At 58.2% G+C, this 115343-nt stretch carries 103 protein-coding genes, 1 tRNA gene, 10 pseudogenes and 1 riboswitch (1 of these 115 only partly in view); of the genes and pseudogenes, 59 read left to right on the top strand and 55 right to left on the bottom strand.

The annotated features are described in order from the left end of the window. Together queA and tgt are read left to right on the top strand one after the other, a co-directional pair. Positions 1-608: the 3' portion of a tRNA preQ1(34) S-adenosylmethionine ribosyltransferase-isomerase QueA gene (gene queA, locus AC0L7L_RS07925; protein ID WP_272211287.1), read on the top strand. Its footprint begins 466 nt before the window's first position; only the last 608 of its 1074 coding nucleotides appear in the window; its start codon lies off the left edge, out of view; it ends in the stop codon at positions 606-608. Beyond that, positions 608-1747, top strand: coding sequence for a tRNA guanosine(34) transglycosylase Tgt (gene tgt, locus AC0L7L_RS07920; protein WP_473513248.1), 1140 nt, complete (start codon positions 608-610; stop codon positions 1745-1747). Before queA ends, tgt begins: the two co-directional genes overlap by 1 nt. Here tgt and AC0L7L_RS07915 read toward each other — a convergent pair. Then, a complete protein-coding gene (locus AC0L7L_RS07915) occupies positions 1728-1991 on the bottom strand; it encodes a hypothetical protein (protein ID WP_473513246.1) in 264 nt (87 codons plus the stop codon). The two genes, tgt and AC0L7L_RS07915, sit on opposite strands and share 20 nt — an antisense overlap. A gap of 179 nt (positions 1992-2170) precedes the next feature. On the opposite strand from AC0L7L_RS07915, the gene AC0L7L_RS07910 reads away from it, so the two are divergent. Next, on the top strand, positions 2171-2422 hold the full coding sequence (locus AC0L7L_RS07910; protein WP_473513244.1) for a hypothetical protein: 252 nt from the start codon (positions 2171-2173) through the stop codon (positions 2420-2422). A 16-nt stretch (positions 2423-2438) separates the two neighbouring features. Here the strand turns inward: AC0L7L_RS07910 and AC0L7L_RS07905 are convergent, their stop codons facing one another. Continuing rightward, a complete protein-coding gene (locus AC0L7L_RS07905) occupies positions 2439-3497 on the bottom strand; it encodes an IS630 family transposase (RefSeq protein WP_473513241.1) in 1059 nt (352 codons plus the stop codon). 68 nt (positions 3498-3565) lie between these two features. On the opposite strand from AC0L7L_RS07905, the gene AC0L7L_RS07900 reads away from it, so the two are divergent. Both AC0L7L_RS07900 and AC0L7L_RS07895 read left to right on the top strand, forming a co-directional pair. Further along, positions 3566-3691 (top strand): hypothetical protein, encoded by a 126-nt coding sequence (locus AC0L7L_RS07900; RefSeq protein WP_272211284.1) that lies wholly within the window; start codon positions 3566-3568, stop codon positions 3689-3691. Between the two features lie 51 nt (positions 3692-3742). Further along, positions 3743-4027: a hypothetical protein gene (locus tag AC0L7L_RS07895; RefSeq protein WP_473513239.1), complete on the top strand. Its 285-nt coding sequence runs from the start codon at positions 3743-3745 to the stop codon at positions 4025-4027. A gap of 183 nt (positions 4028-4210) precedes the next feature. Here AC0L7L_RS07895 and AC0L7L_RS07890 read toward each other — a convergent pair. Continuing rightward, positions 4211-4412, bottom strand: a pseudogene (locus tag AC0L7L_RS07890) (transposase); the annotation flags it as partial. A gap of 318 nt (positions 4413-4730) precedes the next feature. On the opposite strand from AC0L7L_RS07890, the gene AC0L7L_RS07885 reads away from it, so the two are divergent. After that, positions 4731-5567 carry an IS5 family transposase gene (locus tag AC0L7L_RS07885; RefSeq protein ID WP_272210312.1) on the top strand — a complete coding sequence of 279 codons (837 nt, stop codon included), beginning with the start codon at positions 4731-4733 and terminating at the stop codon, positions 5565-5567. Positions 5568-5755: 188 nt separating this feature from the next. Then, positions 5756-6733 carry a hypothetical protein gene (locus tag AC0L7L_RS07880; protein ID WP_473513238.1) on the top strand — a complete coding sequence of 326 codons (978 nt, stop codon included), beginning with the start codon at positions 5756-5758 and terminating at the stop codon, positions 6731-6733. A gap of 310 nt (positions 6734-7043) precedes the next feature. Here the strand turns inward: AC0L7L_RS07880 and gcvP are convergent. The 3 genes and pseudogenes from gcvP to gcvT form a co-directional block, all read right to left on the bottom strand. Continuing rightward, a pseudogene (gene gcvP, locus AC0L7L_RS07875) lies at positions 7044-9907 on the bottom strand (aminomethyl-transferring glycine dehydrogenase). Then, entirely contained in the window at positions 9907-10272 is a 366-nt protein-coding gene (gene gcvH, locus AC0L7L_RS07870; RefSeq protein ID WP_272211280.1) for a glycine cleavage system protein GcvH, read from the bottom strand. Before gcvH ends, gcvP begins: the two are co-directional and overlap by 1 nt. Before the next feature lie 17 nt (positions 10273-10289). Beyond that, positions 10290-11433: pseudogene (gene gcvT, locus AC0L7L_RS07865) on the bottom strand (glycine cleavage system aminomethyltransferase GcvT). Between the two features lie 157 nt (positions 11434-11590). Then, a riboswitch (glycine riboswitch) is annotated at positions 11591-11679 on the bottom strand. Positions 11680-11853: 174 nt separating this feature from the next. Here gcvT and crcB point away from each other — a divergent pair. The 5 genes and pseudogenes from crcB (at position 11854) to AC0L7L_RS07840 (ending at position 15367) form a co-directional block, all read left to right on the top strand. Then, positions 11854-12234 (top strand): fluoride efflux transporter CrcB, encoded by a 381-nt coding sequence (crcB, locus tag AC0L7L_RS07860; protein WP_473513823.1) that lies wholly within the window; start codon positions 11854-11856, stop codon positions 12232-12234. Positions 12235-12297: 63 nt separating this feature from the next. Further along, positions 12298-13287, top strand: coding sequence for an RluA family pseudouridine synthase (locus AC0L7L_RS07855; RefSeq protein ID WP_473513234.1), 990 nt, complete (start codon positions 12298-12300; stop codon positions 13285-13287). A 1-nt stretch (position 13288) separates the two neighbouring features. Continuing rightward, positions 13289-13939: an HAD-IA family hydrolase gene (locus tag AC0L7L_RS07850; RefSeq protein WP_272211275.1), complete on the top strand. Its 651-nt coding sequence runs from the start codon at positions 13289-13291 to the stop codon at positions 13937-13939. A 15-nt stretch (positions 13940-13954) separates the two neighbouring features. Then, positions 13955-14617 (top strand): HAD-IA family hydrolase, encoded by a 663-nt coding sequence (locus AC0L7L_RS07845; RefSeq protein ID WP_272211274.1) that lies wholly within the window; start codon positions 13955-13957, stop codon positions 14615-14617. Continuing rightward, positions 14614-15367: pseudogene (locus AC0L7L_RS07840) on the top strand (ATP12 family chaperone protein). Before AC0L7L_RS07845 ends, AC0L7L_RS07840 begins: the two are co-directional and overlap by 4 nt. Before the next feature lie 11 nt (positions 15368-15378). Here AC0L7L_RS07840 and fghA read toward each other — a convergent pair. Genes fghA through AC0L7L_RS07820 form a run of 4 tightly spaced genes read right to left on the bottom strand, consistent with a single transcriptional unit; the run spans position 15379 to position 18291 of the window. Beyond that, positions 15379-16209: an S-formylglutathione hydrolase gene (fghA, locus tag AC0L7L_RS07835; protein WP_473513227.1), complete on the bottom strand. Its 831-nt coding sequence runs from the start codon at positions 16207-16209 to the stop codon at positions 15379-15381. Continuing rightward, positions 16206-16685 (bottom strand): YaiI/YqxD family protein, encoded by a 480-nt coding sequence (locus AC0L7L_RS07830; protein WP_272211272.1) that lies wholly within the window; start codon positions 16683-16685, stop codon positions 16206-16208. Before AC0L7L_RS07830 ends, fghA begins: the two co-directional genes overlap by 4 nt. Continuing rightward, positions 16682-17164, bottom strand: a complete 483-nt coding sequence (locus AC0L7L_RS07825; RefSeq protein WP_272211271.1) for a GNAT family N-acetyltransferase — start codon at positions 17162-17164, stop codon at positions 16682-16684. Before AC0L7L_RS07825 ends, AC0L7L_RS07830 begins: the two co-directional genes overlap by 4 nt. Next, positions 17164-18291 carry an S-(hydroxymethyl)glutathione dehydrogenase/class III alcohol dehydrogenase gene (locus AC0L7L_RS07820; RefSeq protein WP_272214159.1) on the bottom strand — a complete coding sequence of 376 codons (1128 nt, stop codon included), beginning with the start codon at positions 18289-18291 and terminating at the stop codon, positions 17164-17166. The genes AC0L7L_RS07825 and AC0L7L_RS07820 overlap by 1 nt, the downstream gene beginning before the upstream one ends. Positions 18292-18472: 181 nt before the next feature. On the opposite strand from AC0L7L_RS07820, the gene AC0L7L_RS07815 reads away from it, so the two are divergent. After that, a complete protein-coding gene (locus tag AC0L7L_RS07815; protein WP_272211269.1) occupies positions 18473-18889 on the top strand; it encodes a helix-turn-helix domain-containing protein in 417 nt (138 codons plus the stop codon). 4 nt (positions 18890-18893) lie between these two features. Here AC0L7L_RS07815 and lipB read toward each other — a convergent pair whose 3' ends face one another. Continuing rightward, positions 18894-19613 carry a lipoyl(octanoyl) transferase LipB gene (gene lipB, locus AC0L7L_RS07810; RefSeq protein WP_473513221.1) on the bottom strand — a complete coding sequence of 240 codons (720 nt, stop codon included), beginning with the start codon at positions 19611-19613 and terminating at the stop codon, positions 18894-18896. Positions 19614-19806: 193 nt separating this feature from the next. Between lipB and AC0L7L_RS07805 the strand changes: the two genes are divergently transcribed. Together AC0L7L_RS07805 and AC0L7L_RS07800 are read left to right on the top strand one after the other, a co-directional pair. Next, positions 19807-19891, top strand: a tRNA-Leu gene (locus tag AC0L7L_RS07805). A gap of 489 nt (positions 19892-20380) precedes the next feature. Then, positions 20381-21220 (top strand): mitochondrial fission ELM1 family protein, encoded by an 840-nt coding sequence (locus AC0L7L_RS07800; RefSeq protein ID WP_473513219.1) that lies wholly within the window; start codon positions 20381-20383, stop codon positions 21218-21220. Here AC0L7L_RS07800 and AC0L7L_RS07795 read toward each other — a convergent pair whose 3' ends face one another. The 4 genes from AC0L7L_RS07795 to AC0L7L_RS07780 all read right to left on the bottom strand — a co-directional run bounded on the left by AC0L7L_RS07795 (position 21221) and on the right by AC0L7L_RS07780 (position 26138). Next, positions 21221-21889: a hypothetical protein gene (locus tag AC0L7L_RS07795; protein ID WP_272211265.1), complete on the bottom strand. Its 669-nt coding sequence runs from the start codon at positions 21887-21889 to the stop codon at positions 21221-21223. 78 nt (positions 21890-21967) lie between these two features. Then, entirely contained in the window at positions 21968-24265 is a 2298-nt protein-coding gene (gene uvrB / locus AC0L7L_RS07790; protein WP_473513214.1) for an excinuclease ABC subunit UvrB, read from the bottom strand. Between the two features lie 602 nt (positions 24266-24867). Further along, on the bottom strand, positions 24868-25725 hold the full coding sequence (locus AC0L7L_RS07785; protein WP_272211264.1) for an RDD family protein: 858 nt from the start codon (positions 25723-25725) through the stop codon (positions 24868-24870). 2 nt (positions 25726-25727) lie between these two features. Beyond that, a complete protein-coding gene (locus tag AC0L7L_RS07780; RefSeq protein WP_272211262.1) occupies positions 25728-26138 on the bottom strand; it encodes an acyl-CoA thioesterase in 411 nt (136 codons plus the stop codon). Between the two features lie 201 nt (positions 26139-26339). On the opposite strand from AC0L7L_RS07780, the gene AC0L7L_RS07775 reads away from it, so the two are divergent. The 3 genes and pseudogenes from AC0L7L_RS07775 to clpA form a co-directional block, all read left to right on the top strand. Further along, a complete protein-coding gene (locus AC0L7L_RS07775) occupies positions 26340-27329 on the top strand; it encodes an extensin-like domain-containing protein (RefSeq protein WP_473513211.1) in 990 nt (329 codons plus the stop codon). Between the two features lie 453 nt (positions 27330-27782). Beyond that, on the top strand, positions 27783-28136 hold the full coding sequence (gene clpS / locus AC0L7L_RS07770) for an ATP-dependent Clp protease adapter ClpS (protein WP_473513209.1): 354 nt from the start codon (positions 27783-27785) through the stop codon (positions 28134-28136). A 10-nt stretch (positions 28137-28146) separates the two neighbouring features. Next, positions 28147-30522: pseudogene (gene clpA / locus AC0L7L_RS07765) on the top strand (ATP-dependent Clp protease ATP-binding subunit ClpA); the annotation flags it as partial. A 114-nt stretch (positions 30523-30636) separates the two neighbouring features. Here the strand turns inward: clpA and AC0L7L_RS07760 are convergent. The 4 genes from AC0L7L_RS07760 to AC0L7L_RS07745 form a co-directional block, all read right to left on the bottom strand. Further along, complete coding sequence (locus tag AC0L7L_RS07760) at positions 30637-31230, bottom strand: acyloxyacyl hydrolase (protein ID WP_473513207.1); 594 nt, start codon at positions 31228-31230, stop codon at positions 30637-30639. Positions 31231-31363: 133 nt separating this feature from the next. Continuing rightward, positions 31364-32038: a phosphoribosylformylglycinamidine synthase subunit PurQ gene (gene purQ / locus AC0L7L_RS07755; protein WP_272211257.1), complete on the bottom strand. Its 675-nt coding sequence runs from the start codon at positions 32036-32038 to the stop codon at positions 31364-31366. A gap of 22 nt (positions 32039-32060) precedes the next feature. Beyond that, positions 32061-32309, bottom strand: a complete 249-nt coding sequence (gene purS, locus AC0L7L_RS07750; RefSeq protein ID WP_473513205.1) for a phosphoribosylformylglycinamidine synthase subunit PurS — start codon at positions 32307-32309, stop codon at positions 32061-32063. 19 nt (positions 32310-32328) lie between these two features. After that, entirely contained in the window at positions 32329-33084 is a 756-nt protein-coding gene (locus tag AC0L7L_RS07745; protein ID WP_473513203.1) for a phosphoribosylaminoimidazolesuccinocarboxamide synthase, read from the bottom strand. A 288-nt stretch (positions 33085-33372) separates the two neighbouring features. On the opposite strand from AC0L7L_RS07745, the gene AC0L7L_RS07740 reads away from it, so the two are divergent. The 3 genes from AC0L7L_RS07740 (at position 33373) to AC0L7L_RS07730 (ending at position 35265) form a co-directional block, all read left to right on the top strand. After that, positions 33373-33693: a DUF1476 domain-containing protein gene (locus AC0L7L_RS07740; protein WP_473513201.1), complete on the top strand. Its 321-nt coding sequence runs from the start codon at positions 33373-33375 to the stop codon at positions 33691-33693. Between the two features lie 117 nt (positions 33694-33810). Then, the gene (locus tag AC0L7L_RS07735; RefSeq protein WP_272210312.1) at positions 33811-34647 is read left to right on the top strand and encodes an IS5 family transposase; all 837 of its coding nucleotides are present in this window, start codon (positions 33811-33813) and stop codon (positions 34645-34647) included. A 300-nt stretch (positions 34648-34947) separates the two neighbouring features. Beyond that, positions 34948-35265 carry a hypothetical protein gene (locus AC0L7L_RS07730; protein ID WP_473513199.1) on the top strand — a complete coding sequence of 106 codons (318 nt, stop codon included), beginning with the start codon at positions 34948-34950 and terminating at the stop codon, positions 35263-35265. A 150-nt stretch (positions 35266-35415) separates the two neighbouring features. Here the strand turns inward: AC0L7L_RS07730 and AC0L7L_RS07725 are convergent, their stop codons facing one another. The 5 genes and pseudogenes from AC0L7L_RS07725 to AC0L7L_RS07705 form a co-directional block, all read right to left on the bottom strand. Next, positions 35416-36642: a molybdopterin molybdotransferase MoeA gene (locus AC0L7L_RS07725; RefSeq protein ID WP_473513197.1), complete on the bottom strand. Its 1227-nt coding sequence runs from the start codon at positions 36640-36642 to the stop codon at positions 35416-35418. Positions 36643-36645: 3 nt separating this feature from the next. After that, positions 36646-37140, bottom strand: coding sequence for a cyclic pyranopterin monophosphate synthase MoaC (gene moaC, locus AC0L7L_RS07720; RefSeq protein ID WP_272211250.1), 495 nt, complete (start codon positions 37138-37140; stop codon positions 36646-36648). Then, positions 37137-37953, bottom strand: a pseudogene (gene trpC / locus AC0L7L_RS07715) (indole-3-glycerol phosphate synthase TrpC). Before trpC ends, moaC begins: the two are co-directional and overlap by 4 nt. Before the next feature lie 11 nt (positions 37954-37964). Further along, positions 37965-38987 (bottom strand): anthranilate phosphoribosyltransferase, encoded by a 1023-nt coding sequence (trpD, locus tag AC0L7L_RS07710; protein WP_473513193.1) that lies wholly within the window; start codon positions 38985-38987, stop codon positions 37965-37967. 14 nt (positions 38988-39001) lie between these two features. Then, positions 39002-40897 carry a peptidylprolyl isomerase gene (locus AC0L7L_RS07705; RefSeq protein ID WP_473513191.1) on the bottom strand — a complete coding sequence of 632 codons (1896 nt, stop codon included), beginning with the start codon at positions 40895-40897 and terminating at the stop codon, positions 39002-39004. A gap of 282 nt (positions 40898-41179) precedes the next feature. On the opposite strand from AC0L7L_RS07705, the gene AC0L7L_RS07700 reads away from it, so the two are divergent. From AC0L7L_RS07700 to AC0L7L_RS07680, 5 genes are all read left to right on the top strand, one after another. Further along, positions 41180-45058 carry an autotransporter family protein gene (locus tag AC0L7L_RS07700; RefSeq protein WP_473513189.1) on the top strand — a complete coding sequence of 1293 codons (3879 nt, stop codon included), beginning with the start codon at positions 41180-41182 and terminating at the stop codon, positions 45056-45058. A 96-nt stretch (positions 45059-45154) separates the two neighbouring features. Continuing rightward, positions 45155-46045: a VOC family protein gene (locus tag AC0L7L_RS07695; RefSeq protein ID WP_473513187.1), complete on the top strand. Its 891-nt coding sequence runs from the start codon at positions 45155-45157 to the stop codon at positions 46043-46045. A 1-nt stretch (position 46046) separates the two neighbouring features. Further along, positions 46047-46886, top strand: a complete 840-nt coding sequence (gene kdsA, locus AC0L7L_RS07690) for a 3-deoxy-8-phosphooctulonate synthase (protein WP_272211241.1) — start codon at positions 46047-46049, stop codon at positions 46884-46886. Between the two features lie 202 nt (positions 46887-47088). Beyond that, the gene (gene eno / locus AC0L7L_RS07685; RefSeq protein WP_272211240.1) at positions 47089-48363 is read left to right on the top strand and encodes a phosphopyruvate hydratase; all 1275 of its coding nucleotides are present in this window, start codon (positions 47089-47091) and stop codon (positions 48361-48363) included. Between the two features lie 189 nt (positions 48364-48552). Next, complete coding sequence (locus AC0L7L_RS07680; protein WP_272211239.1) at positions 48553-48873, top strand: FtsB family cell division protein; 321 nt, start codon at positions 48553-48555, stop codon at positions 48871-48873. Between the two features lie 49 nt (positions 48874-48922). Here AC0L7L_RS07680 and AC0L7L_RS07675 read toward each other — a convergent pair whose 3' ends face one another. Then, positions 48923-49108 carry a hypothetical protein gene (locus tag AC0L7L_RS07675; protein WP_473514040.1) on the bottom strand — a complete coding sequence of 62 codons (186 nt, stop codon included), beginning with the start codon at positions 49106-49108 and terminating at the stop codon, positions 48923-48925. Between AC0L7L_RS07675 and pdhA the strand changes: the two are divergent. The 10 genes and pseudogenes from pdhA to AC0L7L_RS07625 form a co-directional block, all read left to right on the top strand. Continuing rightward, positions 49079-50041 (top strand): annotated as a pseudogene (gene pdhA, locus AC0L7L_RS07670) (pyruvate dehydrogenase (acetyl-transferring) E1 component subunit alpha); the annotation flags it as partial. The gene AC0L7L_RS07675 and the pseudogene pdhA overlap by 30 nt on opposite strands. Before the next feature lie 16 nt (positions 50042-50057). Then, entirely contained in the window at positions 50058-51446 is a 1389-nt protein-coding gene (locus AC0L7L_RS07665; protein WP_473513184.1) for a pyruvate dehydrogenase complex E1 component subunit beta, read from the top strand. A 12-nt stretch (positions 51447-51458) separates the two neighbouring features. Then, positions 51459-52829, top strand: coding sequence for a pyruvate dehydrogenase complex dihydrolipoamide acetyltransferase (locus AC0L7L_RS07660; RefSeq protein WP_473513182.1), 1371 nt, complete (start codon positions 51459-51461; stop codon positions 52827-52829). A 25-nt stretch (positions 52830-52854) separates the two neighbouring features. Next, on the top strand, positions 52855-53493 hold the full coding sequence (locus AC0L7L_RS07655; RefSeq protein ID WP_473513180.1) for an SGNH/GDSL hydrolase family protein: 639 nt from the start codon (positions 52855-52857) through the stop codon (positions 53491-53493). 88 nt (positions 53494-53581) lie between these two features. Next, positions 53582-53818, top strand: a complete 237-nt coding sequence (locus tag AC0L7L_RS07650) for an HP1242/YdcH family protein (protein ID WP_272211234.1) — start codon at positions 53582-53584, stop codon at positions 53816-53818. Between the two features lie 72 nt (positions 53819-53890). After that, positions 53891-55336, top strand: a complete 1446-nt coding sequence (lpdA, locus tag AC0L7L_RS07645; protein WP_272211233.1) for a dihydrolipoyl dehydrogenase — start codon at positions 53891-53893, stop codon at positions 55334-55336. Positions 55337-55406: 70 nt separating this feature from the next. After that, the gene (locus tag AC0L7L_RS07640) at positions 55407-55658 is read left to right on the top strand and encodes a GlsB/YeaQ/YmgE family stress response membrane protein (protein ID WP_473513177.1); all 252 of its coding nucleotides are present in this window, start codon (positions 55407-55409) and stop codon (positions 55656-55658) included. 59 nt (positions 55659-55717) lie between these two features. Beyond that, entirely contained in the window at positions 55718-56695 is a 978-nt protein-coding gene (lipA, locus tag AC0L7L_RS07635) for a lipoyl synthase (RefSeq protein WP_473513175.1), read from the top strand. Next, a complete protein-coding gene (locus AC0L7L_RS07630) occupies positions 56640-57320 on the top strand; it encodes a P-loop NTPase family protein (protein WP_473513173.1) in 681 nt (226 codons plus the stop codon). Before lipA ends, AC0L7L_RS07630 begins: the two co-directional genes overlap by 56 nt. Before the next feature lie 9 nt (positions 57321-57329). Further along, positions 57330-57776: a type II toxin-antitoxin system RatA family toxin gene (locus AC0L7L_RS07625; protein WP_473513171.1), complete on the top strand. Its 447-nt coding sequence runs from the start codon at positions 57330-57332 to the stop codon at positions 57774-57776. Here AC0L7L_RS07625 and AC0L7L_RS07620 read toward each other — a convergent pair. Next, positions 57767-58261, bottom strand: coding sequence for a CinA family protein (locus tag AC0L7L_RS07620; RefSeq protein ID WP_272211226.1), 495 nt, complete (start codon positions 58259-58261; stop codon positions 57767-57769). The genes AC0L7L_RS07625 and AC0L7L_RS07620 overlap by 10 nt on opposite strands. Then, entirely contained in the window at positions 58258-59469 is a 1212-nt protein-coding gene (locus tag AC0L7L_RS07615) for a bifunctional 2-C-methyl-D-erythritol 4-phosphate cytidylyltransferase/2-C-methyl-D-erythritol 2,4-cyclodiphosphate synthase (protein WP_272211225.1), read from the bottom strand. Before AC0L7L_RS07615 ends, AC0L7L_RS07620 begins: the two co-directional genes overlap by 4 nt. Positions 59470-59624: 155 nt before the next feature. Here AC0L7L_RS07615 and dusB point away from each other — a divergent pair, with 155 nt between their 5' ends. The 9 genes and pseudogenes from dusB (at position 59625) to hflX (ending at position 70279) form a co-directional block, all read left to right on the top strand. Then, entirely contained in the window at positions 59625-60632 is a 1008-nt protein-coding gene (dusB, locus tag AC0L7L_RS07610) for a tRNA dihydrouridine synthase DusB (RefSeq protein WP_473513169.1), read from the top strand. Continuing rightward, on the top strand, positions 60629-61771 hold the full coding sequence (locus AC0L7L_RS07605; RefSeq protein ID WP_473513167.1) for a two-component system sensor histidine kinase NtrB: 1143 nt from the start codon (positions 60629-60631) through the stop codon (positions 61769-61771). The genes dusB and AC0L7L_RS07605 overlap by 4 nt, the downstream gene beginning before the upstream one ends. Then, the gene (gene ntrC, locus AC0L7L_RS07600; RefSeq protein ID WP_473513165.1) at positions 61768-63222 is read left to right on the top strand and encodes a nitrogen regulation protein NR(I); all 1455 of its coding nucleotides are present in this window, start codon (positions 61768-61770) and stop codon (positions 63220-63222) included. The genes AC0L7L_RS07605 and ntrC overlap by 4 nt, the downstream gene beginning before the upstream one ends. Before the next feature lie 164 nt (positions 63223-63386). Further along, entirely contained in the window at positions 63387-65699 is a 2313-nt protein-coding gene (locus tag AC0L7L_RS07595; RefSeq protein WP_473513163.1) for a sensor histidine kinase NtrY-like, read from the top strand. Beyond that, positions 65644-66900 (top strand): annotated as a pseudogene (locus AC0L7L_RS07590) (response regulator). Before AC0L7L_RS07595 ends, AC0L7L_RS07590 begins: the two are co-directional and overlap by 56 nt. A gap of 47 nt (positions 66901-66947) precedes the next feature. Continuing rightward, a complete protein-coding gene (locus AC0L7L_RS07585; RefSeq protein ID WP_473513821.1) occupies positions 66948-67052 on the top strand; it encodes a helix-turn-helix domain-containing protein in 105 nt (34 codons plus the stop codon). 63 nt (positions 67053-67115) lie between these two features. Continuing rightward, a pseudogene (gene trkA, locus AC0L7L_RS07580) lies at positions 67116-68493 on the top strand (Trk system potassium transporter TrkA). A 173-nt stretch (positions 68494-68666) separates the two neighbouring features. Further along, positions 68667-68909: an RNA chaperone Hfq gene (gene hfq / locus AC0L7L_RS07575; RefSeq protein WP_272211215.1), complete on the top strand. Its 243-nt coding sequence runs from the start codon at positions 68667-68669 to the stop codon at positions 68907-68909. A 14-nt stretch (positions 68910-68923) separates the two neighbouring features. After that, entirely contained in the window at positions 68924-70279 is a 1356-nt protein-coding gene (gene hflX / locus AC0L7L_RS07570; RefSeq protein WP_473513819.1) for a GTPase HflX, read from the top strand. On the opposite strand, the gene AC0L7L_RS07565 is transcribed toward hflX, so the two are convergent. The 5 genes and pseudogenes from AC0L7L_RS07565 to AC0L7L_RS07545 all read right to left on the bottom strand — a co-directional run bounded on the left by AC0L7L_RS07565 (position 70268) and on the right by AC0L7L_RS07545 (position 72733). Beyond that, complete coding sequence (locus tag AC0L7L_RS07565; RefSeq protein ID WP_272211213.1) at positions 70268-70657, bottom strand: carboxymuconolactone decarboxylase family protein; 390 nt, start codon at positions 70655-70657, stop codon at positions 70268-70270. The genes hflX and AC0L7L_RS07565 overlap by 12 nt on opposite strands. Next, entirely contained in the window at positions 70644-71027 is a 384-nt protein-coding gene (locus tag AC0L7L_RS07560; RefSeq protein WP_272211212.1) for a MerR family transcriptional regulator, read from the bottom strand. The genes AC0L7L_RS07565 and AC0L7L_RS07560 overlap by 14 nt, the downstream gene beginning before the upstream one ends. Before the next feature lie 104 nt (positions 71028-71131). Beyond that, the gene (gene mazG / locus AC0L7L_RS07555) at positions 71132-71965 is read right to left on the bottom strand and encodes a nucleoside triphosphate pyrophosphohydrolase (protein ID WP_473513160.1); all 834 of its coding nucleotides are present in this window, start codon (positions 71963-71965) and stop codon (positions 71132-71134) included. 28 nt (positions 71966-71993) lie between these two features. Next, positions 71994-72582, bottom strand: a pseudogene (locus AC0L7L_RS07550) (deaminase). Continuing rightward, complete coding sequence (locus AC0L7L_RS07545) at positions 72539-72733, bottom strand: hypothetical protein (RefSeq protein ID WP_272211208.1); 195 nt, start codon at positions 72731-72733, stop codon at positions 72539-72541. The pseudogene AC0L7L_RS07550 and the gene AC0L7L_RS07545 overlap by 44 nt, the downstream one beginning before the upstream one ends. Before the next feature lie 67 nt (positions 72734-72800). On the opposite strand from AC0L7L_RS07545, the gene cysG reads away from it, so the two are divergent. From cysG to AC0L7L_RS07520, 5 genes are all read left to right on the top strand, one after another. Further along, the gene (gene cysG / locus AC0L7L_RS07540; protein WP_272211207.1) at positions 72801-74252 is read left to right on the top strand and encodes a siroheme synthase CysG; all 1452 of its coding nucleotides are present in this window, start codon (positions 72801-72803) and stop codon (positions 74250-74252) included. Next, positions 74242-74559, top strand: a complete 318-nt coding sequence (locus tag AC0L7L_RS07535) for a DUF2849 domain-containing protein (protein WP_272211206.1) — start codon at positions 74242-74244, stop codon at positions 74557-74559. Before cysG ends, AC0L7L_RS07535 begins: the two co-directional genes overlap by 11 nt. A gap of 1 nt (position 74560) precedes the next feature. Then, entirely contained in the window at positions 74561-76216 is a 1656-nt protein-coding gene (locus AC0L7L_RS07530; protein WP_473513157.1) for a nitrite/sulfite reductase, read from the top strand. A 10-nt stretch (positions 76217-76226) separates the two neighbouring features. Next, positions 76227-76730: a DUF934 domain-containing protein gene (locus AC0L7L_RS07525; RefSeq protein WP_473513155.1), complete on the top strand. Its 504-nt coding sequence runs from the start codon at positions 76227-76229 to the stop codon at positions 76728-76730. 145 nt (positions 76731-76875) lie between these two features. Further along, a complete protein-coding gene (locus AC0L7L_RS07520; RefSeq protein WP_272211203.1) occupies positions 76876-77688 on the top strand; it encodes a ferredoxin--NADP reductase in 813 nt (270 codons plus the stop codon). A gap of 80 nt (positions 77689-77768) precedes the next feature. Here the strand turns inward: AC0L7L_RS07520 and AC0L7L_RS07515 are convergent, their stop codons facing one another. Genes AC0L7L_RS07515 through AC0L7L_RS07505 form a run of 3 tightly spaced genes read right to left on the bottom strand, consistent with a single transcriptional unit; the run spans position 77769 to position 80970 of the window. Beyond that, positions 77769-78977 (bottom strand): ABC transporter permease, encoded by a 1209-nt coding sequence (locus AC0L7L_RS07515; protein ID WP_272211202.1) that lies wholly within the window; start codon positions 78975-78977, stop codon positions 77769-77771. Beyond that, complete coding sequence (locus AC0L7L_RS07510; protein ID WP_272211201.1) at positions 78967-79695, bottom strand: ABC transporter ATP-binding protein; 729 nt, start codon at positions 79693-79695, stop codon at positions 78967-78969. Before AC0L7L_RS07510 ends, AC0L7L_RS07515 begins: the two co-directional genes overlap by 11 nt. A 9-nt stretch (positions 79696-79704) precedes the next feature. Further along, complete coding sequence (locus AC0L7L_RS07505) at positions 79705-80970, bottom strand: efflux RND transporter periplasmic adaptor subunit (protein WP_272211200.1); 1266 nt, start codon at positions 80968-80970, stop codon at positions 79705-79707. A 267-nt stretch (positions 80971-81237) separates the two neighbouring features. On the opposite strand from AC0L7L_RS07505, the gene AC0L7L_RS07500 reads away from it, so the two are divergent. Next, the gene (locus AC0L7L_RS07500) at positions 81238-81762 is read left to right on the top strand and encodes an invasion associated locus B family protein (RefSeq protein ID WP_272211199.1); all 525 of its coding nucleotides are present in this window, start codon (positions 81238-81240) and stop codon (positions 81760-81762) included. Between the two features lie 285 nt (positions 81763-82047). Here AC0L7L_RS07500 and pflA read toward each other — a convergent pair whose 3' ends face one another. Then, entirely contained in the window at positions 82048-82830 is a 783-nt protein-coding gene (pflA, locus tag AC0L7L_RS07495) for a pyruvate formate-lyase-activating protein (protein ID WP_272211198.1), read from the bottom strand. Positions 82831-82842: 12 nt separating this feature from the next. Beyond that, a complete protein-coding gene (pflB, locus tag AC0L7L_RS07490) occupies positions 82843-85113 on the bottom strand; it encodes a formate C-acetyltransferase (protein WP_473513152.1) in 2271 nt (756 codons plus the stop codon). A gap of 914 nt (positions 85114-86027) precedes the next feature. Between pflB and AC0L7L_RS07485 the strand changes: the two genes are divergently transcribed. The 3 genes from AC0L7L_RS07485 (at position 86028) to AC0L7L_RS07475 (ending at position 92814) form a co-directional block, all read left to right on the top strand. Next, a complete protein-coding gene (locus AC0L7L_RS07485) occupies positions 86028-86813 on the top strand; it encodes a TIM barrel protein (protein ID WP_473513817.1) in 786 nt (261 codons plus the stop codon). A gap of 183 nt (positions 86814-86996) precedes the next feature. Continuing rightward, complete coding sequence (gene murB, locus AC0L7L_RS07480; protein ID WP_473513149.1) at positions 86997-87983, top strand: UDP-N-acetylmuramate dehydrogenase; 987 nt, start codon at positions 86997-86999, stop codon at positions 87981-87983. Positions 87984-88299: 316 nt separating this feature from the next. Beyond that, entirely contained in the window at positions 88300-92814 is a 4515-nt protein-coding gene (locus tag AC0L7L_RS07475) for a PAS domain S-box protein (protein WP_473513148.1), read from the top strand. 42 nt (positions 92815-92856) lie between these two features. On the opposite strand, the gene AC0L7L_RS07470 is transcribed toward AC0L7L_RS07475, so the two are convergent. After that, positions 92857-94158: a Gfo/Idh/MocA family protein gene (locus AC0L7L_RS07470; protein WP_272211191.1), complete on the bottom strand. Its 1302-nt coding sequence runs from the start codon at positions 94156-94158 to the stop codon at positions 92857-92859. 336 nt (positions 94159-94494) lie between these two features. After that, positions 94495-94833: a LysR substrate-binding domain-containing protein gene (locus AC0L7L_RS07465; RefSeq protein ID WP_272211190.1), complete on the bottom strand. Its 339-nt coding sequence runs from the start codon at positions 94831-94833 to the stop codon at positions 94495-94497. Between AC0L7L_RS07465 and AC0L7L_RS07460 the strand changes: the two genes are divergently transcribed. Further along, positions 94774-95196 carry a hypothetical protein gene (locus AC0L7L_RS07460; RefSeq protein ID WP_272214336.1) on the top strand — a complete coding sequence of 141 codons (423 nt, stop codon included), beginning with the start codon at positions 94774-94776 and terminating at the stop codon, positions 95194-95196. The genes AC0L7L_RS07465 and AC0L7L_RS07460 overlap by 60 nt on opposite strands. A 116-nt stretch (positions 95197-95312) precedes the next feature. Here the strand turns inward: AC0L7L_RS07460 and rarD are convergent, their stop codons facing one another. The 4 genes from rarD to cysS all read right to left on the bottom strand — a co-directional run bounded on the left by rarD (position 95313) and on the right by cysS (position 99932). Then, positions 95313-96257 carry an EamA family transporter RarD gene (gene rarD, locus AC0L7L_RS07455; protein ID WP_473513145.1) on the bottom strand — a complete coding sequence of 315 codons (945 nt, stop codon included), beginning with the start codon at positions 96255-96257 and terminating at the stop codon, positions 95313-95315. Between the two features lie 121 nt (positions 96258-96378). Further along, positions 96379-97998 carry a citramalate synthase gene (cimA, locus tag AC0L7L_RS07450; protein WP_473513143.1) on the bottom strand — a complete coding sequence of 540 codons (1620 nt, stop codon included), beginning with the start codon at positions 97996-97998 and terminating at the stop codon, positions 96379-96381. 39 nt (positions 97999-98037) lie between these two features. Next, the gene (locus AC0L7L_RS07445; protein ID WP_473513139.1) at positions 98038-98541 is read right to left on the bottom strand and encodes a GFA family protein; all 504 of its coding nucleotides are present in this window, start codon (positions 98539-98541) and stop codon (positions 98038-98040) included. After that, positions 98538-99932, bottom strand: coding sequence for a cysteine--tRNA ligase (gene cysS / locus AC0L7L_RS07440; RefSeq protein ID WP_473513136.1), 1395 nt, complete (start codon positions 99930-99932; stop codon positions 98538-98540). The genes AC0L7L_RS07445 and cysS overlap by 4 nt, the downstream gene beginning before the upstream one ends. Positions 99933-100321: 389 nt before the next feature. Here cysS and AC0L7L_RS07435 point away from each other — a divergent pair, with 389 nt between their 5' ends. After that, positions 100322-101011, top strand: coding sequence for an outer membrane protein (locus AC0L7L_RS07435; RefSeq protein ID WP_272214153.1), 690 nt, complete (start codon positions 100322-100324; stop codon positions 101009-101011). Between the two features lie 102 nt (positions 101012-101113). On the opposite strand, the gene AC0L7L_RS07430 is transcribed toward AC0L7L_RS07435, so the two are convergent. The 8 genes from AC0L7L_RS07430 to AC0L7L_RS07395 form a co-directional block, all read right to left on the bottom strand. Next, positions 101114-101950, bottom strand: a complete 837-nt coding sequence (locus tag AC0L7L_RS07430; protein WP_272210312.1) for an IS5 family transposase — start codon at positions 101948-101950, stop codon at positions 101114-101116. A gap of 665 nt (positions 101951-102615) precedes the next feature. Further along, positions 102616-103593, bottom strand: coding sequence for a linear amide C-N hydrolase (locus tag AC0L7L_RS07425; RefSeq protein ID WP_473513132.1), 978 nt, complete (start codon positions 103591-103593; stop codon positions 102616-102618). Positions 103594-103677: 84 nt separating this feature from the next. Then, positions 103678-104787, bottom strand: a complete 1110-nt coding sequence (locus AC0L7L_RS07420) for an AbrB family transcriptional regulator (RefSeq protein WP_272211183.1) — start codon at positions 104785-104787, stop codon at positions 103678-103680. 94 nt (positions 104788-104881) lie between these two features. Beyond that, positions 104882-105217 carry a hypothetical protein gene (locus AC0L7L_RS07415; protein ID WP_272211182.1) on the bottom strand — a complete coding sequence of 112 codons (336 nt, stop codon included), beginning with the start codon at positions 105215-105217 and terminating at the stop codon, positions 104882-104884. 132 nt (positions 105218-105349) lie between these two features. Beyond that, positions 105350-105961 (bottom strand): IMPACT family protein, encoded by a 612-nt coding sequence (locus AC0L7L_RS07410; protein WP_473513814.1) that lies wholly within the window; start codon positions 105959-105961, stop codon positions 105350-105352. A 65-nt stretch (positions 105962-106026) separates the two neighbouring features. Further along, entirely contained in the window at positions 106027-106440 is a 414-nt protein-coding gene (locus tag AC0L7L_RS07405; RefSeq protein ID WP_272211180.1) for a DUF2177 family protein, read from the bottom strand. A 10-nt stretch (positions 106441-106450) separates the two neighbouring features. Beyond that, a complete protein-coding gene (locus AC0L7L_RS07400; RefSeq protein ID WP_272211179.1) occupies positions 106451-107128 on the bottom strand; it encodes a ChrR family anti-sigma-E factor in 678 nt (225 codons plus the stop codon). Further along, on the bottom strand, positions 107125-107823 hold the full coding sequence (locus tag AC0L7L_RS07395) for a sigma-70 family RNA polymerase sigma factor (RefSeq protein ID WP_473513125.1): 699 nt from the start codon (positions 107821-107823) through the stop codon (positions 107125-107127). Before AC0L7L_RS07395 ends, AC0L7L_RS07400 begins: the two co-directional genes overlap by 4 nt. A 92-nt stretch (positions 107824-107915) precedes the next feature. Between AC0L7L_RS07395 and AC0L7L_RS07390 the strand changes: the two genes are divergently transcribed. The 3 genes from AC0L7L_RS07390 to AC0L7L_RS07380 are packed head-to-tail and all read left to right on the top strand — an operon-like array spanning position 107916 to position 111284. Further along, complete coding sequence (locus AC0L7L_RS07390) at positions 107916-109277, top strand: NAD(P)/FAD-dependent oxidoreductase (RefSeq protein WP_272211177.1); 1362 nt, start codon at positions 107916-107918, stop codon at positions 109275-109277. Further along, a complete protein-coding gene (locus tag AC0L7L_RS07385) occupies positions 109274-110083 on the top strand; it encodes a DUF1365 domain-containing protein (protein ID WP_473513123.1) in 810 nt (269 codons plus the stop codon). The genes AC0L7L_RS07390 and AC0L7L_RS07385 overlap by 4 nt, the downstream gene beginning before the upstream one ends. After that, positions 110067-111284 (top strand): class I SAM-dependent methyltransferase, encoded by a 1218-nt coding sequence (locus tag AC0L7L_RS07380; protein ID WP_473513121.1) that lies wholly within the window; start codon positions 110067-110069, stop codon positions 111282-111284. Before AC0L7L_RS07385 ends, AC0L7L_RS07380 begins: the two co-directional genes overlap by 17 nt. 2 nt (positions 111285-111286) lie before the next feature. Here AC0L7L_RS07380 and AC0L7L_RS07375 read toward each other — a convergent pair whose 3' ends face one another. From AC0L7L_RS07375 to AC0L7L_RS07360, 4 genes are all read right to left on the bottom strand, one after another. Next, positions 111287-111838 carry a hypothetical protein gene (locus AC0L7L_RS07375; protein ID WP_272211174.1) on the bottom strand — a complete coding sequence of 184 codons (552 nt, stop codon included), beginning with the start codon at positions 111836-111838 and terminating at the stop codon, positions 111287-111289. Between the two features lie 26 nt (positions 111839-111864). Further along, a complete protein-coding gene (locus AC0L7L_RS07370) occupies positions 111865-112668 on the bottom strand; it encodes a DUF1295 domain-containing protein (RefSeq protein WP_473513118.1) in 804 nt (267 codons plus the stop codon). Positions 112669-112738: 70 nt separating this feature from the next. Continuing rightward, positions 112739-113593 carry an ABC transporter permease gene (locus AC0L7L_RS07365; protein ID WP_272211171.1) on the bottom strand — a complete coding sequence of 285 codons (855 nt, stop codon included), beginning with the start codon at positions 113591-113593 and terminating at the stop codon, positions 112739-112741. A 10-nt stretch (positions 113594-113603) separates the two neighbouring features. Further along, the gene (locus AC0L7L_RS07360; RefSeq protein ID WP_473513114.1) at positions 113604-115253 is read right to left on the bottom strand and encodes an ABC transporter permease; all 1650 of its coding nucleotides are present in this window, start codon (positions 115251-115253) and stop codon (positions 113604-113606) included. Positions 115254-115343 lie beyond the last annotated feature (90 nt).

Raw genomic sequence — 115343 nt, 5'->3', positions numbered from 1 at the left:
ATGTGCCGCTGCCGCCATATATCGCGTCCAAACGCGCTGAAGATGGCAAGGATCGGGATGACTATCAGACCGTCTATGCCCGCGAAAACGGCGCTGTTGCAGCCCCGACCGCGGGACTGCATTTCACGCCAAATCTTCTGCAGGCCCTGTATAGCGCCGGCATCGAGCAGCATTTCGTCACGCTTCATGTCGGGGCGGGGACATTCCTGCCGGTGAAGGCGGATGATACCGAAGACCACAAGATGCATTTCGAACGCGGTATCGTGACGCCGGAAACGGCCGAAGCGCTGAACGCGGTGAAAGCGCGGGGCGGACGCATCGTCTCGGTCGGCACCACATCGTTGAGGCTTCTGGAGAGCGCTGCGGCCGAGGGCGGCAAGATCAGCCCCTGGGAGGGCGAGACCGGTATCTTTATCACGCCAGGCTATCGCTTCCGTGTGGTCGACATGCTGATGACCAATTTCCACCTGCCGAAATCAACGCTTTTCATGCTGGTTTCGGCGTTTTGCGGGCTGGAAACGATGTGCGCGGCCTATGCCCATGCCATCCAAACCGGATACCGTTTCTATTCATACGGCGATTCCAGCCTGTTGTTCCGGAAAGACTGATGAGCGAGAATTTCCAGTTTACCCTCAAGGCCACCGACGGCGATGCCCGTCTTGGCGCGATCACCATGCCACGCGGCGAAATCCGCACCCCGGCCTTCATGCCGGTGGGCACTGCGGGTACGGTCAAGGCGATGTATCTTGATCAGGTCCGCGACCTCGGCGCCGACATTATCCTCGGCAATACCTATCACCTGATGCTGCGGCCGGGCGCCGAACGGGTGGCGCGGCTTGGCGGTCTTCACTCGCTGATCCGGTGGGAGCATCCGATCCTGACCGATTCCGGCGGCTTTCAGGTGATGTCACTGGCCGCATTGCGTGAGATCGACGAAAAGAAGGGCGTTACCTTCAAATCCCACATCGATGGCAGTGTGCATCATATGAGCCCGGAGCGCTCGATCGAGATCCAGGGGCTTCTCGGTTCCGATATTCAGATGCAGCTTGATGAATGTGTGCGCCTTCCGGCAGGCCGTGCCGAGATCGAGAATTCGACGGATATGTCATTGCGCTGGGCCGAGCGCTGCCGTGAAGCCTTTGGTGATCAGCCCGGCAAAGCCATGTTCGGCATTGTCCAGGGCGGCGATATTCCTGATCTGCGTATCCGTTCCGCACGCGGATTGGCGGCACTTGACCTCAAGGGCTATGCGGTTGGAGGCCTTGCGGTCGGTGAACCGCAGGACGTCATGCTGGCTATGCTCGAAACAACGCTGCCAGAGCTACCGGCCCAAAAGCCGCGATACCTAATGGGTGTCGGCACGCCCGACGATATCCTGAAATCGGTGGCGCGCGGTATCGACATGTTCGACTGCGTGATGCCAACACGGGCAGGGCGCCACGGCCTTGCCTTCACCCGCCGCGGCAAAGTGAATCTCAGAAACGCCCGCCATGCAGAAGACCTCCGACCGCTCGACGAAGAAAGCGATTGCCCGGCGGCCCGCGATTATTCCCGTGCCTATCTGCATCACCTTGTGCGCGCCAATGAATCGCTGGCCGGCATGCTGCTGACCTGGAACAATCTGCATTACTATCAGTATTTCATGCAGGGCATCCGCGCCGCCATCTCAAAAAAACGCTTTGCCGAGTTCATGGCGGAGGTGCAGGAAAGCTGGGCACGTGGTGACCTTACAGACCTGCGCGCATGACCAACTGAAGCGGAAAACGCGCACCTGTAAACGGCGGTGTTGCCAGCCAACGGCGACGAACGGCCTCCATATGCCGGGGTGGCTCCATGAGCGGTTGGTCGGGGTCATCAATTGTGGCAAGGATCGCCCGGCGCAGTGCCACAGTCGCGTCGCTCTGCACCGCCCAGTGCGACACCACGAGGCGATCTTCCGGACGATCTTCCGCAGGTTGAGAGCCGGAATGGACCAGAGCAGCCTGGTGCAACGCATCATCTACATTGTCGTTGACTGCGCGGGCATCCTGATCTTCGCGATGGTCGGAGGTTGGCCGCTCTTGATGAGCGTTCAGGCCGATCCCGGAAGAGCCGCAAATGGCGCTCCCGGACGACGTGTCGACCTTTGCTCAGTTCTTTCGCCCGTCTCGGTCAGGCCACGGCGGTGCTGATGGCACTTCTGGCCCTCAATCGTCTGTGGAGCGGACCCTGGCAGGGGCTTTCCAATCCAAGTATCGCGGTTATCATTCGATCGTTGGCTCAGCTTTTCGTGACTTTGGTTCTGGCTTATGTCGCTTGGCATCTGGTGCTGACCGGATCGCAAAGTGTGCTCTTGAAGGGGGCTTTTGCTGCAGGGGAAGGCGAGGCGCGTCGCACGGAGCAAAAAAGCCGCATTGCGACTGTTTTGCCGCTGGTGCGATAATACCAATCGTCATTGATCAGAACGTTTGTGCCCATTTGCGTCTACCGATCGACATTATGTTCCATGGTCGGTCCTGGAGTGTTCTCCAGGCGTAGCAGCAGTGGTCGACGATATCCTCGTAGGACTTGAAGGCGCGGTTTGAGAGCCAGTTGTTCCTCATGAACTGCCAGATGTTTTCGACCGGGTTCAGTTCGGGTGATTTGGGCGGCAGTGGCAGGATGGTTATGTTTTCAGGAACGACGAGATTGCTGGACATGTGCCATCCGGCCTGATCCATGATGAGGACGGCGTGAGCGTTTTCGGCGACATTGCGGGATATCTCGATCAGATGCTGGTTCATGGCATAGGTGTCACACCACGGCATGACGAGAGCTGCGGCCTTGCCGTGCCTGGGGCAGATCGCGCCGAAAATATAGGCCGATCGGGTTCGCTGGTCGTGTGGCGCGGACGGCCTTGATCCCCGCTTGGCCCAGCGGCGGGTGATCTTGTTCTTTTGACCAATGCGGGCTTCGCCCTGAAACCAGATTTCGATCACTTTGCCCTTGGGGGGACCGGCGACGATTTCTGCCACAGCGGCGGGGAAGTTTTTAAATGCCTCGGCCGCCTCGGGATCCTGCGCATGGTGTCTTGGGCGAGCCGAGAGCTTGCGGTAGCCCATGGCACGAACTTCGCGACCCAGGGTCTCCTCACTCACCGAGATCCGGTATTCTTCCCAAATCCACCGGGCCAGGTCACACAGACGCCAGCGCACGACACCATCCAGATAGGGTGTCGGTCCGCGCTCTATCGCTTGCGCCAAGGCCGCTCGCTGATCGTTGTTCAGGAGAGAAGGCTTGCCCGGAGCCTTGCCGTTGATCAGGCCGTCGGGTCCGCGAGCATTGAAGCGCACCACCCAGTCGCGCACGATCTGAACCGTAACGCTGCCGAGCCGGGCGGCATCGCCGCGTGATCCGCCATCATAGATCGATGCAAGCGCGAGGAGACGCCGGGCCTGGTCGGCATTGCGTGTCTGCCGAGCCAGAAGCCGCAACTCCGCCCCGTTGAAATCTGTCCGAAGAGAAATCGCTGAACCCATCGCAAACCTCCTGTTTGCACCATCGATTCAGATTCGTCACATTTTTGGAAGCCCGAGAGTCAGAATTATTGAAGTCTGGTATAACACGTTGCTATCACTATCGCATCGATTTCGGTCATCTTGTCGATGTCGGCATGACCAGCCAGAACCTCAATTACGGTTATGTCGGGCTCAGTGATCTTCGCTTTGCGTAGTGTGACTTCGGTTCGCTTTTCCACGACTATCTTCGGTAGGCGCAATCGTTGATGGCGCGCCACAGTTGCTGTTCGGGTGAGATTGACGCTGCGTTCGGCCCGGCGAGCCGCGCCTCATGGAACGCAATGCGCGCGGGGGTTGGTCTTTCGCCGCTTACCGGTGCGTTCACGCCAACGGTGCCTGACATTGCTGTTCTCACAAACATTCCTGTCACGGGCAGGGCCTGCGCGCAAGGAAGCTCCGTTGTCGCGTCGGATGGCGATGGCGTTGGGCTGCTCGATTTTCTCTATCCCGCGCAAAAATGGCCACCGCTTGAAAAGCTCTGGATTCGCTAAACACTTGGATCTGTCTTGCCGCACCTGAGGCGTTTTTTGCCGAGCACGAGCCTGGCGACATGTTGCCTCGGGCGGCAGCACTCGAAGCCTCGCTCAATCGGCTCGGAGTTTTCCTCGCATATCCCGATCCCGTCTTTGACGAAAAGGCCCGTGCTGCCGTGATCGCCTTCCAGACGCAATGTAGACGGTCGAACAAGGCGGGAAGTCCTTTGGCAGCATCCGCCAGTGGAACCGGTCGAGGCGATATAGAAGATTGCGTCAACGACTTCACGCAGGCAGGTATTACGGGTTCTGCCAAGCCGCCGCCCTTTCGGGAGCACCGGTGAAATCAAGTCCATTCCCGATCCATCACATCGCTTGCATAGCGGGCTGACTTGCGAACATACTAGCGTCGGGTGATTTAGGTTCAGGTCATCGTGTTCTCCTTCGTTTATTCAAAAAAATTCAACGGAAACACATCCTGCTGAAATCACTCGACTTTTTTCGGTCAGGTTCTTAGGGGAAGTCGAGTATGGCGAGGGAAAATATCTGGGACAATTCCAAGGGCGCAGCTATAATAGCTGTAATCGCGATTCATTGCTTATCCAGCACACCTGGATCACAATGGGAAAACACTTTCGTCCTTAGAGCCCGATTTAAAAGTTGTTGAGTGATATCAGAAGGATGTGATTCAACCACCTCTGCCAAGAACGTGGAGGATCGCATGCCCTGGAATGATATCACCCGCCTGCAGCATAACCGGGATCGCCTTCGCTATCCAACCGATTTGACGGACCGTGAGTGGGCTGTAATTGCTCCACTGATACCGCTGGCCAAGCCCGGCGGGCGGCCACGGAAAACGAATATGAGGGAAGTGGTGAACGCGATCCTTTATATTGCGGGCAGCGGCAGTCAATGGCGGGCTCTGCCGAAGGACTTCCCTCCGGTCTCCACGGTGCGAGGCTATTTCTATGGCTGGCGCGACATCGGCCTTTGGCAGACCATCAATCATCTGCTCGTCTGCGCTACGCGCGAACTGGAGGGGCGCGAGGCCTCGCCCACAGCCGGTGTCATCGACAGCCAGAGTGTCAAGACCACCGAAAGCGGCGGGGTTTCGGGCTACGACGCCGGCAAGAAGATCAAGGGCCGCAAGCGCCACATCATCACCGATACGATCGGGCTGATGCTGTTCGTGCTTGTCCATGCTGCCGATATCCAGGACCGCGACGGTGCGCCCGATGTCCTGAAAGCCATCCGCTACCGTTTCCCCTGGTTGCGCCATGTCTTCGCAGATGGCGGCTATGCCGGGCAGAAGTTGCGAAAAGCGCTGCGCGGATGCGGCCAATGGAACCTTGAGATCATCAAGCGCTCCGACATAGCGAAAGGCTTTGAGGTTCTGCCCCGCCGATGGGTGGTGGAGCGCACCTTCGGCTGGTTCGGACGATGCCGTCGGTTGGCCAAAGATTGGGAAAAGTCCATCGCAAGCGCCACAGCATGGGTCAACATCGCCAGCATCAGGGTGATGACCAGACGCCTCGCACGATATTGTTTCCCATCATGAACTTTTGAATCCGGCTCTTACGTGTTCGCACCCAGTGCATCGCAAGCGCCGTTGGGGCAAGGCTTGAAACACCCAGAAAACCCTATCTCATAAAGTCGCTTCTTAGCAACAATTGGGGAGGTGAAGACAAAAGCATCCTTGTATCGGACCAACCGAACTGGCTTCGACAAGATGAACAAGGTCTCGAGTTGGCAAAGGCCATAACATTTGGCGAAGCAACAGATTGGCTTCCTATTATATACATATCTGCGAAAGGAAATTCTAGCTGGATTATTAGTGCAGATGAAATTGAAAAACTTGCATATGATCTTGGCGGCGTGGCTCATGTTGTGGTTGAGCCTAATCGAGAGTTCTCATTCGCGCTGCGTGAAATTACTTCTGCAAAAAATATTTACGGAAGCACGATCGGTATTTCTGTTCCCGGAAAGGGGATAGTGTCACGATCCTTTATAGGTCTGCAAACCAAAACATCTGACGAGGTTTTGGACTCCGTTCGAAAGCGAGCTATATTGTCGCGTACACAGATGCCCGCCCGCGGATGGGACTGGACGGAGCTTCAGGAACGGTCCTTGCATGCGCACCGAGAGCGTGAACGGAATAGGCTCAGTGTTGAAGAAAGCGAAAAGCTCTATCTTGATGAGATTTCAAATCTACAGGACCGGGTTTCAGAACTTGAAAATAGGCTAAGTTTCAGCTCTTTAAACAGCATTGAAGATGTCGATTTCTCTAATACTGAAGATGATATTTCTTGTCTAATTGGCCCCGAGATTTATTCTGGAGAAACCTCTGACAGGATCAGGTACGCTGCTGATATAGCCTTGAAATATGCAGATCAACTCGGAATAGACAAAAGATCTATCGAAATATTCCGCGTTATTTCCAATAAGCTGTCCGTGTCTCCTGCTCTTGTAGATTTGAAGAGAGATTTGAAGAGAGCCACAACTGATCCTAGGCGAGTTGCGAGTGAATTAACCGGCCTTCTCGGAGAGCTTGGCTATGCCGTAAAGTCAGAAAATAGGCACGTTCGACTTGAAGCCGATGAGAACTATTTAGGACTTGAGGCTATTACTCTGCCAAAAACCCCAAGTGATAGCAGAGGCCTTAAGAACCTTAGAAAACAGATTGAACGCACGCTCGGAATTACAAAACTGCCCGATCAACCTTAAGAAAAAAATTATTTCTGCTGCTGCTGCCGTCGCCTAGTGTTATACGTCCACATTCCAGTGTTCGAACTATTGATCCAAAGCTTTCGAATCGACGGTTGGAAATGCGTCTTGATCCCGAACAAGAAGAGCCGAAGCTACCAAGTGAGGCATCAACCCCGCAAGCAGCATGGCTCCGGGATCATGCTGAGGCTTGGACCCGGCCATTGATTCTGCGCGTTTGTACTTTCACGCTGTTCTAGTGACGGGGGAAGGGGTTCCGAAAGCGAAAGCCGGCGCCCGCGCCGGCCTTCCGTCTCACGCATACATCTCCCTACTCCGCCGCCTCCGCATACTCACTCATCGGCGGACACGCACAGACCAGATTCCGATCCCCATAGACATTGTCCACGCGGTTGACCGGCGGCCAGTATTTGTCGACGCGGAAGGCGCCGGGGGGAAGCAGGCTTGTTCGCGGGAATAGGGGTGGGTCCATTCGCCGACGAGATCTTCCACCGTGTGCGGGGCGTTTTTCAGCGGATTATCGACACGGTCGGCCGTGCCGTCTTCGATGGCGCGCACTTCTTCGCGGACCGCCAGCATTGCATCGCAGAAGCGATCCAGCTCGGCCTTGGTTTCCGATTCCGTCGGCTCGATCATCAGCGTGCCGGGAACCGGAAAGCTCATCGTCGGGGCATGGAAGCCGCAATCGATCAGCCGCTTGGCAATGTCATCCACCGTAACGTCAGCCGTGTCCTTCAGCGGGCGCGTATCGATGATGCATTCATGCGCGACGCGGCCCTTTTCCGACTTGTAGAGCACGTCGTAAGCGCCCTTCAGCCGGGCCGCGATATAATTGGCGTTGAGGATCGCCACGCGGGTGGCCTGCGTCAGCCCTTCGCCGCCCATCATCAGGCAATAGCTCCATGAGATCGGCAGGATCGACGGTGAGCCGAACGGTGCTGCCGAGACTGCGCCGCCGGTCTCATCCGTTGCCGGATTGGCGGGCAGGTGGGGTGCGAGGTGGGCCTTGACGCCAATCGGCCCCATGCCCGGACCGCCGCCGCCGTGGGGAATGCAGAAGGTCTTGTGCAGGTTCAGGTGGCTGACATCCGAGCCGATATCACCGGGCCGCGACAGCCCGACCATCGCATTCATATTGGCGCCGTCGAGATAAACCTGACCGCCATATTGATGGGTGATCTCGCAGACTTCCTTGACGGTTGCCTCGAAAACGCCATGGGTCGAGGGGTAGGTGATCATGCAGGCGGCGAGATTGTCGGCGTGCTTTGCCGCCTTTTCGGCAAAATCGGCCAGATCGATATCGCCGTTTTCGAGCGATTGCACCGCCACCACCTTCATGCCCGCCATGTGGGCAGACGCCGGGTTGGTGCCGTGCGCGGACATCGGAATAAGGCAGATATCGCGGTGCGCATCACCATTGGCGCGGTGAAAGCGGCGGATCGTCAAAAGGCCGGCATACTCGCCCTGCGCACCGGAATTCGGCTGCATGGAAAACGCATCATAGCCGGTGATGGCGCAGAGCTTTTCCGACAGATCGGCGATCATTTCGCGGTAGCCCAGCGCCTGATTTTCAGGTGCGAAGGGATGAATGTCGGCAAATTCCGGCCAGGTGATCGGCAGCATCTCGGCCGTGGCGTTGAGCTTCATCGTGCATGAGCCAAGCGGGATCATCGAGCGATCAAGCGCCAGATCACGGTCTGCGAGGCGGCGCATATAGCGTGTCATCTCGCTTTCCGCACGGTTCATGTGAAAGATCGGGTGCGTCATATAAACGCTTGTGCGTAATAGACTTTTCGGCAGGCGGTAATCCGCCTCGAACTCGGCAATCGAGAATTTTCCGCCAAACGCTTCCCACACCGCTTCGACATGGGCCGGACGGGTCCGCTCATTCACCGAAATGCCGATTTTGGTGGTACCGACCTTGCGCAGGTTGACGTTGTTTTCCACGGCATTGCGCATGATCAGGCCCTGAAACGCGCCAACCTCGACAGTGACGGTGTCGAAGAAGGTTTCAGGCTCGACGGTGAAGCCGAGCGCTTCCAGCCCTTTGGCCAGCAGCACGCTTTTCTTGTGCACCTGCTGTGCAATCGCCTTCAGCCCGTCCGGCCCGTGGAACACGCCATACATCGCGGCCATCACGGCCAGCAGCACCTGTGCGGTGCAGATGTTCGACGTCGCCTTTTCGCGACGAATATGCTGTTCGCGGGTCTGCAGCGCCAGACGGTAGGCGCGGTTGCCCCGGCTATCGACGGAGACCCCGACAAGACGACCGGGCATGGAGCGCTTGTAGGCGTCCTTCACGGCCATATAGGCGGCATGCGGACCGCCATAGCCAAGCGGCACGCCGAAGCGCTGGGAGGAGCCGATGGCGATATCGGCATCCATTTCGCCTGGCGATTTCAAAAGCGTCAGCGCCAGCGGATCGGCGGCTATGGTGGCGATCGCCTTTGCCGCGTGCAGGGCGGCGATCACGGCAGTGAAATCATGCACATGGCCGTGGGTGCCGGGATACTGGAACAGCGCGCCGAACACCTCTTCGGCCTTGAGATCGGTAAACGGATTGCCGATGATGATTTCCCAGCCGAGCGGCTCGGACCGGGTTTTCAAAAGTGCAATCGTCTGCGGGTGGCAGTTTTCATCGACAAAGAAGGCGTTGGCCTTCGATTTCGCCACGCGGTTCGCCATCGCCATGGCTTCCGCCGCCGCCGTCGCTTCATCCAGCAGCGAGGCATTGGCGATGTCGAGACCGGTGAGGTCTGCCATCATCGTCTGGAAGTTTAAGAGCGCCTCGAGCCGGCCCTGGCTGATTTCCGGCTGATAGGGCGTATAGGCGGTGTACCAGGCCGGGTTTTCCAGAATATTGCGCTGGATAACCGGCGGCACGATGGTGGGGTTATAGCCCTGGCCGATCATCGAAATCATCGGCTTGTTCTTGTTGGCTGTCTCGCGCAGCTTGTCGAGCGCCTCGCGCTCGGTCATCGCGGGGCCCCAGGCCAGCGGCTCTTGCTGGCGGATAGCGGCAGGCACGGTGTCGTCGATCAGCGCTTCAAGACTGTCATAGCCAATCGTTTCCAGCATCCCGGCCATCTCGGCGGGCGAGGGCCCGATATGGCGGCGATTGGCAAAGTCATAGGGCTGGTAGTCGGTAAACTGAAATTCTGAAGGCGTCGTCATCAGGCGATGAACTCCTTGTAAGCCGCTTCATCCATCAGCGCGTCGGCATCGGCCGGATTGGCGAGCTTCAGCTTGAAGAACCAGCCGCCTTCCATGGGCTCGGCGTTGACCAGTTCCGGGTTGTCGGTGATCGCCTGATTGACTTCGGTGATTTCGCCGGCCAGCGGGCAGAAAACATCCGAGGCGGCCTTGACCGACTCGACGGTTGCCGCGTCGTCATTCTTTTCAAATGTCGCGCCGACATCCGGCAGTTCAACGAAAACGAGATCGCCGAGCTGTTCTGCGGCATGCGCGGTAATGCCGACGGTGGCAATGCCGTCTTCAATGTTCAGCCATTCGTGTTCTTCGGTAAATTTGATGGTCATGGCAATAATGTTCCCGCTCAGCGTTTATAGGTGGGTTGGATAAAGGGGGTGTTTTCGATTGTGACCGGCAGATATTTGCCGCGCACCTCGGCGTAAAGTGTGGTGCCGGTTTCTGCGTGGCTTGATACCACATAGCCCATGGCTACGGGTACGCCGACCGTCGGGCCGAAGCCGCCGGAGGTGACGCGCCCGATGTCGGTTTCGCCCTTGTCGTCGGCATAGAGTTTTGCCGGCGGACGAACAGGCGCGCGGCCTTTCGCCTTCAGCCCGACGCGAACGCGTTCAACGCCTCCGGAAAGATGCTTGAAGACAATTTCAGCGCCGGGAAACCCGCCTTCGCGGGCGCCGCCGGGCCTGCGGGCCTTCTGCATGCCCCAGACGAGTGCGGCCTCCACCGGTGTCGTGGTTTCATCGATGTCGTTGCCGTAAAGGCAAAGCCCGGCTTCCAGCCGCAACGAGATCGCGTGCGCCAAGGCCGATGGGTTCGCAATCTGCGTGCGAAAGCAGCGCGCGGGCCAGCTCATCGGCCTTTTCAGCGGGCACCGAAATCTCGAACCCGTCCTCGCCGGTATAGCCGGAACGCGAGATCACGCAGGTGGCGCCGAGAACTTCGCAGGCGCGCACATCCATGAATTTCATGTCGGCAACGGCCGGGCAGAGCGGCGCCAGGACATCTTCAGCCTTCGGTCCCTGCAGCGCCAGAAGCGCCTTGTCCTCAAAGTGGACTTCCACATCGCAGAGGTCGGAAAGGTAAGCCTTCATATGGGCAAGGTCGGCATCCTTGCATGCCGCATTGACGATCACCAGCAGATGATCACCACGATTAGCGACCATCAGATCATCCAGGATACCGCCATTATCGTTGGTGAAGAATGCATAGCGCTGGCGGCCGGGTTTGAGCCCGGCGATATCGACCGGCACCAGCTTTTCCAGCGCGATCGCCGCGTCAGCGAGATTGCCGGATCGCGGCTTCAGATAGACTTGCCCCATATGTGAGACATCGAAAAGGCCAGCTTTTTCACGGGTATGCAGGTGTTCTTTCAGAACGCCCATCGGATATTGCACCGGCATGTCGTAACCTGCAAAGGGTACCATGCGGGCACCGAGCTCTAGGTGGAGCGCGTGAAGCGGGGTTTTGTTTAGCGGTTCTTGCGAGACCAAGACGTGCCTCCGGAAATGCGTTTGATAAACGCCGGCTCAAAGGGGCGGGCGTGTGTGACATGCCCTTCGCGAATGAGCCCCCTCTGTCCTGTGTGCCTGAGATTATTATCCCTTCGGCCAGTCCTGCAACGTGCAGGACCTCGTCTCCAGAGTTTAGAAATACGCGCTGGTCCTTTGGCCTGAGAGTTTCCGGGGCAGTTGCTCCTTCGGCACCGCTTGATAAGCGGGTTCTCCCAACACGAATTTGATTGGATTATCCAAGTTGTGGCAGGATTTGCAAGAGGCAAGAGCGCCGGAACCGCAATATACACGCTTCGGACAATTGATAGCCGCCAGAGGGGTGGGCAGGATGACGCGAAACAGCTAATGAAGTTCTGTTATCAAGGCTGTACCATCGAACGGAATGAACTCGTGCCGAATATCGTTTCCCATGCCCTTCTTGTTGCCGCTGGCGGAGCGCTGGGCTCTGTCGGGCGTTATCTCATCGGTGTCTTTGCCATCCGGCTTTGGGGGACCAATTTTCCTTGGGGCACGTTCGTCGTCAATATTGTCGGGTCGCTGCTGATCGGCTTGCTGGTCGAGGCCGTTGCGCGGGCGCTCAACCAGTCTGCGGAAATGCGGATGTTCATCGTCACCGGCTTTCTTGGCGGCTTCACCACTTTCTCGTCATTTTCGCTCGATGCGATGAATTTGATCGAACGGGGCGATTTCATGCCCGCCATTGCCTATGTTGCGGCCAGCGTTGGTCTCGCGCTGATTGCCGTGTTTGCCGGGCTCGCGATCGGACGGATGGTTTTCTAAACCCATTTCATTCCGGCGCATCATGCGATAGAAGCCACGGCTTGGAACAAGGGTTTTCGCAAGATGGCGGGTATTGAACATATCAAGGTGGATCAGGATGAGGCGGGCATGCGGCTCGACCGCTGGTTCAAACTGCATTATCCGGGGCTCGGTTTTGGTGCACTTCAAAAGCTGCTGCGCTCGGGGCAGATCCGTGTTGATGGCGGTCGGGTCAAAAGCGATACCCGCGTGGAGCCCGGACAGACGGTGCGTATTCCACCGATCAATGCCGATGTGCGCAAAACCGGGCCGATTGCTGGCAAGGCGCTGAAGCATTCGCCGGATGGCGAACTGCTGTCGCGCATGCTGCTGCATGAGGACGAGCGCATATTTGTGCTGAACAAGCCCGCCGGTCTGGCCGTGCAGGGCGGGTCGGGGCTTGTTCGCCACATTGACAAGATGCTGGAAGCCTGGACCAACAAGAAGGGCGAAAAGCCGCGCCTCGTCCATAGGCTTGATCGTGATACGTCGGGGGTGCTGGTTGTCGCCCGTTCGCGACGGGCCGCGCAGTCGCTGACGGAAGCCTTCCGCCATCGCACCACCAAGAAAACCTACTGGTCGCTGGTCAAGGGGCTGCCGCGCAAACGGGAAGACAAGATTTCCACCTGGCTTGCCAAGGAGCAGACACCGGATGGCGACCGCATGCGGATTGTGAAGCATGGCGAACCCGATGCCGATCATGCGGTGTCCTATTACCGCGTCGTCGATACGGCTGCGAACACGCTCTCATGGCTGGAAATGGAGCCCTATACCGGACGCACTCATCAGCTTCGCGTGCATGCGCTGCATATCGGCCATCCGATCATCGGTGACCCGAAATATTTCGATGACGATCCCAACTGGGAATTTCCCGGCGGCGTTCAAAAACGGCTGCATCTACATGCCCGCCACATCGATGTTCCCCATCCCGACGGCGGGCGGCTCAAGGTGACGGCGCCGTTGCCGCCGCATATGGTGCAGAGCTGGAACCTGCTGGGTTTCGATGCCGACCGCGAAGATCTCGACAAGGACTGACATGAAGCTCGTTTTGTTTGACTGCGACGGCACACTGGTCGACAGTGCCGTGCGTATCCATGAGACCATGCGCCGTGGTTTCGCGGCCTTTGAATATCCCGAGCCGACTCTTGCCGAGACCAAGACCATTATCGGCCTGTCGCTCGATCTTGCCATTGCCCGGTTGCTCGGTCGCCATGAGGTCGATGATGAGGTTCTGGCAATCCGGTTGAAGTTCAAATCGCTGTTTGACGAAGTTCATGCCGATCCCGATATGACAGAACAGCTGTTCCCCGGCATTGCCGAAATGATCGGCGCCCTTGCTGCGCGTGATGAGATCACCATCGGGGCGGTCACCGGCAATTCGCGCCGGGGCCTGACCCATGTTCTGGAAATGCACGGGTTGGCTCCGGATTTTTCGGTTTCGCGCACGGCCGATGACTGCCCCTCTAAACCGGATCCGGCGATGGTGCTTGAATGCTGCGCCGAAGCGGGCTTCAATCCCGCCGATGCGGTCGTCATCGGCGATGCGGTGTTCGATATGCAGATGGCCGCAAGTGCCGGTGCGCGCGCCATCGGTGTTGCGTGGGGTTATGGCGAAATCGCCGATCTGCAAGATGCCGGAGCGGGCGCGATCGTCTGGCATCCGGAGGACATTCTGAAACTTGTGTAAGCCGGGAGCGCTCCCATGAAGCTGGTGCTATTTGACTGTGACGGAACGCTGGTCGACAGCCTTGCGATCATTCAGGAGACCATGGCGCGCACATTTCGCGCGTTTGGGCATGCCGCGCCCGATGAACACGCAACCCGCGGTACGGTTGGCCTGACGCTGGACGTTGCCATTGCCGGGCTTCTGGGCCGCGATCAGGTAGACCACGAATGCCGCGACATGATGGGCTACTATCGCTCACTATTCGTCGAGGTGCGGCGCGACCCGGCAATGCAGGAGAGGCTCTATGACGGCATCGCCGCCATGCTGGCGCATCTGTTTTTACAGGATGATATTCTGGTCGGCGCCGTGACCGGCAAATCGCGCCGTGGGCTCGACCACATGCTGAAGACTCATGGTTACAGCGAAAAATTCATCACCACCCGGACGGCCGATGATTGCCCTTCCAAACCGCACCCGGCCATGGTGCTGGAATGCTGCGACGAGACCGGCATGCGGCCCGAACAGGCGGTTGTGATCGGCGATACAGTCTTCGATATTCAGATGGCGCGAGCGGCCGGCTCTGCAGCGATAGGGGTGTCTTGGGGCTATGGCGCATCCGATGCCCTGAAACAGGCCGGGGCCGGCGCGATTGCTTCCAGGCCAGATGATATACTGAAATTCGTTCTGAAAGGGCAATGATGACCAACGATCCCATTCGCCGGTCGCAGGAACTGATGCGCGCCGAACTGCCGAAAAAATTCTATGCCGAAGCCAGCATTGCCGCAGAAGGCGAGCGCTTTGCCGTGAAACTGGATGGACGGCCGGTCAAGACGCCTTCGCGCAAAGCCCTGATCCTGCCGACCTCCGCAGCTGCCGAACATGTCCGCGCCGAATGGCAAGCGCAGGAAAATGTCATAGACCCTGCGAAAATGCCCGTCACACGACTAGCGAACACCATTCTGGATGGCGTCAGCGTCAACGCCGACGCGGTGTTCGAGGAAATTGTCAGCTATGCCGGCAATGACATGCTGTTCTACCGTGCCGAAAGCCCGGAAGAACTCGTTGCCCGTCAGGCCGAGCGCTGGGATCCTGTGCTGGATTGGGTGGCGGAGGCGTATGGCGCCCGTTCTCGTCCTCGTTGAAGGGGTGATGTTCGCCGACCAGCCGGCCGAAAGTCTGGATATCTTCCGGCGTGAGCTTGCGCACCACCGCGATCCGTTCGAACTTGGCGCTCTGCACGTGATGACGACGCTGACCGGCTCTGCGCTGGTCACGCTGGCGCTTGCGCGCGGCCGCCTGTCGCTCGACGAGGCCTGGGCGCTCAGCAATCTCGAGGAAGACTGGACCATCGAGCTCTGGGGGGCTGACGAGGAGGCCGCCCGCCGCCGCGCGAAGCGGCTTGAGGATATGGCAGCGGCCCACACGCTTTTTCTTTCGCTCAGGGGCTGATCCGGAGCGCTTCAGAGCCGCTCCGCGTGCCAGCGCAGGTGATCATCCATGAAGGTGGAGATGAAGAAGTAGGAGTGGTCGTAGCGCTCGTGCATGCGAAGTGTCAGCGCAATGTCGGTGTCTTTGACCGCTTCTTCAAACAGCCAGGGCTTAAGGCCCTCTTCGAGAAAACCGTCAGCCGTGCCCTGGTCGATCAGGAATTCCGGAAAACGCGCGCCGGCTGCAACCAGTGCGCAGGCATCATGCTTGCGCCAGACATCCGGATCGGTCCCGAGATATTTTTCGAACGCACCCTGCGCCCATGGCGAGGTGGACGGCGAGACGATGGGAGCGAACGCCGAGCAGCTCCTGTAGCGATCCGGGTATTTCAGCGCGAATGTCATGGCGCCGTGGCCGCCCATGGAGTGGCCGAAAATGCCCTGACGTTCCATATCCGCGCGGAAGCTTCCGGCGATCAGTGCGGGCAGTTCTTCGGTGATATAGGTTTCCATCTGGTAGTTCAGCGCATAGGGGCTTTCGGTGGCATCGACATAAAAACCCGCGCCCTGGCCAAGCTGCCAGTTTGTCAGCGTGTCGGGCACATCCTTGCCGCGCGGGCTGGTATCCGGGCAGACGATGATCAGGCCAAGTTCAGCCGCCATGCGGCGATATTCGCCCTTCTCCATCACATTGGCATGGCTGCAGGTCAGGCCGGACAGATACCAGAGCACGGGGCAGGGGCGTTCCGTTGCCTGCGGGGGCACGAAGACCGCGAAGGTCATCTCGCAATTGCAGGCTTCAGAATCATGGGAAAAGACTCCCTGCATGCCGCCAAAGGCTGTGTTTTCGGACAATATATTCATGGTCTTCCCTTTGTCTCGTCTTCGGTCTCTTTGCGAATGGCTTTCGCCTGTCGGCAAAGCTGTTCCATGGTTTGCAGGAAGGCGGAGCGGTCGCGTGGCGAAAACGCGGCGTTGTAGCCCTTGCTTTCGCCGGTTTCCCTGAGGTGCTGGCCAAGGTCACGCATGGCGCGGGCCATGCCGATATTGGCCTCGTCGAAAAGCCGGCCCGTCGGCCCCGTGACCATTGCGCCGGCAGCGACACAGCGTTGGGCAAGCGGAACATCGGCGGTGATGACGATATCGCCTGCACCGGCCCGTTCAGCGATCCAGTCGTCGGCGGCATCGAAGGCGCCGGAAACAATGACATTGCGGATCATCGGGTCACGCGAGGGCCTGAGGCCCGAATTGGCCACGAACGTGACGGCAATATCATGGCGTTCGGCGACCTTGAGGACCTCCGGCTTCACCGGGCAGGCATCGGCATCGACATAGATCATGAGGCGTTTCCGCGGCTTGTGTGCAAAGGGGCGGCATCGCGGGTCATGCCGACATGTGGAATGCCGTCTTCCAGATAGGGCTCCGTTGTCGTGCAGAAGCCGAACCCTTTATAAAACCGCTCCAGATGGGCCTGTGCGGAAATGACAATCGGCGCACCGGGCGCAAGCCGTTCGCAGGCCGAGACGGCTTCCCGCATCAAACGTTCGCCAAGCTTTCTTCCCCGATGTGACGGGGCCACGACGACCCGGCCGATCCGCGCTTCGGGCTCTCTGTCCGGTGTGAAAATCCGGCCATAGGCGACCAGCTTCCCGGCTTCGAGGAGGCGCAGGTGAAAGGCCTCGGCGTCCTTGCCGTCAAGTTCGGGGTAGGGGCAGTTCTGCTCGACCACGAAGACATCGACGCGTAGTTTGATGACATCATAAAGCTCACCCGCAGTGAGCGCGTCCATGCGGGCGATATCGACGGAAAGCGATGACATCAGTAGACGACAACCGAACGGATGCTTTCGCCGTTGTGCATCATCTCGAATCCCTTGTTGATGTCCTCAAGCTTCAGCAGATGGGTGATCATCGGATCGATCTCGATCTTGCCGTCCATGTACCAGTCGACGATCTTCGGGACGTCTGTGCGTCCGCGTGCACCGCCGAAGGCAGTGCCCATCCATGAGCGTCCGGTCACAAGCTGGAATGGTCGCGTGGAGATTTCCTGGCCGGCGCCGGCAACGCCGATGACCACCGATTTGCCCCAGCCGCGATGCGAGCATTCGAGCGCCTGACGCATGACTGTGGTATTGCCGGTGCAGTCGAAGGTGTAGTCGGCTCCGCCGATCGTGTCCGCACCGCGCTTGGTCAGGTTGACGATATAGGGAACGATGTCCTCGCCAATTTCCTTCGGATTGACGAAATGGGTCATGCCGAAGCGTTCGCCCCATTCCTTCTTGTCGTTGTTGAGGTCGACACCGATGATCATGTCGGCGCCGGCAAGGCGCAGACCCTGAATGACGTTGAGGCCGATGCCGCCGAGCCCGAAGACCACCGCGGTCGCGCCCTGTTCCACCTTGGCGGTGTTGATCACGGCACCTACACCGGTGGTGACGCCGCAGCCGATATAGCAGACCTTGTCGAAGGGGGCGTCCGGGTTGATCTTCGCTACCGCGATTTCCGGCAGAACCGTGAAGTTCGCAAATGTTGAGCAGCCCATATAGTGGTGGATCGGCTTGCCATTCAGGGAAAATCGCGAGGTGCCGTCGGGCATCAGGCCCTGGCCCTGTGTTCCGCGGATTGCCGTGCAAAGATTGGTTTTGCGTGAAAGACAGGACGGGCATTCGCGGCATTCCGGCGTATAAAGCGGAATAACATGATCGCCCTTCTTCACCGATGTGACGCCGGGGCCGACATCGACGACGACACCCGCGCCCTCATGTCCGAGGATTGCCGGGAAAATGCCCTCCGGATCAGCGCCCGAAAGGGTGAAATCATCGGTATGGCAGAGGCCCGTTGCCTTGACCTCGATAAGGACTTCGCCTGCCTTCGGGCCTTCAAGCTGAACATTCATGATCTCTAGCGGTTTACCTGCTTCGACCGCTACGGCTGCGCGCACATCCATCTGGTGTCTCTCCGAACTCATCTTTGTTATCAGTCAATCTTTGACACGGCGGCTCCCTTATTCGCAAGCACAAGTCTGCGTGATCAGGATTTTTGCGTTCGCCGCGCTGCCTGAGCGCCGCCCCGGGTGGTGCTTTGCGGCGATTTTGGCTATGAAGGGGACAAGAACCGGGAAACCCGGCATGCCGAAAGGGATGGAAAGGCCAGAAATGATGACAGAGGACTTTTACGGCGACGATACGCTCGGCGGGCGCCTGCTCGCGGCACGCGAAAGCGCCGGAATCAGCCTGGCCGATCTGGCCGGGCGCCTTGGGGTCAGACGAGAAACAGTCAGAAACTGGGAATGCGATCGCGCTGAGCCCTCACTGGAGCGGCTTGTTCGGATCGCCGGTCTGCTCAATGTGCGTCCGTTCTGGTTGATTTCAGGTGACGTGGCCGATAGCCGGGCCGACAGCAGGCCGAAGAGTTTCAGCCTCAAGGACGTCGTGATTGAGGTCAACCATGTCGGCCATGCCGGTCGTAGCTCTGACACGACCAAGCGTGCAGTATTTCCGGGCCGGTTCGGCTTTTCAGTAACTGGCGGACGGACGCTGCACTGAACCGTCAAAGGGCGTCCGGAGCGGTCTCGCCGAAAACATCTTCGAAGGCTTTTTTCAGACAGATATCGACGTCTTCCATGGTGACCGGCAGCCCGAGGTCTACCAGGCTCGTCACCCCATAGCCTGAAATCCCGCACGGCACGATGCCCCCAAAATGTTCGAGCTCGGGCTCGACATTGATCGACAGCCCGTGGAAACTCACCCAGTGCCTGAGACGGATACCGATGGCAGCAATCTTGTCTTCCGCAGGCGAGCCATCGGGCAGCGGCGGCCGTTCCGGGCGGCGGACCCAGACTCCGACCCGGTCCTCGCGACGCTCGCCGCGCACATTCATCGAATCAAGCGTCTTGATGATGGTTTCCTCGATCGCGGCCACAAAAGCGCGCACATCGCGCCGGCGGCGCTTCAGGTCGAGCATCAGATAGGCAACACGTTGTCCCGGCCCGTGGTAGGTATATTCACCGCCACGCCCTGTCTCATAGACCGGAAAACGCTCAGGTGTGAGCAGGTCCTGACGCACGGCACTGGTGCCGGCCGTATAGAGCGGCGGATGCTCAACCAGCCAGACAAGTTCGTCCGCCTCACCCCGGACGATCAGATCTACCTGCCGTTCCATCACCGCGAGCGCATCGGGATAGGGGACAAGACCCTGCGAGACACGCCATCTGACTGGTGGCGAATCCGGCGCAGCGGGCATGAGAAAATCGATTTCGCGTCGTTCCATGTGTCCGTCCTTCGCGCTTTTCCTTGCAGATTTGGCAGCAGGCGGCAAGACGAAAACGCGTGCGTAAACGCTGCCTTTCAGGGCCATGAATAGTTTCTCCAGCAGAAATCAAAAAAAGCGTCATTGGCGCTTGTGCGCCGATGACGCTTTTGCTACATGCAGCGGCGCCGGCACAAACCGGCCCTACCACGATGCGGTCGTGGCGGAATTGGTAGACGCGCAGCGTTGAGGTCGCTGTGGGGCAACCCGTGGAAGTTCGAGTCTTCTCGACCGCACCATTTTTAAGATTTTATCAAATAAAATCAATATGTTACATGCCAAGATGGACCACGCCAGATCCATGCGTGGGGAACCTTGAATCGGTCCATGGCGTTTACGGCGAGTTTCCGGCGTTCGACGCGGCGGGTATAGACCTCGCTTGTCTTGGCCTCAGGGTGGCCGCGAGATCGCCACGATTTCGTACTGGCTGCATCCAAGTTCGGCGAGCAGCTCAGCAAGGCCCTTTCTGACACCATGCGCCAACAGTTGCGGCAGCCCCGCGTAGCCCCACTTTGAACGGTTCGGTCGCGTTGACGGCCTTTGCTGACTGCGTCAAAACTGGAAACGATATTCCGATTGTCGCAGCAACCGTTATCAAAGGATGAGCGCTTGAAAATCTGGGTTTTGACGGACGGCAAGATCGGCGACAGGGTACAGTGCCTGGGCGTGGTTTCGCGGCTTGGTGAAGACGCCGAGGAGAAGGTGATTCTGCCTGGAAAGCCGTGGGAGTGGTGGATGCCGCATGGTCCGGTCCCGCCGAAACACCGCCCGGGGAAAAAGCCAGCCCGATTGCGCCGCCTTTTCCGGATGTGGCGATCGCCACCGGAAGGCGGATGGTCCCATATCTGAAAGCGGTGAAGAAGGCCTCCGCTGGCAGGACCTATACCGTGTTCTTGAAGGATCCGCGCATCGGCGCTTCTGCTGCCGATCTGATCTGGGTGCCACGTCACGACCGGTTGCGCGCCGACAACGTAATGGTCACCGACACCGGCCCGCACCCGTTGACCGAGGAGGTTATTGCCTCGGCGACGGACAGCAGGCCAGCTTCCTGGGATCGGTTGCCGCGACCGCGACTCGGTATCCTGATCGGCAACCCAGTGTCCGGAGCCCGTGATGAGGATGCCGCGCTGAAACATTTCATGGTGCAGATCGATCACGCAAAGTCCGAGGTCGGCAGCATTATTGTCACTCAGTCGCGGCGTACGCCAGAAACCGTGATGACGGCGTTGCGCGACCGGCTCTCCGGCTTTCCGCATTGGATCTGGTCGCCGGACGAGCGGAACCCCTACCGCGCGCTGCTTGGTTTCTGCGACATGCTTGCGGTGACGGGGGATTCCCACAACATGGTCAGCGAGGCGCTGTCCACTGGCAAGCCCGTGTTTCCGCTTGTGTCCTATAATCTCAATACGAAGCTTGCCGGCTTCCTGACAAGGTTGGAGGTGGCCGGCCTCACCCGCTCGTTTGACGGTCCGCTCGCGCCCTACAGCTATGACCGGGTCGATGCGACGCAAGAAATCGCCGACGCGATCCGGCGCGGCCTTGCGGCGCATGGCCGTAAACCAGCGTAATCAACCAGTTGTGATCGGGTCTTCCGGGAAGGCAAGCTGCTCGCGGGCACGCCATTCTGGCGTGACATAATTCACGATCAGCGATTTACGAACACCTTCGATCGGCCGTCGCTCAAAACCGTGCCAGGTATTGTCGGCGGGCACGAAGATCATCGCCTGGTTTGGGCCAAAAGGCGACCGACCGACATGGTCTTCCCTGGAAGCATAGATATCGGTTCCGAGCGTTTCATGGCCTGGCCCGTCGGAAAGATAGATCAGCAGTGTGAACAGCTTGACGCCGATATCAGTATGCGGTTCCAGCCAGAAACCGTCGGTGTCCTGGGCATATTCGATCCTGAGGCTTGAACCTTCGATATTGGTCTCGAATTTATCCTGGATCAGCGCGGCAACATCGGGCGCCTGAAAGGCTGCGGCAACGGCGGCGCAGCAATCATATTTCGCCTTGTTTTCCTGATCAAAGTAATGACGGCTCTTGTTGTGAACCTCGCGTGTTCCCGACACACCCTCAAGATCCGGGCGTGGAAAATCGAGCGCCTGAATGTCCGCCAGCAGTGCATCGGGGAACAGGTTTTCAACCAGCCAGTGCCGGTAGGGACTCGGGTTTGCCTGAGCATTCACGAAAGCTGTCTTCACGTGCTGGCCGATATGGCCATATTTTTCTTCAGTCATTTCTGTAGCCACTTTTTCATCAAAACAGCACAACCCTACATGTATCTCCAGCGCTGCACAACTGCGGTTGGAATGCGGTCAGTTTCCCGGCCGCCCGGTCTTGCCCTTGCGTCTGCCGCGCTGTTTCTGCTCTGCAGGGTCTTCATAGGAGCCCGCGCCGATCTTGCCACGCTGGACCGGCTTGGCATCGCCGCCGCGCGGCTTCTCGGTGCGCCCGACCGTCATTTCATCCAGCGTGTTCTTGCGAAACAGCGGCTTGGCTATATCGGTGCCCGGGCCCATATCATCCAGCGATGGCGCTGCAAAATAAGAGGTCCCGCTGTCACCGGCAGATTTCGGGGCCTGCTCGGCCTGGCGTGATTCGGCCTTTTCAAGCCTGTCGTCCATGCCCTCCAGTTCGGCGGCCTTCAGCCGCTTGATCTCGTCGCGAACCCGTGCGGCGGTTTCGAAGTCGAGATCGGCCGCAGCATCGCGCATCTGCTTTTCCAGTGCTTCGAGATGCGCTTTCAGATTGTTGCCGACAAGGTGCCCGTCCTGGGCGAAGCCCTTGCCGCCCTTGGTGCCGATATCGGCGCGGACGTGGTCCTTCTCGTAGACCGAATCGAGAATGTCGGAGATCCTGGCTTTCACCGATTCCGGTGTAATGCCGTGTTCTTCGTTGTAGGCGAGCTGCTTTTCGCGGCGGCGGCTGGTTTCGTCGATGGCGCGTTCCATCGAACCTGTCACCCGATCCGCATAAAGAACCACCCGGCCGTCAACATTACGGGCCGCACGGCCAATGGTCTGGATCAGTGAGGTTTCCGAACGCAGGAAGCCCTCCTTGTCGGCGTCGAGAATGGCGACGAAGCCGCATTCGGGGATATCCAGACCCTCGCGCAGCAGGTTGATGCCGACAAGAGCATCAAAGGCACCGAGCCTGAGATCGCGGATGATTTCGATCCGCTCCAGCGTGTCGATATCGGCGTGCATGTAGCGCACGCGGATGCCCTGTTCATGCAGGTATTCGGTCAGATCCTCGGCCATGCGCTTGGTCAGAACGGTCACCAGCGTGCGGTATCCCTTTGCCGAGACGTCGCGGATTTCCGAAAGAACGTCGTCGACCTGGGTCTTCGCAGGACGGATTTCCACCGGAGGATCGATCAGCCCGGTCGGCCGGATCACCTGTTCGGCAAAGACGCCGCCGGCCTGTTCCATCTCCCAGCCGCCGGGGGTTGCCGAAACCGCTACCGAATCGGGGCGCATCGCATCCCATTCCTCAAAACGCAGCGGCCGGTTGTCCATGCAGGACGGCAGACGGAAACCGTATTCGGCCAGCGTTGCCTTGCGCCGGAAGTCGCCGCGATACATGCCGCCGATCTGTGGGATGGTGACATGGCTTTCGTCGATGAAGATCAGCGCATTGTCCGGAATATACTCAAACAGCGTTGGCGGCGGTTCACCGGGTCTGCGGCCGGTAAGATAGCGCGAATAGTTTTCGATGCCGGGGCAGGAGCCGGTCGCCTCCATCATTTCGATGTCGAAGCGGGTGCGTTGTTCGAGGCGTTGAGCTTCTAGAAGTCGTCCAGCCTTTTCAAGTTCTTGTAGGCGTTCCTTTAACTCATTCTTGATCGCTTTGATGGCGCCATTGAGAGTTGGGCGCGGGGTGACATAGTGCGAATTGGCGTAGATCTTCACGGACTGCAGGTCGCCGGTCTTGTGGCCGGTCAGCGGATCGAATTCGGTAATCTGGTCGATCTCGTCGCCGAACATGGAAATGCGCCAGGCGGCATCCTCAAGGTGAGCCGGAAAGATTTCGATGGTGTCGCCACGCACGCGGAATGAACCGCGCTGAAAATCCATCTCGCGGCGCTTGTACTGCTGGGCTACGAGGTCGGCCAGCAACTGGCGCTGGTCCAGCGTGTCGCCGACCGACATCTGAAAGGTCATCGCCGTGTAGGTCTCGACCGATCCGATACCGTAGATGCAGGAGACCGAAGCGATAATGATGCAGTCATCACGCTCTAGGATCGCGCGGGTCGCGGCATGGCGCATGCGGTCGATCTGCTCGTTGATCGAGGATTCCTTCTCGATATAGGTATCCGAGCGCGGCACATAGGCTTCCGGCTGGTAGTAGTCGTAATAGGAAACGAAATATTCTACCGCATTGTCGGGGAAGAAATTTTTGAACTCGGAATAGAGCTGCGCAGCCAGTGTCTTGTTCGGCGCCAGAATGACGGCCGGGCGCTGCGTTTCCTCAATCACCTTGGCCATGGTGAAGGTCTTGCCCGAGCCGGTGACGCCGAGCAGAACCTGGCTGCGATCTCCGTCTTTAAGGCCGCTGACAAGGTCGCGGATCGCTGTCGGCTGGTCGCCGGAGGGTTTGTATTCGGTCTCCATGCGGATCGGAATGCCGCCTTCGGATTTTTCCGGGCGTTCCGGCCGGTGCGGCGTCCACAGCTTGCCGTCCTTGAACAGAGGATTGCCGCTCTCGATCAGCTTCGACAGCGCATCGACCGTGGCGGTAACCGCACCGGGTGCAAGGTTCTTGGCATCTTCCAGCGAAACATCGACACCCGCAACCGGATTGAGGCCGGCGGCGGCACGCGTTTTCGGGTCGGACGACGCGCCAATCGAAACACCACGGGATGTCCGCCCGGCGGTGGCATCACCGCTTTCGGATGCCTTCTTGCGGTGCTTTCCGGCCCGCGAGGCGAGTTTGCGCTGCGAGATCCGCGCTCTCGGCTTCGGCTTCGCGCTCGAGGCTCGCCAGCCAATCGCTCATCGAGCCATCATAGTTTTCGCCTTCGAACGGCGCCTGCGGCGTCTCTTCGAATCCGGGCTTTTCGGGGGATTTTCTGGGTGATCTGGCCATGCCGGGAATATGGAGGGACTCGCCTCAAAAGAAAAGGGGCGTGCGGCAAAAACAAGAACAAATAGAAAACATGATCGGGCGGTGAGCGCCGATAGAGTGTCGCACAAAGCAAGCGCGCGCCGTCAACTCAGTTCCTCAGCACCACATAGGCACGCACAAAGCCATCATAGAGCGTCCGGCCGCGCCATAGCGCAAACGGCCAGACCCACCAGACGAACAGAACCAGCAAGGTTGCGGCGTTTAGCACCAGAATGTCGGCTATGGCCCGCTGGTCGGTGCCCGCCGCTTCAAGCCATGCAACAGTCTCGGCCACCGATGAGGATCTGGGTGCCTGGGCTGCGATGGCAAACTGGATCAGGTTGTTGGCGATAACCGGCCAGAATTTCAGATATTCGCGTGAGATGGTCCTGGCAGGACTGAGCGGGGGCGGGGTCTTGGCGAGGGCGTCGGTTGTGGCGCGGAGCGAGAATATGCGCTTGCCGGGTGTCCAGCCGAGAAAGATCGTGGACAGCGCGAGCGCCAGCGGGAAGGCGATGAGTTGGAGTGCCGACACACTCCTTTCGATCAGCGGCGAGGGAAAGACCGGCGCACCGGTTTCGTCAAGCTGGATCGAGACAGAGCGGGTGAAGGTTCCGCCGTTTTCGCCTTCTCGACTTTCCGTCACCACCGCCAGGCGCTTTTGCGGCATGAAAAAGCTCTCGATAGTGCAGAACCGTGCGTTCATCGTGGTGTTACCGGCGTCTGATTTCGGCCAGTCCTGCTGGATTGCGGCAAATACCGGTATGCTGCTATCTGCGGCTTCACAGGTTCGCGTGTAGAAGAACGAGCTGGCAACGCCGTCCTTCAATTGCGGAACGGCCATGACAACAGCGCCAACGATAAACGTTGCGAGAATGCCGTAGACCAGAAAGTCGACAATCAGCGCAGCGAGCCGGCGCAGGAAAAGGCGCGGCGGACGCTGGGATGTGGCGGTCTGTTCGGTCATGGTCAGCTATCCGTTTCGGTGTCGGCTGGTAGCCGTTTGGCGGGAACGGGAGCAGGTTTCCCATTTTCATCCATGGCCACCATGATGAATTCGGCCGCAGTGACCTTTTCGCGCCGGGGCCTATCGTGACGGTGAACCCAGGCCTGGACATTGATCGTCATCGAGGTGCGTCCGATGCGAGAAAACGTGGTGTAAACGCACAACGTATCCCCGATCTTGACGGGTTTTTCGAATGTCATTGAATGAACGGCAGCCGTGACCGTTCGCATGCCGGCATGTTCGGAAGCGGCGACGAAGGCGGCCAGATCCATCTGCGACATCACCCATCCGCCAAAAATGTCTCCTGCCGGATTGGCATTGGCGGGCATGGCCACTGTTCTGAGTGTCAGCTCACCGCTCGGTATCTCGCTCATCGATTCTTCTCCTTCGGCCACGGTGTGCAGATTATCGCCGGTTCCCTGCGGTGCAAGAGCCGGATTTCGCTATGGCACTGCGGCAAAGCATTTGTTTACATATGTCTGTTTTAATCGTCATCAGGTTTCAACCTGGGCACGATGAACGGTATGGCGTCTTTTTCTCATCTGCGGCACGCGGTTTCTTGCACGGCGATTTCCATGGCACTGGCCGGCTGTTCCATCGGCGGGCTGATGACTTCGTTTTCTGTCGATACCAGCGCCAAGCCTTCTCAGGTCGTTACCCGCAGCGAGATTGCGACGGCTCAGGTCACTTCGGCTCCGTCACCTGAAGTTGATTCAGCCCGGCTTGCTGCGGACGAGGCTCCGCCGCCGACCATCGAACAATTGATTGCCCAGACGGAGACATCTGCGGGTGTGCCGATCGACAGCTATCTTGGTTTCAGCGAGGCCGAAGATAAGGCCAGCGTTGCTGCCATTGCCGACAACGACGCACTGACCGCCGAGCAACAGACGGCGCGAGCGCAGGAGCCGGGTATCGACCCGATCAATACCGCATCGCTTTTGCCCCATGTTCAGCCCGGAGCGGGCGAGGGGGCTATGTCCCAACCAAAGCAAAACAGGATACCCGGGCTGATGCCGCTTGCCGAGCGGCAGTGCCGTAGTGAACTGAACCAGTTGGGCGTGACCTTCACGGATGTGGAAGCGATCGCGAACGGCAGCCAGTGCGGTATCGCCTATCCAGTCAAGCTGCAGAAACTCTCCGGCAATATCGACGTCTCTCCCGATGTCACAGTGAATTGTGAAACCGCGCTGGCTTTTGCCCAATGGGTTCAGAATGACTTGGCGCCCGCTGCGCGCGTACGCTATCTGACCGGCTTGAAATCGATCCAGACCATGGGTGGCTATTCCTGTCGGCGCGTGAATAACGGTACCAATTCGCGAACCATGTCAGAGCATTCGAAGGGGAATGCTATCGATATCGGTGGATTTACCCTGAATACCGGCAAGACAATCGACGTCTCACGCAAGGGCTTTTTTGCCTTCAGGGAGAAGGGGCTTCTGAAGTCCGCCCGTGCCAGTGGGTGCGAATATTTCAACACCGTGCTCGGCCCCGGCTACCCCAAACATAATGACCACTTCCATTTTGATCTGAAGCAGCGTTCGTCGGACACAACCTACTGCCAATAGGCGGGTTTGGGCGTTTTCCGGGGAAAAGGTAAGCGGCGGAGATGACGTCTCCAGCCGTTTTCTGAGGTTCTGTGCATTCCACAGAGGGCATCTCAAATTCTTGCACGAAACGATTCGCACTGCAATGCGTAACGTTTCGCGTCATCCTAAAGCCTACCGGATTTGCGGATACGGCTGAAGCTTCGCTTGAATTTGTTCGAATTTGTTTGAGTTTGAAGTCTGAGCTTGCTGCGGGCTTGATGAGCGGGTCCGTGCCGAAATGCGAGGCCGGTGCGGCTCAATAGCGACTGATCGAGGTCGCCATATTTTCTTAATGACAAGCCCGGAAGAACGGCATTAAGATTGCTTCAGTCTCGGGGAGCTTGAAACGGACTCGGTACATACAGATATGAACGTCAACAAAAGCCTGGTGTACGCGGCTGAAAATCTTGAGGACGGACGGAGTTAGGAAGAATGATCGCGATGTCGATCCGGATGCAGAACGACCCTTCAAAAAACGGGGGCAATCCGAACCGCGGAACGACGGTGATCGCGCGCACCAAGCCCAAGACGAAGAAACCCAGTCTTTACCGGGTTCTTCTGCTGAATGATGACTACACACCAATGGAGTTTGTAATCCATATTCTGGAGCGTTTCTTCCAGAAGGATCGCGAGGCGGCCACCCGCATCATGCTCAACGTTCACAATAATGGCGTCGGCGAATGCGGGGTGTTTACCTATGAAGTGGCTGAGACCAAGGTCAGCCAGGTCATGGATTTTGCGCGTCAGCACCAACACCCATTGCAATGTGTCATGGAAAAGAAGTGAGGATCTGATCGTGCCAACATTCTCTCCCAGTCTCGAAAAGGTTCTGCATCAGGCTCTAACCTATGCAAATGACCGGCATCATGAATATGCGACGCTGGAGCACCTGCTCCTGGCTTTGCTTGATGATGGTGACGCGGCCGCAGTTATGGGTGCCTGCAATGTCGACCTCGACGCTTTGCGCAAAACAGTCATGGAATATGTCGATACCGAACTGGCCAATCTAGTGACCGGTTACGACGAGGATTCCAAGCCGACATCCGGTTTTCAACGCGTGATCCAGCGCGCTGTGATTCACGTACAGTCTTCCGGCCGCGAGGAGGTGACGGGTGCCAATGTGCTTGTTGCCATCTTTGCTGAACGCGAAAGCCATGCGGCCTATTTCCTGCAGCAGCAGGAAATGACCCGCTACGACGCGGTCAATTATATTTCCCACGGGATTGGCAAGCGGCCGGGGTCGTCGGAAACGCGTCCACCGCGCGGCATAAATTCTGAAAACGACGATGCCGAAAGCAATGCACAGCATGTCGAGGACAGCGGGCGCAAGCAACCTGATGCCCTGAAAGCCTATTGCGTCAATCTTAATGAAAAGGCGATGAGTGGCAAGATCGATCCGCTGATCGGCCGCGATGCCGAGGTCAGCCGGACCATTCAGGTTCTGTGCCGCCGCTCCAAGAACAACCCGCTTTATGTTGGCGACCCGGGTGTCGGCAAGACAGCGATCGCTGAAGGTCTGGCCAAGCGTATAGTCGAAGGCAAAGTGCCCGAGGCGCTGATTGATGCCACCATCTTCTCACTTGACATGGGCACGCTTCTCGCCGGTACGCGCTATCGTGGCGATTTCGAAGAACGCCTGAAGCAGGTGGTCAAGGAACTCGAGGAATATGAGGGGGCGGTGCTCTTCATCGACGAGATCCATACGGTGATCGGCGCCGGCGCAACATCGGGCGGCGCAATGGATGCGTCCAATCTTTTGAAGCCTGCGCTTTCCTCAGGGGCGATCCGTTGCATCGGGTCGACGACCTACAAGGAGTACCGCCAGTTCTTCGAAAAGGATCGCGCTCTGGTCCGCCGGTTCCAGAAGATTGATGTCAACGAGCCGTCTGTAGACGATGCAATCGAGATTATGAAGGGCCTGAAACCCTATTTCGAGGAATATCACAACCTGCGCTATACCAACGACGCCATCAAGGCGGCGGTAGAGCTGTCGGCACGCTACATTTCGGATCGCAAGCTGCCTGACAAGGCCATCGATGTGATTGACGAGAGCGGTGCGGCGCAAATGCTGGTTCCTGTTTCGCGCCGGCGCAAGATGATCACCGAAAAGGAGATCGAGGCTACGGTTGCGACCATGGCCCGCATTCCACCGAAGTCAGTCTCCAAGGATGACGAGCAGGTGCTTGCCAATCTCGAGCAGGAACTGCGCTCTGTGGTCTATGGGCAGGATACTGCAATCGACGCGCTGGCGACCGCGATCAAGCTTGCCCGGGCAGGCTTGCGCGAACCCAACAAGCCGATCGGCTCCTACATCTTCTCCGGCCCCACGGGTGTCGGTAAGACCGAGGTGTCTAAGCAGCTTGCTTCCTCGCTTGGTGTCGAATTGTTACGCTTCGACATGTCGGAATATATGGAACGTCACACGGTCTCGCGGCTTCTTGGTGCACCGCCCGGATATGTTGGCTTCGACCAGGGCGGACTTCTGACCGACGGCGTCGACCAGCATCCGCACTGCGTGGTGCTGCTTGACGAGATCGAGAAGGCGCATCCGGATATTTATAATATCCTGCTGCAGGTCATGGATCACGGCTCTCTGACGGATCACAACGGCAAGAAAATCGACTTCCGCAACGTCATTTTGATCATGACGACCAATGCGGGCGCAGCGGAAATGTCGAAATCAGCGATCGGGTTCGGGTCGTCGCGGCGCACCGGAGAAGACGAAGATGCGCTAAACCGTATCTTCACGCCGGAGTTCCGCAACCGTCTCGATGCGATCATCCCATTCGCTCCGCTGCCGACGGAAGTCATCCATCAGGTCGTTCAGAAATTCGTCATGCAGCTTGAATCGCAGCTTTCGGAACGCAATGTCACCTTCGAACTGGAGGACAAAGCAGTCGAATGGCTGGCCGGTCGTGGTTACGATGAGAAAATGGGCGCCCGTCCGCTGTCGCGCGTCATTCAGGAATACATCAAGAAGCCACTGGCGAATGAGATCCTGTTTGGAAAGCTGAAGAAGGGTGGAATTGTCCGGGTCGACGTTAAAATCGACAAGGATGGCAAGGAAGAGCTGGTGCTCGATGCCATCGCGGATTCCACACCGGTGAAGCCATCAGAATTGAAGTCCGACGCCCCGAAGGCCAAGTCCGGCAAGAAGGGCGGCTCCAAATCGAGCAAGTCTGCCGCGGAGTCCTGATCGGGAACCACAGGCTATGGCACAAACTAAGACGCCGGGCAGATCGCCCGGCGTTTTCAGTTTAAGAACGAAGCACTGAGGAGCGTGGCTTCAGAAACTCTTTGCAATGCCGAGACCACCATAGGTCAGCCCGCTGTTGGGGCTGGCGAGATCAGCATTTGACGAGTGTCGCACGGTTGCGGTGACGCTCCAGCTGTGATCCAGATCCACACCGAAGGCGATATACTCGTGAAACAAAACGTGGGAGCCAACGCCCGGGCCACGTCCGCCATATTCATCAAGGCTACCGTTCGTCAGTGCACCACCGAAGCCGATGTCGACAAATGTGGGGCCCGCGACCGGAAACTTCCAACTGGCACCGGCCATGATCTGGGAGGCCTCGTCAGCTGTCGAAATGCTGGCGCTCAGAAAGAAACGCGGGTGCAGAAACTTGTCAAAGCCTTCCCGGCCCTTGCTGTGAAGCGGGTCGAAGAACAAGCTTGGAATCAGAAATACGCCCTTCTCGAAATCAGAGTCAGTGCCGAGAGACGCTGCGACTTCAAAACGGGCTTCATCGAAAACACTGTCCTGGGAGACCGGAGCCGGGGCTTTTTCAACTTCAGCGTCTGCAGCGAAAACACTGCCCGCCCCCAGAGCCAGATACGCCACGATGGCAGCGGGCTTTACCAGCGATAATGAGCACATACGTCTTTCCAATAGTGAAACAGCCGCCGACGGTCCTATATCACGCGCCGACGTTAATGCGCCATTTCTGACGATTCCGGCTGCAAGGTCAAGCAAAAGCTCAATAGATGACTCCAAGGCGAGACGGAAAGGCTCACGCTGTGGCAAGCATGCCAAGGGCCGATTCAAACAGTCGCCGGCCATCCGTGCCACCGTGGGCTGTCTCGATCAGGTTTTCCGGATGCGGCATCATGCCGAGGACATTGCCCTTTGCATTCACCAGGCCGGCGATATCGTTGAGCGAGCCGTTCGGGTTCGTGCCTTCTGCATAGCGAAAAACCACCTGGGCGTGATCCTCAAGCCTTGCCAGTTCGTCAGCTTCAGCGAAATAATTGCCGTCGTGATGGGCCACGGGGCAGCGAACCACTTCATCCTGCGCATAAGCGGATGTAAAGACGGTGCGGTTGTTGGCGACCTGAAGGCGGACCTCACGGCAAACAAATTTGAGCGAGGCGTTGCGCATCAGCGCACCGGGGAGCAGTCCGGCCTCAAGCAGGATCTGGAAACCGTTGCACACGCCGATCACGCGCACACCCGCACGCGCCTTTTCGGCAACGGCACGCATCACCGGCATGCGCGCTGCAATGGCGCCACAGCGCAGATAGTCGCCGTAGGAAAATCCGCCGGGAATGACGATCAGATCGGCATCCGGCAGTTCTGTTTCGGTCTGCCAGACGGTGATCGGGTCGTGACCGGAGATCGTCCGGATCGCAGCGAACATGTCACGGTCGCGGTTGAGGCCCGGAAGCTGGATCAGTACGGTTTTCATGGCTTTCGCTCTCTTCCTGCCGTCAGACTTGGCTCAGCTCGACCGCGTAGTTCTCGATCACCATGTTGGCCAGAAGTTTCTCACACATGGCGGCAACATCGGCCTCTGCCTTGGCGCGGTCGTCGGTATCAAGAGAAAGGTCGAAGACCTTACCCTGCCGCGCGCCGGACAGCCCGTCGAAACCCAGGCCGTGCAGGGCGCCTTCAATGGCCTTTCCCTGCGGATCGAGAACGCCGTTTTTCAAGGTAACGATGACACGTGCATTGATCACTGGTTCAAACCCCAATCTTCTATTTGACAAGTACCGGTCCGGTTGCGCGTGACGGCTCGTTCTCGTTCATGATGCCGAGCCGGCGGGCGATTTCGGAATGGGCGCTGGTCGCCTTTCCACTGAGCGCATCGATATCCATGCGCTGGTGCGTCTGAAGGTCCAGCAGACGACACGAATCCGGCGAAATCTCATCGGCCAGAATAATACGCATCATCTCGCCTTCAAAAAAGCGGCCGCATTCGATCCTGAAGTCGACGAGTTGCATGCCGGCGCCCAGAAAAAGACCCGAGAGAAAGTCGTTGATGCGAATGGCCAGCGCCATCATGTCATCAAGTTCTGGCGGCATGGCCCAGCCGAAGGCCGTGATATGCTCTTCGGTCACGAGTGGATTGTCCAGCTCGTCCGATTTCAGCGAAAACTCGACGATCGAGCGGGGAAGGGGAACGCCTTCCTCGATGCCGAGCCTGCGTGAAAGAGACCCGGCCGCGATATTGCGGACGGTGACGATCAGCGGAATCATTTCCACTTCGCGCACAAGCTGCTCACGCATATTGAGGCGGCGGATAAAGTGTGTGGGAATGCCGATCGCGTTCAGATGGCCGAAGACATATTCGGAAATGCGGTTGTTGAGGACGCCCTTGCCGTCAATCACCTCGCCGGAGACGCCGGGCTGTGTGCCAGCATCGTCCTTGAAGAACTGGATGAGCGTTCCGGGCTCCGGGCCTTCATAAAGAACTTTGCCCTTGCCTTCGTAAACCCGGCGGCGACGATTCATTTTGAGCTCGCGAAGTTGGCATGACCGTTCTGGCCACGCTATATTTTTTGTCTCTCTCGCTGGCATAGCGAAGTCGTGCGGCTTTCTCAATCAAAACCAAGCGTTTTTCAAGGCAATTGCGACAACAACGCCCTGTTTGAATAAATTCGTCCGCGAATATCCGCGTTTTTAAACGATATTATTGAAAAAATTTAAGTCCTGTTCTTTTCAAACGTCATTTTTGAAGCCACTTTCATTGAGGCGGATATTGGTGTCCATGGAACAAGCTTGGCAAGTGGAGGTGTCGCGATGGCCGATACGATTTTCACCGATCGAGAGCGCGCTTTCGAAGCTGCGTTTGTGCATCAGGAAACGGCACGTTTCCGGATTGTCGCCCGGCGCAATCGTATGCTTGCGGCATGGGCGGCAGGACTGCTGGGCCGCGACGACATCGACGTCTATGCCAGCGAGGTGATCGCGGCAGACTTCACCCATAAAGGCCATGATGATGTTTTGCGTAAATTGATGCGTGACTTCTCAGCGGCTGGCATCGCCATCGACGAAGAAACAGTCCAACTGAAAATGAGCGCCTTTCTGCAGGCAGCAGACCAGCAGGTCGAACGGAACTAGAGGTTTGCCGTACATCTTCAAGAAAGCGGCAAGAATCTCAGAGCCCGATTTAAAAGTTGTTGAGTGATATCAGAAGGATGTGATTCAACCACCTCTGCCAAGAACGTGGAGGATCGCATGCCCTGGAATGATATCACCCGCCTGCAGCATAACCGGGATCGCCTTCGCTATCCAACCGATTTGACGGACCGTGAGTGGGCTGTAATTGCTCCACTGATACCGCTGGCCAAGCCCGGCGGGCGGCCACGGAAAACGAATATGAGGGAAGTGGTGAACGCGATCCTTTATATTGCGGGCAGCGGCAGTCAATGGCGGGCTCTGCCGAAGGACTTCCCTCCGGTCTCCACGGTGCGAGGCTATTTCTATGGCTGGCGCGACATCGGCCTTTGGCAGACCATCAATCATCTGCTCGTCTGCGCTACGCGCGAACTGGAGGGGCGCGAGGCCTCGCCCACAGCCGGTGTCATCGACAGCCAGAGTGTCAAGACCACCGAAAGCGGCGGGGTTTCGGGCTACGACGCCGGCAAGAAGATCAAGGGCCGCAAGCGCCACATCATCACCGATACGATCGGGCTGATGCTGTTCGTGCTTGTCCATGCTGCCGATATCCAGGACCGCGACGGTGCGCCCGATGTCCTGAAAGCCATCCGCTACCGTTTCCCCTGGTTGCGCCATGTCTTCGCAGATGGCGGCTATGCCGGGCAGAAGTTGCGAAAAGCGCTGCGCGGATGCGGCCAATGGAACCTTGAAATCATCAAGCGCTCCGACATAGCGAAAGGCTTTGAGGTTCTGCCCCGCCGATGGGTGGTGGAGCGCACCTTCGGCTGGTTCGGACGATGCCGTCGGTTGGCCAAAGATTGGGAAAAGTCCATCGCAAGCGCCACAGCATGGGTCAACATCGCCAGCATCAGGGTGATGACCAGACGCCTCGCACGATATTGTTTCCCATCATGAACTTTTGAATCCGGCTCTAAGTCTTCTGGTCATGAGACTGTTTGTGGTCAAGTGAACGGCTGCCAGGCTTGCTGCTGTCATGGTGCAGCCTATGAAGTGTGTCCAGGCCATCGTGTCTCTCCGTATTTGTCGCTGAATGCCCGATGCCGCGGATCTTTACCGCTTATTTCAGTCGTGCAATATTTGTCAGTCATGATTGATTTATATTCAAGTAAATCAAAATATATTTATTAATTATGTGTAAGATTGCTATCGTTTTCAGAATGTATAAAAATTGGGGATATTAAAGGGAGGATTACCGTGAACAACACAAGCCAAGTGCCGATGAGGCCCGAATTCAACATCGCAAAAAACATGACCTTTTTTGGGACGGAGGGGACATTCCTTGGTGGAACTGAGGACACGAGCAACATCCAAAACGCAACAGTGTCGATCAATGTATATAGCAAAACAGAAAATGATGACCTGGTCGCAAGCAACATCGCCGTGAGGCCCGACGGGACATGGGATGCAAGAATTACACCGCAATTGACTGCAGGTGATGATCTCTATGCGGAGGCTGTTGCGGATGCCATTGCATCACGCCCCAGCACATCAATTATCGTCCAGGGATCATAACAACACCTGCTGGCGCCGCAGAGAAACGGTGGCGCACCCTTTGCCTGGCACTCTGGCTGTGTCCTTTCGCTTCTCGATCAAGGTCAAGCACAAACACCCTTCAGCTCAGCTGTGGAGCGTCCCTAACAAACTCCGCTCTTGCGCTTACACTCAGCCCGTTTGCGCGTCGATTTTCATCACCGCCAGCGGTTCGCCGGGCTCGACGGCCGGCTCGTGTGGTTGACGCACAATCAGGCAGTCCGCCTCGGCAAGTTTCGAGACAAGCGATGAATCCTGGTTTTCGAACACCTCGACCATCGGACCTTCGGTGGCGGACACAAATCTGCCGCGCATATAGTGACGGCGTGGTCCGTTTGGCCCGATTGGTGTTGCAGCAATCGCCGTCTGCAGCCGCTTCAGCGGTGGCAGATGGCCAAGTGCGCGGATTAGCGGTTCGGCAAAAATCAGGGCACAGACATAAGCTGAGACCGGGTTTCCGGGCAGGCCGAGGACCTTCATATTGCCGAGGTTTCCAACCATCAGCGGTTTTCCGGGTCGCATGGCGATCTTCCAGAAATCGAGCGACATGCCCATGGCCTGAAGAGTTGGGCCAACAAGGTCACGATCGCCGACCGATGCGCCGCCGATCGTGATCAGCACATCGGCATCCCACGCGCACGCCTTGTCGACGGCCGCACGGATGGACGCCTCATCGTCGCGGGCAATGCCGAGATCGCGGATCGCCGCGGCATTCGTCCGGGCAAGCGATTGAATTGCGATACCAGCAGAGGCGGAAATCTGGCCGGGGCCGGGCAAGGTGCCCGGCGGCACGAGTTCGTCACCCGTCGCCAGCACGGCGACCCGTGGGCGGCGGTATACCGAGAGCTGGCCATGGCCGCCGGCGGCCGCCAGAGACAGGCTGCGGGCTTCAAGCAGGCAACCCCGGTGCAAAAGCGTTTGGCCTTCGCGGAAATCCTGTCCGGCGGCCCGGATGTTCGCGCCCGGTTCCGCAGCCATCGTGAGCGTAATCCGGCTGCTGCCAGCGCTTTGTGTATTTTCCTGGACGATGACGCTGTCGGCGCCGGGGGGCAGAGGCGCGCCGGTGAAAATCCGCATCGCCGTTGCCGGAGAGACTTCTCCGCCCGGCGTCGCACCGGCCGCAATCGTACCGGTCACGGCAAGCGTTGCGCCAGGTCGATCCGCGTCAGCGGCCCGCACGGCATAGCCATCCATGGCAGACGCGCTGAAGGGAGGCTGTGTCATACGCGAAACAATGTCTTCGGCAAGGACGCGCCCGTCAGCCTCGATCAGATCGAGTTTCTCAGTTTGGTTGATCGGAACAACGCCCTTCAGCAGTAATTCGAGCGCATCATCGACAGGTAGGAGGTTGCTTGCCACGGTTCAAACCTCCGCGCGTTTGAAGTCGCCGCTCGCTCCGCCAGACTTTGCCACGAGGCGGATCGCGCCGATCTCCATTTCACGGTCGACAGCCTTAGCCATGTCATAGATCGTGAGGCAGGCGATGGAAACCGCGGTCAGGGCTTCCATCTCGACACCGGTCTTGCCGGTCAGTCGGGCCGTGGCAGTGACCCGCAAACCGGGCAGGGCGTTGTCTGGCACGATATCCACCGCAATCTTGGTGAGCATCAGCGGATGGCAGAGCGGTATGAGACTGGCGGTCTGCTTTGCGCCCATTATTCCCGCGAGCCTGGCCGTCGCCAAAACATCACCCTTTTTCGCATTGCCGCTTTCGATCAGGGCCAGCGTTTCCGGCTTCATGCGCACATAGCCCTCAGCCGTAGCGCTGCGCTGTGTCTCGTCCTTGGCGCCGACATCGACCATATGAGCTTCGCCCTCGGACGAAAGATGCGTGAGTTTCGCGGTCCGGTCTGTCATTGCGCCCGCGCTTCATCGTTCGATCCCGTCAGCAGCGCGCGCGTTGCACTTTCGATGTCGTTTTTGCGCATCAGGCTTTCGCCAACGAGGAAAGTGGTCATGCCGCTCTTTTGAAGCCTCAGGCAGTCGTCATGAACAAAAACGCCGCTTTCTCCGATGATCAGCCGATTTTCCGGAACCATGCCGGCGAGCCGCTCGCTGGTTTCCAGAGAGACCTCGAAGGTTCTGAGATTGCGGTTGTTGATGCCGATCATCTCGGAGGAAAGCGTCAGCGCGCGTTCGCATTCTTCCTCGTTGTGCACTTCCAGAAGCGCATCCATCCCCAGATCGAAGGCGCTTTCCTCCAGTGCCCTGGCTTCATCGTCGGAAAGGCTTGCCATGATGATCAGAATACAGTCGGCACCCCAGGCCCGGGCTTCGTGGACCTGATAGGGTTCGAACATGAAATCCTTGCGCAGTGCGGGAAGGGTACAGGCATTGCGGGCTGCGGCCAGGAATTCGGGAGCGCCCTGAAAACTTGGTGTGTCCGTCAAGACCGAAAGGCAGGCAGCGCCGCCTTCCTCATAGGCCTTTGCAAAGGCAGGCGGATCGAAGTCCGGGCGAGATCAGGCCTTTGGACGGGCTGGCTTTCTTGATTTCGGCGATCAGGCCGAACTGTCCTTCGACCTGCTTCCGGCGAAGGGCAGCCAGAAAACCGCGCGGCGGCTCCTGGTTGCGCGCCCGCGCCTTCAGCTCCGCAAGCGAAACACGTGCCTTTGCCGCGGCGATTTCCTCGCGTTTGTAGGTCTCGATTTTCCGGAGGATATCGGTCATGGAAGCCTCGCTCAGCCTTCGAATTTCTGGTTGGAGACCGCGATGAGCCGATCAAGGGCCAGCGCCGCATTGCCGCTATCGAGTGACTGGGCGGCGATTTCCATCGCGCCGATCAATGTTTCGCTTTTGCCTGCAATCAGCAGTGCAGCGGCTGCGTTGCAGAGAGAAATGTCACGATAGGCGTTGCGCTCGCCGGCAAGCACTTGGCGAAGCGCCGCCGCGTTCACCTTGCCGTCACCGCCGCGCAGCGCCTCAAGCGGTACCTGATCAACACCGAAATCGGCGGTTGTCAGTGTGAATTCGCGGATCTTGCCACCGGCAAGCTCGACGACGCTGGTCTCGCCGGTCGTGGTGATTTCGTCGAGGCCTTGGCCATGCACGACCCAGACGCTTTCAGAGCCGAGATCACGCAGCACCTCAGCAAGCGGAACCAGCCATTGCGGTGAGAACACCCCGAGCAATTGGCGGCTGACGCCTGCCGGGTTGGCGAGCGGACCGAGAAGATTGAAGATCGTGCGTGTGCCGAGTTCGACGCGCGAGGGGCCGACATGGCGCATGGCGGCATGATGCTTCTGCGCGAACATGAAGCCTATGCCCGCTTCCTGCAGGCAGGCTTCGATGGCAGCAGGCCCGATATCGAGCTTGACACCGAGTTCGGAAAGGCTGTCGGCAGTGCCGGAACGCGAACTGAGTGCGCGATTGCCATGTTTCGCGACCGTTACCCCGGCGCCGGCCGTAATAATCGCTGCAAGCGTCGAAATATTGTAGGTGCCCGCGCCATCGCCGCCGGTCCCCACGATATCGATCGCCCCGTCGGGCGCGGCGACCGTGAGCATTTTCGCCCGCATCGTCTCGACCGCGCCGATGATTTCGTCCACCGTTTCGCCCTTGACCCTGAGTGCCATCAGGAAGCCGCCGATCTGGGACGGCGTCGCTTCGCCCGACATCAGGATATCGAAGGCCTGCCGTGATTCCGTGGCCGAAAGAGACTGGCCGGATGCGACCTTGGCTATGAAGGGTTTGAGCTCGGACATTTCACCGCTTTCGATTACCGCAGGTTCACAGCTTGCTCGGCGAGCGTCTGATTGATGGAGACACCGTATTCGCTCTGCAGCTTGTTGATCATCTCATCAAGGATATCGTCTCCGGCAGCGGAGGCAATGGTGGTGATGGCCTGATTGTCGCCGCTGGTCTCAAGCGTGCCGGTGGGATTGACGACCGTCGCAACGGAGAGGACAACTTGCTCGTCGCCGCCGTTGCGCGGCGCGGTTGCCACGGTTCCCAGCGGGCCGCTGAAGGCGGCGGCAACCGCTTCGGGACCTAGCGCGCTGTTCTGCGATGACCGCGTGAATGACGGGCTCTGCTCGACGTCGATTGCGAGGTCGGCGGCAACTTGCGACAGGCTTTCGCCGTTTTCGACCCGCTCCTTCATTTCGTTGGCCCTGGCGATCAGAGCGTCGCGCTGCTGCTCGGCTGCCCAATCCGCTTCGACCTGGCTGCGGACCTCTTCGAAGCTGCGATCGCGCGGCGGCGTGATCCCTTCAACCTCGTACCAGAGAACTCCGCCGTCATCGAGGGTGAGGGGAAGGTTCTCGATGCCGATGTCGGTATCGAATATTGCGGCAATAAGCTCGGTTCCAAGCGGGATATCGTCGATCGGATTGCTGTCCTGATCACGACCGTTGGAATCGATAGCGTCGATGGTTACAGCTTCAAGGCCGAGACTCTGAGCCGCTTCGGCCATGGAAGAACCGCCGGCACGCTGGTCCTCATATTGGTTTTCGACGTTGAGAATGTCATCCGCCGCCTGCTGCTCGGCCAGTTCACGACGAATCTGATCCTCGACTTCCGCTAAGGGCGTAACACTTTCCGGCGTAATCTCCGTTACACGGATGATGACCGGCCCGAAATTGCCCTGAACGACACCGCTGGTGCCTCCGTTCTCCGCAATGGCAAAGGCTGCATCGTCGATCGCCTGATCGGGGAACCGGCCCTTGTCGTAGACGCCGAGCGTCACGTCGCCGCTCGTCAAACCCTGGTCGGCGATCAGTTGGTCGAAGGTTTTCGAGCCGTCTTCGAGTGCCTGGGCTGCCTGTTCGGCCGCTGCCTGATCGGAAAATGTCAGCTGCTGGATCTGACGCTCTTCCGGAGTGGTATAGGCATTGACCCGGGCTTCGTAGTCCGCGCGTACGGCGTCGGCGGAGACCGCGTCAGGGTCGGCGATGGCTGAAGGGCGAAGTTCGACGTAGGAAAACTGGCGGTATTCGGGGGCACGATAGGCAGCCTTACGCTGTTCGTACCAGGGCTCAAGAACATCTTCGCCCGGGGATTTGACCGGATCGACGAAGGCACTGTTGAGCACAATGTAGTCAACCACGCGGGACTGGTTGCGATATTGCCGGATGGCGTCAGCCAGGGTCGTGGGGGCGACAAAGCCATCGGCCAGCCCGTCAACGATCTGGGAACGAACAGCGACCTTGGACCGCTCGGCAACGTAGTCGTCTTCATTAAGGCCGACATTGCGCAGCAGCGCGCTGAACCGCTGGCGGTCAAACCGGCCGTCGCTGTTTTGAAACGCAGGATCCTCGGCAATCAGTTTGGCGAGGCGGTCTTCGGAAAGTCCGAGGTTCATGTTGTCGGCCAGTTGATCGAGCGCCGCACCAGCCACAAGCTGAGCATAAACCTGCTGATCCACGCCGATCATCCGGGCTTCTTCCCCGGTCAGCCGCCGGCCAAACTGATTGCTCAGGCTGTTGATCTGGCGCTGATAGGCAAGGCGGTACTCGTTCGAGGAAACGCTTTTGTTTCCGACCTGAACGACCACATCCGAATTCGAAGAAAACAGTGCGCTCGAAGCGCCCCAGACGCCGAACGAAATGATCAAAAGGACCAACAGAAATTTTGCTACCCATGTCTGGGCGCCTTTGCGCATTGTTTCGAGCATTCTCTACCGATCCCTGTTTTCCGATCCTTCGGGTTTGTGACGCTTCTTAGACGAAGATGCAATGAAATTGAAGTCGTTGTTGCATCCCATGTTGCAGCCGCAAATCGCCGCCTGTAACCAAGCGTTAACCATAAACGTTAAGCATGCTGGCAAATTCTTCCATCGCAAGAAGTTCTTAAGCTAACGCAGTCCAGAATTGCAGCCAGAACGGTGCGGTCGGCGGTCGAGAGCCAGGTTGAGCCGATATGAATTGTAGGTTTCTGGGCTGGAGTTGTGTTGGTGATGTGTTTTTCGAATTTGCAGCGTCAGGCGGCCCGGACCGCTTTTCTGAGCTCATCCGCACTGTTGCTGCTTTGGGGGACGCCAGGGTTTACCGCCGATTTTCAGTGGACGGGTACCGAATCGACGGACTGGTATACGGCCAATAACTGGCTCGAAGATGGTGCGGCCACATCGAATACACCGAAAACCGGTGACAATGTTTCCATCAACACAACCAATAATGCACCGGTGCTGCCGACTGATGGCGGTACCGAGTATATCAACACATTCGTGATCGGCGACACTGCCACCGGGCGGGTGACGTCGAATGCGACGATCAATGGCGAGCGAACACAGCTTGGCGCGTCAGCCACCGGAAACGGCACGTTGACGCTTGGCGGCGGTGGCGCGATCCAGATGGACAACTCGATTATTGTCGGCGGAAGCGGTTCGGGCCGAATCGATATGTCGGCAGGAGCAACCGGCCAGACCTCCTCAATCATCCTCGGAAGTGCAGCAGACAGCGTGGGCACCGTCACGCTTTCCGGAAGCGGCACCAGCCTGCGAACCTACGGAACGGGTGAAAACGGGCTTTCCGTGGCCAACAGTGGCTCCGGCACACTCAGCGTCTCGAATGGCGCGTTCATCGAGTCAGATCAGGCGATCATCGGCCGCGAATCAGGTGCTGAGGGCCGTGTCACTCTTTCTGGCGCCACCACGGAGTGGAACGGTTACGGTGCAACCACAATCGGCAGCAGCGGCAAGGGAACGGTTCTGGTTCAGAATGGTGCCCATGCGATCAGCGGTTCATTGTCCATCGGCCAGAACGCGACATCCCAGGACAATGACGCGATCGTGGCGGGCAGTGGGTCGCTCTGGAATGTCTATCAGGATATCTCCATCGGCGGTGATGTCGGTCGTGGCGGCTCCGGCGGTTCGGGAACGCTGTCGGTTCTGGATGGCGCCACGATGACCGGCAGCAATGGCTATATCGGGAATGTCGCCAACGGCGAGGGAAGTGTGATCGTCGATGGCACCGGCTCACAACTGCAGCTTTCTGCCTCGCTCAGGGTCGGTCGCAATGGCGATGGCAGCATGATCGTTTCCAATGGCGGATCCGTAACGGCCGATTTTGCACTTGTCGGCGCCAACCAGAGCAGTGGCGGCATTATGGCTGTTACCGGCGCCGGCAGTAACGTCTCGCTCACCAACCGGATGACAGTTGGTACAACCGGCGACGGTTTTCTCGCGCTGACGGAAGGCGGTGCGCTGAATTCGAATGGCGGGATCATTGGCCGTGATGCGGGCAGCGTGGGGGCTGCCGGTGTCTCCACTGGCGCGATCTGGACCAATACATCCAATCTCGAGGTTGGCTCCGAAGGTGCTGGCCTTCTGACCATTTTCGACGGCGGCACGGTGACCAACCGCACCGCGGAAATCGGGACGACGGTGTCAGGGGCAGGTGCCGTTATCGTCAGCGGCGTGGGGTCTTCCTGGGCCGTGGATGGCGGTATTACCGCAGGCGTTGAAGGTGATGGCTCGTTGCTCGTCGTTGACGGCGGCGTCGTAACCAGCACGGCCAGTTCGGTCGCATCCGCTGCGGGTTCGTCCGGTCTCGCCGCTATTGATGGGGCCGGGTCTTCCTGGACGATTGAAGGAGACCTGATCGTTGGCGAGAACGGCGAAGGCGTGCTGGCGCTTTCCGACGGCGGAACACTTGTCGCAGACAATCTTGTGCTCGCTTCAAATGTGGGGTCCATGGGGGCGCTGGTCATCGGTTCCATTCCCGAAGCTGCCGCGCAGGCACCGGGCACGCTGGATGTGAATACAGTATCGTTCGGTGACGGGCAGGGCTATCTGGTCTTCAACCACACCTCAAAGGATTACGAATTTTCGCGCACGATCACCGGCAAGGTCGATATCGCTGCCTTGGCCGGGAGAACCGTTCTGACTGCCGACAATACCAATGAAGGCGATACCTATATCGACACAGGTGCTGAAATTCAGGTTGGCAACGGTGGCACGACCGGCACGCTGAACGGGAATGCGACAATCGAAACCGGTGGCGAGCTGAGTTTTGCCCGCTCCGACGATATCGCGTTCACCGGACTACTGCGCGGCACGGGTTCGGTTTCGCAGAAAGGCTCCGGTACGCTGCGGCTAACGGCGGACAACAATGAATTTGCCGGAACACTTGAGGCTGATAGCGGAACATTTCTGGTGGTTGGCGCGCTGCGTGGCACAAGTGCCGATGTCAAGGCCGGCGCGGCTTTCGGCGGTTCGGGCGAGATTGGTTCAACGACCGTGCGCACCGGCGGCACCTTTCTGTCGGGCGATGAGGACGGTTCAATAACGGTCAACGGCGATCTGGCATTTGAAACAGACGCCACTTACGCTGCTGTGATCCAGACGAGCCAGGTTCCGGCAAAGGTCAGCGGAACGGTGAGCTTCGACGACACGGAAATCGACCTCGACTTTGTCGATGGCGGTGAGCTGAAACAGCAATATACCCTGCTTGAAGCCGGTGCGATCACCGGTACCTGGGATGCGCCGCTGGCTGCGCTGCCATCGCAGTTTCGCGGCACCATCGAACAGGACGCCAACAGGCTGAACATGTCGCTCGCCTATGTCGGCGGCAATTTCAACTTCTCCGCACTCGGAGGACGCGTCAACGACCAGCTCGTGAGGGCCTTCAATGATGGGGTGCCTCTGGTGGGAACGCTTTCAGCCGGAATGCTGCAGTCGGGGGCCGGCTATGAGGCCGCCATGACCACACTTGGCGGTGAGCTGGGCGTCAATGCCACGATGACGGCCAATCTCGGAATGCAGAATTTCCTGCGTCGTTCCTCAAATCCCAACAGGCTTCTGGCCGGCTGGCGGCCGGTGGAGCAGAAAAGCAATGATGACGAACTGCCGTCTGCGGAAAATAGTTCGGCGCTTGGTTACTGGTCTGTTGGCCCGTCGCGCAGTGCGGCTGCGCCGCAATGGGACTGGGCCGAAGCAGGGCGGGGCTCGACGGCATCGGCATACGCCCCCTATGCGGCTTTTGAGCCGGGAAACAGCATCTGGCTTGAATATAACGGCGAGACCGCCACCGTTAAGGGCGATTCGGGAGCCGGGAATTCTGGTGCAAACATCAAGGGCAACATTGTCGAGGGCGGTTATCTCGCCCAGTTGAACGACACCGCCTCTGTTGGCTTCGTCTTTGGCGGGGGGCAGACCAGCTATGACCAGACCGAACAGGACGGATCAGCCGAAAGCCAGTCGCTGCACGGCGCGATCACGGCAGCGGGCCAGACGGCTCAGGGGCTTTACGGTGTCGCCACCGTTGGCTTTGGCACCGACAGCGTCGATACCCGCCGGACCGTCAGCTTCGGGTCGGCGGTGGATCAGCTGCGTGGCAGTTATTCGGCCACCACTTTTGGCGGTCGCGTCGAAGCAGGCGGACGGATCATAGACAGCGGTGTTGCCTTTATTCCGTTCGCCGCGGCAAGCGCAGTCTACACAAGCGCGCCCGGCTACTCAGAGAATGTGGCTTCCGGGGTTGGAGCTTCCGCACTTTCCTATTCCGATGCCAGCCTGTTCCGCGGCACTGTTGAAGCGGGCGTCGGCTTCGATACCGCTGCCGGTGACGTTGCGCGCCGTTTCTCGATCAATTCGCGGGTTTCCTACCTCTACCGCTACGGCAGTGGAGGCGATGCGAATGCAAGCTTCGTCTCGCTGCCCGGTTACGGGTTTTCGATTTCGAGCAATGCTCCGACCGGAAGCGCGGTGGCCGCCAATATCGGCGCACGGATCCAGCTGACCCCGCAAGCCGATCTGTCCATAGGGGCCTATGGTGAATGGGGGGCCGAATATTCGGCGCTTATCGCATCGGCAAAGCTGCGCTATATCTGGTAGGTATATGCAGGCAACTGACAGAGAGTTCAGGCGACTTGGTCGCTTGAAGCCTTTGTCCATTCATGCCATCAAGGACGCCGAAAAAGGAGGAGCTTGATGTCGCTTTCGCACCATGCCCCGCGCTCCCTTGACCACCTGGTTTTGCCGGTTGTCGATCTGGCGACAGCACGACTTCGCCTGAGCGCTCTCGGGTTTTGTGTGGCGCCGGATGCGCGTCATCCCTTCGGAACGGAAAACGCCTGCGTCTATTTTTCCGACGCGACCTATCTCGAACCACTTGGCATCGCCGATTTGCGCCTCTATCACAATCAGGTGCGCGCCGCAGCCGAGTTCGTGCGCAGGGACCGTGCATTTCGTTTCCGGGTCGGTGAGGACGGGCTTTCGGCGATTGTTTTCAAAAGCGCAGATGCTGCGGCTGATCACGCAGAATTTGCCGAAGCCGGCATTGCCGCCGGTGACCTCTTCAGTTTTTCGCGCAAATTCCAGCGCGAGGACGGAAGTGAAGCAGAAGCCGGATTCCGCCTGGCGTTTGCCGCCGATCTGCGCGCGCCCGACCTGTTCTTTTTTACCTGCGAGCGACTTGTTCCACTCGACCCGCCTGAAGCATTGATGGCGCATCAGAACGGGGTCACCGGCGTTGCTTCCGTACTGATCGTTGAACAAAGTCCGATGGAGTTCGAGCCGTTACTGCAACAGCTGAGCCATTGCAACGATATCGACATTCATCCCCATGGGGTGACGGTGGCGGGCGCCAACGCCGATGTTTCGATCTTCACTCATGACTATCTGCGAACGCAATACGCAATCGCGTCTGGCAGCGAGGACAGGGGGCTTGTCGCGTGTGGTGTCGTTTTCGAGGTCGCAGACCTCGACAATCTTGGTGATATTCTCGTAAGCAACGACATCACCCATGAAATCGCGGATGGGATGATCCGCGTTCCGCCGGCCCCCGGGCAGGGCGTGACCTTTATTTTCAAGGAAGCATGACATGAACAATCGCACCGTTTCGGCCGGTGAGGGCAAAGCGAAAGCTGTGTTCTCCAACGGCGCAAAGCTCTCGCTCATTGCCGGACCCTGCCAGATGGAAAGCCGCGACCACGCCTTCATGATGGCCGGGCGGCTTGTGGAAATCTGCGCGCAGGCCGGGATCGACCTCGTCTATAAGTCTTCCTTCGACAAGGCCAACCGCACTTCGCTGAAGGCCGAGCGCGGCATGGGGATTGATAAATCGCTGGACGTCTTCGCCGACCTGAAGAAGGAATTCGGCTTTCCGGTTCTGACCGACATTCATACGGAAGCCCAGTGCGCCGAGGTGGCCGATGTCGTCGATGTTCTGCAGATTCCGGCGTTTCTGTGCCGCCAGACCGATCTTCTGATCGCTGCTGCCAAAACAGGCCGTGTTATCAACGTCAAGAAGGGGCAGTTCCTGGCACCCTGGGACATGAAAAACGTTCTGGCCAAGATCGTCGACAGCGGAAACGACAACGTGCTTCTGTGCGAGCGCGGCGCATCCTTCGGCTACAACACGCTTGTTTCGGACATGCGCTCACTGCCGATCATGGCTGAAACCGGCGCGCCGGTGATCTTCGACGCCACCCATTCGGTTCAGCAGCCAGGAGGCCAGGGCGGCTCGACAGGCGGCCAGCGGGAATTTGTTGAAACGCTGGCCCGCGCGGCAGTTGCCGTCGGAGTTGCCGGTGTCTTCATCGAAACGCATGAGGATCCGGACAATGCACCGTCGGACGGCCCCAACATGGTTCCGCTTGATGAAATGCCGCGGCTTCTCGAAAAACTTCTGGCTTTTGACGCCATCGCGAAGGAAAGATAAGCTATGACGTGGATCTCGGACGCGTTTTTCGCCGAACGGGCCCGAAAATTTTTCATTCGTCATAGTTCTGACGAGTGAACTGCTTTATGCAGTTTTGCTGCAATGTGCCGGTGACCCAAGACACCGCGCGTATTATGGAAAACCGCCGCGCTTTGGCGCGCTCGTCACAATTTCGAACAGCAAGGTCGACAGGTAGACAGACATGACGACAATCACCGACATTCTCGCCCGTGAAATCCTCGACAGCCGTGGCAACCCCACGGTCGAGGTCGATGTGTATCTGGAAGACGGCACCATCGGCCGCGCAGCCGTGCCCTCGGGCGCCTCGACCGGCGCGCACGAGGCTGTGGAGCTGCGCGACGGCGGCGCGCGCTATCTCGGCAAGGGTGTCGAGAAGGCGGTCAACGCCGTCAACACCGAAATCCTCGAGGCCATCGTCGGCATGGATGTCGAAAACCAGATGGAAATCGATCAGGCGATGATCGAACTCGACGGCACCCCCAACAAGAGCCGCCTCGGCGCCAACGCCATTCTCGGTGTTTCGCTGGCCTCTGCAAAGGCTGCAGCAACGGCCACCGGCCTGCCGCTTTACCGCTATGTTGGCGGCTCGTTTGCACATCTGCTGCCGGTTCCGATGATGAACATCATCAATGGCGGCGAACATGCCGACAACCCGATCGACTTCCAGGAATTCATGATCATGCCTGTCGGCGCCGATACGATGCGCGACGCCGTGCGCATGGGCTCGGAAATTTTCCACACGCTGAAGAAAGAGCTTTCGGCTGGCGGCTACAACACCGCAATCGGTGACGAGGGTGGTTTTGCGCCGGCACTTCCCAGCACGATCTCCGCACTCGACTTCGTCATGAAGTCGATTGAAAAGGCCGGCTACAAGCCGGGTGACGACGTCTACCTGGCCATGGATGCCGCCTCGACCGAGTTCTACAAGGACGGCAAGTATGAAATGGAAGGCGAGGGCAAGACCTTCTCCTCCGGCGAGATGGCCGCTTACCTCGCCGACCTGATCGGCAAGTACCCGATCTTCTCGATCGAAGATGGTCTTGCCGAAGACGACTGGGACGGCTGGAAGGAACTGACGTCGCTGATCGGCAACAAATGCCAGCTGGTCGGTGACGACCTGTTCGTCACCAACACCAAGCGTCTGAAGGACGGCATCAAGATGGGTGTGGGCAACTCGCTGCTCGTCAAGGTCAACCAGATCGGCTCGCTGACGGAAACGCTCGATGCCGTCGAGACTGCCCACAAGGCAGGCTACACATCGGTCATGTCGCACCGTTCGGGCGAAACCGAGGATGCCACGATCGCCGACCTTGCTGTTGCCACGAACTGCGGCCAGATCAAGACCGGCTCGCTGTCACGTTCGGACCGTCTGGCGAAATACAACCAGCTGATCCGCATTGAGGAAGAGTTGGGCGCACAGGCCGTTTATGCCGGCAAGTCGATCCTGAAGGCCTGATTGCCTGACGGCTGATACGACTAGATTATCACGATTGAAATGCCCGCAGCCCCGTGCTGCGGGCATTTTCTGTTTTAACCGGAAAGGCGACGTGGCGGCCTGAAACAGGAGCCGGCTTTAGGCTTGGTTAAGGTTACAGCGCTAGTGTCGGCTTCATAGTATTGCGTAAATTTCCGGACTGTCAGCCTCATGTGGACCCGCCATCACAAACCACGGTTTTACGGCCGCCTTGTCGTTCCAGCGATCACGGCCTGCTTCATGAGCTATTTTGTCTATCACTCCATTCATGGTGACTACGGCCTGATCGCCGGCGAACGCTTCGAGGTGCACAAGGCGCTCAATGAACGCAAGCTTGAAAAGCTGGTGGTCGAACGCCGGGCAATGGAAGAGCGCGTGCGGATGATGTCCGACGGCTCTTTGATGAAGGATGCTCTCGACGAGCAGGCGCGTTATGCGCTGAACCTTCTGAAGCCGGACGAAATCGTGATTTTTGAAAGAAATCTTCAATAAACTGAAATCATGTTAATTTAGGTATTATTGTTTAATAACAATAACTTGGTTATTGTTTTTTCTTTAAAAATCTAGCATTGCCGTGCCGCAAAAAACTCATTATTGTGACGCTCAACTCCACATCTTTCCTTCCATAGGAGGTCTTGATGGCGTCGCAAGCGACTGCTTCACGGAAATCAGCCAAAAAGAAGATAACAACCGGATCGTCGAGTTTGATCGCGATCAGGAAATGCATGCGCTTCGCGAGATGCTCATGATTCGCCGTTTCGAAGAGAAGGCCGGCCAGCTTTATGGCATGGGCTTCATCGGCGGTTTCTGTCACCTTTACATCGGTCAGGAAGCTGTCGTCGTCGGCATGCAGATGGCTTTGAAGGATGGTGACCAGATCATCACGAGCTATCGCGATCACGGTCACATGCTCGCCACCGGCATGGAAGCCCGCGGCGTCATGGCCGAGCTGACCGGCCGCCAGTCCGGCTATTCCAAGGGCAAGGGCGGCTCGATGCACATGTTCTCCAAGGAGAAGGCGTTTTATGGCGGTCATGGTATCGTCGGTGCGCAGGTGCCGCTCGGTGCGGGTCTGGCCTTTGCCAACCGGTATCGTGAAGATGGCAAGGTCTCCGTCGTCTATTTCGGCGATGGCGCGGCCAACCAGGGCCAGGTTTATGAGACCTACAACATGGCTCAGCTCTGGAAGCTGCCGGTCGTTTTCGTTATTGAAAACAACCGCTATGCCATGGGCACCTCGGTTGCACGCTCGTCCGCCGAAACGGATTTCTCCAAGCGCGGCAGCTCGTTCGGTATCCCCGGCGTTCAGGTCGATGGCATGGATGTTCGCGCCGTCAAGGCCGCGGCAGAAGACGCCGAAGAGCACGCACGCTCGGGCAAGGGGCCAATCATTCTGGACATGCAGACCTATCGCTATCGCGGCCACTCCATGTCTGACCCTGCGAAATACCGCAGCAAGGATGAAGTGCAGAAGATGCGTTCTGAACATGACCCGATTGAGCAGGTCCGCAAGCGGATACTGGACAAGAAGTGGGCCGACGAAGATGAACTGAAGGCCATCGACAAGGATGTGCGCTCGGTCATCTCAGATGCCGCCGATTTCGCCCAGACCGATCCGGAGCCGGATGTTTCCGAGCTCTACACCGATATCCTGCGCTAAGACGGGGAGGGATAACATGCCTACCAATATTCTTATGCCGGCGCTCTCTCCGACGATGGAAGAGGGTAACCTGACCAAGTGGCTCAAAAAGGAAGGCGACAGCGTCGCCGCCGGTGACATTCTGGCCGAAATCGAAACCGACAAGGCGACGATGGAAGTCGAAGCCGTCGATGAAGGCACAATCGGCAAGATTCTTGTCGAAGAAGGTGCGCAGGGCGTGAAGGTCAATACGCCGATTGCCGTTCTGCTCGAAGAGGGTGAGAGCGCTGACGACATTGATGCTGCCGCCACCAAGGCACCGGAAGAAACCAAGGCTCCTGAAGTTGCCCAGGAAGAAAAGCCGCAGGCTTCGCCTGACGCCGTTCCGGCCGAACCGAAATCCGTAGAGATCGCCTCCGATCCGGATATTCCGGAAGGCACTGAAATGGTTTCCACGACGGTGCGTGAAGCGCTGCGTGATGCCATGGCGGAAGAAATGCGCGCCGACGGCGATGTCTTCGTCATGGGCGAGGAAGTGGCCGAATATCAGGGCGCCTACAAGGTGACCCAGGGTCTGCTTCAGGAATTCGGTGACAAGCGCGTTGTCGATACTCCGATCACCGAGCATGGCTTTACTGGCGTCGGCGTCGGTGCAGCGCTTGCCGGACTGAAGCCTATTGTCGAATTCATGACCTTCAACTTCGCCATGCAGGCGATGGACCAGATCATCAATTCAGCAGCCAAGACCCACTACATGTCCGGCGGACAGATGGAGAGTTCCATCGTGTTCCGCGGTCCGAATGGTGCCGCAGCTCGCGTGGCCGCGCAGCATTCCCAGTGCTATGCCTCATGGTACAGCCACATTCCGGGTCTGAAAGTTGTCATGCCCTATACGGCAGCCGATGCGAAGGGGCTGTTGAAGGCTGCGATCCGCGATCCGAACCCGATCATCTTCCTGGAAAACGAAATTCTCTACGGCCAGAAGTTCGATGTGCCGAAGCTTGACGATTTCGTTCTGCCAATCGGCAAGGCCCGCATTCACAAGACGGGCAGTGATGCAACGCTGGTATCGTTTGGCATTGGCATGACCTATGCTATCGAAGCGGCCGAGAAGCTGGCGGAAGAGGGCATCGACGTCGAAGTCATTGACCTTCGCACGATCCGTCCGATGGATATCCCGACAGTGGTCGAATCTGTCAAAAAGACCGGTCGTCTGGTGACGGTGGAAGAAGGCTTCCCGCAGTCCTCCGTCGGAACCGAAATCGCGACGCGTGTCATGCAGCAGGCCTTTGATTATCTCGATGCGCCGATCATGACGATCGCCGGCAAGGACGTTCCTATGCCTTACGCCGCGAACCTGGAAAAGCTCGCCCTGCCGAACGTCGGTGAAGTCATCGATGCGGTTAAGGCCGTCTGCTACAAGTAAGGGAGACGTTCGATGCCGATCAAGATTACGATGCCGGCGCTTTCCCCAACCATGGAAGAGGGTAACCTCTCCAAATGGCTGGTGAAGGAAGGCGACAGTGTTTCGGCCGGTGATGTGATTGCCGAGATCGAAACCGACAAGGCGACGATGGAAGTCGAAGCCGTCGACGAGGGTATAATCGCAAAGCTCGTGGTTCCGGACGGTACAGATGGTGTGAAGGTTAATGCCCTGATCGCTGTTCTGGCCGAGGAAGGCGAAGATGTAGCGGAAGCTGCCAAGGCTGCTGACGGCGGTAACGCCGCTCCGGCCGCCAAGGAAGAAGCCAAATCCGAGGCGCCCAAGGAAGAAAAGACCGTAGATGCTGTCGCAAAGGGCGGGATACCGTCTTCCGATACGCCGGTCCCCGAAGCCAAGGCCCCGGCAGCGCCCAAGGCCGACGGCGAGCGCGTCTTTGCGTCGCCGCTTGCCCGCCGTCTTGCCAAGGAAGAAGGTCTCGACCTTTCAGCCCTTTCGGGTTCCGGCCCGCATGGCCGTATCGTCAAGCGCGATATCGAAAAGGCCGTGAGCGACGGTGTCGGCAAGGCTGCGCCGAAGTCGGAAGCGCCCGCCGGCGACAAGGCTCCTGCCGCCCCGATCCCGCAGGGGCAGTCGGAAGAGGCCGTTCTCAAGCTGTTCGAGGAAGGCTCCTACGAGCTGGTGCCACATGATGGCATGCGCAAGACGATTGCCAAGCGCCTCGTCGAATCGAAGCAGACCATCCCGCATTTCTATGTGACTGTGGATTGCGAGCTGGACGCACTGCTGGCGCTCAGGAGCCAGCTTAACAAGGCGGCTCCCGTCAGGGACGAAAAGCCGGTCTACAAGCTGTCGGTCAACGACATGGTGATCAAGGCCATGGCGCTGGCGCTGCGCGATGTGCCGGAGGCCAATGTTTCCTGGACCGATAGCAATATGGTTGTTCACAAGCATGTCGATGTCGGCGTTGCCGTTTCCATTCCGGGCGGTCTGATCACGCCGATCATCCGCAAGGCCGAGGAAAAGCCGCTTTCCGTCATCTCCAACGAAATGAAGGATATGGGCAAGCGCGCCAAGGAGAAAAAGCTGAAGCCAGCTGAGTATCAGGGCGGAACCACTGCGGTCTCCAATATGGGCATGATGGGCGTCAAGGACTTTGCCGCCGTCGTCAATCCGCCGCACGCCTCGATCCTCGCCGTTGGTGCGGGCGAAAAGCGCGCTGTGGTCAAGAACGACGAGATCACCATTGCAACGGTCATGTCGGTCACACTGTCGACCGATCACCGCTGCGTTGACGGCGCACTGGCAGCCCATGTGTTGGCATCGTTCAGGGGCTATATCGAAAACCCGATGTCGATGCTGGTCTGATGGCCTCATGCAGGGATGATGCGCAATGAAAACGGTTCTTTGCTATGGCGATTCCCTGACTTTCGGGCACGATCCGGCTGGAGACGGCCGGCATGCCCACGAGGCCCGGTGGCCGATGGTGCTGCAGAAGGCTTTGGGGGAGGGCGTTGACGTCCTTTCCGAGGCGCTTGGCGGCCGCACAACCGCCTTTGATGATCATACAGCTGAGGCTGATCGAAACGGTGCGCGCATTCTGCCCACCTTGCTGGCCAGTCACACCCCGCTTGATCTCGTCATCATCATGCTCGGCACCAATGACCTGAAACCCTTTACCGGAGGCGGCGCGTTCGCCTCCCGCAGCGGCCTGAAGCGTCTTATCGAGATTATCCGTTGGCATCCCTATGCCTTCGGTGACGATGCGCCGGACATTCTGGTGGTTTCGCCGCCGCATGCCGTGCCTACAGCGAATGACACAGGCATGGGGTTTCTCGCGGGTATCGTGGAGCAGTCACAGATGCTGTCGACCTACTACAGTGAAATCGCCGATGATCTGGGATGCGGGTTCTACGATGCAGCATCAGTGGCCAAGGCAAGCCCGATTGATGGCGTTCACCTTGATGCTGAAAATACGCGGGCGATAGGCCGCGGCCTCGAGCCTATGGTTCGGATGATGCTTGGACTGTGATCGATAGCAGGTTTGACAGAAATCAAGGAGCGGGGTGCGGCAAAGCTTAGCGTTGGATATAAGCTTCAATCACAGGAGGACATATCCAATGTCGAATACACCGCATGAACTGGCCGATGAATTCCCCGACTACGTTGAAAAGATGCACACTCTGAAAGTTGAGGATGCGCATTTTGCCAAACTCATCGATGAGTATCACGAGGTAAACCGTGCGGTTCATCGTGCGGAAACAAAGATCGAGCCGACTGACGATGCGCATATGGAAGACCTGCGCAAGCGGAGGATGGTTCTGAAAGATGAAATCTACGGGATGCTGTCAGCCTAAACGACGCGGCATCCCCAAAATTGGGCCGGGCAGGCCTTGCCGCCCGGTTCCTTTGCAAAGGAGATGAGCCCCGTGTCCCAGAACTATGATGTCCTCGTCATCGGCGCCGGTCCTGGCGGCTATATCGCTGCAATCCGGGCAGCGCAGCTTGGCCTGAAGACCGCCGTTGTCGAACGCGAGCATATGGCTGGTATCTGCTCCAACTGGGGCTGCATTCCCACCAAGGCTTTGCTGCGTTCGGCTGAAATCCTCGATTTCACCAGCCACGCCAAGGAATACGGCCTGTCCGTCGATGGCTCGGTCAAGGCTGACCTTGAGGCGATCGTCAAGCGTTCGCGCGGGATCGCCGAGCGTATGAATGCCGGTGTCGGCTTTTTGATGAAGAAGAACAAGGTTGACATCATCTGGGGCGAGGCAACGCTGTCGAAGCCCGGTGAAGTCACCGTTTCCGACGTGAAGAAGAAGATTGTCGAGCCGCAGGCGCCGAAGCCGAAGAATGCGCTTGGCGCCGGTACCTATTCGGCCAAGCACATCATCGTCGCGACCGGTGCGCGTCCGCGCGCGCTGCCCGGTATCGAGCCTGACGGCAAGTTGATCTGGACCTATTTCGACGCGCTGAAACCGGCAAAGCTGCCGAAATCGCTGCTGGTCATGGGTTCCGGTGCCATCGGCATCGAGTTCGCCTCGTTCTACCGTTCGCTCGGTGTCGAGGTTACGGTGGTCGAGGTGATGAAGCAGGTGATGCCAGTCGAGGATGCCGAGATCGGCAAATTTGCGCAGAAGCGGCTTGAGAAACGCGGCATCAAGATCATGCTGGAAGCCAAGGTGGCCAAGGTCGAAAAGGGCAGCGACAACATCACCGCCCATGTCGAGACCAAGGATGGCAAGGTCCAGAAGATCACCGCAGACCGGATGATCTCGGCCGTCGGCGTTCAGGGCAATATCGAGAATATCGGGCTCGAAAAGCTCGGCATCAAGACTGATCGCGGCTGCATCGTCATCGACGATTACTGCAAGACCAATGTCGATGGCATTTACGCGATCGGCGATGTCGCAGGCCCGCCGATGCTCGCCCACAAGGCCGAGCATGAAGCCGTGATCTGCGTCGAGAAGCTGGCGGGCGAAAAGAACGTCCATCCGCTCGACAAGCTGAAGGTTCCCGGTTGCACCTATTGCAACCCGCAGGTCGCTTCGGTCGGACTGACGGAAGCGAAGGCCAAGGAAGCTGGTTATGACGTCCGCGTCGGTCGCTACAGCTTCGTTGCCAATGGCAAGGCCGTCGCGCTTGGCGAGGATCAGGGCATGGTCAAGACCGTGTTCGACAAGAAGACCGGCGAGCTTCTGGGCGCCCATATGGTCGGCGCCGAAGTGACGGAGCTGATCGAAGGTTTTGTCGTTGCGATGAACCTTGAGACCACCGAAGAAGAGTTGATGCACACCATCTTCCCGCACCCCACGCTTTCCGAAATGATGAAGGAAAGTGTGCTGGACGCTTACGGACGTGCATTGAACGCCTGATTCCTTTATGGTGACGGAGCGGGCCTCAACGGCCTGCTTCAACATCGAGTGAGGAAGGGAGACGGAACACATGGAAGAACAGGGTGTAGGCTGGATTGCCGCCATCGTCATCGGCGGCATCGCAGGCTGGCTTGCCGAGAAGTTCATGAAGTCCAGCATGGGCGTTCTCATGAACATCATTCTCGGCATCGTCGGGGCCATCGTCGCGAACGCCCTTCTGGGCCTGTTCGGCATTGCCCTCGGGGGGTGGCTCGGCTACCTGATCGCTGGCTTTATCGGCGCGGTGATCCTGATTTGGGTCGGACGACTGATAAGGCGCTGACAAGAGATTGCAGAAAAGCCGTCCGAGCCTTCGGGCTCGGCGGTACCCAAGGGTGAGAGATGGTTACACTTCTTGATACGACAGGCAATGCTGCGCCCAAGCGGGTGCGACACCCGGAAAAGGCGCATAAACCCGACAACGAGGTGATGCGCAAGCCGGACTGGATCCGGGTGAAGGCACCCGTTTCAAAGGGCTATCAGGAAACCCGCGGCATTGTGAAGGAGAATAAGCTCGTCACGGTATGCGAGGAAGCCGGCTGTCCCAATGTCGGGGAATGCTGGGACAAGAAGCATGCCTCGTTCATGATCATGGGCGAAATTTGCACCCGCGCCTGCGCGTTCTGCAATGTCTCCACCGGAAGGCCCGGCGCGCTTGATCCGAATGAGCCGGAAAATATCGGCAAGGCTGTCAGCCAGATGGGTCTAAGCCATGTCGTCATTACCTCGGTGGACCGGGACGATCTCGCCGATGGCGGCGCAGAGCATTTTGAAAAGGTGATCTTCGCCATTCGCGCTGCCTCGCCTTCAACAACGATAGAGGTGCTGACGCCGGATTTCCTGCGCAAGCCCGGCGCTCTGGAGAGAGTGGTCGCTGCGCGGCCCGATGTCTTCAATCACAATCTCGAAACCGTGCCGTCGAACTACCTGACCGTTCGTCCCGGCGCGCGCTATTTCCATTCCATCCGGATTTTGCAGCGAGTGAAGGAACTCGATCCCAACATGTTCACCAAGTCCGGCATCATGGTCGGCCTTGGTGAGGAGCGGAACGAGATCCTGCAGCTGATGGACGACCTCAGAACCGCCGATGTCGATTTTCTGACCATTGGCCAGTATCTGCAGCCGACCCGCAAGCATCATCGTGTGGTGAGCTTTGTGACGCCGGACGAGTTCAAGTCCTACGAGACGGTCGCCTATACCAAGGGCTTTCTGATGGTCTCGGCAAGCCCGCTGACGCGCTCCTCGCACCATGCCGGAGATGATTTTGCGCGGCTGCGTGAAAATCGCGCGAAAAAGCTGGCTCAGATGGCCGCCGGTTAATACTTGTCTGAATACCCTGTCAAGGTGTATGTCCCCCGTCCTTCAGGCCGGGGGATTTTTCATGAACAGGATAGAGGTTGCGGATGCGGCAGCACGACTGAAAACTGTGCGACGCATAATGGTCATCGGTTGTTCGGGAAGCGGAAAATCCGCGCTTGGGCAGGAGATTGGCGCGCGTTTCGATATTCCCTACATCTCGATGGACCGCGACGTTTTCTGGCTTTCGGGGTGGAAGATGCGTGATGCGTCCGAAATAGGATCGCTTGTTGAAGAGGCGGCAGCACGTCCGGCATGGGTGATTGACGGGACCAGTCCCCGAACGATGCCGGTCCGTCTGGCGCGCGCCGAACTGGTCCTATGGACACGGCCCCCGCGCCTGGTGTCAATGGCCGGAATTATAAAGCGCCGATTTCGATATGCGGGCAGGTCCCGGCCTGAAATGGCTGAAGGATGCCTGGAGCGTCTGAACTGGGATTTTTTGCACTATGTCTGGACGTTTGAACAAAAGCAGGTGCCGCGCGTTGAGCAGATACTGGCGCAATTTGGTGGTGACACTCCCGTTTGTGTGTTGAAATCATACACCGAGAACGACGAATTGCTTGCGCTTTCTGCCCAAGGCCATTAGCTGAAAACCATGCCCGAGTTTACGACAACACGACATGTCCACCATTCAGCCGACCGGATGTTCGACCTCGTAGCAGATGTTGAGCGCTATCCGGAATTTCTGCCGCTTTGCGAAGCCCTATCGGTGCGCTCATCGCGGGAGAAAGACGGAAAGACACTGCTGATTGCCGACATGACGGTTGGCTACAAGGGAATCCGCGAGACCTTTACGACACAGGTGCTTTTGAATCGAGAGGAGCGCCGCATCGATGTGAGCTATGTCGATGGCCCGTTTCGGTTTCTGGACAACCGCTGGCATTTCGAGCCGGAAGGCGAGACCACCTGTGCTGTGAACTTCTATATCAATTACGAGTTCAAGAACCGCATACTCGGAGCGATGATGGGCTCGATGTTCGACCGGGCCTTTCGAAAGTTCTCCGAAGCCTTTGAAGGTCGCGCCGACGCGATCTACGACTGAATAAGGCCTTCCAGCATGCCGAGCGCGGTCTGTACCGTGGCAATGCGTATGCCATCGCGGCCGATGTTGCCATAGCGGCTCTCAATGTGATGCAGGCGGCCCTTGCGGTCCCGCGCGGCAAGGTGAACGAGCCCGACAGGCTTTTCAGATGTCCCACCCGACGGTCCGGCAATTCCGGTGACGGCGATGGCAAGATCCGCACCGGAGCGCCAGAGCGCGCCAGCCGACATCTGCAGAGCGGTTTCGCGCGAAACCGCCCCGAATCTCGAAAGCGTAACCGTGCTGACGCCAAGCATGTCGATCTTTGCCTGGTTCGAATAGGTGACGTATCCCCGATCCACGACTGCAGACGAACCCGCGATATCGGTCAGCGCACTGACGATCATGCCTCCGGTACAGCTCTCCGCGGTGGCGATGGTTTTGCCGGCCTGCGTGCAGTGCGCGACCAGAAGCCGTGCTCGTTCTTCGATATCGGCGTTGATCATCGTATGTTTCCGTAACTGACGCTTGCCGTGGCAATGGCGGCAATGCCTTCCTTCCGGCCGACAAAGCCAATGGTTTCATTCGTCGTCGCCTTGACCGAGCAGCGCACAAGGTCAATGCCGAGACAGTTGGCAATCTTTTCGCGCATCCGGGCGCGGTGAGGGCCGATCTTCGGTTCTTCTGCGATGAGGCTGACATCGGCGTTGAGGATCACGCCACCATTGTCGCGCACGATCTTTGCAGCATGGGCAAGGAAGGTGTTTGACGCCGCACCCTTCCATTGCGGATCGGAGGGCGGGAAATGATCGCCGATATCACCTGCGCCGCAGGTCGCCAGCAATGCGTCGGTCAGAGCGTGGAAGGCCACGTCGGCATCAGAGTGGCCGGACAGCGACATTTCGTAGGGGATGTGAATGCCGCAAAGCGTCACGCCATCACCGGGCACAAGCTTGTGAACGTCATAGCCGTTTCCGGTGCGGATATCGGCTATCATATTGCGGGTAAGTTTTTCATCGGCCATGGCGATGTCCCTCCGGAAGGTCAGCTTCACATTATCGGCAAGGCCAGCCACCAGCCGGACATCAAGACCGGCCCATTCGGCGATGCCGGAATCATCGGTAAAGTCGAGGCGGTTTTCGGACGCTGCCTTCCGGTGTGCGGCCAGGATGACCTCAAAGCCGAACGCCTGTGGCGTCTGGGCGGCAAACAGCCCCGCGCGCGGCACTGTGCCGGCAACCATTTTGTTTGAGTCCGCACTTTTCAGCGTGTCTGCAACGGCCGTGGCCGGCAAAACGGCATCGGCGCCAGACCGCAGCGCCACGCAGACGCGCTCAAGCATTGCGGTGTCGAAGAATGGCCGCACGGCATCATGAATCAGCACATGACTGGGCTTTGCTGCTGCTAAGGTCTCTATGCCGTTCAAAACCGATTGCTGCCGCGTTGCACCACCATGTACAAAACGGATGTTTTCAGTCCCGCGCACATGCGACAGAGCGTCGCGGAACAGGGCCTCATCGTCCCGGTGGATGACCACGACAATACCCGCAGTGGCGCCGCCCCAATCGACAAAACCTGAAAGCGTGTGGGAAATCACAGGGATACCGCCGATAAGGCGATATTGTTTCGGTCCTTCGCCGGGGGCTCCCGCCCTTTCTCCCCGGCCTGCGGCGACCACGACAACGCCTGGACTGAAGCTTTTGCCTGTTGTCATGATCAGATATGACCCTGTCTGTTGATTCCAATTGGCGCGAACTTACCTCGATTGCTCCAATTTTCCAGCATATGCCTAAATTTTGTGAGGTGCCGGCGAAATCGCTTGGCAAAGGGTACCGACTTGTCTAAAAATAGGGCAAAGTGACGTACTGCATGAAAGATAGCCATTTGCCTCACCGTAATCCATCAGATTCCTTCGAGATCGGCAATATTCGAATCCGCAATCGCGTCGTTCTGGCGCCGATGTCGGGTGTGACTGATCTGCCTTTCCGGAAACTCGCTTTCCGCTTCGGGGCTGGGCTTGTCGTCACCGAAATGATTGCAAGCCGCGAGCTGACGTTCAACACGGCGGAAAGCTGGGTACGCCTGGAAGGGGCCGGGCTCAAGCCGCATGTGGTTCAGCTTGCCGGTCGTGATCCGGCATTCATGGCGGAGGCAGCCCGTATTGCCGAGGCGAATGGTGCCGATATTGTCGATATCAATATGGGCTGCCCGGCCAAGAAGGTTGTCGGCGGCTACACCGGCTCGGCGCTGATGCGCGAGCCGGAGCGCGCGCTTGCCATTGTCGAAGCAACTGTTGCCGCCGTCAGTGTGCCCGTCACCGTGAAAATGCGGCTCGGCTGGGATCATGACAGCCTGAACGCCCGCTACCTGGCCGCCCGTGCGGAACAGGCTGGTGCGCAGGCCATCACGGTTCACGGCCGCACACGCATGCAGTTTTACAAGGGCAGCGCCGACTGGGATGCGGTTGAAGCGGTTGCCGACGTCATCAACATTCCCTTCATCGCCAATGGTGACATCGAAAGCCGCGGCGACGTCGAAAACCTGCTGTCCCGCCCCGGCATTACCGCGGTGATGACCGGACGCGCCTGCCAGGGCCGACCGTGGCATGTCGGCTTCCTCGCCGGAGCCGAAGATCTGCCATATGTTACCAAGATTGAAATCGTGCTTGAACACTACAGCGACATGCTGTCGTTTTACGGAACCGAAACTGGTGTGCGTCACGCCCGCAAGCATCTCGGGTGGTATATCCAACAGCTTGCGCCGGGTATCGACGGCACTGAAAGAGCACAAATCATGACAGAGACACATCCCGATCGCGTTGTTACGCGGCTTGCCGCGTTGCTGGGCCACGCGCACGAGCAAAGGAAGGCCGCATGACCACCGATAATGGCGGTATGCGCAAGGCCGCCGAAATGGTTGCTCTCGAAGTTCTGAACGCAATCCAGAACCCGGTTGTCCTGATCGAAGGGAACGGCCGCATTTCCTACACCAACTGGGAAGCTGAGGTGTTTTTCGGCGCCAGTGCTGCGCATCTTGCGCGCAAGGCCCTGTCCGACATCATTCCCTTCGACAGCCCGCTGCTGGCATTGATTGCCCAGGTGCGTGAACGTCGTGCGCCGGTCAATGAATATCGTGTCGACCTTTCTTCGCCACGCCTCGGCCAGGACAAGCTCGTCGATATCTATGTTGCCCCGGTGGGCGAGGATGGCTCGATCGTCCTCGTTTTCCAGGTGCGCTCCATGGCCGACAAGATCGACCGTCAGCTCGTGCATCGCGCGGCTGCGCGCTCGGTTACGGGACTTGCATCGATGCTGGCGCATGAGATCAAGAACCCGCTTTCAGGCATACGTGGCGCGGCGCAATTGCTGGAAACCAATGCCAGTGACGAAGACCGGGCGCTGACCCGTCTGATCTGCGATGAAACCGACCGGATCGTTTCTCTCGTTGATCGTATGGAAGTGTTTTCGGACGAGCGCCCGATCGACCGCGTGCCGCTCAATATCCACTCGGTGCTCGACCATGTGAAAGCATTGGCCAAGGCGGGCTTTGCCCGCAAAATCAAGATCACCGAGGAATACGATCCGTCCTTGCCGCAGATATTTGCCAATCGCGACCAGATGGTCCAGGTGTTCCTCAATCTGATCAAGAACGCTTCGGAAGCCGTTGGCGACAAGCCGGATGGCGAGATTATCCTGACCTCGGCCTACAGGCCCGGTATCCGCATGTCGGTGGCCGGAACGCGGGAAAAGATCTCGCTGCCGCTCGAATTCTGCGTTCAAGATAATGGACCGGGCGTTCCGCCCGATCTCATGCAGCATTTGTTCGATCCCTTCATTACCACCAAACCCAATGGCACGGGACTGGGGCTCGCCCTGGTTGCCAAGATCATCGGAGCACATGGCGGAATCATCGAGTGCGAGAACATGCACGGGCGCACGACATTCCGGATTCTAATGCCCGTCTCCAAGGATGTCCTGCCGGGGCAGGCCGAGCCGAAAATGGAAAACGACCAATGACAGCCACGATACTTGTCGCAGATGATGACGCAGCCATCCGCACCGTGCTGAATCAGGCGCTGAGCCGCGCCGGTTACGATGTCCGGATCACCTCCAATGCCGCAACGCTGTGGCGCTGGGTTTCCTCGGGTGAAGGCGATCTGGTGCTGACCGACGTGGTCATGCCGGACGAAAACGCCTTCGACCTTCTGCCGCGCATCAAGAAATCGCGCCCGGAACTCCCCGTGATCGTGATGAGCGCACAGAATACCTTCATGACAGCGGTGCGGGCCTCGGAGAAGGGCGCTTACGACTATTTGCCCAAGCCCTTCGACCTGACAGAGCTCATTGCGATCGTCGGCAGAGCGCTGTCCGAGCCCAAACGCAAGCCTGCGCCGCTCGGTGACGACATGCAGGACGGGATGCCCCTTGTTGGCCGCTCCGCTGCCATGCAGGAAATCTACCGGGTTCTTGCCCGACTGATGCAGACCGATCTGACGCTGATGATCACTGGCGAATCGGGGACTGGTAAGGAATTGGTGGCCCGCGCACTGCATGATTACGGCAAACGCCGCAATGGCCCCTTCGTGGCGATCAACATGGCGGCAATCCCGCGCGACCTGATCGAATCGGAACTGTTCGGCCACGAGAAAGGTGCCTTCACCGGTGCCCAGACCCGTTCATCCGGTCGTTTCGAGCAGGCCGAGGGCGGTACGCTGTTTCTCGACGAGATCGGCGATATGCCGATGGATGCGCAGACTAGATTGTTGCGCGTGCTCCAGCAGGGCGAATATACCACGGTGGGTGGCCGTACGCCGATCCGCACTGATGTTCGCATCGTCGCCGCGACCAACAAGGATCTCAAGCAATCGATCCACCAGGGGCTGTTCCGCGAAGATCTCTATTACCGGCTCAACGTGGTGCCACTGAGGCTGCCGCCGCTGCGCGAGCGTTCCGAGGATATCGGTGATCTGGTGCGCCATTTCGTCAATGAAGGCGAGGTTGAGGGCCTCGGTGGCAAGCGCTTCGAGCAGGCTGCACTCGACGCCATGAAGGCCTTCCCATGGCCCGGCAACGTCCGTGAGCTGGAAAACCTCGTGCGCCGCCTGATGGCACTTTATCCGCAGGAGATGATTACCCGCGAAATCGTTGATCAGGAGCTGCAGGCCGACCAGCCTGATGCGCCTGCTGAGGGTGCGCAGGTCAGAGGCGGCATGCCGACCATCGCACAGGCGGTCGAGGAGAACATGCGCAGTTATTTCGCAAGCTTCGGCGAAAGCCTTCCGCCGCCGGGCCTCTACGAGCGTGTCCTGAACGAAGTTGAATATCCGCTGATCCTGGCTGCACTCACGGCAACGCGCGGCAACCAGATCCGGGCCGCCGATTTGCTTGGGCTCAACCGTAACACGCTGCGCAAGAAAATCCGGGAACTTGGTGTATCGGTCTATCGCAGCTCCCGCAGTTCCTCCTGACGTCGCCGTTTCACCGGAGCTGAAAAGCTTTCCGTTGCATTTGTGCCACATTCTGTTGCATATCCTCATCAGGGATGGAATCGCACCAGCGGCACTCGCCCAGGCCACGCTCGGCCTTCGACGCTTGTATAACGGGCGGGGAAAGGTGTTTGAGAACGGTAGGCATGACGGCAGACAACAGCAACGCAGACGGTGTTTTTGACACGCCTCCGGAAGAAGACAGGGCGACGAGCGGCGACGCGGCCTATGGGCGCGGCGGCGCCCGCGCTATTCTGACATCACCGGGCATGTTCCTCGTTGTTGGAGCTCTTTTGACAGCGTTTCTCTCGCTGTTCGTGCTCCTTGGCTTCACGCCGATTAACCCGACCGGTCACGTTGTTGCCGGGCTTGTCGCCGCAAACTCGTTCTTTGTGCTGGCGATGATCTTCCTGATCAGCCGCGAAGTCGTCACCTTGCTGAAAGCGCGCCGCCGCGGCCGTGCGGCGGCCCAGCTTCATATCAGGATCGTTGCGCTGTTTTCGATTGTGGCGGTGACGCCGGCAATCGTCGTTGCGATCTTTGCGACGCTGACGCTCAATGCCGGTCTCGACCGCTGGTTCGCGCTCAGAACCCAGTCGATCGTGCAATCATCATTGAATGTTGCACAGGCCTACATGATGGAGAATGCGAGCTATCTGCAGGGGCAGACGCTCTCCATGGGCAACGACCTAGAGCGCAATCGATCGCTCTATTTTCTCGATAGAACCGGGTTTGCTGACCTGATGACGCGTCAGGCCCGCGGGCGCGGCCTGCTCGGGGCTTTTTTGATGCGCGACGACGGCAGCGTCATCGTTGAGGCCGATCTCGGCGAAGAGGCGATATTGCCGGATATTCCGGACGACGCGCTGGAAAAGGCGGCAACCGGAACCCCGACCCTCATTCCGCCGGGCGAGACCAATCTCGTGGGCGCCATCATCGCGCTTGAGGCAATTCCGAACAGCCTCCTCTATACGGTGCGTGCGGTGGACCCGAACGTAATGGGCGCCATGCGGATGATCGAGGACAATTTCTCCGAATACTCGACGATGGAGGAGGGGCGTTTCTCGATCCAGGTGGCGTTTGCCGTGCTCTATCTCGGTTTCGCGCTGATTGTGCTGCTTGCGGCAATATGGACGGGGATTGCCGTAGCAGACCGGATCGTTCTGCCAATCCGGCTTCTGATCGGGGCGGCCGACCAGGTTGCGTCGGGCGATATGAAGGTCGTCGTGCCCGTGCGCACGATCGACGGCGATGTCGGTCGTCTTTCCAGCACATTCAACAAGATGATTGCGGAAATTCACGCGCAGCAGCGCGAAATCCTGCTGGCCAAGGACGAGGTTGACAATCGCCGGCGCTTTATCGAGGCGGTGCTGTCCGGTGTCACGGCCGCCGTGATCGGTGTCGATGACAGTCGAACCGTTACAATTGTCAACATCTCCGCCGAACAGCTTCTGGCTGCCAGCAGCGACGAACTGATCGGGCGCAGACTTGCCGATATTTCACCCGAGATTGACATGGTGATGACCGCTGCGATGCGGCGACGGCGCCAGAATTTTCGTCGGCAGATCAATCTGTTCCGGCTCGGCAAGGAGCGGACACTCTCTGTCCAGGTCACGCGCGAGGATTCCCGCAACGCGACGAATTCCTATGTCATCACGCTCGACGATATTACGGATCTGATCATCGCCCAGCGTTCTACGGCCTGGGCCGATGTGGCTCGCCGGATCGCCCACGAGATCAAAAATCCTCTGACACCGATTCAGTTGTCCGCTGAACGGATCAAACGGCGTTTCGGTCGAAAGATCGAGGATGAGGAGGATCGCAGGGTTTTCGATCAATGTACTGATACAATCGTACGTCAGGTCGGCGACATCGGGCGCATGGTCGACGAGTTTTCGTCTTTCGCGCGCATGCCGAAGCCGTCGAAAACGGCTGGCGACCTGCGCACCATCCTTGCAGACGCCGTGTTCCTTCTGGAGATAGGACGCACCGATATTACCTTTATTCGCGAGTTCGGCGATACCCCCCTTGAGGGCTCTTTCGACGATAGAATGCTCGGCCAGGCCTTCGGAAATCTTATAAAGAATGCTGCAGAAGCTATTGAGAATGTTTCGAAAGATGAACGTGAGGTCGAGCGAAAAATTCTCGTTCGGGCGCGCTTTGACAAGGCTAGGGATCGCTACATCATCGATTTCATAGACAGCGGTAAAGGCCTGCCGGTCGAGAACCGTCACATGATCCTTGAACCGTACATTACAATGCGCGAAAAAGGCACGGGGCTTGGTCTTGCGATTGTCCGCAAGATCATTGAAGAACATGGCGGCAAGCTGGAGTTGCACGATGCGCCGGCAGATTTCGCCGGCGGCCGTGGGGCAATGATTCGTGTCGAACTGCCACATTTTCATGATGGCGAGCGGATGCGAGGGGAAACCGATAAGGAAGAACAAGATGGCCTCTGATATTCTCGTTGTCGATGACGAGGCGGATATCCGCGATATCGTTTCTGGTATTTTGTCTGACGAAGGCCACGAGACGCGGGTTGCCCACGACAGTGACAGCGCGCTTACCGCGATTTCCGACCGAGTGCCGCGCCTGATCTTCCTCGATATCTGGATGCAAGGAAGTCGCCTTGACGGGTTGGCGCTTCTTGAGGAGATCAAGTCGCGATATCCGGATCTCCCGGTGGTGATGATCTCCGGGCATGGCAACATCGAAACCGCCGTTTCCTCTATTAAGCGCGGCGCCTTCGACTTCATCGAGAAGCCGTTCAAGGCCGACAGGCTGGTTCTGATCGCAGAGCGCGCGCTTGAGAATTCGCGGCTGAAGTCGGAAGTTCTGGAGCTGAAGCGCAAGAGTGGCGATCCGGACGAACTGGTCGGTTCATCGCTTCTGGTCTCGCAACTGCGTCAGACCGTGGAAAAGGTCGGACCGACCAACAGCCGGGTAATGATCTTCGGCGGCTCGGGTTCCGGCAAGGAAATCGTCGCGCGGCTGATGCACCAAAAAGCCTCCGCGCAGAAGCGCCGTTTGTGGCGCTGAATGCTGCTGCAATCACACCGGAGAACATGGAAACTGAGCTGTTCGGTGTCGAACCCGGAGGTGGCAGAAGCCGCAAGACCGGCGCGCTGGAACGGGCGCATCGCGGCACGCTTTACCTCGACGAAGTTGGCGAAATGCCGCCTGAGACGCAGAAGAAAATCCTGCGCGTTTTGGTGGATCAGCAATTCGAACGAGTCGGTGGCAGCCGGCGAGTTTCTGTAGACGTCAGGATCCTGTCTTCCACCGCACTCGACCTCAAGCCACTCATTGATGAGGGCCGGTTCCGCCAGGACTTGTTCCATCGTCTCGCCGTCGTACCGGTGCGTATTCCCGCGCTCGCCGAGCGGCGTGAGGATATTCCGTTTCTTGTCGATTTCATTATGCGGCAGCTCTGTGAGCAGGCTGGCACCCGACAGCGCCGGATCGGCGATGACGCCATGGCGATCCTTCAGGCGCACGACTGGCCGGGCAATATACGGCAGCTGCGCAACAATCTCGAGCGGCTCCTGATCCTCTCCCGCGAAGAAGACGCGTCGACGCCGATCAGCGCCAGTCTTCTGCCCGCCGATCTTTCCGACGTGCTGCCGCAGATTCAGGCTTCGGGCGATGCCCATATCATGACGCTTCCGCTCAGAGAGGCGCGCGAACGCTTTGAGCGCGACTACCTGATGGCTCAGATCAATCGTTTCGGCGGAAACATTTCGCGCACAGCGGAGTTTGTGGGGATGGAACGCTCCGCACTGCACCGCAAGCTGAAGTCCCTTGGCATCTGACAGAGAACCGGGCAAATTGCGGCCAGTTGAACCACCAGAATTTTTAACCCCAGAGGGCCCCCGATGAAGATCATTATCTGCGGAGCGGGCCAGGTTGGCTTCGGTATCGCTGAACGCCTGTCCCAGGAATATAACGATGTTTCCGTTATCGATACCTCGGCCTCGCTGATCACCGCCATTACCGAACTTCTCGACGTGCGCGGATATGTTGGGCATGGCGCGCATCCGGATGTGCTGGCTAAGGCAGGCGCCGACCAGGCCGATATGATTATCGCCGTGACGCTGCACGACGAAATCAACATGGTTGCCTGCCAGGTTGCCCATTCGCTGTTCAACGTGCCCACAAAAATCGCCCGAGATCCGCTCGCAGAGCTATCTGCACTCGCATTATTCCGACCTGTTTTCGCGCGATCATATGCCGATTGATGTGACGATTTCGCCCGAAGTCGAAGTCGGCAAAATGGTGCTGCGACGCATATCGTTTCCGGGCGCGACCGACATCGTTCGCTTTGCCGATGAGAAGATCGCGATGCTGGCGGTCGAATGCAATGATGACTGCCCGGTGCTGAACACGCCTTTGATGCAGCTGAGCCAGCTGTTTCCCGATCTGAACGCCACTGTGACCGGGATTTATCGCGATGACGAAGTTATCATTCCCCATTCGACGGACCAGATTCTCGCCGGTGATCTCGTCTATGTCGTTTGCGAACAGGAGCATATTCGCCGCACCCTGGCGCTCTTCGGGCACGAAGAGCAGGAGGCCCGCCGGATCGTGATCGCCGGCGGTGGTAATATCGGTTTCTTCGTCGCGAAATCGATTGAGGAGTTACAGCCAAAAACCCGCATCAAGATGATCGAGCTCGACCGTGAAAAGGCCATCGCGGTATCGGACGCGCTGCACCACGGCATCGTATTGCAGGGATCGGCGCTCGACCAGAACATCATGATTCAGGCCGACGTTCCAGATGCGCATCTGATGGTTGCGCTGACCAATAACGACCAGACCAATATCCTTGCCTCTGTTATCGCCAAGCAGCTTGGTTGCAAGTCAAATCTGGCACTGCTCAACAATCCCTCCTTCCACGAAGTCACAAAATCGCTGGGGATCGACGCCTATATCAACCCGAGGGCCGTCACGATTTCCCGCGTCCTTCAGCATGTCCGCAAGGGTCGAATCCGCTCCGTCTATGCCGTGCAGAAGGGAGCGGCAGAGGTTATCGAGGCAGAAGCGCTGACGACCTCGCCGCTGGTCGGCACCCCATTTCGCGATCTTGATCTGCCCGAGGGGATTCGTATCGGCGCCGTTTATCGTGGTGAAGAAATCCTGCGCCCGACCGGCGACCTGAAGATCAAGCCGCATGACCGCGTTATCCTGTTCGCGGTCGCTTCCGCCGTCCGGCATGTGGAGCAGCTCTTCCGGGTCTCGATCCAGTATTTCTAGCCGTGTGGTGCCGTTGAGCTCTATTGCACTGCCGCCAAAGGTTTTTGGCCGTTGCGGAAGCGCTTTCAATTTGCTACGACCTGAAGCCGACTGGTTGATTGCGTGTTTTGCGAGCAACTATGATGAGATGGAAACCGGCCCTTGGCCGGCAAAAGTAAGAAAGAAGCGGCGCCATGGCGGAACGTTCTCAGAATCTGCAGGATGTTTTTCTCAATACTGTCCGGAAACAGAAAATCTCCCTGACGATTTTTCTTATCAACGGCGTGAAACTGACCGGAGTGGTCACGTCCTTTGACAATTTTTGCGTGTTGCTGCGTCGCGACGGACATTCCCAGCTGGTCTACAAGCATGCGATCTCAACGATCATGCCGGGACAGCCGGTGCAGATGTTCGAAAATGATGACAGCGCCTCTTGATGCGGTGAATTTCAATTTCCGATACCTTTTTTCCTGAAAGCGAATACGAGAACCGGGATTCGTCCCGGACGCTCGTAATCGTTCCCGTCATCAAACGCCATAAGGGCGGAGATGGCGAAGGCTCTTCACGCACGCCCGAAAGCAGGGTGCAGGAAGCTGTTGGTCTCGCGCGTGCCATTGGGCTCGACGTTGTGGTCTCCGAGATCGTCACGGTTAACGACCCGCGGCCGGCGACCCTGCTCGGCACGGGCAAGATCAAGGAAATCGACGAGCTTCTGGACGGTCGTGACATCGGTCTGGTGATCGTTGATCACCCGCTGTCGCCGGTGCAGCAGCGCAATCTTGAAAAGGCCTGGGTTGCGAAGGTTATCGACCGCACCGGCCTGATCCTCGAAATCTTCGGCGAGCGCGCCTCGACCAAAGAAGGGCGCCTGCAAGTCGAGCTGGCGCATCTCAACTATCAGCGTGGCCGCTTGGTGCGGAGCTGGACCCATCTGGAGCGTCAGCGCGGTGGCGGCGGCTTCATGGGTGGTCCCGGCGAAACCCAGATCGAGGCCGACCGGCGCATGCTGCGCGAGCGTATCGTCAAGCTGGAACACGAACTTGAGCAGGTGGTCCGCACCCGAAAGCTTCACCGCTCCAAACGCAAAAAGGTGCCGCATCCGATCGTAGCACTTGTCGGCTATACCAATGCCGGCAAGTCGACACTGTTCAACCGCATTACCGGGGCAGGGGTGCTGGCGGAAGACATGTTGTTTGCGACGCTCGACCCGACACTGCGGCGGATGAAGCTGCCGCATGGCCGCACGGTCATCCTCTCCGACACTGTGGGCTTTATTTCAGACCTGCCGACACACCTCGTCGCCGCTTTCCGGGCAACGCTCGAAGAGGTTCTGGAGGCCGATCTCATTCTGCACGTCCGCGATATGTCCGACCCGGCACGTGATGCGCAGTCGGACGATGTAATGCGGATTCTCAGTGAGCTGGGTATCGACGAAAAGGCCCAGAACGAGCGTATCGTTGAAGTCTGGAACAAACTCGACTTGCTGGACGCCGAAGAGCATGATGCCCTGATGGCCCGGGCAGAGACGAGCGAGGCCGTTATGGGGGTTTCCGCCGTCACCGGCGAGGGCGTGGATGCGCTGGTAGACAAGATCGCGACACGGCTTGCCGGCGTTCTGACAGAAACGACCATAACGCTTTCCCCCGACCAGCTGCACCTTCTTCCCTGGATTTACGAGCATGCGCTTGTTGACGAACGCCGCGATCTTGAAGATGGCTCCGTCAGCCTTGATATCCGCGTTCCGGGACCGGAAGAACAGCGTCTGGAAAGCATGTTGACGGGGTCAGGATCACCCTCAGGGCAATGACTTCGCGGCAAACACATCCTTTGCCGCGAAAAGTCCGTTGAGGGCTGCCGGAAATCCGGCATAGACCGCCATTTGCATGATTGTTTCGGTGATTTCCTCACGGCTGACCCCGACATTGAGCGCTGCTTCGATGTGCACCTTCAATTGCGGGGTGGCATTGCCGAGCGCCGTCAGCGCCGCAACGGTTGCAATTTCGCGCTCACGCAGGCCTAGGCCTTTACGGCTATAGATATCGCCGAAAGCGAACTCCAGAAGATAGCGCGCGAAATCTGGCGCGATGTCTGCCAGCGAGTCGATGACCTTCTGTCCGGCCTCACCGTCGATTTCTGCAAGCGCGCGTTTTCCGCGTTCAAGTCGTGTGTTGTCATGGTCCGTCATTGTGCTTTCCGTCCTGTTTCTCGCTGCTGCTGGCGTAGCCGGCAATTTTGGCGTCGAGGACTTCAAGACAGGCACGAAGCTCGGTGACATGGGCGCGCACGACATCACGATGCTCTTCGAGCAGGCGCTGGCGTTGACCGTCGCTCTCAGGCCCCAGCTTTCTGAGTGCCGCATATCGAAGCATCTGGCTTATCGGCATTCCCGTGGTCTTCAGGCGTCCCAGGAACTCGATCCATATCAGTATTGAGGCGTCGTAGTCACGGTGACCGGACTGATCCCGGTCGGCTCCGGGAAGCAGCCCGATTTTCTCGTAATACCGTATCGTATGGGCCGACAATCCGGACCGTTTCGCCAGTTCACCGATTTTCATAAAAACCCTGTTTTTCAGTCTCGACGCCACCGAGGTTAGGTGTTCGAGCACACTCTAAGTCAACAGGTATAAATCAAAGAAGCCATAAATCTTCGACCGACCGGCTAGCCGAGCTTGCGTTCAATTGCCTTGGCGTCCTGCCAGAGCGCTTCCATGCGCTCAAGCGTCGCCTCTTCGAGGCTCTCATGATTTTCCGCGAGGGACTGTTCTATATGGCTGAAACGACGCCGGAACTTTGTGTTCGTTCCGCGCAGTGCCTGTTCGGGATCGGTCTTTGTATGGCGACCGAGAGTGACGGCGGCAAAGATCAGGTCGCCGAGTTCATCGGCAATCTCAGTGCTGTTTCCGCTCAGAAGAGCCTGTCGCAGTTCGCCGATTTCTTCTTCGAACTTGTCGAGAATGGGATCTGGCTCAGACCAGTCGAAGCCGACGCGGGCGGCGTGTTCCTGGAGCTTCAGTGCTTCTGTCAGGGCAGGGAAGCTGCGCTGAACATGGCCGAGGTGACCAGATCTGAAGTCTTCCGTAAGGCCGCTTCTGGCGCGCCGTTCGGCACGTTCTGCCTTTTCCTGCCGTTTGATTTCGTCCCACTGGATTTTCACCGCTTCCGGTGTGTCGGCATCATTGCGGCCAAAGACATGCGGATGCCGGCGGATCATCTTCGACGTAACCGCCTGTACAACATCGCCAAAAGCGAACAGACCTTGTTCCTCGGCCATCCGCGCGTGAAAAACGACCTGCAGCAACAGGTCGCCAAGCTCGTCGCACAGATCGTCGAAATCCTTGCGCTCGATCGCATCGGCAACCTCATAGGCCTCTTCGATCGTATAGGGCTTGATGCTCTCGAAATCCTGCTTGATGTCCCAGGGGCAACCACTCTCGGGGTCGCGAAGGGCTGCCATGATGTCGATGAGGCGTTCGATTTCGCGTGAAGGCTCCACGGGGAATGGCTCCGTCTCTTCAGAAAGCTCAACCGAGCGGTATGTTGGCCTCGCCCTTATGCGACTGATATGTATTCGACGCAAGCGCGTAGGTCGCCTTGATTCGGGCAATTTGTTCGAGCGCGTGGCTTCTTGTCGGCTCCTCTGTTGTTTCGGCCATGTCGACGATTGAACGTGCATTGAAAAAGGCGTTCTGGCGGCGGTACCCGCCCGGCTCCAGCCCATAGAGTTCCTTCATGATTTTCAGGTCATGGGGGATGCCGAAGCTGTCACGCGAGATCCTCGTGACTGAAAAAGTAGAAATAGTTGTCAAAGCCGGCCCAGGTAATCGCCGACATGCACATCGTGCAGGGTTCGTGGGTGGAGAGGAACAGCAGTTCCTTCGTGTCAGGTGTGTCCGGCATCTCGTAAAACTGTTTCAGCGTGTGAACCTCGCCGTGCCAGAGCGGGTTGGAGGTCTCGTCATTGGTGCCGGCGATAACGAGAGACAGATCCGACTTCCTCAGAATGGCGGCGCCAAAGACCTTGTTGCCGGTCTTCACCCCTTGTGTGGTCAGGGGCAGAATATCGTTTTCAATAACGTTCAGCAGGCGTGCGGTCAGTTGAGCGTCGTTCATTCACGTTCCCTCTTGTTTTGTAGCGGTGGCCTTGTGCAGTTAAGAGGGCAATCAGCGCGTGCGCAAGAGAGACAATGCCTGCCACGGTTAAATTTGCTGCCACCACACCGGAATTGAGGAATGAAATGTTTTCCCGGGCAACGTCACGCATTTTCGTTTCTTCAAGCTAGCGGTTCGGCAGGTCATCATTCCGGCAGTTATGGAAGGACTGCTCAGAGATGGTCGCAAGAGAAGAATTGCTGTCGGCATTTCCGGCATTTTTCAGGGTCGAGGGCCGCAAGGTCGCGATTTTTGGTGGTGGCGCGGAGGCCTATGCCAAGGCACGTCTGATGGCAAAGACCAGTGCCGCCATCACGGCCTACGCCGAAAACCCGGACGAAGATTACCGGGTTTTTCTTCGCGAACATGGAGCCACGCTGGTTGAAGCGCCGTTTGTGGCGGCCCAGCTTGACGGTGCGGTTCTTGCTTTCGCCGCAAGCGGCGAACCGGAACAGGACCATATGATTGCAGACTGCGCCCGCGCGCTTTCCGTGCCGGTCAATGCCGTCGACCAGAAGGACGATTGCGATTTCTACACGCCTGCGCTGGTCGTCCGGCCGCCGGTTGCCATTGCAATCGGAACGGAGGGGGCAGGGCCGGTGCTGGCACAGATGATCCGGGCCCAGATCGATACCATCCTGCCGCGGTCGCTCGGGCCACTGGCGCGTCTTGCCGAGCGTCTGCGTGAAAAGGTCGATGTCAACATTCCGCGCGGCGCTGCCCGACGCGCCTTCTGGTCTCGTTTTTTCAACGGTTCGGTTGCCAATGCTGTCGAGAAGGGGCGGCTTCTGGAGGCCGAATGTCTGGCGGACGAGATCATCGCCGATGGTTCGGCCGTTTCCGGCCATGTGGCACTGGTTGGGGCCGGGCCGGGTGCTGAAGATCTGCTGACGATCCGCGCCCACCGGCTTTTGATGGAAGCCGATGTCATTGCCTATGATGCGCTGGTACCGCAGGAAGTGGTCGATATGGGCCGGCGCGATGCAGAACGGATCGCGGTTGGAAAACGCAAGAACTGCCATTCTAAGTCACAGAACGAAATCAATGACCTGCTGGTAAAACTTGCCAAAGAAGGCAAGCGTGTTGTGCGGCTGAAATCCGGCGACCCGCTGATTTTCGGCCGGGCCGGTGAGGAAATGGCGGCTTTGAGAGCCGCAGGCGTTTCCTATGAGGTCGTTCCCGGCATCACCTCTGCCTCGGCAGCGGCCGCCGATTTTGGCCTGCCGATGACGCTGAGAGGCGTTGCCTCGACACTGGTTTTTACGACCGGCCACGACCTTAATGGTGACACCTTGCCGGACTGGGCCGCTCTTGCGGTCCGGGGTGCCACCATTGCCGTCTATATGGGCCGTTCCGTTGCCGCCAAACTCGGTGCCCGGCTGCAAGAAGCAGGCGTGCCCGCGGACACCACGATTGCCGTTGTCGAAAACGCTAGCCGCAAGAACCGCCGGCTGTTTCACGGCGTACTCGCTGAACTGCCGTATCTTGAAGTGCGCGAGGACCTCACGGGCCCGGTAATGGTGATCATCGGAGATGCCGTTGCCGGCGCGAGCCTCGAGAATGCGAGTGCGCTTGCGCTCAACAACAACCTTGCCAAACAGAAACGCACGGGAGCTGTCCATGTCCGCTAAGGTTCTGACTGCCAACCGCCTGACCGACGGTCTTGCCGTCTGGCTCGATGCCAATGGCCGCTGGACACGCAATCTGCAACATGCGCTCGTCGCCCGTCACGACGCGGCCATCGCAAGCCTCGATGACATCGGCAAGCGCGATTTTTCCGGCAACCTGATTGTCGATGTTGCGGTCATCGATGTCGAGGAGCGTCCCGACGGCCGCATCTGGCCGCTGAGACTGCGCGAACGCATTCGCGCCGAAGGGCCGACGATCCCTTACGCTGCAGGCTTTGAGCCGGCCCAACCTGAAAATGTGGAGGCCTGAGATGTATCGCTATGACGAGTTCGACCATGATTTTGTCAGGGAGCGGGTCGGGCAATTCACCGATCAGGTCGAGCGCCGGCTTTCCGGCGAGATCACCGAGGACCAGTTCAAGCCATTGCGGCTGATGAATGGTGTTTACCTCCAGCTCCATGCCTACATGCTCCGGATTGCCGTACCTTATGGCACCATGAATGGGCGCCAGATGCGCATGCTTGCCCATGTCGCGCGCAAATATGACAGGGGCTACGGCCACTTCACCACGCGGCAGAACATTCAGTTCAACTGGCCGAAACTGGAAGACATTCCCGCGATCCTGAGCGATCTGGCCACGGTCGAAATGCATGCAATCCAGACCTCGGGCAATTGCATCCGCAACGTCACGGCGGATCATTTTTCAGGCGCTGCGGCCGACGAGGTTGCCGATCCGCGACCTTACGCGGAAATCCTGCGTCAGTGGTCGTCGTTGCATCCGGAATTTTCGTTCCTGCCGCGCAAGTTCAAGATCGCGGTCACCGGCGCCGAACGTGACCGTGCGGCCATCCAGGTGCATGACATCGGCCTGCATCTGAAGAAGAACGCAGCCGGCGAGCTTGGCTTTGCCGTCTATGTTGGCGGCGGGCAGGGGCGTACGCCTATGATTGCCAAAAAGGTCCGGGACTTCCTTCCGGAGGCCGATCTTCTGGCCTATGCAACCGCGATCCTGCGCGTCTACAATCTCAACGGCCGCCGCGACAACAAATACAAGGCCCGGATCAAGATCCTCGTGCATGAGACCGGCCTTGATGAGCTGAAAGCCGCTATAGAGCGTGAATTCGAGGCGCTGAAGGATGGCGAGTTGACGCTGCCTGATGGCGACATCGATGCGATCCGCAGCTATTTCGCGCTGCCGCAGCTTCCGGCGCGCGAACGCGACCGCTTTGATACTGCAGATGCCGGCTATCTCGCATGGCTGACCCGGAACACCGCCGCACACAAGCGCGACGATTACGCGATGGTGACGATCTCGCTGAAGCCGATCGGCGGCATTCCGGGCGATGCGACAGATGCGCAGATGGAAACCGTTGCCGATATTGCAGAACGCTATGGTTTTGACGAGATTCGCGTCAGCCACGAGCAGAACCTTGTTCTGCCGCATGTCGCCCGCGCTGATCTGCAGGCTGTTTATGCAGCGCTTCAGGCGGCCGGACTTGAAACCGGTAATGCCGGTCTGATCACCGATATCATCGCCTGTCCCGGGCTTGACTATTGCGCGCTTGCCAATGCCCGTTCCATTCCGTTGGCCCAGCAGCTTTCCGAACGATTTGGCGATCCTTTGCGCCAGGCCGAGATCGGCGACCTGAAGATCAAGATTTCAGGCTGCATTAACGCCTGCGGCCATCACCATGTCGGCCATATCGGCCTTCTGGGCGTGGAAAAGAAAGGCGCTGAACTTTACCAGATCACACTTGGTGGATCGGCGGATGAAAACACCTCGATCGGTGAGATCGTCGGGCGCGGGTTTGAGCCGGAAAAGGTCACCGATGCGGTCGAGACTATCGTCGAAACCTATCTTCGGCTGCGAAACGACCCGTCCGAACCCTTCATCGATGCCTATCGCAGGCTGGGCGCACAACCCTTCAAGGATGCGCTTTACCCCGAAAAAGCCAGGGCCGCGTGAGGAGCAGACGATGACATCTATCTGGAAAGAAACGGGCTTCGTCGAAAACGATCCCTGGGTGATCGAGACCGAGGACCGCAAGGCCGGTGACAGCGAACGCGCGCTCGTTCCCTTTGCCGAGGTGGTCGAGAACGGCCTGGCCGGCAATCAGGGGGCAGGCGTGCTGCTCGGTCCCTTCGACGACCCGCTGAAGCTCGAGCCCGTGCTCGACCGGATCGAGATGATCGCGCTGAGCTTTCCGGCCTTTGCAGACGGACGGGCCTTTTCCCAGGCAACGCTTCTGCGCGAGCGCCTTGGCTATCGCGGAGAACTGCGCGCGGTCGGCGATGTGCTGATCGATCCGCTGGTGCTGATGCTGCGCTGTGGTTTCGACAGTTTCACAGTTGAAAACCCGACCGCGATCCGGCGTTTGCAGGAAGGCCGGCTTCCGGCGGTCAACCGTCATTACCAGCCCGCAGCCCGTCAGGCATCGGTTGAAGGTGGCTATAGCTGGCGGCGGATCGCTAAAATATGAACAGGTGAGACAGGATTTTTGCGCCCTCCACCTTTGCATTATTTTGCGCACGGTATTATTTGAGCGCGTAGGCAATCGCAAATGCGCGGAATTTTGAATGCGCCGGTCCAAATCCGGCGTGCAGCAGACAGGACGAGACGTCGACATGAATGTGCAAGCCACGACCGAGGAATTTGCCGCCACACTTCCCGCCGGAGTCTACGGCGAAAAGGTGCTGAGCGTGCAGCACTATACCGACAGGCTTTTCCGTTTTTCGATGACGCGGCCGGACGGTTTTCGTTTTCGCTCCGGAGAATTCGCGATGATCGGGCTGATGGTTGACGGCAAACCGGTCTACCGCGCCTATTCGATTGCAAGCCCGTCCTGGGCCGAGGAACTGGAATTCTTCTCGATCAAGGTGCCCGGCGGACCGCTGACCCAGCACCTTCAGGAAATCCAGGTTGGCGACGTCGTATTGATGCGCAAGAAGCCGACCGGCACGCTGGTCCTCGACGCGCTGACGCCTGCCAAACGGCTCTACATGTTTTCGACCGGAACCGGTATCGCACCGTTCGCCAGTCTGATCCGTGAACCGGAGACCTATGACAAGTTCGACGAGGTGATCCTCACCCATACCTGCCGCGAGGTTGCAGAGCTGCAATACGGGTTCGACCTCGTCAACGAGATCCGCAACGACGAATTGTTGAGCGAAGTCGTCGGCGACAAGCTGACCCATTATGCGACAGTCACGCGCGAGCCTTTCGCACGCACCGGCCGGATCACCGATCTGATTGCAAGCGGAAAGCTGTTCGATGACCTCGGCCTGCCGCCGCTGAACCCGAAGACCGACCGCGGCATGATCTGCGGCTCCACCGAGATGCTGAAAGACACCAAGGCGCTTCTGGAAGCAGCAGGCATGGACGAGGGCGCCAACAACAAGCCGTCCGAATTCGTGATCGAACGAGCCTTTGTGGGTTGATCACCGGGCGCCGGACGACCGGCGTTTTCATCATTTGAAAAATTTCACTGCGGAAACCGAAAACCCGGTTTCCGCAGTTTCTATTCGTAACGCAGGGCTTCGATCGGGTTCATTCGCGCTGCGCGGCGGGCGGGAAAATAGCCGAAAATGATGCCGATCAGGGCCGAGAACGCGAAAGCGCCCAGAACCATCGTGGGTGCGATCACGTAGGGCACCGCTAGATACTGTACCACCGCATAGGCAACGCCAAGGCCGATCACAACACCGGCAATGCCTCCGAACAGCGACAGCACCACGGCCTCGATCATGAACTGCAGCAGCACCTGCCGCTCCAGCGCGCCAACGGTGAGCCGCAATCCGATTTCACGGGTCCGCTCGGTTACCGACACCAGCATGATGTTCATGATGCCGATGCCGCCGACCAGCAGGCTGACGGCGGCGACAGCGGCCAGCATGCCGGTCAGGTGGCTTTTGGTGCCGGTCACCGCGTTGGCGATTTCGGTCATGTCATTGACCTCGAAATCATCCGCTCGGCCGGGCTGGATATTGCGGCGCTGGCGGAGCAGGGCGGTCACATCGTTCTCCAGTTCTTGCGTCGACACGCCATCGCGCGCGGCCAGCAAAATGCTCTCGATGTAGCTGTCACCGCCGACGCGGCGCTGGAATGCGCTGATCGGCATCAGCACGATATCATCCTGGTTCCGGCCCATGCTGCTTTCGCCCTTTTCCTTGAGCGTGCCGATGACCGCACATGAAACATTGCCGACTCGGACCTTGCTGCCGACAGGATCGTTCTCGCCGAACAGTGCGTTTCTCACGGTTTCACCGAGAATGCAGGCCGTATCGCCACCGCCGTCGGCAGCCATGCTAGAGAAATCGCTACCGGAGGCGATCGTCCAGTCCTGAGCCGCGAGAAAATCGTCATTGGTGCCGATCACAGTCGTGCTGCGGTTCTGGCCTTCAGCCACGACGGTCACGGTTGATATGTTCTGCGGTGCCACTGCGCGCAGATTGGGGATCTGATTGCGCAGCGCGGCGATATCACGCTCGCTGAAGCCCTTGGCTGCTTCCGCCGGCGCGCCCGGTGCGCGCTGGCCGGGCCGGACGAAAAGTACATCGGTTCCAAGACGGGAGATTTCGCTGCGAACCTGTTCGGCCGTTCCGTTACCGATCGTGACCATGGCAATGACGGCGGAAACGCCGATGACGACACCAAGCACGGTCAGAAACGAACGCAGCAGATTGCGCCTGACAGCGCGGAGGGCAAGCTTGATCATCTCAAGAAACATGGCCGTTCTCCTGTCTGTCGCTGCGGCCGGGGCGGAAACCGCGCTCAAGCATGCCATCAAGAAACTGCATGCGGCGGCTGGCATAACGCGCCACGTTTTCCTCATGGGTAACCATGACCACGGTGATACCGATCTCGGTGTTGAGCCCGGTGATCAACTCCATGATCTCATTGCTGGTGCGGGTGTCGAGGCTGCCTGTCGGTTCATCGGCGAGAAGCACGGCGGGTTCTGTAATCAGCGCGCGGGCAATTGCCACGCGCTGCTGCTGGCCGCCGGAAAGCTCCTGCGTGCGCTGGTCAAGACGATCTGCCAGACCGACCTGTGAAAGCGCCAGTTCGGCCCGTTCGCGCCGGTCCCGCCGGCCGATGCCACGATAGATCAGCGGCAGTTCAACATTCTCCAGTGCGGAGGAACGCGGCAGCAGGTTGTAGCGCTGGAAAACGAAGGCCAGAAGATGGCGGCGCAGCAGCGTCAGCTTTGCCGTTTTCAGTTCGGTGGTATCGACGCCCTGAAAGAAGAACTGTCCGCTGGTTGGCCGGTCGAGCCAGCCGAGAATATTCATGGCTGTCGATTTGCCCGAGCCCGATGGCCCCATGATCGAGACGAATTCTCCCGCCTCGATCGAAAAATCGACCCCGTTCAGCGCCACGATTTCAGCCTCACCGGCACCAAAGGTCTTGTAGACGTTGCGAAATTCAATAAGCGGAGCAGTTGTCATGATCTTTCCTCACTGCCCATTTCTGCCGGAGCTGACGATGACCTTGTCGCCGGCGCGCAGATCGCCGCCGACAACCGCAGAAAGGCGACCGTTGCTGGCGCCAACGTTGATTTCAACCGGCATGGGTTCGTCATTGCGCATGATCCAGACTGTGCGCTTGTCACCTTCAGACGGCGCGCTCGCTTCGCCGGGCGGCGTGAAACGAAGCGCCGCATTCGGCACCAGAATGGCGTCCACTGTCTCGTCGACAAGAATGTCTGCGGTCGCCGTCATGCCCTGACGCAGAAGAAGGTCGGTGTTATCAACGGCGAGTACCGCCTTGTAGGTCACGACGTCACTGTTGACCTCGGACGCGTAGCGGATCGACTTGATTTCGGCAGGAAACCGCCGTCCGGGAAAGGCTTCCACAGTGAATGAGGCTTTCTGGCCCGGTTCGACCTGTCCGACGTCGGCCTCATCGACATTCACTCTGAGCTCCATCTCCGTCAGATTACCGGCGATGACGAACAGAGTAGGGGCCTCCAGCGAGGCGGCCACCGTCTGACCGACATCGACATCGCGGTAAAGCACCACACCGTCAATTGGAGAGCGGATCGTTGCCTTGCTCAAACGCAATTCGGCAAGATCCAACTCGGCCCGGGCAACGGCAAGGCCGGCTTCCGCACTCTGCTGATCGGCGAGCGCTGCGGCATGGGCAAACTGCGCATCCTCCAGCTCCTGCCGGGGTACGACGTCGCGTTCTGCCAGTGTCTTTGTACGCTCCATCGTGGCCTTGGCCGATTCGAGATCGGACTTGGCGGCGGCGACGTCCGCGGCGGCGGCGGCGAGTTTCGCCTTGGCACTGAGGATATCAGCTTTCAGCTCGTCCGTTTCCAGTTCAAGCAGGACCTGGCCGGCCTTAACCGCGGAATTGAAATCAGCGAGCACGGCGTTGACGGTACCAGAAAGTTCGCTGGAGATATCGACCCGGTTGGTCGGCTCGATTGCACCGGTTGCCGCAATCGTCACAGTCATCGGGCCACGTTCGACATCCTCGGTGACATAAACGGGCTTGGCAGCAACGATCTGGAGATCGCCGGAGTTGAGATAGCGAAAACCGGCATAGCCACCGCCAACAAGCACTGCGACAATGATCAGCCCACCCCAAGGGATGTGGAAACGTTTCTTTGGCTTATCGTCGCCTAGAATAGCATGAATATCAGGGATTTGCGGACGCGGACGCTCATAGTTTTCCGCACTGCCGCGCCTGCCGGGATTGTCCGGATCCGAGGACATAAATAGCGCTCCTGCCTGAGGCTGCTCGATACAAGATTGCCGCGACTATGGCCACGAACCCTCGCGCATGCAAGCTTTGCAACGTGAAATCAGCACCTCCGGAGACGCATTGTTGCAATCGCCGCTGCTTTTCATAAGGTAGTCACAACCCTGAGTGTTTTTCGCGATGTGGTGCCGTGCGCGAATCGTGCTAGGATCAAACAAAACATTCAATCAATCGCACGGGATCAGGTGATTACAGATCCCCGATCGTTGGGAGGAATTCCATTGAAATATCGTCGTCTCGCCGTCGCGGCCATTGCCGCCTTGTTCTGTTCGGCCCCGGTCAATCAAGCGTTTTCCGCATTGCCAGAAGGCGCGAGTTCACTCAACGAGACCTACCAGGACTGGCGCGTTACCTGCGTCTCAGACGGTACGAATGACAGATGTGCAATGACCTTCGAACAGGTCATGAAGGATTCCGGCCAGCGCGTTCTGGCGATCGAACTCAACGCTCCCACGGCCGACAGTGCTCAGGGCGTGCTGATCATGCCATTCGGCCTTGCGCTTGCTCAGGGTGTTTCGCTAAATGTCGATACGGAGACAGACGGACCGACCTTCGGCTTTTCGACCTGCATGCCACAAGGCTGCATTGTCCCGGTCAAGCTCAGCGCCGCCAATCTCGATACTTTGAAAAATGGTGGCATTCTCCATGTGTCAGCGGTGCCAATCGATGGCGGCGATAGAATAGACATCCAAGTTTCGCTCAAAGGCTTCACAGCCGCTTATAACCGCTTGAATGCCTTGCGTTAAGTTCCTAGCGCGCTACCTCAACTTTACCACATCACAAAGGACCAATCTGGCCCTCTGTGATACCGGTTTTTATCCACATAAGTTCCATAATCTACCTTATGCGATTTTTGTATGTCGTGTATCCCGCGTCGCTGTGTAGCGATCTCGTTACCATTTCGAAACCAGTGAAAGAGATCCAAAACGATAAAGGCCGCCCTCCCGCGGCTTTTATCGGCTCCAGTCTCTGGAATGCACAGAATACAAAACAGCGACGTTAACCGCTAGCTTTCACGCCACAGCCATTGATCAGGTCGTAAACAGCTGACGGGCACGGAAAACATCACGGGCGGCTTCTGTCTCGTCATTGGTCGGCGTCGGCGTTTCGCGAAGCGTATACTCCTTGCCGAGCGCATCCCATTTGGCAATCCCCATCTGGTGGAACGGCAGAACCTCCACCCTCTCGACGATATCCCCGAGCGAGGCGACATAATCGGCCATCCGGTTGACGTCATCGGTATCGTCCGTAAGGCCCGGCACCAGCACATAACGCATCCACATCTTCTGCTTCAGCCGTTTCAGGCGTTCTGCAAAATCAAGCGTCGGCTGCAGGTACTGTGCGGTGAGAGCGTGGTATTTTTCGGGATCGATATGCTTGATATCGAGCATCACCAGATCAACATTATCGAACCATTCGTCTTCCACGCTGGTGTGGAGATAGCCTTGCGTATCGAGCGCGATATGCAGACCCATTTCCTTCTTGATCTGCCCCATGACATTGCCGATGAAACCGGCCTGCATCATGGGCTCGCCGCCGGAGAAGGTGACCCCGCCGGCGAATTTCAGGAAGCCCGCATAGGGGCGGACTTCCTTGAGCATGTCTTCCACATCAATCTTGCGACCATTGTGGAGTTTCCAGGTATCCGGGTTGTGGCAATAAAGACACCGGAACTGGCAACCGGCCATGAAGAACACGAAACGCATTCCCGGACCGTCTACAGCTGCGCCGGTTTCGACCGAGTGGAGAAACCCGTGATCGATGTCGATATGGACGCCGGTTGGCTTTGTTGGTGCGGAAACGCGCTGGTGCATTCTTCTTCTCGTTTACATCGTGGTGTGGAAAGTCCGGTTGATCACGTCAAGCTGCTGTTCCTTGGTCAGCTTGATGAAGTTCACAGCATAACCCGAAACACGGATCGTCAGCTGCGGGTACTTCTCCGGATGATCCATGGCGTCAACCAGAGTTTCCTTGTTCAGGAGGTTGACGTTGACATGGAAACCACCGGCTGCCGTGTAGCCATCAAGGCAATTCGACAGGTTCGTGATCCGCTCTTCGTCGGTATGGCCAAGGCTGCCCGGCGTTGCCGAAGCGGTCCAGCTGATACCATCGAGGGCTGCATCATAGGACAGCTTGGCAATCGAAGCGCCAGCGGCCACAAAGCCCTTCTTGTCGCGACCGTTCATCGGGTTTGCACCCGGTGCGAAAGGTTCGCCACCACGACGACCGTCAGGCGTGTTGCCGGTCTTCTTACCGTAAACAACGTTCGACGTAATCGTCAGGATCGACTGCGTCGGCATTGCATCACGATAGAAATATGGCTGTGCCTTGATCTTGTTCATGAAGGTTTCAACCAGCCACGAAGCAATGGTATCGACACGGTCGTCATTGTTGCCAAAGGCCGGAAAATCGCCGGTGATCTTATAATCAACGGCCAGACCGGTTTCATCACGAATGACTTCAACCTTGGCATATTTGATTGCCGAAAGCGCATCAGCCGCAATCGACAGACCAGCAATACCGCAGGCCATGGTGCGAAGGATATCACGATCATGCAGCGCCATTTCAATGCGTTCATACGCATATTTGTCGTGCATGTAGTGAATGGTGTTCAGAGCCTTGACATAAGTCTTGGCAAGCCAATCCATCGCCTTGTCGAACTTTTCGACAACTTCGTCATATTCAAGAACGTCGCCGGTGATCGGCTCCAGTCCTTCAGCGACCTTCTTGCCCTTCATCTTCATTTCATCAACGCCGCCGTTGATGGCATAAAGCAGAGCCTTGGCGAGGTTGGCACGCGCACCGAAGAACTGCATCTGCTTGCCGATCCGCATCGACGAGACACAGCATGCAATGCCATAGTCATCGCCCCATTTCGGACGCATCAGTTCATCGTTTTCATACTGAATGGCACAGGTGTCGGCCGAAACCTTGGCGCAGAAGTGTTTGAAGCCCTGCGGCAGGCTGGGGCTCCACAGCACCGTCAGGTTCGGTTCCGGCGCGGGGCCGAGGTTGAACAGGGTGTTGAGGAAGCGGAAGCTGTTCTTCGAAACCAGCGTCCGGCCGTCTTCGCCCATGCCGCCGATAGCTTCGGTCACCCATACGGGGTCGCCCGAAAACAGTTCGTCATATTCCGGCGTGCGCAGGAAGCGAACGATCCGCAGTTTCATGATCATGTCGTCGATCATTTCCTGGGCGTCATCTTCTGCGATGTAGCCTGCATCGATGTCGCGCTGGATGTAGATATCCAGGAAGGTCGAGATACGACCGATCGACATGGCAGCGCCGTTCTGTTCCTTAACAGCAGCCAGATAGCCGAAATAGACGGCCTGAATGGCTTCACGGGCATTGCGAGCCGGCTTGGAAATGTCGACGCCATACTTGGCGGCCATTTCACGCAGCTCGTCGAGAGCGCGGAACTGCTCGGAAACCTCTTCACGAAGCTGAATCGTCTTGTCATTGAAGACAGCATCGTCGATTTCGTGGAATTCCTTCTGCTTTTCGGCACGCAGGAAGTCCGTGCCGTACAGGGCAACACGACGATAATCGCCAATGATGCGACCACGGCCATAAGCATCCGGCAGACCGGTGATCACGCCCGATTTGCGGCAGGCTAGAATGTCCGGGCTGTAGACGTCGAAGACGCCCTGATTATGGCTCTTGCGGTATTTGGTCCAGACATCGTGGACAGTCTCGTCAGCCTTGTAGCCATAAGTATTCAGGCTGCCTTCAACCATGCGCAAGCCGCCATTCGGCATGATCGCACGCTTCAGCGGCGCATCCGTCTGGAGGCCAACGATGATTTCGAGGTCCTTGTTGATATAGCCGGCATCATGCGCGGTAATCGTCGAGGGTTTGTCTGCCGAAATGTCGAGGACGCCGCCCTTGTCGCGTTCCTGCTTGAGCAGGTCGCTCAGTTCGTCCCAGAGCTGCTTGGTGCGCTCGGTGGCCGGAGCGAGGAAAGACGCATCGCCTTCATAAGGCAAATAGTTTTCCTGAATGAAGTTGCGAACGTCGATTGCGGTGCGCCATGCACCGTCGCTGAACCCGCTCCACGGGTCGGCGTGTACGTTCGTGTGTTTGGCATACATATCCATGGTTTCAGCCCTCACCATTGTAAGAGGAACGTTTTCTACGTTTTCCAGCGCCACTTCCGAGGAGGATGAACGGACTGCGCCGCTGGGTTCGGGGAGTGAAATTACCCTGCAAAATGTCGGTCAGAGTCTTTCCGACGGAAACGGCCATTCTTGGGCAGGCAGATACGGGACATTTCATTCCACCAATTCTGGCGATCATAATCGCCGCGATGGCTGACTTTGGCGCTTGGCGCTGGTCTTGGGCTTAGCCTGCGAAAGATCGCGTCGAACGTTGACGCCAACGGTCAACCTTCTTTGTTTTGACGACCTCTATATGGTACCAAAGACGTAGAAAGTCCACAAGAAATTGACATTTTTACTTATTTTTCAAGTACAAAATATGGATTACAAATGTAAGCCGGCAATACAATCACATCCGCGAAGTTCATGCATTGATATCGGTCAATCACCTTCGCGAAATCGTTCAAACCCGACAGATTCTGATCGTCGAGGACAGTCCAGGCGAAACGCTGGCGCCAAACGGCAGCCCTGAAGCCGCCACTCGTCCGATCAAAACTGCGCGTCGAAGCTATCAAGCGGCGACTTCTGACACTGGTCCGGACGATTGCAAGGCTGCAAAACGCAGTTCATTCGTTTCGAATCCGAATCGATATCTCATTACCCCGCATGCAAGGCGCTCGATCCGTCCCGTGACCACGAAGCGCTTCCCTTTGTGCACCTCAGAAGAGCCCATCCCACGACTTGGCTGGTAAAAATCACCGCCTTGCCTATGGTTGCAGTGGCATGCGAGCCGTTCGGGCGCCCTTCCCCGCGACTCAACGCCCTGATACTGACCATATGGCAATCTTTAACGGCCGCCGAACGCCCCTCGCCCAGGCCTGAAATCAGAAACGGAGTGGACAATCGTGCAGAATATTGAATTCTCGGCCTGTCTCGAGTGGCTCTTTGCGGACCCCCACGACACCTTTACAGACCGGATCGAGCAGGCCGCTGCCGCCGGTTTCGAAGCTTTTGAATTCTGGCACTGGTCAAACAAGGATATCGACGCCATCGCGCGCACCGCCAGCAGCTGCAACATCGCGGTTGCCGGTCTGGTCGCCGAGCCTCTGATTGCAATCACAAACCCTGCAAACAGATCGGTATGGCTTGAAGGTCTGAAACAATCCCTGGCGGTTGCTCGAAAGCTCAATGCGCCGGTTCTTATCGCCCAGGCCGGCGACGACCTGCCCGAAATGACGCGACCGGAGCAGAAAGCCGCGCTGATCGAAACCCTCGCGCAGGCTGCGGGTATACTCTCGGGAAGCGGTGTGACGCTCGGGCTGGAGCCGCTCAACACAAAAGTCGATCATCCCGGTTACTATCTGCATTCGACACGCGAAGGGTTCGAGGTCATCGATGCCGTCGGCCGCAAGGAAATCGGCATGGTTTACGACATCTACCATTCCTTCGTCATGGGAGAGGAGATCGATGCCGCGCTCGCCGAGAATGTCGAAAAGATCGTCCATGTTCATGTTGCTGATGCCCCCGGACGCAACGATCCTGGCTCCGGGCAAATCGATCTTGCTGCCCGACTGCAACGGCTGAAGCTTGCCGGCTATGGCGGTCGTATCGGGCTGGAATACAAGCCGCTGAAGCCGGAAAGCGCACCCGTAGCCACCGTTCGCGAGATGCTGTCGGAAGCACTGCGAGACAGAGGTTGAGAAGCCGCCCGAGGAATTATCACAAACCAGCGGCTACCGGCCTTGCTGCCCCTCTAAGGACATCTTCGCCCGCGCTTGCACTGCGATCAAGGGATGATTATTGATTGTTCACGACGTGATATGCGTTGATCGCCGCGCCGGGACCAGGCGTTCCGCAAACCATACCGGACCGACCTCACGGACATGATCCTTACTCCTGACTTCGACCTCACGCGCGAAAACACGCTTGGCCTGAAATCGACCGCCCGCCTCGTCGCGCAGATCGAAGATGCCTCTGTCATCAGTGCCCTCCTCGATGCCAGCGAGCGACACGGCCTGCCCCTCAGGATCCTGGGCGGCGGCAGCAATGTGGTGCTTCGCGAAAGTGTCGAGGCAGTCGTCGGTCTCATGCGCATTGCCGGGCGCCGATTGGTCGAGCAAACGGCAACTCACAATATTGTCGAAGCCGGAGCCGGAGAAAACTGGCATGATTTCGTCGCCTGGACGCTACGTTCCGGCTTCCCGGGTCTCGAAAACCTCGCGGGTATTCCCGGCACGGTCGGAGCCGCACCGGTTCAGAACATCGGAGCTTATGGTGTCCAGCTTTCGGACTATTTCCTTTCGTTAACCGCCTTTGACACCCGTGAACGCAAATTATGCGAGTTCGACCGCGATTCATGCGGCTTCGGCTACAGGAATAGTCGCTTCAAGAGCGATCCGGAACGCTATGTCATCTTGTCGGTCACGCTGGAATTGCCGAAATGCTGGAAGCCGGATTGCGGCTATGCCGGTCTCGGCAGGCTCGGTGCGGACACAACAGCAGACAAGGTGATGGCGCATGTTCTTGCGCTGCGCGGTGCCAAACTGCCGGACTGGCGCAGACTCGGCAATGCCGGTTCGTTTTTTCACAACCCTGTGGTCAGCGCTTCACATGCCGATAGCATCGAAGGGGCGCCGCGCTATCCGCAGCCCGACGGCAGCGTAAAACTCTCGGCCGGATGGCTGATCGAGCGGTGTGGACTGAAAGGAGAACGGATCGGCCCGGTCGGAACCTATCAGAAACATGCCCTCGTTTTGGTCAATCACGGTGGCGCAACATATTCGGATATCGCGCGCTTCTCCGCCCTCATCCGAGCAACGGTCAGAACCCGTTACGCAATCGACCTGATCCAGGAGCCGATCGAAATCTGACCCCTTCCCGGGTCCGTCGAAATCTGGTTCATCCGATCGACAACCCGGTGCCACCACTCACCCTGGCACGCGGTCACGCATTTTTTATGCGAAGATTTTTACATTAACTTTCTGCTTCATTCATTTGAATAATATGTATTAATTGCATTTTTTTGTGCAAACCGATGATAACAAACGCCCACCACAGGCAATCCATCTGCTCAGATGGGTCGTTTCTATTCTCTTTAGGCACTAGTATTAGTGTGTCCTAGAACAGCAACCGACGTTACAAGCGACACTATTGGCCGCGAGAATATGGAGGTCGCGAAAAGGCGAAATGACCCAGCAAGCGATTGAGGCAAGTGTGCTCTCCGCTTACGACCGGTTGAGATCTCTCGACACGGCGCCGGCAGGTGAGCTGGAAGCGCTGACCAAGGCGGCTGCTTTGGTATGCGGAACGTCGATTTCTCTGATCACCTTGCTCAATGAAGATACACAGTGGTTCAAGGCCAATTACGGCCTCGACGGTGTACACCAGACAGAGCGCAGTATTTCCTTTTGCCGGTATACGCTTGAAGACGACCGTTTAATGGAGGTCAAGGACGCAACGCAGGATCAGCGTTTTGCGGCTAACCCACTGGTTACAGATGGACTGAAAATCCGCTTTTATGCGGGCGTCCCCCTGCAACTTTCCGATGGTGAGAAGGTCGGCTCGCTGTGTGTTGTAGACCAGGTACCCAAGACACTGACCCAGGAGCAGAAGGATATTCTGCGATATCTTGCGCAGGCCGCTGCCCAGGCGCTTGAGGCACGCCTGGTCGCCTTACGCGAGCGTGAATTGCTGGCCGTCCAGGCCGAGGCGCGGTCAATCCTGGACAACAGTCCCGACGCAATCCTGACCATGGATGATGAGGGAACAATTCGTCACTGGAACCGATCGGCTGAACGCCTTTTCGGCTATTCGGCGAAAGATGCCGAAGGCCAGCCACTTTCGCTGATACTCAGTCCCCCACGAGCAGAAGAGGAGTCCGACCTTTCCGGTCGGCTTGGCGCCGGCGAACGATCGCTCAGAACCGAACGCCTGCATCGTGATGGCAGCTTGATTCCCGTTTCTGTATCGATTGGACCTGTCATCTCCGACAGAGGCGAGACCACAGGGGCAACCGAAATCATTCGCGATATCGGCGATCTGATTGCCACGCACAAAGAACTTGCCGCTGCAAAACGCCGTATCGAGACGCTCTACCGTTCGACACCCGCCATGCTTCACTCCACCGATCCGCGCGGAACACTTTTAAGCGTGAGCGACCGCTGGCTGGAGATCACGGGATATAGCCGTGACGAGGTCATCGGCAGGCGGCTCGTCGAATTCCTGACGCCAGATTCGGCGCGAATATCGAAAACTGAACTCCTGACCGCCTTGTTGTCGGAAGGCCATTGCGAGAACGTGCAATGCCAAATGGTGACACGCTCGGGCCCGACCCTTGATGTATTGCTTTCAGCCATCCTGGAGCGCGATGCTCAGGGTAACCCACTGCGAATCATTTCCACGATTGATGACGTAACGCAGAGGCGAAGGGCGGAAAACGCCCTGAAGGAAGAGCGGCGGCGTCTCCAGCAGATCATCGATGCAACGCGATCAGGAACATGGGAATGGAACATCCAGACCGGTGAACTGCGAATTAACCGGCAGTGGGCGGCGATTATCGGCGAGGACCTGCGCGAACTCGATCCGGCGCGCATTGATACTTTGCTCGAACGACTCCATCCGGACGATCTGAGCGAGCATGAAGCGCTTCTTTCCGCCCATGTGCGCGGCGAAACCGACAGTTATGATTACGAAGCCAGGCTGCGCCACAAATCCGGCGGCTGGGTCTGGGTTGCAGGGCGCGGCCGGATTCTGACCTGGACCGGAAACGGTAAACCGGAATGGATGTTCGGGACACTTCAGGACATTACGCGCCAGAAAGACGCGCAGAACGAGCTCAGGAAGAGTCGAACATTTCTGGAGCGCACCGGCCATATCGCCGGCGTCGGAGGTTGGGAAGTCGATGTTGTCGACCAGAAAATCTTCTGGTCGGAGGAAACCTGCCGGATCCACGGTGTTGAACCCGGACACAGCCCGACCATGGAAGAGGCAATCGCGTTTTATGCGCCGGAGGCACGCACCACAATCGAAGCCGCCGTCGAGAGAAGCATTGCGACCGGCGAACCATGGGACATGGAACTGCCTCTGATCCGGGCTGACGGGCAGCAAATCTGGGCTCGCGCTGCCGGGGCCGCACAGTTCGACAGCACCGGAAAGCTCGTGCGGCTGATTGGTGCGTTTCAGGATGTCACCGAACGGATCCAGCAGCGTCTTGAGCTCGAAAGACTCAATGAGCGCATGGCGATAGCGACCGAAAACGGCAAAATCGGCATTTGGGACGCCAATCTGAAGGAGGGCAAGACCCATTACTCGGATATCTGGTGCGCCATCATCGGATACCGGCGCGATGAAATCTCCGATTCCGCCGGTGAGTGGCTGCGTTTTATTCACCCCGACGATCTCGAAAGAGCCAAGGCGGCAGATGTGAAGCACATCGCTGGCGATGCCCCTTTCTTCGAGGAAGAATTCCGTATGCGCCATAAGGATGGCCGTTGGATATGGATCCTCGACCGAGGGCGCGTTGTTGAGCGCGACGAGCACGGCGTACCGCTCAGAATGATCGGCACCCATACCGACATCACCGCACGAAAAAACGCAGAGGAAGAACGTCACTTGATGTCGGAGCGGATGGCGATTGCCACCCATAGCGGCAGCATCGGCATATGGGAGTTGGAAATCGCGCAACAGATCGCCCATTGGGACGACCTGATGTACAGGCTCTACGGCCTGAACGGTAAGGAAAACGAGGACATTAGCGACGTCTGGCGGCGCGCCGTTCACCCGGAAGACCAGGAGCGGGTGGAGCAAGCTGTCCGGAGAACAGCAGAAACGGGTGAGCACCTCGACGAGGAACACCGTGTGGTTCTGCCCGACGGTTCAATTCGGCATTTGCATCTTTCCGCCAATCTGATCAGCGACGAAGCCAGTGAGCCGCATCGTATCATCGGCGCCGCCTGGGACGTTACCGCCCATCGCCGGATGACGCTCGATCTGGCCGAACAGCATGAACTGATGCGGGTCACGCTGAATTCCATCGGCGACGCCGTAATCACGACCGGTGCTGACGGCAATATCCGCTGGCTCAACCCGGTTGCCGAGCGCATGACCGGCTGGAGCGTGGAAGATGCGGAAGGCCTGCCATCCGAACGCGTGTTCAACATCGTCAACGAGGAGACCCGCGAGACCGCGCCGGACCCGATTGCGGCCTGCCTGACGCAGGGACAGGTTGTGGAGCTTGCCGAAAATACGTTGCTGGTCGGGCGATACGGCCTTGAGTACAGCATCGAGGATTCCGCTGCGCCCATCCGCAGTTCCGAAGGCGAAATTCTAGGAGCGGTTCTGGTATTTCACGATGTCAGCGAGCAACGCCGTCTTTCGCGCGAGATGACCTATCGCGCCAGCCACGATCCACTTACGGGCCTCCTCAATCGCGCGGAGTTCGACCGTCGCCTACAGCGGACATTCGAAATCGTTCAGGCTGAGAATACTCACTGCGTTTTGCTTTATATCGACCTCGATCAGTTCAAGATCGTCAATGACACGTGCGGCCACACTGTCGGCGACACGCTTCTTAAAAAAGTCAGCCAGTTGATGCAGGACAGTCTGCGCAAGCACGATACGCTGGCAAGGCTCGGCGGCGACGAGTTCGCCGTGCTGCTCGAGCATTGCAGCCCGCAAGACGGCCTGCGGATAGCCCAGAAAATCTGTGACCGCATGAGTGAATTCCGTTTTGTTCACGAAGACAAGAAATTCAGGGTTGGCGCGAGCATCGGTCTGGTGCCGGTCAACAGAACTTCTGTAAGCGTATCGACGATTTTGCAGGCGGCGGACACCTCATGCTATGTGGCCAAGGAGACCGGCCGCAATCGCGTGCACGTCTGGGAAGAAAGCGACGAAACGCTCAAGATAAGGTCGGGCGAAACGCGCTGGGCCACCCGCATAGAAAGGGCCTTGCAGGACCAATCCTTCATCCTCTATGCCCAGTCGATTGTGCCCCTCAAGGCCGCCAGAAGCGTTCGCCACATAGAACTTTTGCTGCGCATGATCGACACGGATGGGGAGATCATCCTGCCGGGTGCCTTCCTGCCGGCTGCCGAGCGCTTCAACCTTGTATCCCATATAGATCGATGGGTCCTCGCGCAGGCGCTTGAGCAGATTGCCAAGTCCGGACTTGGCGACTCCGAGATCAAAATTTGTGTCAACGTGTCCGGTCAGTCATTCGGTGACCGGGCTTTTCACAAGGCAGCGCTCCAGCTTCTGGACGAGGCCGGCAGCGAAACCTGCCGCTGCCTCTGCATTGAGATCACCGAGACCGCCGTCATCACCAATATGGATGAGGCCGTTTCCTTCATCGATGATTTGCGCCGAAGAGGCATTTCGGTGGCGCTTGATGACTTCGGCGCAGGTTCCTCATCATTTGGCTACCTCAAATGCTTCCCTATCGATTATCTCAAGATCGACGGCCAGTTCATCAGCGGCCTGCTCAACGACCCGCTCAATGAAGCCACGATCAGGTGTTTCGTCGAGGTCGCTCGCGTCTTGAGGATTGAGACAATCGCCGAGTTCGTGAGCGATGAAGAGACCTGCGCGAAACTAAAGGCATTCGGAGTCGATTTCGGCCAGGGCTTCTATATCCACAAGCCGGAGCCGCTGAACGATCTGCTGGACCGGTTGTCTTTCGAGCAGACTGACCCGGTAGGCTGATTTATCATGTCATCGGCCTACCGCTGGTCTGCGTTCAGGCGATCACCACTGCTTCGGCGGCAGGTTGACCCCGGCTTCGGCAAGAAAGCTTGCCACGTCCACAGTTTGTCCGGTCTCGATCGACCGGTTCGCGGCAATACCCGTCAGGATCGACCACGCCCCGTCGATATGCGACGACGAGCGTCGGTAGCGGTCCTCGCCGGATTCCGGGTCGAACAGATAGCCGAGCATGACCGGGTCCGCCCCGCCATGATCGCCCTCGCCTTCCCAGACAGCGAGGTTCTGCGGTTGTTCACCGGCCAGGTGGAGCGTCGTCGTCATCGATTCAGAGCCACCGGACTTTTTCTGCTTGCCGCCAAAAACGCCATGAACCTCGACATGGCGGTGCGACAACTCACCCTTGGTGCCGTAAAACTTGACCTCAAGTCCTTCCCAGGGGCTGTAGGCGCAAAGCGTATAATTGAGACTGGCACCGCTGCCATAGACCGCCTGCACCTGCATCGTGTCCTCAATGGTGATGTCGTCGTCAAAAACACAGCGGTCACGCAGATAGCCATCCTCGTCTTCAGCATCGAGATAGAGCGCCCTGAGTGCCTGATCGGCCTCGAGATCCAGCCGGAAGTCGCAGCTTCCAGCGCTCGGACAGGTGTGACAACGCGGGCCGCGCTCATGAAGGCCGAGGGCCGCCGCCGTCTCCGCCCGGTAGAAAGACCGGGTTCCGTGTGCTGCAACCGAGACCGGCGACGACCCAAGCCACCAGTTTACGAGATCGAAATGATGCGTTGACTTGTGCACCAGTAGGCCACCCGACTTATCCTTGTAGCGATGCCAGCGGCGAAAATAGTCCGCGCCGTGAACGCGGTCGAGATACCAGCGGAAACTGACAGCGGTCACCTCCCCGATCGCGCCGGACATCAGGATGTCCTTCAACTGGGTTCGGGCCGGAGTGTAGCGATAATTAAAGGTGACCGTGACCTTGCGGCCGGTCTCCTTCTGGACGTCAAGAATGGCCTTCAGTTTTTCAAGGTCGATGGTCATCGGCTTTTCGGTCATGACATCGCAGCCGGCGCGCATCGCATTGACGATATATTCGTGGTGCAGATAATCCGGCACGGTGACGATCACTGTATCCGGTTTCTGTTCGTTAAGCATTTCCGGAAATTCAGCCGCCCGGTAGGTCGCCACGCCGTTGCCAGCGGAAGGCACCGCATTGGCAGAAAGAGCGAGGCGCTTTTCATTGATATCGCAGAGCCCGACGAGCGCATTGCGATCTCCATAGGTTTCGGCGACCGCACTGCGAAACATCTTGTGTCGCGATCCGGTTCCAACAATGGCGTATTTCATAATCCTACCCCCCTGTCCGGCAGCCCTCTGGCCGTCGGCCCTTGCACTCCTGCCTCCGCTTTGCGGAACAACCGCATGAAAGGCTCCCTTGACCTCACCCCGCCAGGCCGCGTCGATGCTTCCAAACGGACAATGACCGATGATGCCAAATCGGAACTTGCCGTATGTGCACCGCCGGGAACCAGATCGGAACCCTGCCAGACTAGCAGATTAGAATCAATCTTCCACGAATCCTGAACGTGTTTAAGCGCTGTTGTCCGAAATGGAACCTTCGTTCTGGACGATTTTTGAATTGCGCAGGAGTGGCTGATCAGCCGTTGCCCGATGATGTGAAGGCTAGCTCAGCGTCAGCCTCTGGGCCAGTCCTTTTGCAAAAGCAGACTTGCGATGCGAGATACCGATTCTGCGCGTTCCTGCATCTGCGTCAAGCAGAAGCAACACCGCGATATCCTCGCGACTGTTTCCATGTGAGCGCGGAACAAAAGCAATCCCCAGTCCAGCTGCAACCAGTTCCAGCAGCTGCATATCATTCATGGCCTGCGCTGCGGCGGACACGTGGAAAGCCCCGAGATCCATGCGATCGGAATTCAGGCAATATGGCCGTTGGATTATTGGGTGGCCCTGAAGATCGGCCAGATGCAGCCTGCCCTGTCGGAGGAAACAGCCATCGGGCAAGTCCTCACCAAATTCACCGCCGGCGATCCGTCGCTCTTTGAGTTGATCTCAGACGGCGTCGATTTTCGTATCGATCACTTCCGCGACGAGGTGGATACAGGTTGGCAGCAAGCCGGATCCCGCGAGACGTTGATGGCGGCCATCGTTAGGCTGGGGCGCGACGTGTTTCCGAAAGGGACCAAGGCACTGGGCATTGACAGCTTCGCCTTGGGCGACGGCTGGCATCTGACCTGTTTTAGCCAGAAGTTTTTCTATGGTGAGAGACAGCGAGACGTCACAAGCCTGACGTATATCATCTCGCACGAGACTGACGGCTTGCTGGATTTCTTCCGCGAGACCGTCACCAATATCGTGGACGTCTGATCGCGCCATTGACGTTTTTCTGACCGTTTAGAAGACGCCGAACACGACCGCGGATATCAGTGACAAAATCGCAGATGTCCGGTTCGGTTCGGCCGCGGCGGCACATGTGACCGCCCTCAATCCAGCCGCGCAGGCGTCTTTCGGCGTGTACGCAACATTGACACGGTGTAAATGGCCAGCGCTATCCAGATAAGGACAAAGGCCACCAGTTTGGCAGGCTGCAGCGGTTCACGGAAGACCAGAACGGCAATCAGGAAAATCACGCTTGGCGCGATATACTGCATGATGCCGATCGTCGACAGCTTCATGAGCTTGGCCGCATTGGCGTAGATCATCAGCGGTATCGCTGTCGCCGCACCGCAACCGATAAGAAGCAGAGTGTCGGCGGGAGTGCTCATGAAATGACCGTTCCCGGTGGCCTCAAGATAGATGATATAGGTCGCCGCCGGCAGGCTCATGATCAGCGCCTCAAGCGTGAAGCCGGGACTGCCACTGATCGGCAAGATCTTGTGCAGAAAAGCATACATCCCGAAGGTGAACGGTAGCAGCAAAGCGACAACCGGCAGGCTTCCGACCTCGATGGCAAGAATGAGCACGGCAGTCGCGGCAAGCGCGATGGCGACAAGCTGCCCCTTCGAGAGCCGTTCGCGCAGAATGACAGCAGCCATGGCGATGGAAAACAGCGGATTGATAAAATAGCCGAGAGCCGCGTCGACCGTATGGGCATTACTGACGGCCCAGATATAGGTTCCCCAGTTGACGCAAATGAAAACGCTGCAAAGTCCAACGATCGCCAGCACTTTCGGCTGACGGCACGCTGCCCTGATTTCTCCGGCCTGCCCGGAGAGCGCCACAATCACGCCGGCGAAGGGAACTGACCAGACAATGCGGTGGGCGAGTATCTCCAGCGGTGGCAGATGTGCGACCAGTTTGAGATACAGAGGCAAAAACCCCCACAGGAGAAAAGCGGTAAGGGCAAGCATAAACCCCTTTGCCGTGTCACCATCGGGCAGCGAGACAGTCGGAGGTGTCAGTGCAGGGTCAATCTCGTCGGCCGACATGGCGATTTCCTATCATGTGATCAAATGCCAATATCGGCAGACGGCCCCAGTTGCCACCCGGTTCTGGTGAAGAATCGATCAATACCACTGATGGATGAGCGAAAATCACTCCGTATCGGACTCATTCCGCCGCGGCACGCCCGGCAAGCCTGCGGTTCTTCATCAGCTTGAACGTGATGGAGTCCATCAGTGCCTGGAACGATGCGTCGATAATGTTTTCCGAAACGCCGACGGTCCACCAGCGCACACCGTCATCGTCGATGCTCTCGATCAGCACGCGGGTGATCGCCTCCGTACCACCGTTGAGGATACGCACCTTGTAGTCGGCCAGCTTGAGGTCGGCGATTTCCGACTGGAATTTGCCGAGGTCCTTTCGGAAAGCCTTGTCGAGCGCGTTGACCGGCCCGTCGCCTTCGGACACCGACATCACCCTGCGTCCGTCGATCTCGAGTTTCACCACCGCTTCCGAGACGGTTTTGATCCGGGCGTGACTGTCATAACGGCGCTCGACCATCACCCTGAAACTGTCGACATGGAAGAAATGCGGGACGTCGCCGAGTTCACGCAGCGCCAGAAGTTCGAAACTGGCATCCGCGCCCTCATAGGCATAGCCGATGGATTCGCGTTCCTTGACGATCGAGATCAGCTTGTCGAGGCGGGGATCGTCCTTTGCAACCGTGATGCCACGGCGTTTCAGCTCATTGATGAAATTGGACTTCCCGCCCTGATCTGAAACCATCACCTTGCGGGTGTTGCCGACCTTCTCCGGGTCGACATGCTCGTATGTGCGCGGATCCTTCAAAAGCGCCGAGGCGTGGATACCGGCCTTGGTGGCGAAGGCGGAGGCGCCGACGTAAGGCAGTTGCGGGTCGGGCGCCCGGTTCAGCAACTCATCAAAGCCACGGGACAGCGTAGTAAGCTCGGTGAGACGTGCTTCATCGAGGCCGAGCACATAGCGGTTGTTGTAGCGCGCCTTCAGCGCAAGCGTTGCCGCAAGCGTGATGATATTGGCATTACCGCAGCGCTCGCCGATGCCGTTGAGCGTGCCCTGCACCTGCCGAACCCCTGCCATGACGGCGGCGAGCGAATTGGCAACCGCCTGCCCCGTATCATTATGTGCGTGGATGCCGAGTGAAGCGCCCGGTATGCCGCTTGCGATCACATCGGCGATGATTTCGCTCACCTCGTCCGGCTGGGTGCCGCCATTGGTATCGCACAGCACCACCCAGCGCGCGCCTGCGTCATAGGCGGCCTTTGCGCAGGAAAGCGCATAGTCGCGGTCTGCCTTGTAGCCGTCGAAGAAATGCTCGCAATCCACCATCGCCTCTTTTCCGGCTGCGGTAACAGCGGCAACGCTTTCGGCGATACAGACAAGGTTTTCGTCGTTGGAAATGCCAAGCGCTACGGAAACGTGATAATCCCAGCTCTTGGCCACCAGACAGACGGCATCGCTGTTGGAGGCGATAAGGCCGGCCAGGCCCGGATCATTGGACGCCGAAACACCGGCGCGCTTGGTCATGCCGAACGCGGTCATTTTTGCGTTTTCGGTGCGCTTTTCGGCAAAAAAGGCCGTGTCCGTCGGGTTGGCGCCCGGATAACCGCCCTCGACATAATCGATACCGGCCTGATCGAGCAGAACGGCAATGGCGATCTTGTCCTCGACGGAAAAATCGATGCCCGGCGTTTGCTGGCCATCGCGCAATGTGGTGTCGAACAGATAGACGCGTTCGCGCTTGGTCATGTCGTGGGTCTCCATCCCTGAGTGGCCTTTTCGACCTTGTTATCCGGCGTCCGTGTCATCTTCGGGCGGCCATGTTTCGGTATCGTGATCGGGGTGCTGGCGCATGCTGGTGGCAATCGCATCATTGCCCCCCTGCAGATCGGACCGGTCGGTCGGCATTTCCCTGAGGCCGGAAAGCAGGTGAAAGAACGGCACCCGCCCTTCGACACCATCCTGCGACACCGGTGGAAATGCAGACGGATCGTCCAGGCTGCCGAGTGTGACCGCGATCCGATCGGTATCGACCGTTTCGAAAAACAGCGGTGTGCCGCAGGCCGCACAGAACCCACGCCGGACATGTTCGGAGGAATGAAACCAGCCTGGCGCGCCACGCGTCAGGCTGAAAGCGGCATGGTCCGCGCCGGCAAGCGCCATGAAATAATTGCCCGACGCCTTCTGGCACATGCGGCAATGGCAGATATGCGGATAAGACAGCGCGCCGGAAATGCGATAGCGCACAGCCCCGCACTGGCAGCCGCCGGAAAACGACTGTGCTGCGCTCACCGCTTCACCTCCCACGTCGTCTCGCGCTCGCCGGTTTCCTTGCTTTTTGAATCCTTTAGCTGAATGCCCTGAGACGCCAGTTCATCGCGGATACGGTCCGCTTCCGCCCAGTTTTTTTCGCGGATGAAGGCGAGCCTCTTCGAGACATATTTTTCCACGTCAAAGCTTGCTTGTTGCGGTCGCAGATCAAGTCCGAGAAGGTCGGCCGCAGCAATCAACGTGGAAGCGGGGAGACCCGAGGCCAGCATGTTCCTGATGTATTCCGGAGTGTTCAGGTCATCGAAAAGGGCTGCAGTGAATGCGGGATGAAGTTCCGAAGCGATTCCACCATCGGCTTTGCGCCGCAGTTTCACCAGAATGTTCTCTGCCTCCTCCAGCCGCTTCACCGAAAAATCGATCGGCTCGCGATAATGCGTCATCAGCATGGCGAGCCGCAGCACTTCGCCCGGCCATTTGCGACCGCCGAAATTCGTCGTCTCCAGAAGCTCATGGATGGTGAAGAAATTGCCGTCGGATTTCGACATCTTGCGGCCTTCGACCTGCACGAAGCCGTTATGCATCCAGACATTGGCCATCGTGTGGTTGCCGTGGGCACAGCAAGATTGGGCGATTTCGTTTTCGTGGTGGGGGAAGATCAAATCGAGGCCACCGCCGTGAATGTCGAAGGTTTCGCCGAGATGCTTTTCCGACATCACCGAGCATTCGATATGCCAGCCCGGACGGCCTTTGATGGTCTCGCTGTGGCCGTCAACGGTGAAGCGTCCATCCCAGCCTGGCTCGTCGGCCGCACTTTCCTTCCATAGCACGAAATCCGCAGGGCTTTTCTTGTGGCCTTCGACCGCGATGCGGGCACCGGCCTGCTGATCTTCCAGATTGCGCCGCGATAGCTGGCCATAATCGGGCATGGACGGCACGTCGAACAGCACCTCCCTGCCCTCGGCACCCTTCACCACATAGGCATTGCCCTTGTCCAGCAACGTCTGGATCATCGCCACCATGCCATCGATATGCTCGGTTGCGCGTGGCTCCACCGTTGGTTCCAGCACACCGAGCGCGGCAATATCCTTGTGAAACTGGTTTGCCGTCTTCTCTGTCACCTTGCGGATCGCCTCATTCAGCGGAAGGTCCGGATAGTCACGTTTGGCGCGCGCGTTGATCTTGTCGTCAACGTCGGTGATGTTGCGGACATAGGTGACGTGGTCTGCGCCATAGAGATGACGCAACAGCCGGAACAGCACATCGAACACGATCACAGGCCGCGCATTGCCGATATGGGCGAAATCATAGACCGTCGGCCCGCAGACATACATGCGCACATTCTGCCGGTTTATCGGCTCGAAGACCTGCTTCTCGCGCTTCAGTGTGTTGTAGAGCTTCAGGGCTTCGCCCATGTCCAGTCTCCCGAAATCAGTCTTTTTGCACAAAACAGGCCAGCGACCCGGCCGGGACGTCTGTCATAAACTCGATTTCAGGACAAGGACGGCCGGCCAGCGAGGTGCTAGCGAATAATGATGCAGATAATGCAAAGGGCCGTGTTCATGTTGGCTTTATGCGCCGGGTGAATGGCGCCGTCAAGACCCGGGCCGATCAACCCGCACCAACGAAGTCATCGACTAATTTCAAATAATACTAATTTAAAATAGCAGTAAATTATTTATATATTGAATATTTTTAGACGTAAATTTTCATTTATACTATTAATAGTGTAAATTAATAAATGTTATTGATTCGTCTGTAGCGGATTTATTCAACCACAATCAGGAGAACCGACGTGAACCGAATGTCAGTCTTGATTGCAGCCCTGCTCAGTTCAGCCATCCCGAGCGCGGCCGCCGATGTCATCTCGCCCCCGCCTGCTCCTCCGCCACTTCCCGTGCCGGAAATGTTCAAATGGACGGGGATTTATTTCGGTGCGCTGGCGGGCTACCACTGGACCGATGCGGAGCCACAATCCTTCCGGTTGGTCGATGATCACCTGAAAATCGACAACTGGCTCGGCGGCGGATTTGTCGGGGCGAACTATCAGTTCGATAACCACATGGTGCTCGGCCTGGAAGGCGAGTTCGACTATCTCGGAGGATCGGGCGATCAGTCGCTCCAGGTCGTCATCAACAACAATATCGAGACAGGAGAAGGAGAACTGACACTCGGCTGGAGCGGATCACTGCGCGGGCGCGTCGGCTATGGTTTCGAGCGAACGCTGCTTTACGGAACAGCCGGCGGAGAAATTTCGAGTGGCAGCGTAACCGGGTCTTTCAACGCAAAATCAATCGATACCGGCAACAAGACACTTGCGGGCTGGACGGTCGGAGCTGGTCTGGAGCACGCATTCACCGACAATTTCTTCGCACGTGCAGAATATCGCTACTCCTATTATCCCAAGGTCGATTATTCCTTCAGCTGGGACAGCGATTTCAGCCTCAAGGCAAGTCAAAACCAGATGAAAGTCGGGCTGGGATATAAGTTCTAGATGTAATGAACCGCAATCATAGGGGGGCGGACTGCAAACATCTGCAATACGCAGACGGGATCCTTCTGGAAGCCGCCCCCTCTAAGAGCCGGATTCAAAAGTTCATGATGGGAAACAATATCGTGCGAGGCGTCTGGTCATCACCCTGATGCTGGCGATGTTGACCCATGCTGTGGCGCTTGCGATGGACTTTTCCCAATCTTTGGCCAACCGACGGCATCGTCCGAACCAGCCGAAGGTGCGCTCCACCACCCATCGGCGGGGCAGAACCTCAAAGCCTTTCGCTATGTCGGAGCGCTTGATGATTTCAAGGTTCCATTGGCCGCATCCGCGCAGCGCTTTTCGCAACTTCTGCCCGGCATAGCCGCCATCTGCGAAGACATGGCGCAACCAGGGGAAACGGTAGCGGATGGCTTTCAGGACATCGGGCGCACCGTCGCGGTCCTGGATATCGGCAGCATGGACAAGCACGAACAGCATCAGCCCGATCGTATCGGTGATGATGTGGCGCTTGCGGCCCTTGATCTTCTTGCCGGCGTCGTAGCCCGAAACCCCGCCGCTTTCGGTGGTCTTGACACTCTGGCTGTCGATGACACCGGCTGTGGGCGAGGCCTCGCGCCCCTCCAGTTCGCGCGTAGCGCAGACGAGCAGATGATTGATGGTCTGCCAAAGGCCGATGTCGCGCCAGCCATAGAAATAGCCTCGCACCGTGGAGACCGGAGGGAAGTCCTTCGGCAGAGCCCGCCATTGACTGCCGCTGCCCGCAATATAAAGGATCGCGTTCACCACTTCCCTCATATTCGTTTTCCGTGGCCGCCCGCCGGGCTTGGCCAGCGGTATCAGTGGAGCAATTACAGCCCACTCACGGTCCGTCAAATCGGTTGGATAGCGAAGGCGATCCCGGTTATGCTGCAGGCGGGTGATATCATTCCAGGGCATGCGATCCTCCACGTTCTTGGCAGAGGTGGTTGAATCACATCCTTCTGATATCACTCAACAACTTTTAAATCGGGCTCTAAAAGATCCTGACCATTATTAGCTGCGCGATGCTTCAATACGCACTCAGTTCGCCAAATTCTACCGAACTCATCTGGAAGATCATAACGAGCACCGATAGCAAGAAAGCCGTCAGCGGACCGCAACTCACGTATGCGTAGCTCTTCCCCTGATTCAGACCGAACGTGGGCATTCGTCGCGTCTATTTCTCTGGAATTAGAATCAGATAAAACTGTCTGGTTCTTCATTCCTCGCAGCCAAGCTATAATCTCAGCTACGAACGAACCTCGATTATCACTCGGAACTACAGGGAACTCCGTCGAGAATGGAAGCATCTTTGGTCTACCCTATGTCTTATTCTAATATCCCAAGATTATAAAAAATACCTTCTTATTTTAAGTGTAAGTCATGCTCTAATCTAGAGGATGTATCAAAAATAATCACTGCAAAAATGGGAAAATTAAATATCAAAGACTAAATTGTTGAATTCTCTCGACGCGGATACGCGCGCTTCGTGCGACTCTGCCCATTTCATTGACCGCGCTGGCAGCTCTAATCTGCCAACACATTCGCTATCAAAAAATACAGTCGCGACTGAAGGCGCGCCCTCACGGCACCAGAAACTCAAACGGCGCCGCCGCCTTCATCAGCCCCGCGACATCCCCGCCCGGCAGTGCCGGATCGTTCAGTCCCAGCGTCTTCGCCGGCGCCCCCTCGGAGAGATCGAAGTCCTTGAGATCGACCCAGAACACCGAGGGGTTGATGACGGAGTCGAAATAGTAGCGGCGGTGGTCGTGTTCGGCGACGGTGCGCCAGAGGGTGGAGGCGATGTTGGGTTTTTCGGGATCGGACATGCCGAGCGGGGTCGAGATCGCGCGCACCTGCGAGAACACCGAGGCGAGTGCTGCGCGGCGGTCTTTCAGCGGGGCGGCGGTTTTCAGATTGTAGCTGGCGCGGGCGAAGCGGTCGGCGGCGTTGACCGTGCCCGGCAGAAAACTCTTGCCGCCGACGAGGTCCCAATAGGAATTTATGGCAAGTTGCTGATCATAGGCTGGCGAATTGGTCATCACCTTGAAATCGCGGCTGTGATGGATCGTCAGCTGACCGCCGACGAATTCGAAAATCGCGCTGTCGCCGGACGCATCGGAAAGCGCCAGATGCACATTGGCGGGCGCGCCGTTCGGAGCCTCGCCGGTGATGATGGTAAGCGGGTCGCCCTCCATCGCCGCGACGGCCTCCGCCACGTTTGCGAAATTGTCGAGCATATATTGCAGCCACGCCCCGACCGAGATCAGCGGCTTGCCGCGCGCGGCCGGATCGCCATAGGTCGATTCGACCAGATAGAGCATGTTGCCGGCAAGGCCCGCCTCGTTCAGGCCGTCTGAGGTGGCTAGGTTATAGATGGAGACGATGACCGAGCCGTATTTCGAGGTCCACGCGGCGGAGCCCTCGCCCACCCCGCCATTGCGGGCAAGACCGCGCGGAAACACCCAGAGATCTGATTCCATGGTCACGTCGCGCCAGTCCATCGAGCGCCCGGTTATGAAGCTTCCGGTTCCGGTTTCATAGAAGATGCGTGTGCACATGAAATTTCCTCCGCCTGACCCTGATTATTGTTGGCTCAGGCTAACGCGATGCCGCGCGCGCGACAATACCGTTTCGCCTTTGTCCTAAAAATGGCTCCGCCGGGCGACGAAACGTGCCAGCATCGGCCCGAGCGCCATGACGAAGAAGAACCGTGCAATCTGCATCGACATCACGAAGGCGACGTTGACATCAGTGGAGGCAGAAATGATGGCAACCGCATCCGCACCGCCGGGGCTGGTGGCCAGATAGGCACTCAACGGATCAATGCCGACGAACCTGACGAGAAGCCAGGCAAACACCGCGCAGGTCGCCACAAGCGCCAGAATGGAGGCCAGCACGCGGGGAAGCGCCCGGCTGGCGTGGCGGATGACGTCGCGGTCGAACCGCGAGCCGATCGCCCAGCCGACCAGCGCATAGGAGACAGCAAGCAGCGGCTGCGGCAGCTCGATATCCACAAGGCCCGCGACATTGAGCGCAGAGCCGAGAACCACCGGCACGATCATCGCGCCCGCCGGAAGCCCGGAGCGCCTGCCGGCAACAACGCCGATGATGACGAGCGCGAGCGTCTGGCCAAGCGCCCACCAGTCGGGCGTCACCAGCCAGAGGATCGGTTCTGGCGCGCCATCCCCGCCGGTTCCGGTCCACAGCCGCGCAATGGTGGCGGCAACGATGGTGACGATGACCACGCGGGTATACTGCATGAAGGCGACAAGGCGCATATCGGCGCCGAAGGAGCCGGACATCAGCGTCATCACCGTGGCAGCGCCGGGAAACGCGCCCCAGATCGCCGTGGTGCCAGGCAGCACCTGAAACCGCGCCAGCAGCCAGCCAAGGGCGACGGCGGCAAACACCACCGCCAGCACGCTCATGACAAAAATCGACCAGTCCGCGCCGATCTCCTGCAACACCGGCCATGTCATGGTTCTCGCTATCAACAGCCCGACAATGCCCTGCGCCAGGCTGAACGGCACGATCGGCACGGCAATGCGCTTGCCGAAAAAGGAAAACGCAATGGCCGTCAGCATCGGCCCCAGAAGAAGGCCGGCGGGAAGACCGGCAAGCGAAAGCAGCACGACAACGGCAGCAGAGGCCGCAATCAGCGCCGGCCAGAGCCTGAGTACGGACCCGATCCGTGTCCCGGAGGAGGCCTCCGCCTCGGGGCCTTCACCCTCCGGTTTTCCCGCCGATGCCATGAAATACTCTGCCCTTAATACTGCGTCGGGCTTGTTCTACACACGAAGACGCAATCCGCCAAGGCAGGCTGGAACGTGCGTCATGTGGCTGAGATTACATTGCGCAGCCCTGACGGCGCATGGCGATATCGACGGCGTTGACCTTGCCCTTGGTATAGGCAATCAGACTGTCCTGATTGGGAGAGGCTTCAGCCGAGACACTGCCGAGACTGGCGCCCATCACCCGGAAATCACCGAAGATCTCCTCGTCCTGCAGGCGGGAGAGATCTTTCAGCTTGGCGTTTTCCGCCACCATCAGCGCGCTGAGCTGATTACAGTTCAACTCGGCATAATCACCGGGCGAAACCGGCATGGCGCCAATCGTCTCGGCGCGCTGGGTACAGCCAGCCGCAAGAACAGCGAGGGCGAGAATGGTGGCGGACATACGCATAAAAATCACCTCGGTCAAAACAGGGAAAAGTATCAGTATAAACGTTGCGGAAGCCATGCCGGTTCCCGCTTCGCTGCATCATAGCTTAATTAGAACATTCAGCATGCAAGGAAAGCGCTTGCCTCCGCCTTTTCATGTTTCCGGCGGAGGACCGGCAAGAATATCGGGATCGATACCGGCGCGGCCGCTTGTTAGGTCACGCAGGTATTCAGCAAGCCCCACGAGCCTGCTATCGGGCACATCGAGCTGAAACACCGCGCCGTCTTGCGAAAAATCACGGGCTCTCACAGCGATATCGTCAAAGGTTTCAAGCCGCGCCTCCACCAGCGCGAGATCGGTAAACAGAACCGAAACGGAAAGCAGCGTGGTGGCGATGACGGGCTGTTTTTCCGCCTGCCGCAGGCACTCTGCGGCACTGCCACCATAGGCGCGTGCCAGACCGCCCGTACCCAGTTTGACGCCGCCAAACCAGCGGGAAACGACCACGACGACATCATCGATCTCTTGTCCTTCGATGGCTTGCAGGATCGGTTTTCCCGCCGTGCCGCCCGGCTCCCCGTCATCGGAAAAACGGTAATCTGCACCGAGCCGCCAGGCCCAGCAATTGTGGCTGGCATCGGCAAAGGAATTTTCCGCAACAAAGGCCCTGGCCGCCGCCTCATCGGCAACGGGCGCTGCGATGGTGGCAAACCGGCTCTTCTTGATTTCGCGCTCGCTGGTGGCGGGCTTGGTGAGCTTGAACATGGCATTCGGCACAGGTGAAACGATCCGCTGTTTGAACGGCACACACAAACCGAAGTCAAGTCGTGTCAGGAACGGCGGGCGACGATGCGGCCGGTGGCAAAGCAGCTGACAAAACCGGTCAGGCCGGTCGCAAACGTGCCCCAGGCCATATCGACACCAACCACAGTCCAGGACCAGTCCTTCAATGTTGCCATATTGGTGAGGTCATATGTGCCGTAGGCCATGAAACCAAACACCGCGCCATTGATCAGCCCCTTGAGGGATGAGCGTGCCTTTACGCCGGGGTAGACAACAAAATAGTATATACCAATCAGGTACATGAAGTAGAAACTTAAACCAGCATTCCAATTCGGTGACGGCAGCAGAAGCCCGCCGATCTCGGCCTCATAGAAGCTGAAGGCGACCGTACCGAGCCAGATGAAATCGAGCAACGAAAAGCATGCGGCCATTGCGGCAAACGCGATCAGATAGCGGGACATGGGCACCTCCTCAAATACCGAGCAATGGCTGGAATGCGCGCATGATCCGGCTTCGGAACTTAAGCGGCGCATCGGTCACGATCAGACAGATGCACTCACCGTCCGGCGTCACCACCGGCTCATGCACCGTATCCTCGTCCTCCTCGGAAAAATCGCCGGGGCCGAATGCCTCATCGTCGCAATGATAACAGCCGTGCAGGATCAGCGTGAGCTCTCGGCCACCATGGCCATGTTCCGGCAAAGGCCTGCCGGGCCCGACACGCAGCAGACGCACATTGATATCGCCTTCGACGGGGATCCGATACTGCGCGGCACCAATGCCGGCACGGCGCCAGCCGACATTATCGAGCGAACCGCCGATATAAGACCGCAGCGGTTCTGGCACCGCCTGATCATTCACTGCCAAGGTTTGTGCAGTGTCCGGTTCACTCACCGGCTGCTCCACAGGCTCAGCCTTCAGCCGGCGCAGCATGCTTTCCCAGCTCGCCTTCTCCGCGTCGGGCGCGCGTTCCGGTTCAATGTCTTCCATCAGCGCGCCGCCCGTGGCCTCCATCAATGTGAGGCGTTTGCGGCAATCCGGGCACAGCGCCAGATGCGTGGCGACGGCAAGGCTCCAGCCCTCTTCGAGCGAACCAGCAGCGTATTCGAGCAACAGCGCATCTGAAATATGGTGATTGATCTGGCTCATCGCTCTTCTCCCAGTGTCGAGCGCAGCTTGGAAAACGCGGCGCGTATACGGGACTTTACGGTGCCCAGAGGCAGGTTTGTCTTTTCAGCGATCATGCTGTGGGAAATGTCCTCGAAAAACGACATGTGCAACAGTTCGGCCTGTTCTTTCGGGAGTGTGGAAAGGGCTTGCCGCATCCGTTTGGCGCTTTCGTCCTGTTCAAAGTGGCTGTCGGGCGGTTCCGGCGCATCTGGCACGAAGGCCGGGTCATTCGGATCGAATTGCGGCCGTTTTGCCTTGCGCAGATTGTCGATCATCACATTACGGGCCAGCGTGAAAACCCAGGCTGACGCATTGCCTCGTTGCGGATCGAACATTGAAGCCTTGCGCCAGACCATCATCATGGTCTCCTGCATCAGCTCCTCCGCAAGCGGCCCGTCGAGCGCGCGCTTGAGCATATAGCTTCGAATGCGCGGGCCGAAATACACGAATAGCCGCTCGAACGAAGCAACATCGCGCGACCGCCCGGTTCGCACCAGGCAGAGTGTCATTTCTTCCGCCGATAATTCCGCCAAAGCTGAACCTTTCGACCTTGGTACCCTTGTGCCCACAATAGTGGACGCCGCCCGTAAACGAGCTATTTTGGGAACCGTGCCGTCAGCCGGTATGTAGTGAGCAAGGTCTGTCATGACCGCTATTACGACGCGGGTTCCCATCCGGATTGAAGGTTCCAACAATTTTGTCGCGAATTCAATCCGTCCGTCTGCTGCGTGCGTAGTTCTGGCTAAAGATCAGAGGAAAACCGTACATGCATCACAAGCTGGACAAGGCTCACAAGAAAATCCGCGCAGATCGAAAGATTGCCGTCATAGGTTCCGGCATTTCAGGCCTTTCGGCCGCATGGCTGTTGAGCAAATCCTCCAATGTCACGCTATTCGAAGCGGACAGCCGCCCCGGTGGACACTCGAACACCGCAGATGCCGTCATCAATGGCGAGAATATTGCAGTCGATACCGGCTTCATCGTCTATAATGAGCGCAATTATCCCAATCTGACGGCCATGTTTTCGCATCTCGGTGTGGCGACCGACGAATCTGATATGTCGTTTGCGGCTTCGCTGAATAATGGCGCGTTCGAATATGGTGGCAACAACATCGCAACCCTTCTCGCCCAGAAGTCGAACGTCCTGCGCTTCAGCTTCTGGCGGATGGTCTATGATATCTTCCGGTTCTATCGGGAGGCGCCGGCAGCGGCGAAAGACATGATGGGGATGGAACTGACGCTTGGCGACTATCTGGACAGCAAGGGCTATTCCAGACGGTTTGTTGAAGACCACATCCTGCCGATGGGTGCGGCGATATGGTCGACAACAGCTGACCAGATGCGTGCCTATCCGTTGGCAGCGTTCACGCGATTTTTCGAAAGCCACGGATTGCTGACCCTCGTCGACCGCCCGCAATGGCGCACGGTTTCCGGCGGCAGCCGCTCCTATGTCACGCGCATGCTAAAGGACATCAACGGCGAAATCCGTCTTGCAACGCCGGTGCGGCAGATCCACCGCCTGGAAGACCGCGTGCGTTTGACGCTGGATCATGGTGAACAACAGGAGTTTGACGCCGTGGTTGTCGCAACCCATGGCGATCAGGCGCTGGGTATGCTGGCAGATGCAGACGAGAACGAAGAGCGGCTTCTTTCTGCCTTTCGCTACACCACAAATGAGGCCTATCTGCACAGCGACGAACGGCAGATGCCGAAACGCCGCAAGGTCTGGTCGAGCTGGAATTATCTGGAGCGGAAGGGGCCGGACGAGATTTCTCTGTGCGTCACCTACTGGATGAACCGGCTGCAGAATATCGACGAGCGCTATCCGCTGTTTGTAACGCTCAACCCGGCCGAACCGATCCGTAACGACATGGTTCACGCCCGCTACACCTATACCCACCCTCTGTTTGACCGAAACGCAATCGACGCCCAGCGCGACCTCTGGCAAATCCAGGGCCGTGGCAATGTCTGGTATTGCGGCGCGCATTTCGGCAGCGGTTTCCATGAGGACGGCTTGCAGTCCGGCCTTGCCGTGGCGGAAGCGCTCGGCGGGATCAAACGGCCTTGGTCGGTAGAAAACGAGTCGGGACGCATCCACCTGGAGCCAGCTCTGGCAGCCGCGGAATGACATCATTTTCCGCCATATACAGAGGCGACGTCATCCACCGCCGGCATCGGCCAAAAGTCCACCGGCTTCACTACCGCGTGTTCTCGCTACTGGTCGACCTTGACGAACTTCCAGTACTCGGCCGCCGCCTGAAACTCTTTGGCCACAACCGGTTTTCGTTATTCAGCGTTCATGACCGCGACCATGGCAAGCTTGCCCTTGGTGACCTGAAGTCCTGGGCGCTCGAAGAGCTTTCCAACGCAGGCATTGACGAAGCGGTCGCGCGGGTGGAAATGCTCTGCTACCCACGCATCCTCGGCTATGTCTTCAATCCGCTGACGGTTTACTTCTGCTACCGCGCGGATGGCACGCTTGTCGCGATCCTCTATGAGGTCTGCAACACCTTCAAGGAGCGCATGACCTATGTGATCCCCGTTGTTGATGATACCCGCCCCGTTCGGCAGACTGCGGAAAAACAGCTCTATGTCTCGCCGTTCATCCCGATGGAGTGCGAATATCATTTTTCGATCGCACCGCCAGGCGGAACGGTATCCGTACGCATCAACGAAAAAGACAGCGAAGGCCCCCTGCTGTTTGCTGCCTTCAACGGAAGACGTCACGAGCTCAGCGACCGGTCTCTTCTCTCCGCCTTTTTTGCCTATCCGTTGATGACGTTAAAAATCATTGCGGGCATTCACCTGGAAGCGGTACGGTTACTGATGAAGGGAATACCGGTATTCAAACACCGGCCATCCGCATTGCGCATTCAAAGCGTGGTCGCGGACGGCAAGCCGCGAAGAGACAGGCCAGATGAACGCAACGCATGACGGATACGCCCCCCACAAAAACCTCAAACTCTGGCAGAAGCCCATCGCCGGCATGGCGAGCCGGATCAACACAGGTTCACTGACGCTGCGCTTTCCGCACGGACGCGTCACCAGGGTTACCGGAAGAAACGAGGGTCCGGCGGCCGAGATCAAACTCAACAACCCGCGTCCGCTCTACCGCCTCCTCAGTGAAGGCGATCTCGGGTTTGCGCGCTCCTATATTGACGGCGACTGGGACACTCCGGACCTCGCTGCCGTCATCGATCTGGCGCTCGTCAACGAGGAAGAATTTTCGAAACTCTTGTCCTCGTCCTATCTGTTTACCCAGATGTCGCGGTTCCGACATCGCCTGCGCGCCAATACCAAGACCGGCAGTCGCCGCAACATCGCCTTCCATTACGACCTCGGCAATGCGTTTTACAAGCTCTGGCTGGATGAAACGATGACCTATTCAAGCGCACTCTACGAGGGTCGCGAACGGTCTCTCCCGGAAGCCCAGACAGCGAAATACGACCGGATTCTCGCCTGCCTCCAGATCGGTCCGGAAGATCGTATTCTTGAAATCGGCTGCGGCTGGGGCGGTTTTGCAGAACATGCCGCAGCAACCACGGGCTGCCATGTCACCGGGCTTACGCTATCACAGGAGCAAGCGAAATTTGCCCGCAAACGGCTCGCTGACAAGGGGCTTTCCGCGAAGACCGATATCCGGATCGAGGATTACCGCGATTGCCACGGTACATTTGACAAGATTGTCTCGATCGAAATGTTCGAGGCGGTCGGGGAGGAAAACTGGCCGGTGTTCTTTGATACGGTCAATGCACGGCTGACGCCGGGCGGCACGGCGGTAATCCAGTCGATCGCCATCGAGCACCATCGTCTCGATGACTACCGCAACAATCCGGATTTCATCCAGCATTACATCTTCCCCGGAGGCATGCTGCCGTCTGTTGAAACATTCCGCAAAGGTGCTGCGAGTGCCGGTCTGGCCGTAAAAGACCTGTTTGCATTCGGCAAGGATTACGCCCGGACGCTTCTGGAATGGGAGGAGCGTTTTCTCGCCGAATGGGAAACGATCCGGCCACTCGGGTTTGACGACCGGTTCCGGCGGATGTGGCAGTATTATCTCAACTACTGCGCCTCCGGGTTCAACGCCGGCCGGATCGACGTTGCTCAGTTTCACCTGCATAAACCGGCAGCCTGACGCTAAACGTCCCGCAGCGGTCTGGGGAAACGCAGCATCATGAACGCTGCCAACGCTGCTGCGCCGGTGATGTTCAGATAGGCGATATTTTGCATGTCACCGGGTGCGACCGCCATCAGCGGTCCGCCGATCCGGCCTTCAAGCGCGACGAACAGGACGAAGATCGCCGCAATCAGCCCCCGCGATAACCAAACCTCCGTGCGGTAGAACACAAGCCCCGCCAGCATGATGCAGGCAAACAGAAAGGCCAGCGTGTTGCTCTCGTCGCCGAGAATGAACGCTATCACCAGTGTATCGGCGAGCCCGACGAGCACCATGCCGAGGCGGGCCGCAAGGCTTCGCCCGCGGCGCGACAGGTACCAAACCACAAGATAGAGCGGCATCGTCAGCGCAGCCATGAGCGAGAGACGAAAGGCGCTTTCTGCCAGAAACCAGATGTAGACCGGATAGACCGGCTTGTTGAGCGCAAGCACCAGAGCACATGCGCCCGCCGCACCGCAAAGCGGATCGTCACGATGCAGCGCCTCGGTTTCGCGGTTGTTGATTTCTGACATAAGCATGTCCGCTCATTCACATGTATTTATTGACTTGTTTTCTGTTGGGGAAACCAGGGGAAGAATGCATTCACCCTGCTTTTATAGGCCGTAAATGCCTCTCCGCGCGATGCCTCCATATGCTTTTCGAGATAGGGAATGCCCGAGACATGGTTGAGCAGCCAGTACATCATCACCGGAGCCAGAAGCGACACGACAAAGGGGAAGGCCGCCTGAAACCCTGATAGCGCCAGAAGCGGCCAGGCGCACCACCACGACCACTCGAAGAAATAGTTGGGATGGCGGGAATAGCCCCACAGCCCGATGTCGCAAACCGTCTTGCCCTCAGGACTTCTGCGCTTGAACTGGGACAGCTGCCAGTCGGCCGTGCCCTCACCGGCAATTGCAATCAACGCAACGACAAGCGCGAGCCCATCAAGTATCCCCGGAAAGGGCGCGGGGTTGAGAATGGCGGCGTAGATCGAAAGCGTGAGAATGAATGCAGCAAAGGCCTGGATCAGCAGGAACCAGAGAAGCCGCGGCCCGGCACTGTCTCCCCACTCCTCGATCAGGGCCGCATAGCGTGGGTCATCCTTCTTGCCGGCGCTGCGGGTGGCGATATGGCCAGCCAGTCTGAGCGCCCACAGGCCGACAAGGATACCGGCGAGCCATTTGCGGGCAGGATTGCCGTCGACAGAGAAGACAATGACGGACAGACCCGCCAGCCCCGTTATCGCAGCCCAGATCGTATCGATCCAGCCGCTGTTGCCGGTCAGTCTCTGGACAGCCCATGCTCCGGACATGCCAAGGCAAAGACCGATGAAAACAAAAATCAGCAGCGATATAGACAAGTCGCCCTCCGTGAGAATGTGGTTTACACATCTCTACGGAGGGCGTGAAAGGACGGATCGTTTTTAGGTGTCAGCCCGGTGTCAGACCGCGCTGTTTTTCTGAACGGCGGCGCATCAGCTCCAGCACCGTCAGTAGGATCACCGACAGCGTCACAAGGATCGAGGCGACAGCAAGGATCGTTGGTGAAATCTGCTCGCGCAATCCGGTAAACATCTGCCATGGCAGCGTCTTTTGCGAGGCCGAACCAACGAACAGCACAACAACCACCTCATCGAACGAAGTGATAAAAGCGAACAGCGCGCCAGAAATCACACCGGGCAGGATCAGCGGCATCTGCACCTTGAAGAAAGTAGTGACCGGATTGGCACCAAGGCTCGCGGCGGCCCGCTCCAGCGACTGGTCGAAGCCGACCAGTGTTGCCGTCACGGTGATGATCACGAATGGTGTGCCAAGCACGGCATGTGCCAGCACAACGCCCCAGTAGGTGCCCTGAATGCCGATGCGCGAATAGAAGAAATACATGCCGGCGGCCGAAATGATCAGCGGCACGATCATCGGTGAAATCAAGATCGCCATGATGGCGCCACGATACGGCACGTGACTTTGCGACAGTCCGATCGCTGCTAGCGTGCCGAAGCTTGTGGCCAGCAGCGTAGCGGCCGGCGCGATCATCACCGAGTTTCTGAGCGCCTGCTGCCAGTCCGGGTTGGTGAAGAAGTCATGATAATGCTTGAAGGAATAGCCGGCGGGATCAAACGCCAGCATTTCCGGCGTGAAGGTGAAGAAGTCTGTTGCATTGAAGCTCAGCGGAATGATGACCATGATCGGAAAGATCAGGAAGAAGAAGATCAGTCCGCAGATCACCCGGAAGCCATAATACCAGACCCGCTGGGGCGTCGTCATATAGGGCGGCAGTTGGGCCATGGTCGGTCTCCTATCCGAGTTTCACGTTGTCGATGCCGATGACCTTGTCGTAGATGACAAAGCAGAGCATCACCACCAGCAGAAGCAGGGTGCCGAGCGCGGCAGCCAGGCCCCAGTTCAGGGAACTCGAGATGTGGTAGGCGATCCGGTTCGAGATGAAGATACCGGAGGTACCGCCGACAAGTTCGGGCGTGATGTAGTAGCCGATCGACAGGATGAAGACCAGAACAGCACCCGCGCCGATCCCCGGCACAGACTGCGGGAAATAAATCCGCCAGAACGCCGTCCAGTCGGTCGCCCCAAGGCTCTTGGCCGCGCGCACATAAGTCGGTGAAATCGTCTTCATCACCGAATAGAGCGGCAGGATCATGAACGGCAGCAGAATATGGGTCATGGCAATGACCGTGCCTGTCGCGTTGTTGATCAGCGCAAGTCGCCCGTCATCCGACACAAGCCCGATGAACACCAGCATATCGTTGATGACACCCTGTTGCTGCAGCAGAACCTTCCAGGCCGAGGTGCGCACCAGAAGCGATGTCCAGAATGGCAGAAGCACGAGGATCATCAGCAGGTTCGCGGACCTCAGCGGCAGATGCGACAGCAGGAATGCCACAGGATAGCCAAGCAGCAGGCACGAGCACGTGATCACGACACTCAAAATCAGTGTACGCATGAACAGCAGCAGATAGATGCGCTGCCCCTCAGGCACCATCTCGATACCATCCGCGGTTCGCTGGGCATCAAGCGCCGCCAGATAATAGCCGTCGGTGTAGCGGCCGGAATAACGATCAAGCGTTTGCCAGACCGCGAGCGAGCCCCAGTCCTCATCGGCATCGATGAACTCCTCACGCGCGGTGAGCGCTTCGAAACTCGGGACCGCCTCGGCCGCCGTCAGCAGCAACTCAGCCATCGCGCCAGAATAGGATGAAGCAGCATCCGGATTTTCGATCAGATCATCATAAAGCGCAGCGTAGACCGGATTCCAGGGTTCTTCTTGCGTCGGGCTGTCACCGTCTTCTGTCCGGATGACGTCAGCGAAACCGCTGTAAATATCGGCCGTGCGCGGCAGTGCCTGTTTCGCGGCCTCGGAAAGCACGAAAGCGGGCTGGGGCACCGCATCATCGCCAGCGGCTGCCCATTTGGACTGCGCAGCGACCCAGTCTTCAGATGCCATCAGGGAGACCCATGTGGCGGGCTCGACCCAGGCTTCATTCAGATTTTCGAATTGCTCAGTAAAGATCTCGCCGAAATCATCGACCCTGCGTCCGGTCTTGCGGAACAGGCTCGACATCCCGGTCATTTCGTAGTTCAGCCGTGAACCAAGGCGCGTATGCCGCTTGCGCTCGGCCGCGATCACAAGATCATCGCGCAGTGCGGAAAACACAACATCGCTGGGTATTTCGCCAGAGCTCTCATCCCAACTTTCAAGCACCGTGACCGTGCGTGGCAGCGTCTCGGGTACAATCTCGTTCTGCACCGAGCGAAACAACATATCGACGATCGGCGCGGCGAAGGAAATCAGCACAAACAGCAGGAGCGGCGCAATGAGAAGGAGCGCGCGCATCTTCTGGCGTCTCAGCGCTTTGGCCAGGCTAGCCTTCAGCGGCTTGCCGTCGGAGGTCGTCAGCTTCTCCGCCGTGTTGGTGGTCGTGTCGCTCATGTTCCCCGCTTCTTTCTGGTTCGGCCTTCGGCATTCGCTGTCGGCCATCTGTCGCGACCGTTCAACATTTGCGGTGCGGAAGGGCCGACC

This window comes from Martelella sp. K41-7 (genome assembly GCF_055808365.1).
This window is presented reverse-complemented; position numbering and strand designations above follow the sequence as displayed.

What these genes read in the sequence shown, in the direction of transcription:
- AC0L7L_RS07385 (WP_473513123.1), top strand. Translation starts at nt 109,274, where the DNA reads ATGACATCATTTTCCGCCATATACAGAGGCGACGTCATCCACCGCCGG.
- AC0L7L_RS07395 (WP_473513125.1), bottom strand. Translation starts at nt 107,823, where the DNA reads ATGGGAACCCGCGTCGTAATAGCGGTCATGACAGACCTTGCTCACTAC.
- eno (WP_272211240.1), top strand. Translation starts at nt 47,089, where the DNA reads ATGACGACAATCACCGACATTCTCGCCCGTGAAATCCTCGACAGCCGT.
- AC0L7L_RS07365 (WP_272211171.1), bottom strand. Translation starts at nt 113,593, where the DNA reads ATGGCCCAACTGCCGCCCTATATGACGACGCCCCAGCGGGTCTGGTAT.
- AC0L7L_RS07405 (WP_272211180.1), bottom strand. Translation starts at nt 106,440, where the DNA reads ATGTCCCGCTATCTGATCGCGTTTGCCGCAATGGCCGCATGCTTTTCG.
- AC0L7L_RS07705 (WP_473513191.1), bottom strand. Translation starts at nt 40,897, where the DNA reads ATGCTCGAAACAATGCGCAAAGGCGCCCAGACATGGGTAGCAAAATTT.
- AC0L7L_RS07650 (WP_272211234.1), top strand. Translation starts at nt 53,582, where the DNA reads ATGTCGAATACACCGCATGAACTGGCCGATGAATTCCCCGACTACGTT.
- kdsA (WP_272211241.1), top strand. Translation starts at nt 46,047, where the DNA reads ATGAACAATCGCACCGTTTCGGCCGGTGAGGGCAAAGCGAAAGCTGTG.
- AC0L7L_RS07855 (WP_473513234.1), top strand. Translation starts at nt 12,298, where the DNA reads ATGGCGGGTATTGAACATATCAAGGTGGATCAGGATGAGGCGGGCATG.
- ntrC (WP_473513165.1), top strand. Translation starts at nt 61,768, where the DNA reads ATGACAGCCACGATACTTGTCGCAGATGATGACGCAGCCATCCGCACC.
- moaC (WP_272211250.1), bottom strand. Translation starts at nt 37,140, where the DNA reads ATGACAGACCGGACCGCGAAACTCACGCATCTTTCGTCCGAGGGCGAA.
- AC0L7L_RS07745 (WP_473513203.1), bottom strand. Translation starts at nt 33,084, where the DNA reads ATGAATCGTCGCCGCCGGGTTTACGAAGGCAAGGGCAAAGTTCTTTAT.
- AC0L7L_RS07475 (WP_473513148.1), top strand. Translation starts at nt 88,300, where the DNA reads ATGACCCAGCAAGCGATTGAGGCAAGTGTGCTCTCCGCTTACGACCGG.
- AC0L7L_RS07560 (WP_272211212.1), bottom strand. Translation starts at nt 71,027, where the DNA reads ATGAAAATCGGTGAACTGGCGAAACGGTCCGGATTGTCGGCCCATACG.
- AC0L7L_RS07595 (WP_473513163.1), top strand. Translation starts at nt 63,387, where the DNA reads ATGACGGCAGACAACAGCAACGCAGACGGTGTTTTTGACACGCCTCCG.
- AC0L7L_RS07620 (WP_272211226.1), bottom strand. Translation starts at nt 58,261, where the DNA reads ATGATCAACGCCGATATCGAAGAACGAGCACGGCTTCTGGTCGCGCAC.
- purQ (WP_272211257.1), bottom strand. Translation starts at nt 32,038, where the DNA reads ATGAAAACCGTACTGATCCAGCTTCCGGGCCTCAACCGCGACCGTGAC.
- AC0L7L_RS07605 (WP_473513167.1), top strand. Translation starts at nt 60,629, where the DNA reads ATGACCACCGATAATGGCGGTATGCGCAAGGCCGCCGAAATGGTTGCT.
- AC0L7L_RS07885 (WP_272210312.1), top strand. Translation starts at nt 4,731, where the DNA reads ATGCCCTGGAATGATATCACCCGCCTGCAGCATAACCGGGATCGCCTT.
- AC0L7L_RS07510 (WP_272211201.1), bottom strand. Translation starts at nt 79,695, where the DNA reads ATGACAACTGCTCCGCTTATTGAATTTCGCAACGTCTACAAGACCTTT.
- rarD (WP_473513145.1), bottom strand. Translation starts at nt 96,257, where the DNA reads ATGTCGGCCGACGAGATTGACCCTGCACTGACACCTCCGACTGTCTCG.
- AC0L7L_RS07825 (WP_272211271.1), bottom strand. Translation starts at nt 17,164, where the DNA reads ATGTCATCGCTTTCCGTCGATATCGCCCGCATGGACGCGCTCACTGCG.
- AC0L7L_RS07850 (WP_272211275.1), top strand. Translation starts at nt 13,289, where the DNA reads ATGAAGCTCGTTTTGTTTGACTGCGACGGCACACTGGTCGACAGTGCC.
- AC0L7L_RS07390 (WP_272211177.1), top strand. Translation starts at nt 107,916, where the DNA reads ATGCATCACAAGCTGGACAAGGCTCACAAGAAAATCCGCGCAGATCGA.
- dusB (WP_473513169.1), top strand. Translation starts at nt 59,625, where the DNA reads ATGAAAGATAGCCATTTGCCTCACCGTAATCCATCAGATTCCTTCGAG.
- AC0L7L_RS07775 (WP_473513211.1), top strand. Translation starts at nt 26,340, where the DNA reads ATGGCACTGGCCGGCTGTTCCATCGGCGGGCTGATGACTTCGTTTTCT.
- AC0L7L_RS07470 (WP_272211191.1), bottom strand. Translation starts at nt 94,158, where the DNA reads ATGAAATACGCCATTGTTGGAACCGGATCGCGACACAAGATGTTTCGC.
- AC0L7L_RS07830 (WP_272211272.1), bottom strand. Translation starts at nt 16,685, where the DNA reads ATGATCTATGTCGATGCCGATGCCTGCCCGGTGAAGCCGGAGGTCCTC.
- AC0L7L_RS07815 (WP_272211269.1), top strand. Translation starts at nt 18,473, where the DNA reads ATGCCGAAAGGGATGGAAAGGCCAGAAATGATGACAGAGGACTTTTAC.
- AC0L7L_RS07430 (WP_272210312.1), bottom strand. Translation starts at nt 101,950, where the DNA reads ATGCCCTGGAATGATATCACCCGCCTGCAGCATAACCGGGATCGCCTT.
- AC0L7L_RS07360 (WP_473513114.1), bottom strand. Translation starts at nt 115,253, where the DNA reads ATGAGCGACACGACCACCAACACGGCGGAGAAGCTGACGACCTCCGAC.
- AC0L7L_RS07525 (WP_473513155.1), top strand. Translation starts at nt 76,227, where the DNA reads ATGACATCTATCTGGAAAGAAACGGGCTTCGTCGAAAACGATCCCTGG.
- tgt (WP_473513248.1), top strand. Translation starts at nt 608, where the DNA reads ATGAGCGAGAATTTCCAGTTTACCCTCAAGGCCACCGACGGCGATGCC.
- AC0L7L_RS07565 (WP_272211213.1), bottom strand. Translation starts at nt 70,657, where the DNA reads ATGACGGACCATGACAACACACGACTTGAACGCGGAAAACGCGCGCTT.
- AC0L7L_RS07910 (WP_473513244.1), top strand. Translation starts at nt 2,171, where the DNA reads ATGGCACTTCTGGCCCTCAATCGTCTGTGGAGCGGACCCTGGCAGGGG.
- AC0L7L_RS07520 (WP_272211203.1), top strand. Translation starts at nt 76,876, where the DNA reads ATGAATGTGCAAGCCACGACCGAGGAATTTGCCGCCACACTTCCCGCC.
- AC0L7L_RS07400 (WP_272211179.1), bottom strand. Translation starts at nt 107,128, where the DNA reads ATGAGCCAGATCAATCACCATATTTCAGATGCGCTGTTGCTCGAATAC.
- AC0L7L_RS07680 (WP_272211239.1), top strand. Translation starts at nt 48,553, where the DNA reads ATGTGGACCCGCCATCACAAACCACGGTTTTACGGCCGCCTTGTCGTT.
- AC0L7L_RS07760 (WP_473513207.1), bottom strand. Translation starts at nt 31,230, where the DNA reads ATGTGCTCATTATCGCTGGTAAAGCCCGCTGCCATCGTGGCGTATCTG.
- AC0L7L_RS07700 (WP_473513189.1), top strand. Translation starts at nt 41,180, where the DNA reads ATGTGTTTTTCGAATTTGCAGCGTCAGGCGGCCCGGACCGCTTTTCTG.
- trpD (WP_473513193.1), bottom strand. Translation starts at nt 38,987, where the DNA reads ATGTCCGAGCTCAAACCCTTCATAGCCAAGGTCGCATCCGGCCAGTCT.
- AC0L7L_RS07820 (WP_272214159.1), bottom strand. Translation starts at nt 18,291, where the DNA reads ATGGATGTGCGCGCAGCCGTAGCGGTCGAAGCAGGTAAACCGCTAGAG.
- pflA (WP_272211198.1), bottom strand. Translation starts at nt 82,830, where the DNA reads ATGCACCAGCGCGTTTCCGCACCAACAAAGCCAACCGGCGTCCATATC.
- AC0L7L_RS07505 (WP_272211200.1), bottom strand. Translation starts at nt 80,970, where the DNA reads ATGTCCTCGGATCCGGACAATCCCGGCAGGCGCGGCAGTGCGGAAAAC.
- AC0L7L_RS07740 (WP_473513201.1), top strand. Translation starts at nt 33,373, where the DNA reads ATGGCCGATACGATTTTCACCGATCGAGAGCGCGCTTTCGAAGCTGCG.
- murB (WP_473513149.1), top strand. Translation starts at nt 86,997, where the DNA reads ATGATCCTTACTCCTGACTTCGACCTCACGCGCGAAAACACGCTTGGC.
- lipB (WP_473513221.1), bottom strand. Translation starts at nt 19,613, where the DNA reads ATGGAACGACGCGAAATCGATTTTCTCATGCCCGCTGCGCCGGATTCG.
- AC0L7L_RS07585 (WP_473513821.1), top strand. Translation starts at nt 66,948, where the DNA reads ATGGCTCAGATCAATCGTTTCGGCGGAAACATTTCGCGCACAGCGGAG.
- cysS (WP_473513136.1), bottom strand. Translation starts at nt 99,932, where the DNA reads ATGGGCGAAGCCCTGAAGCTCTACAACACACTGAAGCGCGAGAAGCAG.
- AC0L7L_RS07420 (WP_272211183.1), bottom strand. Translation starts at nt 104,787, where the DNA reads ATGGCATCGGCGGGAAAACCGGAGGGTGAAGGCCCCGAGGCGGAGGCC.
- AC0L7L_RS07695 (WP_473513187.1), top strand. Translation starts at nt 45,155, where the DNA reads ATGTCGCTTTCGCACCATGCCCCGCGCTCCCTTGACCACCTGGTTTTG.
- AC0L7L_RS07795 (WP_272211265.1), bottom strand. Translation starts at nt 21,889, where the DNA reads ATGACTGAAGAAAAATATGGCCATATCGGCCAGCACGTGAAGACAGCT.
- cysG (WP_272211207.1), top strand. Translation starts at nt 72,801, where the DNA reads ATGGTCGCAAGAGAAGAATTGCTGTCGGCATTTCCGGCATTTTTCAGG.
- gcvH (WP_272211280.1), bottom strand. Translation starts at nt 10,272, where the DNA reads ATGACCATCAAATTTACCGAAGAACACGAATGGCTGAACATTGAAGAC.
- uvrB (WP_473513214.1), bottom strand. Translation starts at nt 24,265, where the DNA reads ATGGAGACCGAATACAAACCCTCCGGCGACCAGCCGACAGCGATCCGC.
- AC0L7L_RS07845 (WP_272211274.1), top strand. Translation starts at nt 13,955, where the DNA reads ATGAAGCTGGTGCTATTTGACTGTGACGGAACGCTGGTCGACAGCCTT.
- AC0L7L_RS07410 (WP_473513814.1), bottom strand. Translation starts at nt 105,961, where the DNA reads ATGTTCAAGCTCACCAAGCCCGCCACCAGCGAGCGCGAAATCAAGAAG.
- hfq (WP_272211215.1), top strand. Translation starts at nt 68,667, where the DNA reads ATGGCGGAACGTTCTCAGAATCTGCAGGATGTTTTTCTCAATACTGTC.
- pflB (WP_473513152.1), bottom strand. Translation starts at nt 85,113, where the DNA reads ATGGATATGTATGCCAAACACACGAACGTACACGCCGACCCGTGGAGC.
- AC0L7L_RS07530 (WP_473513157.1), top strand. Translation starts at nt 74,561, where the DNA reads ATGTATCGCTATGACGAGTTCGACCATGATTTTGTCAGGGAGCGGGTC.
- AC0L7L_RS07535 (WP_272211206.1), top strand. Translation starts at nt 74,242, where the DNA reads ATGTCCGCTAAGGTTCTGACTGCCAACCGCCTGACCGACGGTCTTGCC.
- AC0L7L_RS07425 (WP_473513132.1), bottom strand. Translation starts at nt 103,593, where the DNA reads ATGTGCACACGCATCTTCTATGAAACCGGAACCGGAAGCTTCATAACC.
- clpS (WP_473513209.1), top strand. Translation starts at nt 27,783, where the DNA reads ATGATCGCGATGTCGATCCGGATGCAGAACGACCCTTCAAAAAACGGG.
- AC0L7L_RS07785 (WP_272211264.1), bottom strand. Translation starts at nt 25,725, where the DNA reads ATGACCGAACAGACCGCCACATCCCAGCGTCCGCCGCGCCTTTTCCTG.
- AC0L7L_RS07895 (WP_473513239.1), top strand. Translation starts at nt 3,743, where the DNA reads ATGGCGCGCCACAGTTGCTGTTCGGGTGAGATTGACGCTGCGTTCGGC.
- AC0L7L_RS07655 (WP_473513180.1), top strand. Translation starts at nt 52,855, where the DNA reads ATGAAAACGGTTCTTTGCTATGGCGATTCCCTGACTTTCGGGCACGAT.
- AC0L7L_RS07515 (WP_272211202.1), bottom strand. Translation starts at nt 78,977, where the DNA reads ATGTTTCTTGAGATGATCAAGCTTGCCCTCCGCGCTGTCAGGCGCAAT.
- AC0L7L_RS07615 (WP_272211225.1), bottom strand. Translation starts at nt 59,469, where the DNA reads ATGACAACAGGCAAAAGCTTCAGTCCAGGCGTTGTCGTGGTCGCCGCA.
- AC0L7L_RS07660 (WP_473513182.1), top strand. Translation starts at nt 51,459, where the DNA reads ATGCCGATCAAGATTACGATGCCGGCGCTTTCCCCAACCATGGAAGAG.
- AC0L7L_RS07640 (WP_473513177.1), top strand. Translation starts at nt 55,407, where the DNA reads ATGGAAGAACAGGGTGTAGGCTGGATTGCCGCCATCGTCATCGGCGGC.
- AC0L7L_RS07905 (WP_473513241.1), bottom strand. Translation starts at nt 3,497, where the DNA reads ATGGGTTCAGCGATTTCTCTTCGGACAGATTTCAACGGGGCGGAGTTG.
- lipA (WP_473513175.1), top strand. Translation starts at nt 55,718, where the DNA reads ATGGTTACACTTCTTGATACGACAGGCAATGCTGCGCCCAAGCGGGTG.
- AC0L7L_RS07735 (WP_272210312.1), top strand. Translation starts at nt 33,811, where the DNA reads ATGCCCTGGAATGATATCACCCGCCTGCAGCATAACCGGGATCGCCTT.
- AC0L7L_RS07545 (WP_272211208.1), bottom strand. Translation starts at nt 72,733, where the DNA reads ATGCGTGACGTTGCCCGGGAAAACATTTCATTCCTCAATTCCGGTGTG.
- AC0L7L_RS07675 (WP_473514040.1), bottom strand. Translation starts at nt 49,108, where the DNA reads ATGCATTTCCTGATCGCGATCAAACTCGACGATCCGGTTGTTATCTTC.
- AC0L7L_RS07375 (WP_272211174.1), bottom strand. Translation starts at nt 111,838, where the DNA reads ATGTCAGAAATCAACAACCGCGAAACCGAGGCGCTGCATCGTGACGAT.
- cimA (WP_473513143.1), bottom strand. Translation starts at nt 97,998, where the DNA reads ATGACCAAGCGCGAACGCGTCTATCTGTTCGACACCACATTGCGCGAT.
- AC0L7L_RS07625 (WP_473513171.1), top strand. Translation starts at nt 57,330, where the DNA reads ATGCCCGAGTTTACGACAACACGACATGTCCACCATTCAGCCGACCGG.
- AC0L7L_RS07435 (WP_272214153.1), top strand. Translation starts at nt 100,322, where the DNA reads ATGTCAGTCTTGATTGCAGCCCTGCTCAGTTCAGCCATCCCGAGCGCG.
- AC0L7L_RS07780 (WP_272211262.1), bottom strand. Translation starts at nt 26,138, where the DNA reads ATGAGCGAGATACCGAGCGGTGAGCTGACACTCAGAACAGTGGCCATG.
- AC0L7L_RS07380 (WP_473513121.1), top strand. Translation starts at nt 110,067, where the DNA reads ATGAACGCAACGCATGACGGATACGCCCCCCACAAAAACCTCAAACTC.
- fghA (WP_473513227.1), bottom strand. Translation starts at nt 16,209, where the DNA reads ATGAATATATTGTCCGAAAACACAGCCTTTGGCGGCATGCAGGGAGTC.
- AC0L7L_RS07665 (WP_473513184.1), top strand. Translation starts at nt 50,058, where the DNA reads ATGCCTACCAATATTCTTATGCCGGCGCTCTCTCCGACGATGGAAGAG.
- AC0L7L_RS07415 (WP_272211182.1), bottom strand. Translation starts at nt 105,217, where the DNA reads ATGCGTATGTCCGCCACCATTCTCGCCCTCGCTGTTCTTGCGGCTGGC.